The organism is Burkholderia ubonensis, from assembly GCF_001718695.1.
In the GTDB taxonomy this organism is placed as follows: Bacteria; Pseudomonadota; Gammaproteobacteria; order Burkholderiales; family Burkholderiaceae; genus Burkholderia; species Burkholderia ubonensis_B.
Genome location: NZ_CP013420.1, coordinates 57672 through 171543, shown reverse-complemented (window position 1 = coordinate 171543; position 113872 = coordinate 57672). Strand labels below are relative to the sequence as shown.

The 113872-nt window shown below is 68.8% G+C and carries 100 protein-coding genes and 6 pseudogenes (2 of these 106 only partly in view); 57 read left to right on the top strand and 49 right to left on the bottom strand.

What is annotated here, in order from left to right:
• Nucleotides 1-934 carry the 5' portion of a branched-chain amino acid ABC transporter substrate-binding protein gene (locus WJ35_RS00785; RefSeq protein WP_069238610.1) on the bottom strand. Its footprint begins 326 nt before the window's first position, so the window shows 934 of its 1260 coding nt (coding positions 1-934); the start codon lies at nucleotides 932-934; its stop codon lies beyond the left edge, outside the window.
• 180 nt (nucleotides 935-1114) lie between these two features.
• Here WJ35_RS00785 and WJ35_RS00780 point away from each other — a divergent pair.
• The 3 genes and pseudogenes from WJ35_RS00780 to WJ35_RS00770 all read left to right on the top strand — a co-directional run bounded on the left by WJ35_RS00780 (nucleotide 1115) and on the right by WJ35_RS00770 (nucleotide 4243).
• Nucleotides 1115-1629: pseudogene (locus WJ35_RS00780) on the top strand (hypothetical protein).
• Between the two features lie 380 nt (nucleotides 1630-2009).
• Complete coding sequence (locus tag WJ35_RS00775; RefSeq protein WP_069238609.1) at nucleotides 2010-2654, top strand: carbonic anhydrase; 645 nt, start codon at nucleotides 2010-2012, stop codon at nucleotides 2652-2654.
• Between the two features lie 38 nt (nucleotides 2655-2692).
• On the top strand, nucleotides 2693-4243 hold the full coding sequence (locus WJ35_RS00770; RefSeq protein WP_069238608.1) for a SulP family inorganic anion transporter: 1551 nt from the start codon (nucleotides 2693-2695) through the stop codon (nucleotides 4241-4243).
• A gap of 71 nt (nucleotides 4244-4314) precedes the next feature.
• On the opposite strand, the gene WJ35_RS00765 is transcribed toward WJ35_RS00770, so the two are convergent.
• The 6 genes from WJ35_RS00765 to WJ35_RS00740 all read right to left on the bottom strand — a co-directional run bounded on the left by WJ35_RS00765 (nucleotide 4315) and on the right by WJ35_RS00740 (nucleotide 11306).
• Nucleotides 4315-5859 carry a 2-isopropylmalate synthase gene (locus WJ35_RS00765; protein WP_059647494.1) on the bottom strand — a complete coding sequence of 515 codons (1545 nt, stop codon included), beginning with the start codon at nucleotides 5857-5859 and terminating at the stop codon, nucleotides 4315-4317.
• 303 nt (nucleotides 5860-6162) lie between these two features.
• A complete protein-coding gene (gene pssA / locus WJ35_RS00760; RefSeq protein ID WP_010091179.1) occupies nucleotides 6163-7029 on the bottom strand; it encodes a CDP-diacylglycerol--serine O-phosphatidyltransferase in 867 nt (288 codons plus the stop codon).
• Nucleotides 7030-7044: 15 nt separating this feature from the next.
• On the bottom strand, nucleotides 7045-7689 hold the full coding sequence (locus tag WJ35_RS00755; protein WP_042585925.1) for a phosphatidylserine decarboxylase: 645 nt from the start codon (nucleotides 7687-7689) through the stop codon (nucleotides 7045-7047).
• A 138-nt stretch (nucleotides 7690-7827) separates the two neighbouring features.
• Nucleotides 7828-8844: a ketol-acid reductoisomerase gene (gene ilvC, locus WJ35_RS00750; RefSeq protein WP_010091177.1), complete on the bottom strand. Its 1017-nt coding sequence runs from the start codon at nucleotides 8842-8844 to the stop codon at nucleotides 7828-7830.
• 95 nt (nucleotides 8845-8939) lie between these two features.
• Entirely contained in the window at nucleotides 8940-9431 is a 492-nt protein-coding gene (gene ilvN, locus WJ35_RS00745; protein WP_006398781.1) for an acetolactate synthase small subunit, read from the bottom strand.
• Nucleotides 9432-9542: 111 nt separating this feature from the next.
• Nucleotides 9543-11306, bottom strand: coding sequence for an acetolactate synthase 3 catalytic subunit (locus WJ35_RS00740; RefSeq protein WP_060231946.1), 1764 nt, complete (start codon nucleotides 11304-11306; stop codon nucleotides 9543-9545).
• Nucleotides 11307-11658: 352 nt separating this feature from the next.
• On the opposite strand from WJ35_RS00740, the gene WJ35_RS00735 reads away from it, so the two are divergent.
• From WJ35_RS00735 to WJ35_RS00685, 11 genes are all read left to right on the top strand, one after another.
• The gene (locus WJ35_RS00735) at nucleotides 11659-12222 is read left to right on the top strand and encodes an RNA polymerase sigma factor (protein ID WP_010091174.1); all 564 of its coding nucleotides are present in this window, start codon (nucleotides 11659-11661) and stop codon (nucleotides 12220-12222) included.
• Entirely contained in the window at nucleotides 12219-12644 is a 426-nt protein-coding gene (locus tag WJ35_RS00730) for a DUF3619 family protein (RefSeq protein ID WP_069238607.1), read from the top strand. The genes WJ35_RS00735 and WJ35_RS00730 overlap by 4 nt, the downstream gene beginning before the upstream one ends.
• Before the next feature lie 28 nt (nucleotides 12645-12672).
• Nucleotides 12673-13422 (top strand): DUF3106 domain-containing protein, encoded by a 750-nt coding sequence (locus tag WJ35_RS00725; protein WP_069238606.1) that lies wholly within the window; start codon nucleotides 12673-12675, stop codon nucleotides 13420-13422.
• Nucleotides 13423-13500: 78 nt separating this feature from the next.
• Nucleotides 13501-13941 carry an RDD family protein gene (locus WJ35_RS00720; RefSeq protein ID WP_230459689.1) on the top strand — a complete coding sequence of 147 codons (441 nt, stop codon included), beginning with the start codon at nucleotides 13501-13503 and terminating at the stop codon, nucleotides 13939-13941.
• Nucleotides 13942-14234: 293 nt separating this feature from the next.
• Nucleotides 14235-15170, top strand: coding sequence for a UDP-2,3-diacylglucosamine diphosphatase (locus WJ35_RS00715; protein ID WP_060231959.1), 936 nt, complete (start codon nucleotides 14235-14237; stop codon nucleotides 15168-15170).
• 45 nt (nucleotides 15171-15215) lie between these two features.
• Nucleotides 15216-16250 (top strand): glycosyltransferase family 4 protein, encoded by a 1035-nt coding sequence (locus tag WJ35_RS00710; RefSeq protein WP_069238604.1) that lies wholly within the window; start codon nucleotides 15216-15218, stop codon nucleotides 16248-16250.
• Nucleotides 16247-16783, top strand: coding sequence for a diacylglycerol kinase (locus WJ35_RS00705; protein WP_069238603.1), 537 nt, complete (start codon nucleotides 16247-16249; stop codon nucleotides 16781-16783). The genes WJ35_RS00710 and WJ35_RS00705 overlap by 4 nt, the downstream gene beginning before the upstream one ends.
• A 190-nt stretch (nucleotides 16784-16973) precedes the next feature.
• Nucleotides 16974-17717 carry a TetR/AcrR family transcriptional regulator gene (locus tag WJ35_RS00700; protein ID WP_069238602.1) on the top strand — a complete coding sequence of 248 codons (744 nt, stop codon included), beginning with the start codon at nucleotides 16974-16976 and terminating at the stop codon, nucleotides 17715-17717.
• Nucleotides 17714-18295 carry a TIGR00730 family Rossman fold protein gene (locus WJ35_RS00695; protein WP_059618518.1) on the top strand — a complete coding sequence of 194 codons (582 nt, stop codon included), beginning with the start codon at nucleotides 17714-17716 and terminating at the stop codon, nucleotides 18293-18295. The genes WJ35_RS00700 and WJ35_RS00695 overlap by 4 nt, the downstream gene beginning before the upstream one ends.
• 16 nt (nucleotides 18296-18311) lie before the next feature.
• Nucleotides 18312-19073, top strand: a complete 762-nt coding sequence (locus tag WJ35_RS00690) for an SDR family oxidoreductase (RefSeq protein WP_060231962.1) — start codon at nucleotides 18312-18314, stop codon at nucleotides 19071-19073.
• 227 nt (nucleotides 19074-19300) lie between these two features.
• A complete protein-coding gene (locus tag WJ35_RS00685; protein ID WP_069238601.1) occupies nucleotides 19301-21226 on the top strand; it encodes an ArnT family glycosyltransferase in 1926 nt (641 codons plus the stop codon).
• A gap of 88 nt (nucleotides 21227-21314) precedes the next feature.
• On the opposite strand, the gene WJ35_RS00680 is transcribed toward WJ35_RS00685, so the two are convergent.
• The 17 genes and pseudogenes from WJ35_RS00680 to WJ35_RS00605 form a co-directional block, all read right to left on the bottom strand.
• The gene (locus WJ35_RS00680; RefSeq protein WP_060231965.1) at nucleotides 21315-21941 is read right to left on the bottom strand and encodes a DUF924 family protein; all 627 of its coding nucleotides are present in this window, start codon (nucleotides 21939-21941) and stop codon (nucleotides 21315-21317) included.
• Nucleotides 21938-22669 (bottom strand): alanyl-tRNA editing protein, encoded by a 732-nt coding sequence (locus WJ35_RS00675; RefSeq protein ID WP_059537303.1) that lies wholly within the window; start codon nucleotides 22667-22669, stop codon nucleotides 21938-21940. Before WJ35_RS00675 ends, WJ35_RS00680 begins: the two co-directional genes overlap by 4 nt.
• Before the next feature lie 102 nt (nucleotides 22670-22771).
• A complete protein-coding gene (locus WJ35_RS00670; protein WP_010091159.1) occupies nucleotides 22772-23182 on the bottom strand; it encodes a group II truncated hemoglobin in 411 nt (136 codons plus the stop codon).
• A 43-nt stretch (nucleotides 23183-23225) separates the two neighbouring features.
• Nucleotides 23226-25730 (bottom strand): ABC transporter permease, encoded by a 2505-nt coding sequence (locus WJ35_RS00665; protein WP_230459662.1) that lies wholly within the window; start codon nucleotides 25728-25730, stop codon nucleotides 23226-23228.
• Nucleotides 25731-25852: 122 nt separating this feature from the next.
• Complete coding sequence (locus tag WJ35_RS00660) at nucleotides 25853-26326, bottom strand: DUF4126 domain-containing protein (RefSeq protein ID WP_335645769.1); 474 nt, start codon at nucleotides 26324-26326, stop codon at nucleotides 25853-25855.
• 44 nt (nucleotides 26327-26370) lie between these two features.
• Nucleotides 26371-26466, bottom strand: a pseudogene (locus tag WJ35_RS32620) (DUF4126 domain-containing protein); the annotation flags it as partial.
• Nucleotides 26467-26691: 225 nt separating this feature from the next.
• Nucleotides 26692-27012, bottom strand: coding sequence for a quaternary ammonium compound efflux SMR transporter SugE (sugE, locus tag WJ35_RS00655; RefSeq protein ID WP_069238600.1), 321 nt, complete (start codon nucleotides 27010-27012; stop codon nucleotides 26692-26694).
• A gap of 201 nt (nucleotides 27013-27213) precedes the next feature.
• A complete protein-coding gene (locus WJ35_RS00650; protein WP_069239376.1) occupies nucleotides 27214-27492 on the bottom strand; it encodes a DUF333 domain-containing protein in 279 nt (92 codons plus the stop codon).
• Between the two features lie 99 nt (nucleotides 27493-27591).
• Nucleotides 27592-28290, bottom strand: coding sequence for a two-component system response regulator KdpE (gene kdpE / locus WJ35_RS00645; protein WP_069238599.1), 699 nt, complete (start codon nucleotides 28288-28290; stop codon nucleotides 27592-27594).
• A pseudogene (locus tag WJ35_RS00640) lies at nucleotides 28283-31142 on the bottom strand (DUF4118 domain-containing protein). The gene kdpE and the pseudogene WJ35_RS00640 overlap by 8 nt, the downstream one beginning before the upstream one ends.
• A gap of 148 nt (nucleotides 31143-31290) precedes the next feature.
• Entirely contained in the window at nucleotides 31291-31872 is a 582-nt protein-coding gene (kdpC, locus tag WJ35_RS00635) for a potassium-transporting ATPase subunit KdpC (protein ID WP_060231975.1), read from the bottom strand.
• Nucleotides 31873-31885: 13 nt separating this feature from the next.
• Complete coding sequence (gene kdpB, locus WJ35_RS00630) at nucleotides 31886-33997, bottom strand: potassium-transporting ATPase subunit KdpB (RefSeq protein WP_060231978.1); 2112 nt, start codon at nucleotides 33995-33997, stop codon at nucleotides 31886-31888.
• Nucleotides 33998-34035: 38 nt separating this feature from the next.
• Nucleotides 34036-35868 carry a potassium-transporting ATPase subunit KdpA gene (gene kdpA, locus WJ35_RS00625; protein WP_069238598.1) on the bottom strand — a complete coding sequence of 611 codons (1833 nt, stop codon included), beginning with the start codon at nucleotides 35866-35868 and terminating at the stop codon, nucleotides 34036-34038.
• A gap of 24 nt (nucleotides 35869-35892) precedes the next feature.
• Entirely contained in the window at nucleotides 35893-35985 is a 93-nt protein-coding gene (gene kdpF / locus WJ35_RS00620) for a K(+)-transporting ATPase subunit F (protein WP_010091145.1), read from the bottom strand.
• A 283-nt stretch (nucleotides 35986-36268) separates the two neighbouring features.
• The gene (locus WJ35_RS00615; RefSeq protein ID WP_060232300.1) at nucleotides 36269-37243 is read right to left on the bottom strand and encodes a quinone oxidoreductase family protein; all 975 of its coding nucleotides are present in this window, start codon (nucleotides 37241-37243) and stop codon (nucleotides 36269-36271) included.
• A gap of 191 nt (nucleotides 37244-37434) precedes the next feature.
• Nucleotides 37435-37827, bottom strand: a complete 393-nt coding sequence (locus WJ35_RS00610; RefSeq protein ID WP_069238597.1) for a methylglyoxal synthase — start codon at nucleotides 37825-37827, stop codon at nucleotides 37435-37437.
• Between the two features lie 52 nt (nucleotides 37828-37879).
• A complete protein-coding gene (locus tag WJ35_RS00605; RefSeq protein ID WP_059885854.1) occupies nucleotides 37880-38659 on the bottom strand; it encodes an SDR family oxidoreductase in 780 nt (259 codons plus the stop codon).
• A gap of 172 nt (nucleotides 38660-38831) precedes the next feature.
• On the opposite strand from WJ35_RS00605, the gene upp reads away from it, so the two are divergent.
• From upp to rng, 9 genes are all read left to right on the top strand, one after another.
• A complete protein-coding gene (upp, locus tag WJ35_RS00600; RefSeq protein ID WP_060231984.1) occupies nucleotides 38832-39482 on the top strand; it encodes a uracil phosphoribosyltransferase in 651 nt (216 codons plus the stop codon).
• Nucleotides 39483-39726: 244 nt separating this feature from the next.
• Nucleotides 39727-40455 carry a YebC/PmpR family DNA-binding transcriptional regulator gene (locus WJ35_RS00595; RefSeq protein ID WP_010091139.1) on the top strand — a complete coding sequence of 243 codons (729 nt, stop codon included), beginning with the start codon at nucleotides 39727-39729 and terminating at the stop codon, nucleotides 40453-40455.
• Nucleotides 40456-40562: 107 nt separating this feature from the next.
• Nucleotides 40563-41840, top strand: coding sequence for a phosphoribosylamine--glycine ligase (gene purD / locus WJ35_RS00590; RefSeq protein WP_069238596.1), 1278 nt, complete (start codon nucleotides 40563-40565; stop codon nucleotides 41838-41840).
• A gap of 118 nt (nucleotides 41841-41958) precedes the next feature.
• On the top strand, nucleotides 41959-42882 hold the full coding sequence (hemF, locus tag WJ35_RS00585) for an oxygen-dependent coproporphyrinogen oxidase (protein WP_060231990.1): 924 nt from the start codon (nucleotides 41959-41961) through the stop codon (nucleotides 42880-42882).
• Nucleotides 42879-43628 carry a nicotinate-nucleotide adenylyltransferase gene (locus tag WJ35_RS00580; protein WP_415876959.1) on the top strand — a complete coding sequence of 250 codons (750 nt, stop codon included), beginning with the start codon at nucleotides 42879-42881 and terminating at the stop codon, nucleotides 43626-43628. Before hemF ends, WJ35_RS00580 begins: the two co-directional genes overlap by 4 nt.
• A 4-nt stretch (nucleotides 43629-43632) precedes the next feature.
• On the top strand, nucleotides 43633-44085 hold the full coding sequence (gene rsfS / locus WJ35_RS00575) for a ribosome silencing factor (protein ID WP_010091135.1): 453 nt from the start codon (nucleotides 43633-43635) through the stop codon (nucleotides 44083-44085).
• Between the two features lie 19 nt (nucleotides 44086-44104).
• Nucleotides 44105-44575, top strand: coding sequence for a 23S rRNA (pseudouridine(1915)-N(3))-methyltransferase RlmH (gene rlmH / locus WJ35_RS00570; protein WP_059477494.1), 471 nt, complete (start codon nucleotides 44105-44107; stop codon nucleotides 44573-44575).
• 51 nt (nucleotides 44576-44626) lie between these two features.
• Nucleotides 44627-45259 carry a Maf family protein gene (locus WJ35_RS00565; protein WP_060231993.1) on the top strand — a complete coding sequence of 211 codons (633 nt, stop codon included), beginning with the start codon at nucleotides 44627-44629 and terminating at the stop codon, nucleotides 45257-45259.
• Between the two features lie 8 nt (nucleotides 45260-45267).
• A complete protein-coding gene (gene rng, locus WJ35_RS00560; protein WP_060091182.1) occupies nucleotides 45268-46737 on the top strand; it encodes a ribonuclease G in 1470 nt (489 codons plus the stop codon).
• A gap of 45 nt (nucleotides 46738-46782) precedes the next feature.
• Here the strand turns inward: rng and WJ35_RS00555 are convergent, their stop codons facing one another.
• Nucleotides 46783-47397 carry a pentapeptide repeat-containing protein gene (locus tag WJ35_RS00555; RefSeq protein ID WP_069238595.1) on the bottom strand — a complete coding sequence of 205 codons (615 nt, stop codon included), beginning with the start codon at nucleotides 47395-47397 and terminating at the stop codon, nucleotides 46783-46785.
• A 202-nt stretch (nucleotides 47398-47599) separates the two neighbouring features.
• Here WJ35_RS00555 and WJ35_RS00550 point away from each other — a divergent pair, with 202 nt between their 5' ends.
• The 7 genes and pseudogenes from WJ35_RS00550 (at nucleotide 47600) to WJ35_RS00525 (ending at nucleotide 52900) form a co-directional block, all read left to right on the top strand.
• Entirely contained in the window at nucleotides 47600-48124 is a 525-nt protein-coding gene (locus WJ35_RS00550; RefSeq protein ID WP_051974443.1) for a PAAR domain-containing protein, read from the top strand.
• 1 nt (nucleotide 48125) lies between these two features.
• Nucleotides 48126-48797: a M35 family metallo-endopeptidase gene (locus tag WJ35_RS00545; protein ID WP_069238594.1), complete on the top strand. Its 672-nt coding sequence runs from the start codon at nucleotides 48126-48128 to the stop codon at nucleotides 48795-48797.
• A complete protein-coding gene (locus WJ35_RS29315) occupies nucleotides 48790-49200 on the top strand; it encodes a hypothetical protein (protein WP_011885586.1) in 411 nt (136 codons plus the stop codon). The genes WJ35_RS00545 and WJ35_RS29315 overlap by 8 nt, the downstream gene beginning before the upstream one ends.
• A 266-nt stretch (nucleotides 49201-49466) precedes the next feature.
• Nucleotides 49467-49802 (top strand): YggL family protein, encoded by a 336-nt coding sequence (locus WJ35_RS00540; RefSeq protein WP_069238593.1) that lies wholly within the window; start codon nucleotides 49467-49469, stop codon nucleotides 49800-49802.
• Nucleotides 49803-50069: 267 nt separating this feature from the next.
• Nucleotides 50070-51032: a PRC-barrel domain-containing protein gene (locus WJ35_RS00535; protein WP_069238592.1), complete on the top strand. Its 963-nt coding sequence runs from the start codon at nucleotides 50070-50072 to the stop codon at nucleotides 51030-51032.
• Nucleotides 51029-52293, top strand: a pseudogene (locus tag WJ35_RS00530) (MFS transporter). The gene WJ35_RS00535 and the pseudogene WJ35_RS00530 overlap by 4 nt, the downstream one beginning before the upstream one ends.
• Nucleotides 52294-52333: 40 nt before the next feature.
• Nucleotides 52334-52900 (top strand): FUSC family protein, encoded by a 567-nt coding sequence (locus WJ35_RS00525; protein WP_069238591.1) that lies wholly within the window; start codon nucleotides 52334-52336, stop codon nucleotides 52898-52900.
• Nucleotides 52901-52974: 74 nt separating this feature from the next.
• Here WJ35_RS00525 and WJ35_RS00520 read toward each other — a convergent pair whose 3' ends face one another.
• Nucleotides 52975-53367: an RcnB family protein gene (locus tag WJ35_RS00520; RefSeq protein WP_011885591.1), complete on the bottom strand. Its 393-nt coding sequence runs from the start codon at nucleotides 53365-53367 to the stop codon at nucleotides 52975-52977.
• A 101-nt stretch (nucleotides 53368-53468) separates the two neighbouring features.
• The gene (gene msbA, locus WJ35_RS00515) at nucleotides 53469-55250 is read right to left on the bottom strand and encodes a lipid A export permease/ATP-binding protein MsbA (protein ID WP_010091125.1); all 1782 of its coding nucleotides are present in this window, start codon (nucleotides 55248-55250) and stop codon (nucleotides 53469-53471) included.
• 179 nt (nucleotides 55251-55429) lie between these two features.
• On the opposite strand from msbA, the gene WJ35_RS00510 reads away from it, so the two are divergent.
• The 3 genes from WJ35_RS00510 (at nucleotide 55430) to WJ35_RS00500 (ending at nucleotide 58576) form a co-directional block, all read left to right on the top strand.
• On the top strand, nucleotides 55430-56182 hold the full coding sequence (locus tag WJ35_RS00510) for a glycosyltransferase family 2 protein (protein WP_060232004.1): 753 nt from the start codon (nucleotides 55430-55432) through the stop codon (nucleotides 56180-56182).
• 131 nt (nucleotides 56183-56313) lie between these two features.
• On the top strand, nucleotides 56314-57156 hold the full coding sequence (locus tag WJ35_RS00505) for a glycosyltransferase family 2 protein (protein ID WP_010100190.1): 843 nt from the start codon (nucleotides 56314-56316) through the stop codon (nucleotides 57154-57156).
• Between the two features lie 133 nt (nucleotides 57157-57289).
• Nucleotides 57290-58576, top strand: coding sequence for an O-antigen ligase family protein (locus WJ35_RS00500; protein ID WP_069238590.1), 1287 nt, complete (start codon nucleotides 57290-57292; stop codon nucleotides 58574-58576).
• Between the two features lie 186 nt (nucleotides 58577-58762).
• Here the strand turns inward: WJ35_RS00500 and WJ35_RS00495 are convergent, their stop codons facing one another.
• Nucleotides 58763-59941, bottom strand: a complete 1179-nt coding sequence (locus WJ35_RS00495; RefSeq protein WP_069238589.1) for a glycosyltransferase family 9 protein — start codon at nucleotides 59939-59941, stop codon at nucleotides 58763-58765.
• Nucleotides 59942-60079: 138 nt separating this feature from the next.
• Nucleotides 60080-63613, bottom strand: coding sequence for a DNA polymerase III subunit alpha (gene dnaE, locus WJ35_RS00490; protein ID WP_060232012.1), 3534 nt, complete (start codon nucleotides 63611-63613; stop codon nucleotides 60080-60082).
• 232 nt (nucleotides 63614-63845) lie between these two features.
• On the opposite strand from dnaE, the gene WJ35_RS00485 reads away from it, so the two are divergent.
• Entirely contained in the window at nucleotides 63846-64709 is an 864-nt protein-coding gene (locus tag WJ35_RS00485; protein WP_060232015.1) for a sulfurtransferase, read from the top strand.
• Between the two features lie 22 nt (nucleotides 64710-64731).
• On the top strand, nucleotides 64732-65628 hold the full coding sequence (gene gluQRS / locus WJ35_RS00480; RefSeq protein WP_060232018.1) for a tRNA glutamyl-Q(34) synthetase GluQRS: 897 nt from the start codon (nucleotides 64732-64734) through the stop codon (nucleotides 65626-65628).
• A 167-nt stretch (nucleotides 65629-65795) separates the two neighbouring features.
• Here gluQRS and WJ35_RS00475 read toward each other — a convergent pair whose 3' ends face one another.
• From WJ35_RS00475 to purT, 4 genes are all read right to left on the bottom strand, one after another.
• Complete coding sequence (locus tag WJ35_RS00475) at nucleotides 65796-67262, bottom strand: DEAD/DEAH box helicase (protein ID WP_069238588.1); 1467 nt, start codon at nucleotides 67260-67262, stop codon at nucleotides 65796-65798.
• Nucleotides 67263-67910: 648 nt separating this feature from the next.
• Nucleotides 67911-68303, bottom strand: a complete 393-nt coding sequence (locus tag WJ35_RS00470) for an MliC family protein (protein ID WP_069238587.1) — start codon at nucleotides 68301-68303, stop codon at nucleotides 67911-67913.
• 86 nt (nucleotides 68304-68389) lie between these two features.
• Nucleotides 68390-68584: a DUF6726 family protein gene (locus tag WJ35_RS00465; protein WP_011885603.1), complete on the bottom strand. Its 195-nt coding sequence runs from the start codon at nucleotides 68582-68584 to the stop codon at nucleotides 68390-68392.
• A 17-nt stretch (nucleotides 68585-68601) separates the two neighbouring features.
• On the bottom strand, nucleotides 68602-69816 hold the full coding sequence (gene purT / locus WJ35_RS00460; protein ID WP_069238586.1) for a formate-dependent phosphoribosylglycinamide formyltransferase: 1215 nt from the start codon (nucleotides 69814-69816) through the stop codon (nucleotides 68602-68604).
• Between the two features lie 204 nt (nucleotides 69817-70020).
• Between purT and WJ35_RS00455 the strand changes: the two genes are divergently transcribed.
• Complete coding sequence (locus WJ35_RS00455; RefSeq protein ID WP_069238585.1) at nucleotides 70021-70566, top strand: META domain-containing protein; 546 nt, start codon at nucleotides 70021-70023, stop codon at nucleotides 70564-70566.
• 198 nt (nucleotides 70567-70764) lie between these two features.
• A complete protein-coding gene (locus WJ35_RS00450) occupies nucleotides 70765-75564 on the top strand; it encodes an FtsK/SpoIIIE family DNA translocase (protein WP_069238584.1) in 4800 nt (1599 codons plus the stop codon).
• 80 nt (nucleotides 75565-75644) lie between these two features.
• Here WJ35_RS00450 and WJ35_RS00445 read toward each other — a convergent pair whose 3' ends face one another.
• Nucleotides 75645-76895, bottom strand: a complete 1251-nt coding sequence (locus WJ35_RS00445) for a lactonase family protein (RefSeq protein WP_420480897.1) — start codon at nucleotides 76893-76895, stop codon at nucleotides 75645-75647.
• Between the two features lie 160 nt (nucleotides 76896-77055).
• On the opposite strand from WJ35_RS00445, the pseudogene WJ35_RS00440 reads away from it, so the two are divergent.
• Nucleotides 77056-78887, top strand: a pseudogene (locus WJ35_RS00440) (glycoside hydrolase family 15 protein).
• 214 nt (nucleotides 78888-79101) lie between these two features.
• Nucleotides 79102-80562 carry a polyhydroxyalkanoate depolymerase gene (locus WJ35_RS00435; RefSeq protein WP_060232034.1) on the top strand — a complete coding sequence of 487 codons (1461 nt, stop codon included), beginning with the start codon at nucleotides 79102-79104 and terminating at the stop codon, nucleotides 80560-80562.
• Between the two features lie 79 nt (nucleotides 80563-80641).
• Here the strand turns inward: WJ35_RS00435 and WJ35_RS00430 are convergent, their stop codons facing one another.
• Nucleotides 80642-81274, bottom strand: a complete 633-nt coding sequence (locus WJ35_RS00430; protein WP_060232037.1) for a TetR family transcriptional regulator — start codon at nucleotides 81272-81274, stop codon at nucleotides 80642-80644.
• A gap of 154 nt (nucleotides 81275-81428) precedes the next feature.
• Between WJ35_RS00430 and rsxB the strand changes: the two genes are divergently transcribed.
• Both rsxB and nth read left to right on the top strand, forming a co-directional pair.
• Nucleotides 81429-82394: an electron transport complex subunit RsxB gene (gene rsxB, locus WJ35_RS00425; protein WP_060232040.1), complete on the top strand. Its 966-nt coding sequence runs from the start codon at nucleotides 81429-81431 to the stop codon at nucleotides 82392-82394.
• Nucleotides 82391-83035 carry an endonuclease III gene (gene nth, locus WJ35_RS00420; protein ID WP_059852552.1) on the top strand — a complete coding sequence of 215 codons (645 nt, stop codon included), beginning with the start codon at nucleotides 82391-82393 and terminating at the stop codon, nucleotides 83033-83035. Before rsxB ends, nth begins: the two co-directional genes overlap by 4 nt.
• 46 nt (nucleotides 83036-83081) lie before the next feature.
• On the opposite strand, the gene WJ35_RS00415 is transcribed toward nth, so the two are convergent.
• Entirely contained in the window at nucleotides 83082-84008 is a 927-nt protein-coding gene (locus WJ35_RS00415) for a DMT family transporter (protein WP_060232043.1), read from the bottom strand.
• A gap of 198 nt (nucleotides 84009-84206) precedes the next feature.
• Between WJ35_RS00415 and WJ35_RS00410 the strand changes: the two genes are divergently transcribed.
• A complete protein-coding gene (locus tag WJ35_RS00410) occupies nucleotides 84207-84641 on the top strand; it encodes a DUF1841 family protein (RefSeq protein ID WP_010091100.1) in 435 nt (144 codons plus the stop codon).
• A 107-nt stretch (nucleotides 84642-84748) separates the two neighbouring features.
• On the opposite strand, the gene WJ35_RS00405 is transcribed toward WJ35_RS00410, so the two are convergent.
• Nucleotides 84749-85111, bottom strand: coding sequence for a c-type cytochrome (locus WJ35_RS00405; RefSeq protein WP_069238582.1), 363 nt, complete (start codon nucleotides 85109-85111; stop codon nucleotides 84749-84751).
• Between the two features lie 40 nt (nucleotides 85112-85151).
• Nucleotides 85152-85511: a c-type cytochrome gene (locus WJ35_RS00400; RefSeq protein WP_010091098.1), complete on the bottom strand. Its 360-nt coding sequence runs from the start codon at nucleotides 85509-85511 to the stop codon at nucleotides 85152-85154.
• 245 nt (nucleotides 85512-85756) lie between these two features.
• Between WJ35_RS00400 and WJ35_RS00395 the strand changes: the two genes are divergently transcribed.
• The 5 genes from WJ35_RS00395 (at nucleotide 85757) to WJ35_RS00375 (ending at nucleotide 90850) form a co-directional block, all read left to right on the top strand.
• Nucleotides 85757-86599 carry an AAA family ATPase gene (locus tag WJ35_RS00395; protein ID WP_010091097.1) on the top strand — a complete coding sequence of 281 codons (843 nt, stop codon included), beginning with the start codon at nucleotides 85757-85759 and terminating at the stop codon, nucleotides 86597-86599.
• A gap of 26 nt (nucleotides 86600-86625) precedes the next feature.
• The gene (locus WJ35_RS00390) at nucleotides 86626-87801 is read left to right on the top strand and encodes a vWA domain-containing protein (RefSeq protein ID WP_069238581.1); all 1176 of its coding nucleotides are present in this window, start codon (nucleotides 86626-86628) and stop codon (nucleotides 87799-87801) included.
• A gap of 37 nt (nucleotides 87802-87838) precedes the next feature.
• Nucleotides 87839-89050 (top strand): benzoate/H(+) symporter BenE family transporter, encoded by a 1212-nt coding sequence (locus tag WJ35_RS00385; protein ID WP_069238580.1) that lies wholly within the window; start codon nucleotides 87839-87841, stop codon nucleotides 89048-89050.
• A 208-nt stretch (nucleotides 89051-89258) separates the two neighbouring features.
• On the top strand, nucleotides 89259-90212 hold the full coding sequence (gene tal, locus WJ35_RS00380) for a transaldolase (RefSeq protein ID WP_060232046.1): 954 nt from the start codon (nucleotides 89259-89261) through the stop codon (nucleotides 90210-90212).
• Between the two features lie 185 nt (nucleotides 90213-90397).
• Nucleotides 90398-90850 (top strand): VOC family protein, encoded by a 453-nt coding sequence (locus WJ35_RS00375; protein WP_069238579.1) that lies wholly within the window; start codon nucleotides 90398-90400, stop codon nucleotides 90848-90850.
• 61 nt (nucleotides 90851-90911) lie between these two features.
• On the opposite strand, the gene mctP is transcribed toward WJ35_RS00375, so the two are convergent.
• The 3 genes from mctP to WJ35_RS00360 all read right to left on the bottom strand — a co-directional run bounded on the left by mctP (nucleotide 90912) and on the right by WJ35_RS00360 (nucleotide 93824).
• Entirely contained in the window at nucleotides 90912-92462 is a 1551-nt protein-coding gene (mctP, locus tag WJ35_RS00370; RefSeq protein ID WP_069238578.1) for a monocarboxylate uptake permease MctP, read from the bottom strand.
• The gene (locus WJ35_RS00365; RefSeq protein WP_010091091.1) at nucleotides 92459-92701 is read right to left on the bottom strand and encodes a DUF3311 domain-containing protein; all 243 of its coding nucleotides are present in this window, start codon (nucleotides 92699-92701) and stop codon (nucleotides 92459-92461) included. The genes mctP and WJ35_RS00365 overlap by 4 nt, the downstream gene beginning before the upstream one ends.
• Before the next feature lie 205 nt (nucleotides 92702-92906).
• The gene (locus WJ35_RS00360) at nucleotides 92907-93824 is read right to left on the bottom strand and encodes a spermidine synthase (RefSeq protein ID WP_060232058.1); all 918 of its coding nucleotides are present in this window, start codon (nucleotides 93822-93824) and stop codon (nucleotides 92907-92909) included.
• A 164-nt stretch (nucleotides 93825-93988) separates the two neighbouring features.
• On the opposite strand from WJ35_RS00360, the gene WJ35_RS29305 reads away from it, so the two are divergent.
• Nucleotides 93989-94270 carry a YlcI/YnfO family protein gene (locus WJ35_RS29305; protein WP_420480896.1) on the top strand — a complete coding sequence of 94 codons (282 nt, stop codon included), beginning with the start codon at nucleotides 93989-93991 and terminating at the stop codon, nucleotides 94268-94270.
• Nucleotides 94267-94575: a type II toxin-antitoxin system RelE/ParE family toxin gene (locus WJ35_RS00355; protein WP_069238577.1), complete on the top strand. Its 309-nt coding sequence runs from the start codon at nucleotides 94267-94269 to the stop codon at nucleotides 94573-94575. Before WJ35_RS29305 ends, WJ35_RS00355 begins: the two co-directional genes overlap by 4 nt.
• 23 nt (nucleotides 94576-94598) lie before the next feature.
• On the opposite strand, the gene WJ35_RS00350 is transcribed toward WJ35_RS00355, so the two are convergent.
• From WJ35_RS00350 to WJ35_RS00335, 4 genes and pseudogenes are all read right to left on the bottom strand, one after another.
• Nucleotides 94599-95075, bottom strand: a complete 477-nt coding sequence (locus tag WJ35_RS00350; protein WP_069238576.1) for a DNA-deoxyinosine glycosylase — start codon at nucleotides 95073-95075, stop codon at nucleotides 94599-94601.
• Nucleotides 95075-95662 carry a chorismate--pyruvate lyase family protein gene (locus WJ35_RS00345; RefSeq protein WP_010091087.1) on the bottom strand — a complete coding sequence of 196 codons (588 nt, stop codon included), beginning with the start codon at nucleotides 95660-95662 and terminating at the stop codon, nucleotides 95075-95077. Before WJ35_RS00345 ends, WJ35_RS00350 begins: the two co-directional genes overlap by 1 nt.
• Nucleotides 95663-95670: 8 nt before the next feature.
• A complete protein-coding gene (gene htpG, locus WJ35_RS00340) occupies nucleotides 95671-97569 on the bottom strand; it encodes a molecular chaperone HtpG (protein WP_060232073.1) in 1899 nt (632 codons plus the stop codon).
• 126 nt (nucleotides 97570-97695) lie between these two features.
• Nucleotides 97696-99155, bottom strand: a pseudogene (locus WJ35_RS00335) (PLP-dependent aminotransferase family protein).
• A gap of 181 nt (nucleotides 99156-99336) precedes the next feature.
• On the opposite strand from WJ35_RS00335, the gene WJ35_RS00330 reads away from it, so the two are divergent.
• The 7 genes from WJ35_RS00330 (at nucleotide 99337) to WJ35_RS00300 (ending at nucleotide 107688) form a co-directional block, all read left to right on the top strand.
• The gene (locus WJ35_RS00330; RefSeq protein WP_010091084.1) at nucleotides 99337-100023 is read left to right on the top strand and encodes a VOC family protein; all 687 of its coding nucleotides are present in this window, start codon (nucleotides 99337-99339) and stop codon (nucleotides 100021-100023) included.
• Nucleotides 100024-100099: 76 nt separating this feature from the next.
• On the top strand, nucleotides 100100-101008 hold the full coding sequence (locus WJ35_RS00325; protein WP_060232076.1) for a DMT family transporter: 909 nt from the start codon (nucleotides 100100-100102) through the stop codon (nucleotides 101006-101008).
• Between the two features lie 153 nt (nucleotides 101009-101161).
• The gene (locus WJ35_RS00320; RefSeq protein WP_060232080.1) at nucleotides 101162-102343 is read left to right on the top strand and encodes a PLP-dependent aminotransferase family protein; all 1182 of its coding nucleotides are present in this window, start codon (nucleotides 101162-101164) and stop codon (nucleotides 102341-102343) included.
• A 41-nt stretch (nucleotides 102344-102384) separates the two neighbouring features.
• Nucleotides 102385-102843, top strand: coding sequence for a RidA family protein (locus WJ35_RS00315; RefSeq protein ID WP_010091080.1), 459 nt, complete (start codon nucleotides 102385-102387; stop codon nucleotides 102841-102843).
• A gap of 13 nt (nucleotides 102844-102856) precedes the next feature.
• A complete protein-coding gene (locus WJ35_RS00310) occupies nucleotides 102857-103741 on the top strand; it encodes a PhzF family phenazine biosynthesis protein (protein WP_060232082.1) in 885 nt (294 codons plus the stop codon).
• 220 nt (nucleotides 103742-103961) lie between these two features.
• A complete protein-coding gene (locus tag WJ35_RS00305) occupies nucleotides 103962-106301 on the top strand; it encodes an EAL domain-containing protein (RefSeq protein ID WP_060232085.1) in 2340 nt (779 codons plus the stop codon).
• A gap of 184 nt (nucleotides 106302-106485) precedes the next feature.
• Nucleotides 106486-107688: a chromate transporter gene (locus tag WJ35_RS00300; RefSeq protein ID WP_060232087.1), complete on the top strand. Its 1203-nt coding sequence runs from the start codon at nucleotides 106486-106488 to the stop codon at nucleotides 107686-107688.
• An 18-nt stretch (nucleotides 107689-107706) separates the two neighbouring features.
• On the opposite strand, the gene WJ35_RS00295 is transcribed toward WJ35_RS00300, so the two are convergent.
• The gene (locus WJ35_RS00295) at nucleotides 107707-108144 is read right to left on the bottom strand and encodes a multidrug/biocide efflux PACE transporter (protein WP_010091075.1); all 438 of its coding nucleotides are present in this window, start codon (nucleotides 108142-108144) and stop codon (nucleotides 107707-107709) included.
• Between the two features lie 112 nt (nucleotides 108145-108256).
• Here WJ35_RS00295 and WJ35_RS00290 point away from each other — a divergent pair, with 112 nt between their 5' ends.
• The gene (locus tag WJ35_RS00290; protein WP_069238575.1) at nucleotides 108257-109141 is read left to right on the top strand and encodes a LysR family transcriptional regulator; all 885 of its coding nucleotides are present in this window, start codon (nucleotides 108257-108259) and stop codon (nucleotides 109139-109141) included.
• Between the two features lie 75 nt (nucleotides 109142-109216).
• Here the strand turns inward: WJ35_RS00290 and WJ35_RS00285 are convergent, their stop codons facing one another.
• The 3 genes from WJ35_RS00285 to WJ35_RS00275 all read right to left on the bottom strand — a co-directional run.
• The gene (locus WJ35_RS00285; RefSeq protein ID WP_010091073.1) at nucleotides 109217-109675 is read right to left on the bottom strand and encodes a CopD family protein; all 459 of its coding nucleotides are present in this window, start codon (nucleotides 109673-109675) and stop codon (nucleotides 109217-109219) included.
• A 265-nt stretch (nucleotides 109676-109940) separates the two neighbouring features.
• A complete protein-coding gene (gene parC, locus WJ35_RS00280; protein ID WP_060232093.1) occupies nucleotides 109941-112262 on the bottom strand; it encodes a DNA topoisomerase IV subunit A in 2322 nt (773 codons plus the stop codon).
• Nucleotides 112263-112320: 58 nt separating this feature from the next.
• Nucleotides 112321-113872, bottom strand: partial view of a DNA topoisomerase IV subunit B gene (locus tag WJ35_RS00275; RefSeq protein ID WP_060232096.1) — the 3' portion only. 431 nt of this gene lie beyond the right edge of the window; only the last 1552 of its 1983 coding nucleotides appear in the window; its start codon lies beyond the right edge, outside the window — the gene reads right to left on this strand; its stop codon occupies nucleotides 112321-112323.

Below are 113872 nucleotides of genomic sequence, written 5' to 3'. Positions count from 1 at the left end.
CCGGGAAGCGGGTCCGGAACGCGCGGTAGAACGCGTCCGACCTCGCGCCGCCCGCGTTCGGATGCCAGTCGGCGACCGCCACGACCCGCCCGACGCCCGCATCGCCGAGCGCCGCCGGCGCGCCCAGGCTGTTGCCGTAGAACGTGTAGAACTTCGCGTTCAGGCCCTGCTCGCGCGCGGCCTTGACGAGCAGCGTCAGGTCGTTGCCCCAGTTGCCGGTCACGACGGCGTCCGCGCCGCTCGCGCGGATCTTCGCGACATACGGCGCGAAATCCTTGATGCGTCCGATCGGATGGAATTCGTCGCCGGCCACCGCCACGTCCGGCCGCCGCGCGGCCAGCGCCTGGCGCGCGAGCATGCTGACGTCATGTCCGAAGCTGTAGTCCTGGTTCAGCAGGTAGACCTTGCGCAGCGCGCGATCGCGCGCCATCACGTCGGCGAGCGCCGCCATCCGCATCCCCGCGTGCGCGTCGAACCGGAAGTGCCAAAAGCTGCAGCGCTCACCCGTCAGCGCCGGGTCGTCGGCCGAGTAATTGAGGAACAGCATCCGGGCGTCCGGGTTGCGGGCGTTCTGCTTGTCGAGCGCCGCGACCAGCGCGGCCGCAACGGCCGAGCTGTTGCCTTGCGCGACGAAGCCGACACGCCGGTCCGCCGCTGCGCGCAGTTGCACCAGCGCCTCTTCCGGGCTGCCCTTGCTGTCGAGCACGACGAGCTCGAGCGGATGCGCGCCGTCGCGCAGCTTCACACCGCCGGCCGCATTGACCCGCTCGACGCCGAACCGCAGGTTGCGCTCGACCGCGGCGCCCGCGTTCGCGAACGGGCCCGACATGCCTTCGATCAGCGCGATGCGCACCGGCTCGCCTGCCGCCTGCGCGCACGACGCCAGCATCCATCCGGCGCTCCACGCGAGCGCCCATCGCTTCCATGATTGCATCCGTTACCTGCCGCTGAATCTGTCCGGGGAAAGCGCGGATCATAGGCCGCCCGCGCCGCCGCCCGCAAGCATCGCGCGACGCGGCGCCGGCCGGCGATCCGCACCGATTTTTGCGCGCGCGTGCGCGGGCACGCGCGGTCCGTGATACAACTGAACGGTTAGCGAGTTCTGGAGAAACCCATGCGCATTCGCATTCCCATGCGCCTGCCGGTGCTGCTCGCCTGCGTGGCGGCGCTGTTCGCCGGTTGCGCGCAGCCGTGGCAGCAATATCAGGCCGGCCAGGACCAGTCGGCGATCGTCGCGCGCATGGGCCCGCCGCGCGAAATCTACGACCTGCCCGGCGGCGGCAAGCGCCTGATGTGGCCCACCCAGCCGATGGGTGAGATCACGGTCGCGGCCGACGTCGACGGGTCCGGGGCAAGATCGTCAACGTTCGGCAGGTGCTGCAGCCGAACGAGTTCTACCGCGCGGAAATCGGCAAGTGGACCAAGACCGACGTCCTCGTCAATTTCGGCCGTCCGGTCGAGACGTCCTACTTTCCGCTGATGAAGCGCGAGGCGTGGACCTACCGCTACCTCGAGGACAACGTCTGGTACATGATGTACAGCTTCTATTTCGACAGCCAGGGCATCCTGCGACTCACGCAGAAAACCCCCGATCCGCTGCACGATCCCGATCGCCGCAATCTTTTCTGAGCGCGCGCGCGATTCCAGCGCATTTCCGCAACGGCCATTCACGAATTATTGCGAGAATGGCCTTTCTTTTTTACCGCCACCCTATTTAATCTCAAAATAGAGCGGCAATCCTTTCCGGACCAATGAAACTCAATAACTATTAACCGGAATCCCCCGCCGCACATAGCTCCCGGAGAAATTGCATCGGCGATGCATCGAATGCCTCAAGCTGGTGCAACCCATGCACTATCTCGATTTAATTTGAAACAATTTGTTTCATTGCCCCCTTGATCTAGGGCATACCCCTAATATCGGCCGAAATTGAACCTTTCAGTTCAGAAAGCATCCTAATCCGTCCGTTTCGATGGATTTTCATTTGCTTTCATCAAAAAGGAGTCCTCATGAATCGCCCCAAGAGCATGCTGGTCGCCAACATCGCCTGGGCCCGCGAAACGCGCGAACGCACGCCCGGCTTCTTCGACGCGCTCGCGCGCGGCCAGAATCCGCGCGTGCTGTGGATCGGCTGCTCGGACAGCCGCGTGCCGGCCGAGACCATCACGCATTGCGCGCCCGGCGACCTGTTCGTCCACCGCAACATCGCGAACCTGTTCCAGCCCGATGACGACAACAGCGCCAGCGTGCTCGAGTACGCGGTGCGCGTGCTCGAGGTCGATCACGTGATCGTCTGCGGGCACTACGGCTGCGGCGGCGTGCGCGCGTCGCTGCTGCCGCCGCCCGCCGATCTGCCGCACGTCGCGCGCCGCATCGCGCCGCTGTGCGCGCTCGCGCACCGCCATCGCGGCGCGCTGGCCGGGCTCGACGACACGGCCGCCGCCGACCGCCTGGCCGAGCTGAACGTGCTCGAACAGGTCCGGCTGCTGCGCGCATCGCCGATCGTGCGCGACCGCGAACCGCCGCCGCTCGTGCACGGCTGGATCTTTTCGCTCGCCGACGGCCGCCTCAAGGAGCTGGATTCCGGCTATACGGCGCCCGAGCCGGCCGAATCCGACCTCGAGCACGCCGCCACGGCCGCGGCAGTCGGCTGATCCGCGCCTTCTTCCACGCCAATGACATCGCCCTCATCATGAAACTGAACGAGCGTCTGTCCCTGCTGCCGCGCGACATCATCGCCGGCATCGTCGTCTTCCTCGTCGCGCTGCCGCTGTGTCTCGGCATCGCCAATGCGTCCGGCGTCGAGCCGTTCGCCGGACTCGTGTCCGGCATCGTCGGCGGACTCGTCGTCGCGCTCCTGAGCGGCTCGTCGCTGTCCGTCAGCGGCCCCGCCGCCGGGCTCGTCGTGATCGTCGTCGAAGGCATTGCGCAACTCGGCAGCTTCCCGGCGTTCCTGCTCGCCGTGCTGCTGTCCGGCATCCTGCAATTCGGCTTCGGCATGCTGCGCGCCGGCCGCTTCGCGGCCTACGTGCCGTCCCCCGTCATCAAGGGCATGCTGGCGGCGATCGGGCTGCTGCTGATCGTCAAGCAGATCCCGTTCGCACTCGGCATCGGCGGCGCGGGCTCACCAGCGCTTGGCTCGTGGATGGCGCTGCCGACCGCGTGGGCGGCAACCGCCATCGCGCTCGCGTCGCTCGCGCTGCTGGTCGCGTGGGAGTGGCCCGCGCTGCGCCGTTTCGCGATCGTGCGCGCGGTACCGGCGCCGCTCGCGGTCGTTGCGCTCGGCATCGGCGCGACGCTCGTGCTCGGCGCGCTGGCGCCCGCGCTCGCGCCCGGCGCCGCGCACCGGGTCGCGCTGCCTGAGCTCGCGTCGTTTGCGGCGTTCGCGGCATCGCTCAAGCATGCGGAACTCGGCCCCAATTTCGCGCAGCTGGTCAATCCGGACGTCTGGCGGGTCGCGATCACGCTGGCGATCGTCGCGAGCCTCGAAACGCTGCTGAGCCTCGAAGCGGTCGAGCAGATCGATCCGAAGCGCCGGCAGACCCAGCCTGACCGCGAACTGAAGGCGCAAGGCGTCGGCAATCTCGTCGCCGGCGCGATGGGTGGACTGCCGATCACGTCGGTGATCGTGCGCAGCTCGGTCAACGTCAACGCGGGCGCGCAAAGCCGGCTGTCGGCGATCGTGCACGGCGTGCTGCTGCTCGTCAGCGTGTTCGCGCTCACGGGCCTCATCAACCTGATCCCGCTCGCGAGCCTCGCGGCGATCCTGATCCACACCGGCTTCAAGCTCGCCAAGCCGGCGCTGTTCCGCTCGGTCGCGAAACAGGGCCCGGCCGCGTTCGCGCCGTTCATCGCGACGATCGCCGGCGTGCTCGCCGTCGACCTGCTGTTCGGCATCGCGCTCGGCCTCGCTTGCAGCGTCCTCACGGTCGCCGTCGCGAACCTGAGGAGCCCGGTCACGCTCGCGCAGCATGACGACCACTTCCTGCTGTCGTTCCGCAAGGACGTGTCGTTCCTCGGCAAGGTGCAGGTCAAGCACCACCTGCGGCACATTCCGGACCGCGCGGCGGTGATCATCGACGCGACGCGCGCCGACTACATCGACCACGACGTGCTCGAACTGCTCGACGCGTTCATCGCCGACGCGCCGCAGCGCGGGATCGCGGTCGAATTCCGCCGGCCGTGCCCGCCGCCTCGCGCTGCCGCGCGGCGCTGGCAATTCCGCTCGCCCGCTGCGGAGTGAGCGGGCGCGGAATGAAAAAACGCCCCGGCGGCGTGGAGCCGCACGGGGCGCTTCGATCGCGCGCGACGCGCTTACGAGCGCTGCGGATTCACCTTGTCGTCCTTCGCGTGCAGCTTGTTCAGCGCCGAAATGTACGCTTTGGCGGATGCCGCGACGATATCCGGATCGGTGCCGACACCGTTGACGATCCGCCCGCTCTTCGACAGGCGCACCGTCACTTCGCCCTGCGCCTGCGTGCCGGTCGTGATGGCGTTGACCGAGTACAGCAGCAGCTCGGAACCGCTGCCGACTTCGCCTTCGATCGCATTGAACGTCGCGTCGACCGGGCCGTTGCCGCGCGCCTCGCCGGTCACTTCCTTGCCGTCGACCGCGAACACGACCTTCGCGTGCGGCTGCTCGCCCGTCTCGGAATGCTGCGCGAGCGACACGAACCTGAAGTGCTCCTGCTCGGCCGCCTGCGCGGCTTCCTCGGACACGATCGCGATGATGTCTTCGTCGAAGATTTCCGCCTTGCGGTCGGCCAGATCCTTGAAGCGCATGAACGCGGCGTTCAGGTCCGCTTCGCTGTCGAGCGCGATGCCGAGCTCCTGCAGGCGCTGCTTGAACGCATTGCGGCCCGACAGCTTGCCGAGCACGATCTTGTTGGCGGTCCAGCCCACGTCTTCCGCACGCATGATCTCGTACGTGTCGCGCGCCTTCAGCACGCCGTCCTGGTGGATGCCGGACGCGTGCGCGAACGCGTTCGCGCCGACCACCGCCTTGTTCGGCTGCACGACGAAGCCGGTGATCTGCGACACGAGCTTCGAGGTCGGCACGATCTGCGTCGTGTCGATGCCGACGTCGAGGCCGAAATAGTCCTTGCGGGTCTTCACGGCCATCACGATTTCCTCGAGCGACGTGTTGCCCGCGCGCTCGCCGAGACCGTTGATCGTGCATTCGACCTGGCGCGCGCCGCCGATCTTCACGCCGGCGAGCGAGTTCGCGACCGCCATCCCGAGGTCGTTGTGGCAATGCACCGAGAAGATCGCCTTATCCGAGTTCGGGATGCGCTCGCGCAGCGTCTTCACGAGGTTGCCGTACAGTTCCGGCACGCCGTAGCCGACCGTATCGGCGATGTTGATCGTCGTCGCGCCCTCCGCGATCACGGCTTCCAGCACGCGGCAGAGGAAGTCCATGTCCGAGCGGCTGCCGTCTTCCGGCGAGAATTCGACGTTGTCGGTGAACTTGCGCGCGAAACGTACCGCGAGGCGCGCCTGCTCGAACACCTGGTCCGGCGTCATGCGCAGCTTCTTTTCCATGTGCAGCGGCGACGTCGCGATGAACGTGTGGATCCGGAAGCTGTTCGCCGGCTTCAGCGCGTCGGCTGCACGCTGGATGTCCTTGTCGTTCGCCCGCGCCAGCGAGCAGATCGTGCTGTCCTTCACGAGGCCCGCGATCGTGTGGATCGCGTCGAAGTCGCCGTTCGAGCTGGCGGCGAAGCCGGCCTCGATCACGTCGACCTTCATCCGTTCGAGATGCTTCGCGATCCGGATCTTCTCTTCCTTCGTCATCGACGCGCCGGGCGACTGTTCACCGTCACGCAACGTCGTATCGAAAATGATCAGCTTGTCTGTCATGGGGGCTCCAAGGCTCTTTGTTCGGGGGTACAACGAGATGGATTCGCGCCACCGCTGGCGACGCTGAACGACAGACGAGCCTGGACGGGGGGCGAAAACGGTCAGCGCGGCAGGCGCGCTAGCGCTAGCGCGCGTAGCGGCGCACCGGCTAGAAGGAGGGAGAGGCGGGAAAATGCAGTCATGCCGACGACTATAGCGGCATTCGGCAGACCGCGCAATCGGACGACGCCCGAAGCGCGAGTGGAAAAAGGGGCACATGAAAAACGACGGCCCGCAGGCCGCCGTTTCGGAACGTGTCGCGCGTCAATGCTCGCGCTGCGACGAGCGCGCCGGATTCGGACGCCCGCGCACCGCCATGTACGCCCAGAACGCGTAGCCGGACAGCCCGTACAGCACGAACAGGCAGAACAGCATCAGCGGCGGATCGGACGACACGAGCACGAACGCGACGACGACCAGCAGGGTCGCCGCGAACGGCACGCGGTGACGCACGTCGAGCGCCTTGCCGCTGTAGAACGGCGCGTTCGACACCATCGTCACGCCGGCATAGATGGTCAGCACGAACGCGACCCACGGCAGCCAGCCGAGCTTCATCGGCACGCGGTTGTCGGTCGCGAGCCACACGAAGCCGGCGATCAGCGCCGCGGCGGCCGGGCTCGGCAGCCCCTGGAAGAAGCGCTTGTCGACCACCCCGATGTTCGCGTTGAAGCGCGCGAGGCGCAGCGCGGCGCCCGAGCAGTAGACGAACGCGGCGAGCCAGCCCCAGCGGCCGAGGTCCTTCAGCACCCACTCGTACATCACGAGCGCCGGCGCGACGCCGAACGACACCATGTCGGACAGGCTGTCGAACTGCTCGCCGAACGCGCTCTGCGTATGCGTCATGCGCGCGACCCGCCCGTCCATCCCGTCGAGCACCATCGCCGCGAAGATCGCGATCGCGGCGATCTCGAAGCGCACGTTCATCGCCTGCACCACCGCGAAGAACCCGCAGAACAGCGCGGCCGTGGTGAACGCGTTCGGCAGCAGGTAGATGCCGCGCGTCTTCAGGAACTGCTGGCGCTTCGCGCGGCGGCTCTCGACGATCGGCGCCGGGTCGGGCGCGACCGACTTGTTGCGGCGGAACGGCCGCAGGGTGCCATTGCGCGGCCGGCGCGGTTTGAATGCGGCCATCGTGCGCCCCGCCGCTTACTGTTCCAGCTCGGCGAGGATCGTCGACGACGCGTAGACCTTCTCGCCGATCGACACCTTCGCGCGGCTGCCGAGCGGCAGGTACACGTCGACGCGCGAACCGAAGCGGATGAAGCCGTAGCGCTGGCCGCGCGACAGCGGCTCGCCGGCGCGCACGTAGCACAGGATGCGGCGCGCGACGAGGCCCGCGATCTGCACCGCGGTGACAGTCTTGCCGCTCGCCGTCTGGATCACGACCGCATTGCGCTCGTTCTCGGTCGACGCCTTGTCGATCGCCGCGTTCAGGAACGCGCCCGGGAAGTACTCGACCTTGGTCACGGCGCCGTCCACCGGCGAACGCTGCGAGTGGACGTTGAAGACATTCATGAACACGCTGATCTTCAGCGCTTCGCGGTTCGCATACGGATCCTGCGCGGTCTCGACCGCGACGATGCGGCCGTCGGCCGGGCACAGCACCGCGTTCGGCTGCGCCGGGATCGGGCGCTGCGGATCGCGGAAGAACTGGACGACGAAGACGAGCAGCAGCCAGAACGGCCACGCGAAGCCGAAGCCCCCGACGGCATGGATCAACAGCGCGATGACGGCTGCAATCGCGATGAACGGCCAGCCTTCGCGCGCGATGATCGGATGAGGATAGTTCATGGATTCGTTCTGTGTTCGGTGAATTGCAAAGCCCGTAGGATAGCAAAAGCCGCCCGGGGCACTGCTGCCTTCGGGCGGCTTTTTGCTACCGACCCTCCTCTCGAAGGGCCGGAACAGCGCTTGTTGCTCAGTCCGTGCTTAGTTCTTCGACTGGTCGACGAGCTTGTTCTTCGCGATCCACGGCATCATCGCGCGCAGCTTCGCGCCGACCTGCTCGATCTGGTGCTCGGCCGTCAGGCGGCGGCGCGACTGCAGCGTGGGTGCGCCGGCCTTGTTCTCGAGAATGAAGCTCTTTGCGTACTCGCCGGTCTGGATGTCGGTCAGGCACTGCTTCATCGCCTTCTTCGTCTCTTCCGTCACGACGCGCGGGCCCGTCACGTACTCGCCGTATTCGGCGTTGTTCGAGATCGAGTAGTTCATGTTCGCGATGCCGCCTTCGTAGATCAGGTCGACGATCAGCTTCAGTTCGTGCAGGCACTCGAAGTACGCCATTTCCGGCGCGTAGCCCGCTTCGACCAGCGTCTCGAAGCCGGCCTTGATCAGCTCGACGGTGCCGCCGCACAGCACGGCCTGCTCGCCGAACAGGTCGGTTTCGGTTTCTTCACGGAAGTTCGTCTCGATGATGCCCGCACGGCCGCCGCCGTTCGCCGCCGCGTACGACAGCGCGATGTCGCGCGCCGCGCCCGACTTGTTCTGCGCAACCGCGATCAGGTGCGGCACGCCGCCGCCCTGCGAGTACGTGCCGCGCACCGTGTGGCCCGGCGCCTTCGGCGCGATCATGATCACGTCGAGGTCGGCGCGCGGGATCACCTGGCCGTAGTGGACGTTGAAGCCGTGCGCGAACGCCAGCGCCGCGCCTTCCTTGATGTTCGCGTGCACTTCCTTCGCGTACACGTCGGCGATCTGCTCGTCCGGCAGCAGCATCATCACGACGTCCGCGCCCTTCACCGCTTCCGCGACTTCCTTGACCGCGAGGCCGGCGTTCTCGGCCTTGCTCCACGACGCGCCGCCCTTACGCAGGCCGACCGTCACGTTCACGCCGCTGTCCTTCAGGTTCAGCGCGTGGGCGTGGCCTTGCGAGCCGTAGCCGATGATCGTGACTTGCTTGCCCTTGATGAGGGAGAGGTCGGCGTCTTTGTCGTAGAAAACGTTCATGATGGTTCCTTCGCTAATTCAAAAATTCAACAATTCGTTCAGATGGAGTACTGCGGGCCGGGACATGACGGCGCACCCGGCGTGCCTGTTCGGCATCACACCTTCAGGATGCGCTCGCCGCGTCCGATGCCGGAGCTGCCGGTGCGCACGGTCTCGAGGATCGCGCCCGCGTCCAGCCCCTGGATGAATGCGTCGAGCTTGTCGCTCGCGCCCGTCAATTCGATCGTGTAGGTCTTTTCGGTCACGTCGATGATGCGGCCCCGGAAAATATCCGACATCCGCTTCATCTCTTCGCGCTCCTTGCCCACTGCACGTACCTTGATCAGCATCAGCTCGCGTTCGATGTGTGCACCGTCGGTCAGGTCCACCACTTTCACCACCTCGATCAGGCGGTTCAGATGCTTCGTGATCTGTTCGATCACGTCGTCGGAGCCGATGGAAACGATGGTGAGCCGCGACAGCGATTGGTCTTCGGTCGGCGCCACCGTCAAGGTTTCGATGTTGTAGCCGCGAGCGGAAAACAGGCCGACCACGCGCGACAGCGCGCCCGGTTCGTTTTCCAGCAGGACGGAAATGATGTGTCTCATGTTCGCTTCTTCCAGAATGTGTCCGTGTCGTTGAGCCCGCGTCGCGCGGCGCCGCGTGCCGCGCCGCCCTTCGTGAAGGCGGCCGCATCCGGCCTCGCGCGCGCCGCGCCGTTACAGGTCTTCCGATCCGAGCAGCATCTCGGTGATGCCCTTGCCGGCCTGGACCATCGGCCAGACGTTTTCGGTCGGATCGGTCTGGAAGTCGAGAAACACGGTGCGGTCCTTCAGGCGCAGCGCTTCCTTCAGCGCCGGCTCGACGTCCGCGGTCTTTTCGATGCGCATGCCGACGTGGCCATACGCCTCGGCGAGCTTCACGAAGTCCGGCAGCGCATCCATGTACGAATGCGAATAGCGCTTGCTGTATTCGATCTGCTGCCACTGGCGGACCATGCCGAGGTAGCGGTTGTTCAGCGAAATGATCTTGATCGGCGTGTCGTACTGCAGGCAGGTCGACAGCTCCTGGATGCACATCTGGATCGAGCCTTCGCCCGTGATGCACAGCACGTCGTCGTCCGGGTGCGCCATCTTGACGCCCATCGCCGCCGGCAGGCCGAAGCCCATCGTGCCGAGGCCGCCCGAGTTGATCCAGCGGCGCGGCTTGTTGAAGCGGTAGAACTGCGCGGCCCACATCTGGTGCTGGCCGACGTCCGAGCACACGAACGCGTTGCCGTCCGTCAGCTCCCACGCCTTCTCGACCACGTACTGCGGCTTGATGATCTCGCTGTCGCGGTCGTACTTCAGGCAGTCCTTCGCGCGCCAGCCTTCGATGTCCTTCCACCACTGCGCGAGCGCTTCGGTGTCCGGGCCGTGCTCGGCCGTCTGCAGCTGCTCGATCAGCTCCTTCAGCACTTCCTTCACGTCGCCGACGATCGGGATGTCGACCTTCACGCGCTTCGAGATCGACGACGGGTCGATGTCGATGTGGATGATCTTGCGCGGCCGCGACGCGAAGTGGGTCGGATCGCCGATCACGCGGTCGTCGAAGCGCGCGCCGATCGCGATCAGCACGTCGCAGTGCTGCATCGCCATGTTCGCTTCGTAGGTGCCGTGCATGCCGAGCATGCCGAGGAACTTCTTGTCCGACGCGCGATAGCCGCCGAGGCCCATCAGCGTGTTGGTGACCGGGTAGCCGAGCAGGTCCGCGAACTGGTTCAGCTCGCGCGACGCGTCGGCGAGGATGATGCCGCCGCCGGTATAGATATACGGGCGCTTCGCCGACAGCAGCAGCGACACCGCCTTGCGGATCTGGCCCGAATGGCCTTTCGTGACCGGATTGTACGAGCGCAGCGACACGCTCTTGACGGGCTCATAGCGGCACGGCGTCTTCGAGATGTCCTTCGGGATATCGATCAGCACCGGGCCCGGACGGCCGGTACGTGCGATGTAGAAAGCCTTCTTGACCGTTTCCGCGAGGTCGCGCACATCCTTCACGAGGAAGTTGTGCTTCACGCACGGACGCGTGATGCCGACGGTGTCGCACTCCTGGAACGCATCCTGGCCGATCGCCGCGGTGGGCACCTGGCCGCTGATCACGACCATCGGGATCGAATCCATGTAGGCCGTCGCGATGCCGGTCACCGCGTTGGTGACGCCGGGGCCGGAGGTCACGAGGCAGACGCCGACCTTGCCGGTGGAACGCGCATACGCGTCGGCTGCGTGCACGGCCGCCTGTTCATGGCGCACCAGCACGTGCTGAATCTTGTCCTGCTTGTACAGCTCGTCGTAGATATAGAGAACCGAGCCGCCGGGGTAGCCCCAGATGAATTCGACGTTTTCGTCGGCCAGTGCCTGCATGAGCACGGTGGCGCCGATCGAGTCGCTATCGGGAGGAGAAAGGGGTTCCGACGTGGAGAATTCCGCGCTGGGCATGTTCATTGTTGACCTATCGAATTTTCGGCAAAAAATTGATCGGGTGCTCTCTGCCGGGCTTGTGGCTCGGGTTCAAGCGGCGCGTCCAGTTTGAAGGGCGGGCTTCTTGGGCCAGCCTCAAATGAGACCATCACTTATGTTGCGAACGGACGACGATAGCCGGTCGCGCGAACGCCGTCAAGCAAAATGTCCCGCAGTGCATCATCGCCGCCCGCGGGCGGCCCCGCGCCGCGGTTCGCGCGCAACGCGCCGCGCCCGACCCGGTGCCAAGCAGCGCGAAAATTTGTTAGCATCCGCGGGTTTTACGAAATTTTTCGACCTTCTTCACGCGGCAGTCCGCAGCGCATACCTTCACGGAATGGCATCAGACAAGGAACTCGCCGACTTTCTGGCGGGCGTCGAAAGGCGCGCGTTCAAGCAGGCTGCGTACGCGGTACGTGACGACGATGCGTCGCTCGACATCGTGCAGGACGCGATGATCAAACTGGCGGAAAAATACGGCGACCGGCCGGCCGCCGAGCTGCCGCTGCTTTTTCAGCGGATCCTGCAGAACGCGATCCACGACTGGTTCCGCCGGCAGAAGGTCCGCAACACCTGGGTCACGCTCTTCTCGTCGCTGAACAATACCGACGACGACGACTTCGACCCCCTCGAAACGCTCGAGGCGGCCGACCAGACGCCGGGCGTCGAGAGCAGCGAGCACCGCCTCGAGCGGGAGCAGGTTCTGGCCCTGATCGACGAGGAAATCCAGAAACTTCCGGCGCGTCAACGGGAAGCGTTCCTGATGCGTTACTGGGAAGATATGGATGTCGCCGAGACTGCCGCCGCAATGGGGTGCTCCGAAGGCAGCGTCAAGACGCATTGCTCGCGAGCCACCCACACGCTGGCGGAAGCGCTCAAGGCCAAAGGAATCACGCTATGAGCTCCGCTCCCTCGAACCGAGAACTCGAAATCGCGCTGAAGGTGCGCCGCGCGCTCGATGAGCGCGCGGCCGCGCTGCCGGCCGCCACCACCGACCGGCTGGCCGCCGCCCGCCAGGCCGCGCTTGCGCGCAAGAAGCCGGAAGCGGCCAGCGCGCCGGTGTTCGTGCCGGCCTTCGCCGGTGCGGCCGGTGCCTACGGCACGCCGCCCGCGAGCCGCCCGCGCGCGTCGTTCGCGCGCCGCCTGCTGCGCGCGTGGCCGCTCGCGCTGCTGCTCGCCGGCCTCGTCGGCATCGCGTATTGGGAAGACATGCAGCGCACCGCCGAGCTGGCCGACATCGACGCGGCGATGCTCAGCGACGACCTGCCGCTCAACGCGTACCTCGACCACGGGTTCAACGCGTATCTTTCGCACGCCCACTAATCAGACAAGCAACGAGGGGATCGCACGGGTGAGTCAGAAGCGCGGCCTGGCCGTATTTTTCGGATGCGTGATCGCGATCGCCGTTTCGTACGTCGCCACCTACTCCCGATTCAACCCGCCGCCCGCGGCGGTCTCGCCCGCGGCCACCAGTGCGCCCGCGCCGACCTCCTCCGCCGTCGGGCTAACCGCCGATCTCGCGCCACTTCCGCTTCCGCTGCCGGCCGCCAACGGCCCGCTGTCGTGGGCGCGCCTGAGCGCGGCCCAGCGCGCGGCGCTCGCGCCGTTCGCCGACCAATGGGACTCGTTCAGCGATGCCCGCAAGCGCAAATGGCTGAAGATCGCGGCGCGCTTCCCGAAGATGACGCCCGATGCGCAGAAGCGCCTGCAGGAGCGCATGGCCGAATGGGTCAGGATGACGCCCGAGCAGCGCCGCGTCGCGCGCGAGAACTACCAGACCGCGAAGGACCTGTCCGCGCAGGCGCGTGAGCGCGCGTGGAAGGCCTACCAGCAGTTGCCCGAGGAGCAGAAGGAGCGCCTCGCGGCGGCCGAGCGCCGCCGCCGGCCGACCGTCGTCAGCGCGCCGCCGACCGGCAAGGGTGACCGCGACGTCCGCCGCCTCGTGAACGCGCACGAGCATCCGGCCAGCAACCCGGCCGCCGCGGTACCCGCTTCGGCCGGCGCGGGCGTGCCGCCCGCCGCCTCGGCCACCTCCGGCGCACCACCGGCCGCCACGCCGGTGTCGCCCGCCGACGCGCCGTCGCTGTTCAAGGGCTCCTGAACTGCCGTGGCGAGCGCTCCCGCAGCCACCCAAGACTCGAGCGACGCCGTGCCATCCGTGCGCCGGCGCCTCGCCGCGATGCTGTATGAAGCCGTCCTGCTGTTCGGCGTGGTGTTCTTCGCCGCGCTCGCCTTCAGCGTCGTGCTGCAACAGCGCAACGGCCTCGTTCATCACAACCTGCTCGCCGCGTGGATCGCGCTCGTCGTCGGCGCATATTTCGTCTGGTTCTGGACGCACGGCGGCCAGACGCTGCCGATGAAGACCTGGCGCCTGAAGATCGAGTCGGCGAGCGGCCGGCCGCTGAGCGCCGGCCACGCGCTCGTCCGCTACGCGCTCGGCTGGCTGTGGTTCCTGCCGCCGCTCGCGCTGCACCCGCTCCTCGGCCTGTCCGTGCCCGTCACGCTCGCGCTCGCCGGCGCGTGGATCGCCGTGTGGGCCGGCGCCGCCCGTCTGCACGCGGGGCGGCAATTTCCGCACGACCGGCTCGCGCGCACCCGCGTCGTCGCGGTTTCGCGTTGATGCGCTGAGCTGCTCGGGCCGCTTCCTCGGCCTGCTTTGCTTCCCCGCTGCTCCGTCGCCGCTAGCGGCCGGCTTCACATTCCGCTGACGAAACCGCACGCGGTCTCCGCAAACGCCCGGCCGTCCCGCCACCCGCGAGCCAGCACCCCAAACCGGGCGCCCGATCACGCAACACCACCCCACCCCCGACTAAACAAGCAATCACGACAGTAATAAGAACGTCTTGTGACTGTCACGTCACAGTCACGCCCGCATGGCGCAATGCCGGTAATGTCAACCGGCGCGAGTCATGCATGGGCCAGAAACCGTCCGCGACCTCCCTGTTTCGTCACCCCCTCGGCGCCCGCGCCGCCACCGCCTTCCTGTCCGGCTCGGCCGCGGCCGACACCCTCACGGCACATGAACCGCCTGCCGCGTCCGCCACGCAGCGCGACGATCACGAACCGTCCGCGCATCGCTACCGCACCATCTGGCTGTCCGACATCCATCTCGGCTCGAGCGGCTGCCAGGCCACGTACCTGCTCGACTTCCTGCGCCACAACGATTCCGAATACCTGTACCTCGTCGGCGACATCATCGACGGCTGGCAGCTGAAAAAGGGCTGGTACTGGCCGCAGGCGCACAACGACGTCGTGCAGAAGATCCTGCGCAAGGCCCGCAAGGGCACGCAGGTCGTCTACATCCCGGGCAACCACGACGAAGGCGCGCGGCAGTTCTGCGACCTCGCGTTCGGCGACATCCAGGTGCGCGGCGAGGCGTTCCACACGACGCTGTCAGGCAAACGTTTGTGGATCGTGCACGGCGACCTGTTCGACGGCGTGATCCAGCACGCGAAATGGCTCGCGTACCTCGGCGACACGCTCTACACGCTGATCCTCGTGCTGAACCGCTGGTTCAACCGGATCCGCAGCCGGCTCGGCTTCCAGTACTGGTCGCTGTCGCAGTACCTGAAGCACCAGGTGAAGAACGCGGTCAACTTCATCTCGCAGTTCGAGACCGTGATGACCGACGAAGCCCGCCGGCGCGGCTGCGACGGCGTCGTCTGCGGCCACATCCACAAGGCGGAGATCCGCGACATCGACGGCGTGCTGTACTGCAACGACGGCGATTGGGTCGAGAGCCTGTCCGCGCTCGTCGAAACGATGGAAGGCGAGCTGAAGGTCGTCTACTGGACGGCGATGCGCACGCCGTCCGCGGCCGTCTCGCGCAAGACCAAGGCCACGGCCTGACTCCGCGCCCCCTCCCCGGCACTTACTTACAGGACACATGCCGCGATGAAGATCATGATCGTCACCGACGCGTGGGAACCGCAGGTCAACGGCGTCGTGCGCACGCTGAAGAGCACGTCCCGCGAACTCACGGCCCTCGGCCACCGCGTCGAACTGCTGACGCCGCTCGAATTCCGCACGGTGCCCTGCCCGACCTATCCGGAAATCCGCCTGTCGATCCTGCCGTACCGCAAGCTGCGCGCGCGGATCGACGCGTTCGCGCCCGACGCGCTGCACATCGCGACCGAGGGGCCGCTCGGCCTCGCCGCGCGCCGCTATGCACGCGCGCGCAAGCTGCCGTTCACGACCGCGTATCACACGCGCTTCCCGGAATACGTGCAGGCGCGCTTCGGCATCCCGCTGGCCGCGACCTACCGCTTCCTGCACTGGTTCCACGCGCCGTCGCTCGCGGTGATGGCGCCGACGCCGGTCGTCAAGCACGACCTCGAGCAGTACGGCTTCACGAACGTCGTCCTGTGGACACGCGGCGTGGATCTCGATATCTTCCGGCCCATGGAGTCCAAGGTCCTCAACACCGCCCGGCCGATCTTCCTGTACGTCGGCCGCGTCGCGATCGAGAAGAACGTCGAGGCGTTCCTGCGGCTCGACCTGCCCGGCTCGAAGTGGGTCGCGGGCGAAGGCCCCGCGCTCGCGGAGCTGAAGTCGCGTTATCCGGAGGCGAACTACCTCGGCGTGCTGTCGCAGGCCGAGCTCGCCAAGGTCTACGCGGCCGCGGACGTGTTCGTGTTCCCGAGCCGCACCGACACCTTCGGGCTCGTGCTGCTCGAGGCGCTCGCATGCGGCACGCCGGTCGCGGCCTACCCGGTCACCGGCCCGGTCGACGTGCTCGGCGGCGGCAACGCGGGCGCGATGCACGAGGACCTGCAGGAAGCCTGCCTCGAAGCGCTGAAGATCGAGCGCGCGACCGCCCGCGAGTGGGCGGAGCGCTTCTCGTGGCGCGCCGCGTCCGAGCAGTTCGCGTCGCATCTGAAACCGCTGCCGAAGACTGCGTACTCGCCCGCCGAAGGTGCTGCCATTTGAAACGAGACCTGAACGACCACACCTCACCGACTGCCGCAACGGCACCCACGCATCGCCCGTTCGACGAAGAAGAGCCGCACGCCGACACCGACGCGCACGCGTCCGAGCCGCTCGGCCCCGACGACGGCCTCGCGCCGCTGCCGCCGAATCCGTACAAGCGCAACCGCGGCCTCACGCGCGCGTGGTACGCGCTCAAGCATTCGCTGAACGGTTTCCGGGTCGCGATCCGCGAGGAGAGCGCATTCCGCCAGGAACTGACGCTCGCCGCGCTGATGCTGCCCATCGGCGCATTCGCGCCGGTGCCCGCCGCGTCGCGCGCGCTCCTGATCGCGTCGGTGCTGCTGGTGCTGATCGTCGAGCTGCTGAACTCGAGCGTCGAAGCCGCGATCGACCGCATCTCGCTCGAGCGCCACGAACTGTCGAAGCGCGCGAAGGACCTCGGCAGCGCGGCCGTCACGGTTGCGCTGTTCGCGTGCGTGACCACGTGGGGCTTCGTGCTCGGCCCGGTCGTCGCGCGCTGGCTCGGCTTCTAGCCGAACACGCCGGCGCGCCGGTGCGGCGGCGCACCATGCGTCGCGCGCATTGCGATGACGAAATGCGCGCGACGCGGGGAAACAGCGGTTTATAATCGTCCGCCAGACATAGAACAGTAACCCGCGCCGGACGAATCACGCAGCATCGATTGCAGCGCCCGCCAGTCCGGCACACACAGGGCCGGACGACATGGAAGCGAAACCTCCCCGCCGCACCCGCGAACGGATTCTCGAGCTGTCGTTGAAACTCTTCAACGAGATCGGCGAACCGAACGTCACCACCACGACGATCGCCGAGGAAATGGAAATCAGCCCAGGCAACCTCTACTACCATTTCCGCAACAAGGACGACATCATCAACAGCATCTTCGCGCAGTTCGAGCAGGCGATCGAAAAGCGCCTGCGCTTCCCCGAAGATCACCGTCCGACGATCGACGAAACATGGTCGTACCTGCAGTACATGGCCGACTTCATGTGGACCTACCGTTTCCTGTATCGCGACCTCAACGACCTGCTCGCGCGCAACCGCACGCTGGAAACGCACTTCAAGCAGATCATCAGCCACAAGGTGCGCTTCGCGCGCGAGATGTGCGAGCTGCTCGTGTCGGATGCCGAGATGGTGGCGACGCCCGCCGAGATCGCGGTCATCGCAACCAACATGGCCGTGATCTCGACCTACTGGCTGTCGTATCAGTACGTGATGCACCCGCGCAAGTACAACGACCAGGATGCGATCCGCGAGGAGTTGCACCAGGTCAGCATGCACGTGATCTCCGTGATGGCGCCGTACCTGCGCGGCCGCTCGCGGCAGCTGTTCGACGATCTCGTCTCCGGCAAGCTGCCCAAGCGCGAATTCGCCGACTACCTGCCGCCGCGCGACGGTTCGCCGCGCGCCGGCGGGCCGGCCCTCCTCGCAAAGGACGCGAAGCAATGAAGGCCGTATGCGTGTACTGCGGGTCGTCGCCCGGCGTGCGGCCCGTCTATGCGGAAGCCGCGCGCGCGTTCGGCCGCGCCCTCGTCGATGCCGGCCTCACGCTCGTCTACGGCGGCGGCCGCGTCGGGCTGATGGGCACGATCGCCGACGAAGTGATGGCGGCCGGCGGCCGCGCGGTCGGCGTGATCCCCGAGCTGCTCGTCGACAAGGAAGTCGGCCACACCGGCCTGTCGGAGCTGCACGTGGTGCCGGACATGCATCACCGCAAGAAGATGATGGCCGACCTCGCCGACGGGTTCGTCGCGATGCCCGGCGGCGCCGGCACGCTCGAGGAATTCTTCGAGGTCTACACGTGGGCGCAGCTCGGCTATCACCGCAAGCCCGTCGCGCTCTACAACATCGACGCGTTCTACGATCCGCTGATCGCGCTGCTCCGGCACACGGTCGACGAAGGCTTCATGCGGCCCGCCTATTTCGACACGCTGTGCATCGACGCCGATCCGGCCGCGCTGATCGGGCAGCTGCGCGGCTACCAGCCGCCCACGCGCGACAAGTGGGCGCCCGACGAAACCGAATGACGCCAAGCCGCGCGCGATGACCGAACCGTCCGAACGCAAAGTCGTCCTGATCACCGGCGCGAGCCGCGGCATCGGCCGCGCATGCGCCGTGCTCGCGGCTGCACGCGGCTGGGACGTCGGCATCAACTACGCGCGCGACGCGGCGGCGGCCGACGCGACCGCGGCCGCCGTGCGCGACGCGGGCGGCCGCGCGTGCGTCGTGGCCGGCGACGTGTCGAGCGAAGCGGACGTCGTCGCGATGTTCGACACCGTCGTCGCGACGCTCGGCCGGCTCGACGCGCTCGTCAACAACGCCGGCATCGTCGCGCCGTCGCTGCCGCTCGCCGACATGCCGGTCGAACGGCTGAAGCGGGTGTTCGACACCAACGTGCTCGGCGCGTACCTGTGCGCGCGCGAGGCCGCGCGCCGGCTGTCGACCGATCGCGGCGGCCGCGGCGGCGCAATCGTCAACGTGTCGTCGATCGCGGCCCGGCTCGGCTCGCCGAACGAATACGTCGACTATGCGGGGTCGAAGGGCGCGGTCGATTCGCTGACGATCGGCCTCGCGAAGGAACTCGGGCCGCACGGCGTGCGCGTGAACGCCGTGCGGCCGGGCCTGATCGAAACCGAGATCCACGCGAGCGGCGGCCAGCCGGGCCGCGCCGGCCGCCTCGGCGCGCAGACGCCGCTCGGCCGCGCGGGCGAAGCGCAGGAAGTCGCCGAGGCGATCGTCTGGCTGCTCGGCGATGCCGCGTCGTATACGACCGGCGCCCTCCTCGACGTCGGCGGCGGCCGCTGATCCGGCCCCAGGGCGGCCGCCCCGGCCGCCGCCCGACTCGCCCGGTGGTCACAACACCACAAATCTCCACAATATCGTGGCGCTCCCAGTAAACATCCGTAACAGTTTCGTGGTCTACTAGCGCCCAGCGACGCAACCGGCCATCCGGCTGCCAGGTCGCGTCGATGCAAACCAAAACGGCCCGGCCAATGTCGCCGGCCCGGCTTCACCAGACCGAGATCTTTTCCATGCCAGGAACCGCAGCACCCAGCCGGCGACGCACGTCCGTGCCAGCCTCGGCACACCACACCCGATCGGCCGCCGATCCCGACCTCGATACGACGCTTCATACCGCCGGCTCGCCGTCCGGGGCGGCAGCCGCGGCCGCGGCTGCGGCCGTGACGGTGGCCGTGAGCGTCGCCGACGCGCCCCGCGACCGCGCGCTGCGGCTGGCCTGGCGCGCGTGGCTGCTGGTCGCGGCACTGGCGGCTGCGTACCTGCTGCCCGGCATAGTGGGCCATGATCCGTGGAAGCAGGACGAAACCTACACGTTCGGCATCATCCAGCACATGCTCGAGACCGGCGACCTCGTCGTGCCGACCAATGCCGGCGCGCCGTTCATGGAAAAGCCGCCGCTCTACGCCTGGGTCGCGACGAGCCTCGCCTGGCTGCTGCAGCGCGTGCTGCCGCTGCACGACGCGGCGCGGCTCGCGAGCGCGCTGTTCGCGGCGCTCGCGTTCGGCTTCACCGCGCGCGCGGCGCGCGTCGCGAGCGGCGCTGCCGGCTGGTTCGACCTGAAGGTGATCGGGCCGGTCGCGCTGTGCGCAAGCAGCCTCGTCGTCGTCAAGCACGTGCATGACATGATGACGGACGTCGCGCTGTTCGCCGGCACGGCAATCGCGTTTTGCGGCCTGCTCGAACTCGTGATGCAGCACGTCGCGCGCGGGCGCCAATTGCAGCACGGGCTGCCGGTGCGGCCGTCCGGCCCCTGGGCTGCGCCGCTGTTCGGCGCGGGCGTCGGCGTCGCGTTGATGGCGAAGGGACTGTTCGTGCCGCTGGTGTTCGGCGCCACGCTGACCGCCGTGCTGGCGCTCTATCCCGAATGCCGCACCCGCGCGTTCGCGCGCGCGCTCAGCATCGCCGCGCTGGTGTTCGCGCCGTTCGCGATCATCTGGCCGACCGCGCTGTTCCTGCGCTCCGAGACGCTCTTCCTCACCTGGTTCTGGGACAACAACGTCGGCCGCTTCTTCGGCTTCTCGGTGCCGCAGCTCGGCGCGGAAAACGACAAGCCGCTGTTCATCCTGCGCGCGTTCCTGACCGTCGGCATCCCGGTCACGCCGCTCGCGATCGTCGCGCTCGCCCGGGGCGCATGGCGTGACTGGCGCGCGCCGCGCATCGCGCTGCCGGTCGTGTTCGCCGGCGTCGGGCTGGCAGTGCTGGAAGTGTCCGCGACGTCGCGCCAGCTCTACATCCTGCCGTTCTTCGCGCCGCTCGCGCTGGTCGCCGCGCAGGCGATCGACCGCCTGCCGCAAAGGCTGCACGTCGCGTGGGATTACCTGAGCCGCGCGCTGTTCGGCAGCATCGCGGTGCTCGCATGGACGATCTGGTCGGTGATGGCCGATCCGGCCGCGTCGCACGAACGCCTCGCGCCGCTCGGCCGCTGGCTGCCGCTCGACTGGACGATGCCGATCGAACCGGGCCTCGTGCTCGGCGCGCTCGCGCTGACGGTCGGATGGCTCTGGCTGCTGCCGACGCTGCGCACGACGGGCCGCTGGCGCGGCGCACTGTCGTGGGCGTCGGGCGCGATCGTCGCGTGGGGCCTCGTCTACACGCTGCTGCTGCCGTGGCTCGACGTCGCGAAAAGCTACCGTTCGGTGTACGAAGACCTGAACGCGCACCTCGCGCTCGAATGGAACGACGGCGACTGCATGGCGAGCCTGAACGGGCTCGGCGAGTCGGAAGCGCCGATGCTCTACTACTTCTCCGGCATCCTGCACCGGCCCGTCTCCGACCCGGCGGCGACGCGCTGCACGTGGATGATCGTCCAGGGCGTGCGTGCCGTCGATCCGTCGCCGGGCAGCGAATGGAAGCTGTTCTGGACGGGCGCCCGGCCGGGCGACGACAACGAGATGCTGCGCGTCTACGTGCGCACGCCGGAGCAGCACCCGCAATGACGGTGGTTGAAGGCGCATCGCGCCTTCGAGCGGCATGCCGGGCGGGCCGCGCTGCATCGCGGGCCCGGCCGGCCCACCTCACTACGCGTCAGAACGACGACCCCGGCTCGCGGAGGAACACAGCCTCCTCTGCGGTCGACGCGCGCCCGAGAATCGCGTTCCGGTGCGGGAACTGGCCGAAGCGCGCGATCACGTCCGCATGCCGCAGCGCGAAATCGTGATACCCGGCACACCCCGCCTCCTCCCTGATCCCCTCGCACAGCCGCACGGCTTCGCGCTGGCTGTCCGGCGACTCGTCGTGCTCGAACGGCAGATACGCAAACGCGCGGTGATGGCCGCTCGGCAGGTCGGCATCCCACCCCGCGGCGACCAGTCTGCGTGCGACCGCGAGCGCCTTCGGGTCCGCGGCGAACGCGCGCGGCGTGCCGCGATGAACGTTGCGCGAGAACTGGTCGAGCACGACGATCAGCGCGAGCGCGCCGAGCGGCGACGCGGCCCAGTCGTCGCAGGCGCCGTCGCATGCCGCGTCGAGCAGCGCGCCGTAGCGCTCGCGCAGCGCGGCATCGAGCGCCGCGCCGCCGTTGAACCAGATCTTGCGCGGGTGGCCGAATTCCGCCGAGCCGGGCGCGCCGAACCAGAAATCCAGCACGTCGCGGGCACGCGGATCGAGCGCCGCCGCGTCGTTATGCGTGTTGTTCGCGTCATTCACCGTCATGCAAGCTCCAGAACGACGCGCCGTGTGCGCGCACTCTTCTTTTCGAGTTTCGCGACCCGCAGGCCGCCGATTTCCGACGTGTTGCGCACGTGCGTGCCGCCGCACGGCTGCAGGTCGACACCGTCGATCCGCAGCAGCCGCACGCGGCCGAGGCCCATCGGCGGCTTCACGCTCATCGTGCGCACGAGTTCGGGCCGCGCGGCCATCTCGTCGTCGGTGATCCATTCGGTCGTGACCGGATGCGCGCCGCCGATCAGTTCGGCCAGCCGCCGCTCGACGTCGTCGCGGTCGATCGGCTCGGCCGTCGCGAAGTCGAGCCGCACGTAATCGGCCGTCACGCTGCAGCCGTCGACCGGATACGGCAGCACCGCGCACATCAGGTGCGCGGCCGTGTGCAGCCGCATGTGCCGATAGCGGCGCGACCAGTCGATTTCGGCGACCACGCGCGCGCCGGGCGCGAGCGCCGCGATGCCCGCCTCCTGCCCCGGCGCCGGCACGTGCGCGGCGTCGTCGGGCGTCGCGCCGTCGAATTTCGCCTTGCGCGTGTCGGCGATCGCGATCGATGCGCCGTCCGGCAGCGTCAGCATGCCGCAGTCGCCCGCCTGGCCGCCGCCGAGCGGATAGAACACCGTGCGGTCGAGCTGGATGCCGTCTTCGCCGACCGCCGTGACGATCGCGTCGCAGCGCGTCAGGTACGCGTCTTCCCGAAACAGGGCATGGGTCGTCATCGAGCAGCCTCGCAGCAATGGGGAGACGGCCAGTGTCGCGCCGCATCCGGCGCGCGCCCAGATCCACCTCGTGCGCGCGCGCCGCTGCGGCGTACCGGCCGATCAACCGGGCCGGTTGCGCATCCAGTCGGCGGTGTCGTAGAACGAATGCATCAGCCGCTCGCGCAGCGGCTCGGGCAGGCCGACGTCCTCCATCGCCCAGGCCATGCAGCGCAGCCACTGGTCGCGCTCGACCGACGCGATCGGGAACGGCAGGTGCCGCGCGCGCAGGCGCGGGTGGCCGAAGCGGCTGATGTAGTGATCGGGCCCGCCGAGCCAGCCGCACAGGAACCAGAACAGCCTGTCGCGGGAGCCGTCGAGCGACGCCGGGTGGAGCGCGCGGATCTCCGCGAATTCCGGCTCGAGGTCCATCAGGTCGTAGAAGCGGTCCACCATCTCGCGCACGCGGCCTTCGCCGCCCACGAGTTCGAACGCCGTCGGCTGCGACGGCGCTTCGTCATTCACATCGGTCATACGAATCAATCGGAAATCAGGTGTTCGGGGCTGCCGGCGACGCTCACGCGTCGCGCAGCGACTGCAGCGCGGGGCGCCGCAGCACATTATGCAGGCTCAGCCAGCCGGCCGCACCCGCGCACGCGACGCCGGCCGCGATGCCGGCCGGCACGAGCCACGGATCGACCGCGAGCCGGAAATCGAACACGCGCGCCGCGAGCACCCAGCCGACGCCGAGCGCGCCCGCCGCCGCCAGCACGCCGGCCAGCGCGCCGACGACGATGAATTCGGCGCGCTGCACCGCGCCCACCTGCGCACGCGACGCGCCGAGCGCGCGCAACAGCGCCGCCTCCCTCACCCGCTCGTCGCGCGAGCCGGCCAGCGCCGTATAGAGCACCAGCACGCCGGCCGCGAGCGTGAACACGAACAGGAACTGCACCGCGCCGATCACCTGCACCATCATGCGCTGCAGTTGCGCGAGGATCGGCGCGACGTCGATCGCGGTCAGGTTCGGGTAGCGCGCGATCAGCGGATCGAGCAGCGACGCGCGCGCGGCCGGCAGGTGGAAGCTCGTCAGGTAGATCGCCGGATAATCCTTGAGCGTCTTGGGCGGCATCAGCACGAAGAAGTTGACGCGGAACGTGCCCCAGTCGAGCTTGCGCACGCTCGTGACCGGCGCCTCGACCGGCAGGCCCGTCACGTCGAAGCGCAGCACGTCGCCGGGCTTCACGTTCAGCATCTGCGCGAGGCCGGATTCGATCGAGATCTGCGGCGTCGTCGCCGTGCCGAACCAGTCGCCGGCCGTGATCCGGTTGTCGGGCGGCAGCTCGGTCGTATACGACAGGTTGAACTCGCGGTCGACGAGCCGGCGCGCGTCGTCGTCCTGGTAGGCATCCGGATTCACCGGCTTGCCGTTGATCGCGACGAGACGGCCGCGCACCATCGGCGCGGGCACCGCATCGCGCACGCCGTGCGCGGCGAGATACGCGGCGACGTCGGCGCGCTGGTCGGGCTGGATATCGATCAGGAACTGGTTCGGCGCGTCGGGCGGCGTCGACTGCCGCCAGCCGGCGACCAGGTCGTTGCGCGTGATCGCGATCAGCAGCAGGCACATCAGGCCGAGCGCGAGCGCGGTAATCTGCAGCGAACTCGCGGTGCCGCGCCGGTGCAGCGACGCGAGCGCGTAGCGCCAGCCGAGGCCCGCCGCGACGCGCCCGTTGCGCACCGCGCGCACGGCCGCGAACAGCGCGAGCCTCGCGATCAGCGCGAAACCGACCAGCGCGCCGGCGAACCCGCCCGCGACGATCAGTCCGAGCTTCAGGCTGCCCGCGGCAGCGATCAGCAGCCCGGCGAACAGCACGATGCCGACCGCATACGCCGCCCACGCGATGCGTGCCGCGTCGCCCCATTCGCGCCGCAGCACGCGCACCGGCGGCACGCGCGTGAGCGGCGCGAGCGGCGGCAGCGCGAAGCCGAGCAGCAGCACGAGCGCCGCGCCGATGCCGATGGCGGCCGGCCACGGCGTCGGCGGCGGCAGCACGACTTCGATCAGGCCGCCGAGCGCCGCGAGCAGCACCCAGTGGCCGCCGTAGCCGAGCACCGCGCCCGCCACGCCGCCCACGATGCCGATGCCGAGAAATTCGAGCGCGAACAGCGCGCCGAGCGTGCGGCGGCTGACGCCGAGGCAGCGCATCGTCGCGCAACCGTCGAGATGGCGGCGCATGTAGCGCTGCGCGGCCATCGCGATCGCGACCGCCGCGAGCAGCGCGGTCAGGAGCGCGACGAGCGTCAGGAAATGGCGGGCGCGGTCGAGCGTCTGGCGCACCTGCGGCTGCCCTTCCTGCAGCGATTCGAGGCCGACGCCGCGCAACCTGCCGCCGTCGACGCGCATGTGCGCGTACGCCTCGAACCGCGCGACCGCGTCGGCGTCGCCGGCCACCAGCAGGCGATAGGTGACGCGGCTGCCGTAGCCGGTGAGCCCGGTCGCGGCCAGCTCGTCGGCGCGCATCATCAGCCGCGGCGAGAAATTGACGAACGAGAAGCCGCGATCGAGCTCGCGGACGATCGACGCCGCGACCGTGAACGTGCGCAGCCCGACGCGCACGGTGTCGCCGGCCTTCAGGTGCAGCGCGTCGAGCAGCGCGGGATCGGCCCAGACCGTGCCGGGCGCGGGAATCGCGGCCGCCTTGCGCGCGGGCGCGCCCCCGGCCGGCGCGATCTCGACCGCGCCGCGCAGCGGATAGTCCGGCGACACGGCCTTCACGGCCGCGAGCCGTGCGGGCGGCGCGTCGCCGGTCGCCTCGCCGACGGTCGAGCCGATCATGCTGGGAAAGATGGCCGTGGTCGCGGTGCGCAGCCCGAGCGAGCGGGCCTGCCGGTCGAACGACGGGTCGACCGGACGATCGCCGCGCACGACGAAATCGGCGCCGAGCATCTGGCGCGCATCGCGCTCGAGCCCCTGGCGCAGCCGGTCGGCGAGGAAGCCGACGCTCGTCAGCGCGGCGACCGCCAGCACCAGCGCGAGCACGAGCAGCGTCAGCTCGCCCGCGCGCCAGTCGCGCCCGGTCATGCGGATGGCCTGCCGGATCAGGTCGCGCCGGCCGAATCGACCGGCATGCGCCGCGCCGGCCGCGTCATCGCGCCCACCGGATGGCCGCCCCACGGATGGCCGCCCCACGGATGGCCGCCCGGTCAATCCCGCTTCCCGACCGAGTTCAGCCGCGACACCATGTGGTTCGCCATGCCCCGGAAGCCGCCCGACACGCCGCGCCACAGGCGCGGCAGCGCCCACGCCGAGCACGCGATGAAGGCCGCGAGCAGCACGAGGAACAGCAGCGGCACGAAGAACGCGAGCGCGAGCCCGCCGAACACGAGGCCGTCCTCGGTCGACGACGCGATCCAGTTCGAGATCGGCTCGGGGGACAGGTTGATCAGCGCGCGCGTGCCGGCCTTCGTGATGTGCGCGGCGCCGGCGAGCGAGCCGCCCGCGAGCCCGGCGACCGCGAGCACGGTCGGGTCGGCATGGCCGAGCGCGCCGGCCGCGAGCACGGCGCCGGCCGGAATGCGGATGAACGTGTGCACCGCGTCCCACAGCGAATCGAACGCGGGAATCTTGTCGGCGAGGAATTCGGCGATCGCGAGCAGCGCCCGGCGCCGATCACCCACGGCGACGTGAGGACGGCAAGCGTATCGGGCAAGTGGAGCCAGCCGGCGCGCGCCAGCACGCCCGCGATCAGCACCGTCAGGTACAGGCGCAGGCCGCTCGCCCACGCCAGCCCCGCGCCGAGCGAAATGGCTTCGATCATGGCCCTCTCCTTGCACGTTGCGTGCGCTTTGCCGATTGATCGGATCGAGTCGGTGTGACGGCCGCGCGGCGCGTGGCGACCGGTGCCGCCGGCCGCGAACGGCGCACCGGCAATCAGGCTCGAATGCGTTCCATTATAGACAGGCTATCGGCAGCGCCGCGCAATTCCACAGGGTGGCGCAGGCGCATGGGGACGTGCCTGCCGGCGTCACGGGCATCAGGGGCGTCAAGCGCCCGATGACAGCTTCAGGCCGACCAGCCCGAGCACGATCAGCGACGCGCTCGCGATGCGGGCGACGGTCAGCGCCTCGCCCATCATCACGATGCCGAACACGAACGCGCCGACCGCGCCGATGCCGGTCCACACCGCGTACGCGGTGCCGAGCGGCAGCTGGCGCATCGCGAGCGCGAGCAGCCCGAAGCTGGCCAGCGCGGTGACGATCGTAAACACCGACGGCCCGAGCCGGGTGAACCCTTCCGACGATTTCATGCCGGCCGCCCAGGCCACTTCCAGCAATCCGGCGATCAACAACCATACCCACGCCATCTCGACGTGACTCCATGGATCGGACGGGGTCGTCCCCGTTGAAGCGAACGGCCCGGGGCCGTCCCCGGGCGGCGCCGAGTATAGCAACGGCGGCGCGGACTGCCCGACCCGCGGGAACCGGTCGGGACCGAGCTGGGCCAGGTGTAGCCGATGAACGCCGGCGGCCACACCACAGCCCAGTTCGCCGCAGCGGCCGAGCGCTCAGTTCGAGACGCGCGCTGCGCCGGCGTCGCCGACGCAGCGATCGTCACGGTACAGCGCCCATTCCTCGCACACGCGGCCGTCCTTGAACACGCACATCCCGACCTGCCCGCGCGGTAGCGTGCGCACCACGTGCCGGCCGCCGAGCTTCTCGCAATTGACGGTCGCGGGGTTCGCGAGCACCGGCTGCGCCGCCGGCTGCCCGGGCGGCAGCGGTTGCGCGAACGCGCTGGGCCCGACGAGCGCCAGCGCACAGATGACGACCAGACGGACGGACATGGCACCCTCCTCGGTTTCGTTCATGCAGCGCTCAGCATAACGGGGAATCGGGCCGTGTGTGCGGCACCGCTCGCTGCGTCACGCATCACGCACCGCGCATCACGCGACGCCGACCAGCCGGTAGCCGACGCCCGTCTCGGTGACGATGTACTCGGGTTGCGCCGGGTCGCGCTCGAGCTTCTGGCGCAGGTGCGCCATGTAGATGCGCAGGTAGTGATGGCTCTCGACGTGCGACGGCCCCCACACGTCGCGCAGCAGCTGGCGGTGCGTCAGCACGCGGCCCGCGTGGCGCACGAGCGTCGCGAGCAGCCGGTATTCGAGCGGCGTCAGGTGCACGATCTCGCCGTCGCGCCAGACCTGCCGCATCGCGAGATCGACGCTCACCGCGCCGAAGCTCACCTTCGGCGACTCGTTCGCGCCGCCCTGGTTGCGCCGCCGCAGCTGCGCGCGAATCCGCGCGCGCAGCTCGGACACGCCGAACGGCTTGGTCAGGTAGTCGTCCGCGCCGGCGTCGAGCGCGGCGACCTTCTCGTCCTCCTGCGTGCGCGCGGACAGCACGATGACCGGCACCTCGGACCAGCCGCGCAGCTCGCGGATCACGTCGAGGCCGTCGGTGTCCGGCAGGCCGAGGTCGACGATCACGAGATCGGGCTTGCGGGTCGCCGCGTCGATCAGCCCCTGCTTGCCGGTCTCGGCCTCGAACACGGCGATGTCCTCCTCCTCGAGCGCGGCGCGCACGAAACGGCGGATCTGTTTTTCGTCCTCGATCAGGACGACGGTCAGGCTCGGTTCACTCATGGTCTTGCGGAGGTTCGGATGATGACGGCGCGAACGGCAGCGCGTGCAGCGCGTCGGCTTCGTCGTCGGACACGGCGGGCGCCGCCGGCGGCGTGTCGACCGGCAGCGTGAACCAGAAGCGCGCGCCCGTCACGCGGCCGTCGGGCCCGATGCGGTTGAGCGCGCCGATTCTACCGCCGTGCGCCTCGACGATCGCGCGGCAGATCGCGAGCCCGAGGCCGATGCCGGGCGTCGCCGATTCCTTCTCGCCGCGCGTGAACTTGTCGAAGATCCGCGTTTCCATGCCAGGCGGCAGGCCCGGGCCGTGATCGTCGACGTGCACGCGCACGAATGGCAGGCCGTCCTCGGTCACGCGCTGGGCGCCGATCTCGAGCGGCGTGTCGGCCGGCGTGTACTTCGCGGCGTTCTCGAACAGGTTGGTGAACAGGCGCTCCATCAGCACCGCGTCCATCTGCAGGAGCGGCAGGTCCGCCGGCAGCGCGACGCGCGCCGGATGCCGCGCGAGCACGCGCCGGCACGCGGCGAGCGCCGCGCCGACGGTCTCCTCGAGCAGCGACCACTGGCGCTTCAGCTGCAGGCTGCCGGCTTGCAGCCGCGCCATGTCGAGCAGGTTCGTGACGATGCCCGTCATCCGCAGCGCTTCGTCGTGAATCGCCTCGACGAGCTCGTCCTCGCGCGGCCCGTGCCGCGGCGCGGCCGTCGCGTCGCCGCGCGGCGCGGCCGAGCGCGCGTTCGCGAGCATCGACGAAAAGCCGACGATCGTCGTGAGCGGCGTGCGCAGGTCGTGCGAGATCGCCGACAGCAGCGAGTTGCGCAGCCGCTCCGACTCCATGCTGACGAGCGCGTCGCGCGCGATCTCGACGTAATGCACGCGCTCGATCGCGAGCGCGATCTGTGCGGCGAAGGCGTCGAGCATCCGCTGCTGCTCGGGCTCCTCGAGCTCGCGCGGGTCCGTCGACACGACCGCGAGCACGCCGCGCGTGCGCATCGGCGCCTTCAGCGGCAGGTACAGCGCGGCCGTCGCCGGCAGCGTGTCGGTGCCGTGGCCGGCCGGCTTCTGCTGGTCGTACACCCACTGGCCGACGTCGTTGTCGAGGTCGGGGCCCGTCAGCGTGACGGCCGCGTCCGGCTCCTCGATCTTCTGCTGCACCTTGTCGGCGCTGTCCGGCAGCAGGATCGCGACGCGCGCGCGGAACACCTCGCTCACGTGCCGGCTGCCGATCTCGACGATCTGCTCGGTCGTCAGCGCCGCCGCCAGCTCGCGCGCCATCGCATAGATCGCGCCCGTGCGGCGCTCGCGCCGTTGCGCGATGCTCGCCTCGCGGGTCAGCGTCGACGTCAGGTGGCTGATCACGAGCGACGTCAGCAGCATCCCGAAGAACGTCAGCAGGTACTGCGTGTCGCTGACCGAGAACGACATGCGCGGCGGCACGAAGAAGAAGTCGAACGCGGCCACCGACAGGAACGACTGCAGCACTCCCGGCCCGCGCCCGAGGCGCACCGCCGAGAACACGACGCCCAGCAGGTACAGCATCACGAGGTTGGTCAGGTCGAGCCGACCGGACACGGCGGTCGCGACCATCGTGATCGCCGCGCAGATCGCGGCCGCGTACGCATAGTGCCGCGGCGGCGAACGGTGGCCGGCCGCCCAGGCGCGCGAACGCGTCGCGCCAGTCGCGCGCGCGCGCGTCGAGGGGGGCCGCGCGCACCTCGTCGCTCGCGGACGCGCGGATCAGCATCAGGTCGACGTCGCCCGCGCGCTCCGCGAGCTTCTCGCCGAACGGCCGCGCGAACCAGCGCGCGAGCCCGGTCTTGCGCGAGCCGCCCGCGACGACCTTCGACACGTTGCGCACCTTCGCATAGCCGATCAGCGCGGCGACCGCGTCGCCGCCGGCGAGCGTGGCCGTCTCCGCGCCCAGCTCGGCGGCGAGCTTCAGCGCGTTCAGCGTGCGCTCGCGCTGCGCGTCGGGCAGGCGCTGCAGCCGCGGCGTCTCGACGTAGACGGCGATCCAGTCGGCCTTCAGGCTCGCGGCGAGCCGCGCGGCCGCGCGCACCAGCGTCGGCGCCTCGGGTCCCGGCCCGACGCACACCAGGAGCCGCTCGCGCGCCTGCCAGATGCGCTGGATCGAGCGGTCGGCGCGGTACTCGCGCATCTGCGCGTCGACGCGGTCGGCCGTGCGCCGCAGCGCCAGCTCGCGCAGCGCGATCAGGTTGCCCTTGCGGAAGAAGTTGCGCACCGCGCGCTCGGCCTGCTGCGCGAGATAGACCTTGCCGTCGCGCATCCGCGCGAGCAGCTCCTCGGCGGGCAGGTCGACGAGCGTCACCTCGTCGGCCGCGTCGAACACGCGGTCGGGCACGGTCTCCCACACGCGGATGCCGGTGATCGCGCCGACCACGTCGTTCAGGCTCTCGAGATGCTGGACGTTGACGGTCGTATAGACGTCGATGCCCGCGTCGAGCAGCTCGTAGACGTCCTGCCAGCGCTTCAGGTGGCGCGCGCCCTGCACGTTCGAATGGGCGAGCTCGTCGACGAGGATCAGTTCGGGCTTGCGCGCGAGCGCGGCGTCGAGATCGAATTCGGCGAACGTGCGGCCGCGGTGGTCGAGCTTCGCGAGCGGCAGCACGTCGAGGCCGTCGAGCAGCGCGGCGGTTTCGCCGCGGCCGTGGGTCTCGACGATGCCGACGACGACGTCGACGCCTTCCTGCCTGCGCTGGCGCGCGGCCTGCAGCATCGCGTAGGTCTTGCCGACGCCGGCGGAGGCGCCGAAGAAGATCTTGAGCTGGCCGCGCCGCTGCTTTTCTTCGTCACGCTGCAGCTTGTCGAGGAGTTGGTCGGGATCGGGGCGGTTCATGCGTCAGAGGAACGAAACGCGCGATTCGCGCGCGTACGAGCATTGTTGATCCAAATCGTCATAAAAGGCAAAGACGGCGCAAGCGCCGTCGGGCAAACGCGCGTCCGGCGCGGGTCGGGCCGCGCCGCACGCCGGTTGGGCATCGCGCTCAGTGCGCGGCCTGCGCCGCGTCCAGCGCGAGGTTCAGCTTCAGCACGTTCACGCGCGGCTCGCCAAGCACGCCGAACTGGCGCCCGGTCGTGCTCGCGGCGACCAGATGCGCGACCGCGTCGGGCGACAGGTTGCGCGCCTTCGCGACGCGCTCGACCTGGTAGGCGGCCGCGGCCGGCGTGATGTCCGGATCGAGGCCGCTCGCGGACGCGGTCACGAGGTCGACCGGCACCGGCTTCGACAGGTCGGTGCCCGCGTCGCGCAGCGCGGCGATGCGCGCCTTCACTTGGTCGACGAGCGACGGGTTCAGCGGGCCGAGGTTCGAGCCGCCGGAGCCGCTCGCGTTGTACGGCATCGGCGTGGTCGCCGACAGGCGGCCCCAGAAGTACTTCGGCGCATCGAACGGCTGGCCGATCAGCGCGGAGCCGACCACCTTGCCGTCCTGCTCGATCAGGCTGCCGTTCGCCTGCGACGGAAACACGGCCTGGCCGAACACGGTCATCACGGCCGGATAGGCCAGCCCCGTCACCGCGGTCAGCACGGCGAAGATCACGAGCAGCGGACGAATCAACGTTTTCATGGTGAAGTTTCCCTCAGGCCCAGCCGAGCGCGGCGAGCGTCATGTCGATCAGCTTGATGAACGGGAACGGCAGCAGCACGCCGCCGAGGCCGTAGACCAGCAGGTTGCGGCGCAGCAACGATGCGGCGCCGAGCGGCCGGTACGTGACGCCCTTCAGCGCGAGCGGGATCAGCGCGACGATGATCAGCGCGTTGAAGATCACCGCCGACAGGATCGCGGACGCCGGAGACGTCAGGTGCATGATGTCGAGCACGCGCAGTTGCGGATAGGTCGTCACGAACGCGGCCGGGATGATCGCGAAATACTTCGCGATGTCGTTCGCGATCGAGAACGTCGTCAGCGAGCCGCGCGTCATCAGCATCTGCTTGCCGATCTCGACGATCTCGATCAGCTTGGTCGGGTTCGAGTCGAGGTCGACCATGTTGCCCGCTTCCTTCGCCGCCTGCGTGCCGGTGTTCATCGCGACCGCGACGTCGGCCTGCGCGAGCGCCGGCGCGTCGTTGGTGCCGTCGCCCGTCATCGCGACGAGGCGCCCCGCCGCCTGGTGCTCGCGGATCGTCGCGAGCTTGGTTTCCGGCGTCGCTTCCGCGAGGAAGTCGTCGACGCCGGCCTCCGCCGCGATCGCCGCCGCCGTCAGCCGGTTGTCGCCCGTCACCATCACGGTCTTGATGCCCATCTTGCGCAGCTCCGCGAAGCGCTCCTTGATGCCGCCCTTCACGATGTCCTTCAGCTCGATCACGCCGAGCACGCGCGCCGCGCCGTCGCGCAGCTCCGCGACCACGAGCGGCGTGCTGCCGCGCCGCGCGACGTCGTCGACCGCGCGGCGCACTTCGTCCGGAAAGCGGCTGCCGTGCGTTTCGACGTAGCGGCGGATCGCGTCCGCCGCGCCCTTGCGGATCTCGCGGTGCGGCGCCCCGGAGGAAGTCCCCTCGGGGGACAGGTCGACGCCGCTCATCCGCGTCTGCGCGGAGAAGCCGAGGAACGTCGCGTGCAGCTGCGCCATGTCGCGCTGGCGAATGTTGAAGCGCTCCTTCGCGAGCACGACGATGCTGCGGCCTTCCGGCGTCTCGTCGGCGAGCGACGACAGCTGCGCGGCATCGGCGAGCGCTTCCTCGGTCACGCCCGGCGCCGGCACGAACGCCGACGCCTGGCGGTTGCCGAGCGTGATCGTGCCGGTCTTGTCGAGCAGCAGCACGTCGACGTCGCCCGCCGCTTCCACCGCGCGGCCCGAGGTCGCGATCACGTTCGCCTGCATCATCCGGCTCATGCCGGCCACGCCGATCGCGGACAGCAGGCCGCCGATCGTCGTCGGGATCAGGCACACGAGCAGCGCGACGAGCGCGGTGATCGTCACCACGTGCCCCGCCTTCATCGCCTCCACCGAGAACATCGAGAACGGCAGCAGCGTCGCGGTCGCGAGCAGCATCACGATCGTCAGCGCGACGAGCAGGATCGTCAGCGCGATCTCGTTCGGCGTCTTCTTGCGCTTCGCGCCCTCGACCATCGCGATCATCCGGTCGAGGAACGCCTCGCCCGGGTTCGCGGTGACCTTCACGACGATCCAGTCGGACAGCACGCGCGTGCCGCCCGTCACCGACGAGAAGTCGCCGCCCGACTCGCGGATCACCGGCGCCGATTCGCCGGTGATCGCCGATTCGTCGACCGACGCGACGCCGTCGACCACCTCGCCGTCGGCCGGGATCACGTCGCCCGCCTCGACCAGCACGACGTCGCCGCGGCGCAGCTCGGTCGCGGTGGTGATGCGGATCGGCGACTTCGGATGCGGCTCGTTGAGCTTCTTGGCCATCACGTCGCGCTTCGCGCTGCGCAGCGATGCGGCTTGCGCCTTCGAGCGGCCTTCGGCGAGCGCCTCCGCGAAGTTCGCGAACAGCACCGTGAACCACAGCCACAGCGCGATCGCGAGGATGAAGCCCGCGGGCGCCTCGGCCTGGCCGGCGAGCGCGGCGATCCACAGGATCGTCGTCAGGATGCTGCCGACGTACACGCAGAACATCACCGGGTTGCGGAACTGCGTGCGCGGCGTGAGTTTCTTGAACGCGTCCACGATCGCCGGGCGCACGAGCGCCGGATCGAACATGGAGCGTGTTGCGGAATGTTGAGTCATCGCAATCTCTTGAATGCTTGTCCTTGCCGGCGTGCGGGTTACGCGCCCAGCCACATCATCAGGTGCTCGACGCCGGGCCCGAGCGCGAGCGCGGGCACGTAGGTCAGCGCGCCGACCAGCAGCACCGTGCCGAGCAGCAGCACGACGAACAGCGGCCCGTGGGTCGGCAGCGTGCCGCTCGTCGTCGCGATGCGCTTCTTCGCGGCGAGCGAGCCCGCGATCGCGAGCACCGGCACGATCGTGCCGAAGCGGCCGAACCACATCGCGATCGCCGTCATCCAGTTGTAGAACGGCGTGCCCACCGTCAGGCCCGCGAACGCGCTGCCGTTGTTGTTCGCGGCGGAGCTGAACGCGTACAGGATTTCCGAGAAGCCGTGTGGGCCCGGGTTCAGGATGCCGGCCTTGCCCGCATCGGCGAGCACCGCGATCGACGTGCCGACCAGCACCAGCAGCGGCGTGAGCAGCACGACGATCGACACCATCTTCATCTCGTACGCCTCGATCTTCTTGCCGACATACTCCGGCGTGCGGCCGATCATCAGGCCGGCGACGAACACCGCGAGCAGCGCGAACACCAGCATCCCGTAGAGGCCCGAGCCGACCCCGCCGTAGACCACTTCGCCGAGCTGCATCAGGAGCATCGGCACGAGGCCGCCGAGCGGCGTCAGCGAATCGTGCATCGTGTCGACCGCGCCGCACGACGCGGCCGTGGTCGCGACCGTGAAGATGCCGGTCTGCGCGATGCCGAAGCGCGTCTCCTTGCCTTCCATGTTGCCGCCCGCCTGCAGCGCGCCCGCCGACTGGTCGACGTGTCCCCCAAGGGGACTTCCTTCGGGGCGTCCCCCAAGGGGACTTCCTTCGGGGCGCAGCGCCGCGAGCGTCGGGTTGCCGGCCTGCTCGGCGCTCACCTCGACGCCGACCGCGACCGTGAACGCGACCGTCATCGCCGCGAGCACCGCGATGCCCTGCCGGCGGTCGCCGACCATGCGGCCGAACACGAGGCACAGCGCCGCCGGAATGATCAGGATCGAGAAGATCTGCACGAAGTTCGCGAACGGCGTCGGGTTCTCGTACGGATGCGCGGAGTTCGCGTTGAAGAAGCCGCCGCCGTTGGTGCCGAGCATCTTGATCGCTTCCTGCGACGCGACCGGGCCCATCGCAAGCGTCTGCTTCGTGAGCGGCGTCGCGACCGTCACCGGATTGCCCTTGTCGTCCTTGACCGGGTTGCCCTGCGCGTCGAGCTTCGGCGCGGCGTAGGCGCCCGCCTGCAGCACCGGCACGTCCTGATACGCCTTCATGTTCTGGATCACGCCCTGGCTCATCAGCAGCGCCGCGACGAGCGCCGCCATCGGCACGAGCACGTACAGCGTCACGCGCGTGAGGTCGACCCAGAAGTTGCCGATCGTCTGCGCGGTGTGGCGTGCGAAGCCGCGGATCAGCGCGATCACGACGACGATGCCGGTCGCCGCGGACAGGAAGTTCTGCACGGTGAGGCCGAGCATCTGCGTCAGGTAGCTGACGGTCTGCTCGGGCGTGTAGTCCTGCCAGTTCGTGTTGGTGACGAAGCTGACCGCGGTGTTGAACGCGCCGTCGACCGTCATCGCGCCGAACTGCTGCGGGTTGCCGGGCAGCAAGCCCTGCAGGCGCAGGAGACCATAGAGGAACAGCGCGCCGAGCGCGTTGAATGCGACCGTCGCGATCGCGTACTGCTTCCAGTTCATCTCGCGGCCGGCGTCGACGCCGGCGATGCGATAGAGCGCGCGCTCGAGCGGGCCGAATACGCGCACGACGCGCGAGCTGCCGTCCATCACCGCCGACAGGTAGCGCGCGACCGGCACGGCCGCCGCCAGCAGCACGACGATGAACAGCACCCGATTGAAAGATCGTGTTCGCGTTCATTCGATGTCCTCCGCGCGCAGCAGCGCAAAGACGAGATACGCGAACAGCAAGGCGGACGAAGCGCCCGCCAACCACAGCATCCAGGTCATGCCCGCCCCCCGCGGCCGTATTGCGCGAGCTTCTCGCAACCGGCGATCAAACCGAGGATCAGCGCGGTGAACAGCACCAGAGCGCCGATGAAAACCCCATCCATTTTTGTGTTCTCCGTCGTCGAAATCGGACGACTAGAACCTTATTGGAACGCGCGTAAAGGACGGGTCAAAGGTCGTCGGGGGCGTGTAAAAAACGCGTAAACGGGAAGGCGGGGGAAGGCGGCGCCGCAGCGCCGCCCGGGGGAGATCGCGAGCCGGCCCGGCGGCCGGCGCGGCGGTGTCAGGGCACGAGGATCGTCGAGCCGGTGGTCTTGCGGGCCTCGAGATCGGCGTGTGCGCGCGCAACTTCCTCGAGCGGATAGCGCTGGTTGATGCTGGTCTTCACCTTGCCCGACTGGATCACGTCGAACAGCTCGGCCGCGGCCGCTTCGAGGTCCGCGCGTTTCGCGATGTACGAGAACAGCGTCGGCCGCGTGAAGAACAGCGAGCCGCGCGACGAGAACTCCTTCGAGTCGATCGGCGGCAGCGGGCCGGACGCGTTGCCGAAGCTGACGAACAGCCCGAGCGGCGCCAGGCAGTCGAGCGAGCCGACGTAGGTATCCTTGCCGATCGAATCGTAGACGACCGGCAGCAGCGCGTCGTTCGTGATCGCCCGCACGCGCTCCGTGAAGTTCTCGCGCGTATAGACGATCGGGTGATCGCAGCCGTGCGCCTTCGCGATCTCCGCCTTCTCGTCGGAGCTGACCGTGCCGATCACGGTCGCGCCGAGCGCTTTCGCCCACTGGCACACGAGCAGGCCGACGCCGCCCGCCGCCGCATGAATCAGGATCGTGTCGCCGGCCTTGACCCGATACGTGCGGCGCAGCAGGTAGTGCGCGGTCAGGCCCTGCAGCATCACCGACGCCGCGTCTTCATAAGTGATCGCGTCGGGCAGCTTGACCACGCGATCGGCGGGCAGCACGCGCTCCTGTGCATATGCGCCCGGCGACGACCACACGTAGGCGACGCGGTCGCCCGGCTTGAACGCGGTCACGTCGTCGCCGACCGCCGTCACCTCGCCGGCCGCCTCCATCCCGAGCCCGGCGGGCAGCGGCTGCGGATAGAGCCCGGTGCGGAAATACACGTCGATGTAGTTGAGCCCGACCGCATGCTGCTTGACCCGGACCTGGCCTGCCTGCGGCTCGGCGACCTCGACGTCGACCCACTTCATCACTTCCGGGCCGCCCGCCTGGTCGTATCGGATTGCTTTCGGCATCGTATCGCTCCTCGTTGGTGAATGCTTCAAGGGAAGGTTCGCTCGCCGCCGCGCGGGCCGGCGACGGCCGGTGCAGGCACGCGCCGGCGGCCGTCGCGCAGTCCGACGCCCGACGCCTGACGCCTGACGCCCGATTCTCGCGCGTCGCCGCGCGCAGCGCACGGCCCTGCCACGAGCAGGGGCAAGCGGGCCTAGCAGACGTCCTGCATGTTGCGCGCCAGATCGTCGAGCAGCATCCGCGCGGTCGCGACGTTGGTCGCGCACGGCACGTTGTGCACGTCGCACGCGCGCACCAGCGCGGTGATGTCGGGATCGTGCGGCTGCGCGGTCATCGGGTCGCGCAGGAACACGACGATGTCGACCCGGCCCTCGGCCAGCTCCGCGCCGATCTGCAGGTCGCCGCCGAGCGGCCCGGACAGCTTGCGCTCGACGTCGAGGCCGTGCGCGGCCGCGATGCGGCCGCCCGTCGTGCCGGTCGCGACCAGCCGGCAGCGCGCGAGCGTCGCGCGATACTCGCCCGCGAGCGCGACGATCTCGTCCTTCTTCGCGTCGTGCGCAATCAGTGCGATGCGGGGTGTGCTCATCTCCAAGTCCTTCGGTTCGTTGTCGTCGTAAAAGCCGGCCGCGCGGCGCCCGTCAGAACGTGCCCGGGTAAGCGCCGCCGTCGAGCAGCCAGTTCTGCCCGGTGATGTAGCCCGCGTGCACGCTGCACAGGAACGCGCACGCGGCGCCGAACTCGTCGCGCGTGCCGAGGCGGCCCGCCGGAATCTCCCGCGCGCGCCGCTCGCGCATTTCGTCGACCGTCACGCCCTTCGCCTGCGCCGACGCGGCGAGCGTCGTCGCGATCCGGTCGGTGTCGAACAGGCCCGGCAGCAGGTTGTTGACCGTCACGTTGTGCGCGGCGACCCGGCGCGCGAGCCCCGCGACGAAGCCGGTCAGCCCGGAGCGCGCGCCGTTCGACAGCGCCAGCACGTCGATCGGCGCCTTCACGGCGGAGCTCGTGATGTTGACGATCCGGCCGAAGCGGCGCGCGATCATCCCGTCGACGGTCGCGCGGATCAGCTCGATCGGCGTCAGCATGTTCGACTCGAGCGCGCGGATCCAGTCGTCGTGCGAGAAATCGCGGAAGTCGCCCGGCGGCGGGCCGCCCGCATTCGTCACGAGAATGTCCGGCTGCGGGCAGGCGGCAAGCGCGGCCGCGCGCCCGTCCGGCGTCGTGATGTCGCACGCGATCGCGGTCACGGCGACGCCCGACGCCGCGCGGATCGCGTCCGCGGTCGCCTCCAGCGTGTCGCGCGTGCGCGCGACGATCACGAGATTCACGCCCTCGGCGGCCAGCGCTTCCGCGCAGCCTCGCCCGAGGCCCTTGCTTGCCGCGCACACGAGCGCGGTCTTCCCTGCGATGCCGAGATCCATCGTCGATATCCGTTGTTGATTGCGGCGCGCCGGGCGGCGCGCGGGTTGTCGGTCAGACGTCGATAATATCCGGATCGCGCGGCCCGTCTTGGTAAACTTGCGTCATTGCGCGCAGACGGGCCCGCCGCCCGCCTGCCGTCCCGAACTCCTTTTGCGCCAGGGCGCCTCCGTCATGAAACAGGACAGCCGTTTCCCGAATCTCTTCATCCTCGATCACCCGCTGATCCAGCACAAGCTGACCCACATGCGCGACAAGGACACGTCGACGCGCACGTTCCGCGAGCTGCTGCGCGAAATCACGCTGCTGATGGGCTACGAGATCACCCGCAACCTGCCGATCACGACCAAGCGGGTCGAAACCCCGCTCGTCAAGATCGACGCGCCGGTGATCGCCGGCAAGAAGCTCGCGATCGTCCCCGTGCTGCGCGCGGGCGTCGGGATGTCGGACGGCCTGCTCGACCTGGTCCCGTCGGCGCGCGTCGGCCACATCGGCGTGTACCGCGCGGACGACCACCGCCCGGTCGAGTACCTCGTGCGCCTGCCGGACCTCGAGGACCGGATCTTCATCCTGTGCGACCCGATGGTCGCGACCGGCTACTCGGCCGTGCACGCGGTCGACGTGCTCAAGCGCCGCAACGTGCCGGCCGCGAACATCATGTTCGTCGCGCTCGTCGCCGCGCCGGAAGGCGTGCAGGTGTTCCAGGACGCGCATCCGGACGTGAAGCTGTACGTCGCGTCGCTCGACTCGCACCTGAACGAGCACGCGTACATCGTGCCGGGCCTCGGCGACGCGGGCGACCGGCTGTTCGGCACGAAGAACTGAGGAATCGCGATCCGGGGGCCGGCCATCCGGGGGCCGGCCGTCCGGCCCTCCGCCGGTTTCGCGGCGGCCGGCCCCGGCCGTTCGGCCATGCGCGACGGCCCCAAGCGGACGGCCGCCGCGTGATAAAATCTCGGTCCACTCGACACGCGCGGCCCCGCGGCTTCACGCCCGCCCCAACGGCCGCCGATTCAACGACACATTGGCTTAAACGCCCGCGCAAAGCGCCGGGGCGACGGAGAAACGTATGGCTGGTCACTCGAAATGGGCCAACATCAAGCATAAGAAGGCAGCGGCCGACGCGAAGCGCGGCAAGATCTGGACCCGCCTGATCAAGGAAATTCAGGTCGCGGCGCGCCTCGGCGGCGGCGACATCGGCTCGAACCCGCGCCTGCGTCTCGCGGTCGACAAGGCGGCCGACGCGAACATGCCGAAGGACAACGTGAAGCGCGCGATCGATCGCGGCGTCGGCGGCGCGGACGGCGCGAACTACGAGGAAATCCGCTACGAAGGCTACGGCATCAGCGGCGCGGCGATCATCGTCGACACGCTGACCGACAACCGCACCCGCACGGTCGCGGAAGTGCGCCACGCGTTTTCGAAGTTCGGCGGCAACATGGGCACCGACGGCTCGGTCGCGTTCATGTTCGATCACGTCGGCCAGTTCCTGTTCGCGCCGGGCACGTCGGAAGACGCGCTGATGGAAGCGGCGCTCGAGGCAGGCGCGAACGACGTCAGCACGAACGACGACGGCTCGATCGAAGTGCTGTGCGACTGGCAGGAATTCTCGAAGGTGAAGGACGCGCTCGAAGCCGCCGGCTTCAAGGCGGAGCTCGCCGAAGTGACGATGAAGCCGCAGAACGAAGTCGAATTCACCGGCGACGACGCGGTGAAGATGCAGAAGCTCCTGGACGCGCTCGAGAACCTCGACGACGTGCAGGAGGTGTATACGAACGCCGTCGTCGTCGAGGAATGAGATGCCTGCCGCCGTGCGTCGTGTTCGCGGCGGCGGCCCGACCGATTATCGCGGCCGGCGCGCCTGAGCGTGCCGGCCGCCCTGTTTTCCAGTCTGCGGGGAATCCCATGAAACTACTCGTCGTCGGTTCCGGCGGCCGCGAACATGCGCTGGCGTGGAAGCTCGCGCAGTCGCCTCGCGTCCAGATGGTCTATGTCGCGCCCGGCAATGGCGGCACGGCGCAGGACGAGCGCCTGAAGAATGTCGACATCACGTCGCTCGACGCGCTTGCCGATTTCGCGGAAAGCGAAGGCGTCGCGTTCACGCTCGTCGGCCCGGAAGCGCCGCTCGCGGCCGGCATCGTCAACCTGTTCCGCGCGCGCGGCCTGAAGATCTTCGGCCCGACCCGCGAAGCAGCGCAGCTCGAAAGCTCGAAGGATTTCGCGAAGGCGTTCATGAAGCGCCACGGCATCCCGACCGCCGACTACGAAACCTTCTCCGACGCGGCCGCCGCGCACGCGTACATCGACGCGAAAGGCGCGCCGATCGTCGTCAAGGCCGACGGCCTCGCCGCGGGCAAGGGCGTCGTCGTCGCGATGACGCTGGACGAAGCGCACGCGGCCATCGACATGATGCTGTCGGGCAACAAGCTCGGCGATGCCGGCGCGCGCGTCGTGATCGAGCAGTTCCTCGACGGCGAGGAAGCGAGCTTCATCGTGATGGTCGACGGCAAGCACGCGCTCGCGCTGGCCTCCAGCCAGGACCACAAGCGCCTGCTCGACGAGGACCGCGGCCCGAACACGGGCGGCATGGGCGCGTATTCCCCTGCCCCGATCGTCACGCCGCAGATGCACGCGCGCGTGATGCGCGAGATCATCATGCCGACCGTGCGCGGGATGGAGAAGGACGGCATCCGCTTCACGGGCTTCCTGTACGCGGGCCTGATGATCGACAAGGACGGCAATCCGCGCACGCTCGAGTTCAACTGCCGGATGGGCGACCCGGAGACGCAGCCGATCATGGCGCGCCTGAAGAGCGATTTCTCGAAGGTCGTCGAGCAGGCGATCGCGGGCACGCTCGACACGGTCGAGCTCGACTGGGACCGCCGCACCGCGCTCGGCGTCGTGCTGGCCGCGCACGGCTATCCGGACGCGCCGCGCAAGGGCGACCGCATCAACGGCATCCCGGCCGAGACCGAACAGGCCGTGACGTTCCACGCGGGCACGACGCTCGACGGCGACAAGCTGACGACGTCGGGCGGCCGCGTGCTGTGCGTGGTCGGTCTCGCCGACTCGGTGCGCGAGGCGCAGCAGCATGCGTACGAAACGATCAACCAGATCAATTTCGAAGGCATGCAGTACCGCCGCGACATCGGCTACCGCGCGCTGAGCCGCAAGAGCACGTGATGCCGCCACCGCCGCGCTGCGCGAGCAGCCGGCGGCCCCTGCTGCCGGGTTCGCTAGAATGGCCGGCAGACGTCCTTTTTTGCGACTCCCGCCTGCGGCGGGAGCGCCCAGTCCAGACATGACCGATTCGACCTACGACGTGGAGCGCGTGCGCGCCTACCTTCAGGGCCTGCAGACGCGCATCGCCGATGCGCTCGGCGCGCTCGACGGCACGCCGCTCGCGACCGACGCGTGGCAGCGCGGCCCCGGCGAACGCCTGCGCGGCGGCGGCTGCACGCGCATCCTCGAGGACGGCCAGGTGTTCGAGCGCGCCGGCATCGGCTTTTCCGACGTCGCGGGCGACGCGCTGCCGCCGTCGGCGAGCGCGGCGCGCCCGCAGCTCGCGGGCCGCGGCTTCGAGGCGCTCGGCGTGTCGCTCGTGCTGCACCCGCGCAATCCGTACTGCCCGACCGTGCACATGAACGTGCGGATGCTGATCGCGACCAAGCCCGGCGAAGCGCCGGTGTTCTGGTTCGGCGGCGGCATGGATCTGACACCGATTTACGGCTTCGAGGACGACGCGCGGCATTTCCACCAGACCTGCAAGGACGCGCTCGATCCGTTCGGCGCGGACCTGTATCCGCGCTTCAAGCAGTGGTGCGACGAGTATTTCTTCCTCAAGCACCGCAACGAGGCGCGCGGCATCGGCGGGATCTTCTTCGACGATTACGCGGAGCCCGGTTTCGAACGTGCGTTCGAGATGATGCAAAGCGTCGGCGACGCGTTCCTCGCCGCGTACCTGCCGATCGTCGAGCGCCGCCGCGACACGCCGTACGGCGAGCGCGAGCGCGCGTTCCAGGCCTACCGCCGCGGCCGCTACGTCGAGTTCAACCTCGTGTTCGACCGGGGCACGCTGTTCGGCCTGCAAAGCGGCGGCCGCACCGAGTCGATCCTGATGTCGATGCCGCCCGTCGCGAACTGGCGCTACAACTGGCAGCCCGGGCAGGGAACGCCCGAAGCGCGCCTGACCAGCGACTTCCTCGTGCCGCGCGACTGGGTCTGAGCCTCGCGCCACCGCAACGAAAGGGACACGCTCTGAAAAACACCACCCGCCCCGCCCCGCTGCCGCGCCCGCTCTTGCGTCGCATAGGCCTGCTGGGCGGCACGTTCGACCCGATCCACGATGGTCATCTCGCGCTCGCCGGCCGCTTCGCCGCCGTGCTCGGCCTGACCGAGCTCGTGCTGCTGCCCGCCGGGCAGCCGTACCAGAAGCGCGACGTGTCGGCCGCCGAGCATCGCCTGGCGATGACGCGCGCCGCCGCGCAATCGCTCGTGCTGCCGGGCGCGACGGTCAGCGTCGCGACCGACGAGATCGAGCACGCGGGGCCGACCTACACCGTCGACACGCTCGCGCGCTGGCGCGCGCGCGTCGGCCCGGACGCGTCGCTGTCGCTGCTGATCGGCGCGGACCAGCTCGTGCGGCTCGACACCTGGCGCGACTGGCGCCGGCTGTTCGACTACGCGCATATCTGCGTGTCGACCCGCCCCGGCTTCGATCTCGCCACGGCGCCGCAGGCGGTTGCGCAGGAAGTCGCCGCGCGGCAGGCCGGTGCCGACGTGCTGATGGCCACGCCGGCCGGGCGCCTGCTGATCGACACGACGCTCGCGTTCGACATCGCCGCGACCGACATCCGCGCGCACCTGCGCGAATGCATCGCGCGCCGCGCACAAATGCCCGACGCATCGGCCGAGCACGTGCCCGCTGCCGTCTGGGACTACATTCTTCAACATCGTCTCTATCAATCCTGAATCCATGGATATCCGCAAACTGCAGCGCGTCATCGTCGACGCCCTCGAAGACGTCAAGGCACAAGACATCAAGGTCTTCAACACGAGCCACCTGACCGAGCTGTTCGATCGCGTGATCGTCGCGTCCGGCACGTCGAACCGCCAGACCAAGGCGCTCGCGTCGAACGTGCGCGACAAGGTCAAGGAGGCCGGCGGCGACGTCGTCAGCTCCGAAGGCGAGGACACCGGCGAATGGGTGCTGGTCGACTGCGGCGACGCCGTCGTGCACATCCTGCAGCCCGCGCTGCGCCAGTACTACAACCTCGAGGAAATCTGGGGCGACAAGCCGGTGCGCATGAAGCTCGGCGGCGGCAAGGCCCCGAACGGCGCGGCCGGTGCAACTGCGGAGGCCGAGGACGAAGAAGACGAGGAAGAAGTCGCCCGTCCGGCGCGCAAGACGCCCGCCCGCCGCCGCTGAGTCGTCACGCATCGTCCCGATGAAGCTTTTCATCCTCGCGGTCGGCCACAAGATGCCCGGCTGGATCGCATCCGGCTTCGACGAGTACACGAAGCGGATGCCGCCCGAGCTGCGCATCGAGCTGCGCGAGATCAAGCCCGAGCTGCGCTCCGGCGGGCGCAGCGCCGAAAGCGTGATGGCCGCCGAGCGGCAGAAGATCGAGGCCGCGCTGCCGAAGGGCGCGCGGATCGTCGCGCTCGACGAGCGCGGCCGCGACTGGACCACGATGCAGCTCGCGCAGGCGCTGCCCGGCTGGCAGCAGGACGGCCGCGACGTCGCGTTCATCATCGGCGGCGCCGACGGGCTCGACCCGGCGCTCAAGGCGCGCGCCGACCTGCTGCTGCGCATCTCCAGCATGACGCTGCCGCACGGGATGGTGCGGGTGCTGCTCGCCGAACAGCTTTACCGTGCGTGGAGCATCACGCAGAATCACCCCTATCACCGCGCATGACGCGTCGTCCTCGCGACGCGCGCGCCGCGCGCCCCACGAGATAACGACACCATGCCGTCCAGCGTTTCCCGCGAACTCTTCCCGATCCTTTACCTCGCTTCGCAAAGCCCGCGCCGCCAGGAACTGCTGCAGCAGATCGGCGTGCGCTTCGAGCTGCTGCTGCCCCGCCCCGACGAGGACGCCGAGGCGCTCGAAGCCGAGCTGCCCGGCGAGACCGCCGACGACTACGTGCTGCGCGTGACCGTCGCGAAGGCCGACGCCGCGCGTGCGCGCCTCGTCGCGAGCGGCAAGCCCGCCGCGCCGGTGCTCGTCGCCGACACGACCGTGACGATCGACGGCGCGATCCTCGGCAAGCCCGCCGATCCCGCCGACGCGCTCGCGATGCTCACCCGCCTCGCGGGGCGCGAGCACGAAGTGCTGACCGCGGTCGCCGTGGTCGACGCGGGCGGCGCGCTGCTGCCGCCGGCGCTGTCGCGCTCGTCGGTGCGCTTCGCGGCCGCGCCGCGCGACGCGTTCGCGCGCTACGTCGAGACCGGCGAGCCGTTCGGCAAGGCCGGCGCGTACGCGATCCAGGGGCGCGCGGCCGAATTCGTCGAGCAAATCGCCGGTTCCCATTCAGGTATCATGGGTCTGCCCCTTTTTGAGACTGCAGCATTGCTGCGCGCCGCGCGCGTCGACTTCTGAATCCCGCCATGAACGAAGAAATCCTGATCAACATCACGCCGCAGGAAACGCGGGTCGCACTCGTCCAGCAAGGCGCGGTGCAGGAGCTTCACGTCGAGCGCACGCTGTCGCGCGGACGCGTCGGCAACATCTATCTCGGCAAGGTCGTGCGCGTGCTGCCCGGCATGCAGTCGGCGTTCATCGACATCGGGCTCGAGCGCGCGGCGTTCCTGCACGTCGCCGACATCTGGCAGCCGCGCCTGAACGGCGAACCGCACACGAGCGCGCCGCACCAGCCGATCGAAAAGACCGTGTTCGAGGGCCAGACGCTGATGGTCCAGGTCATCAAGGACCCGATCGGCACGAAGGGCGCGCGGCTGTCCACGCAGGTCAGCATCGCGGGCCGCACGCTCGTCTACCTGCCGCAGGAGCCGCACATCGGCATCTCGCAGAAGATCGAGAGCGAGGCCGAGCGCGAGGCGGTGCGCGCGCGCCTGACCGCGGTGATCCCGGCGGACGAGAAAGGCGGCTACATCGTGCGCACGATCGCCGAGGACGCGACCTCCGACGAGCTGGCCGGCGACGTCACCTACCTGCGCAAGACCTGGGCGACGATCGTCGCCCAGGCGCAGCGGCTGCCGGCGACGAGCCTGCTGTACCAGGATCTCGACCTCGCGCAGCGCGTGCTGCGCGATTTCGCCAACGACGACACGTCGCGCATCCAGGTCGATTCGCGCGAGACGTACCAGCGGCTCGCCGAATTCGCGGCCGAGTTCACGCCCGCCGTGAGCCCGAAGCTGCACCACTACACCGGCGAGCGGCCGCTGTTCGACCTGTACAACATCGAGACGGAGATCCAGCGCGCGCTGTCGCGGCGGGTCGACCTGAAGTCGGGCGGCTACCTGATGATCGACCAGACCGAGGCGATGACGACGATCGACGTGAACACGGGCGGCTACGTCGGCGCGCGCAACTTCGACGACACGATCTTCAAGACCAACCTCGAGGCCGCGCACACGATCGCGCGGCAGCTGCGGCTGCGCAACCTCGGCGGGATCATCATCATCGACTTCATCGACATGGAGAATGCCGAGCATCGCGACGCGGTGCTCGCCGAGCTGAAGAAGGCGCTCGCGCGCGATCGCACGCGTGTGACCGTCAACGGCTTTTCGCAGCTCGGGCTCGTCGAGATGACGAGAAAGCGCACGCGCGAATCGCTCGCGCACGTGCTGTGCGAGCCGTGCCCGACCTGCCAGGGCAAGGGCCAGGTGAAGACGTCGCGCACCGTGTGCTACGACATCCTGCGCGAGATCCTGCGCGAGTCGCGGCAGTTCAATCCGCGCGAGTTCCGCGTGATCGCCGCGCAGCAGGTGATCGACCTGTTCCTCGACGAGGAATCGCAGCATCTCGCGATGCTGATCGACTTCATCGGCAAGCCGGTGTCGCTGCAGGTCGAGTCGAATCTGAGCCAGGAGCAGTACGACATCGTGCTGATGTAGCGCTGATGGCACGCCCGTCTCGTCCGGGACGGGCGCGCGTCGGTCTCAACGTTGATCGTCGGCGTTGTAACTCCAGATCACGCGCCCCCAGCTGGTCGACTCGATGTCCGGAAACTTCTCTCCGGCGCTGAAATAGCGCCGCCCCTGCTCGCTCCCGAGCGCCGGGCTGATCCACCAGCCGCTCCGCGGCACGACTTCGCCCGGCCTGCCTTTCAGCCTCGTGCGTGAAACGAGCGAAGCCGGTTCTGCGTCGGCGCGCGGGGCAACCGGGCACCATTCGATCCGGTCCTTTCTCGCGATCGTGCTCCGTTCGATCGTACGGCGCGCCTCCGGCGTGTCGTCGAACTTCGTTTGGTCCAGCACCGATCCGTCGGGTGCGCTCCAGAACGTGCCGCCGTGAAAATCCACGCCTTCCAGGTTCGCCCCTCGGAAATCGACGCCGCTCAGGTCGCAGTTCTCGAACGACGTTCGGACCAGACGCGCGTCGTCGAGCCGTGTCGCAGAAAAATTGCATTCGACGAATCGGGCGCCCGAGAAATTGGAGCCGCGGGCGTCGTTCGATCCGAATTTTCCGTTCCGCTCGCCACTTAACACTTGGCAATACTCTGCGTAATTCTCCCTTTTGATCTGTTTTTCGAGAATTAACGGGCAAACGACCATTTAAGCCATGAACCAAGACCGAATTGAACTCAGTTTGTCGACGAAGCACACGCGCAAGTGCAAATTTCTCGACAACGAGACTTGTTTGAATCCGCCCTCCGAGCGTGAATATCGCCTCGCTGCGCATGAAAATTTGTCGTGTCACCGCGAGCATCAGCGAGTTGTTTCGCGGAAAGCCCCTCAACTCCCATCGATCACGATCATGTTCGAACAACTGGTAGTCAAAGGCAGCCTCACGACGACCGGCGGCTATGTCGCTAGCGGTTCGTCAACGCACTACGACGAGCGCGGCAACACCATGGCGCGCGATGGCGACCAGGCAACCTGCGGCAACTGCAAAGGGCTGTTTCCCATACGAGGCAGCGCCAGCACATGGCTGGATGATGGAAAGGCCATGGTCAAGGATCTGGATTGGGTCCTATGTCCGTGCCGACAGAACCGCGTCCGCGCGTCGCCCTCCACGACGTTCTACTACTCGACTGACGGCGGCGGACAGGCCGCGACGAGGACGGCTGAGCAGTCGATCGTTGAAATCGCGCGAGCTGCGGTGCATGACGAGCAATACACGCTGCGCGATCAGTGGGGCCGCGCGCTGCAGAACGTCCGCTATCGAGTCGTGACCGATACCGGGCAGGAATTCACGGGCATCACCGACGCGCATGGGCAAACCAACCGCATCCGGACCGGCTCTGCGGCATCCTTGAAGATCTATACGAAGGAAAACTGACATGCCGAACAAGTTCGACGTGAATGATGGTGGCGAGTGGTTCCTCGTTCATTCCGGCGCGGTCACCAACACGAATCCGGGCTCCACGGTCGACGTCACGATCAACACCGAACAAATATGCCCGAACATGACCAACAAGGAATTTCGGGAAATGGTGCTGAACAAGCGCAACCAGGCTGTGGCGCTTGTCGAGGCAAGGATGAAGGATCTCCAGCGCTGGTCCACTGCCGATAAAGCCCGCGTCCAACAATGGTTTGGCAGAAGCGACGACGCAACGCGGGCGACGCTGATTAGCGGCTTGAGCGCAATCGTCAGAGTCTTAAACAAGCTTACCGGATCAAACTTCATGCGCTGGGACGGTGCCCGATACCAATATATCGGGTGCGTTCCGAATCCCAATACGTCCGGTGTCGTCGCTGAGGTTTGCTCGCCGGACACAGCAACCCATACAATCGCGATACATGCCGATTTCTGCACAATGCGTGATTTCTCGTGGGAAAAGGATTCCGTCTTTTCTACGTTGATTCATGAAGCGAGTCACTTTAGCGACACCATGGGAACCAAAGATCACCGCTACTTCATGGACAAGTGTTTGACTCTTGGAACCGAAAATCCGGAACAGGCAATCAACAATGCCGACAGCATCGCAGGATATGTAATCTACAATGCATAAATATCTTACCCCGCTACTTCTCGCCCTATCCAATTCCTCATTTGCATGCACCGCAAGCGAGAATTTCGATATTTATTTTCCCGCGAACAGCTCGACGGTTCCGAATGCAGAGATCGTTCGCCTGACGAATTGGATAATCGATCAGCAGATCACTTACGCCAATCACACCACTGACGAAGCAACACTCGTCAGCGGCCACGCTGAAGAAGCCGAGCACCAGGCATCGAAACTTGCTCGGTCTCGCCTGGAAGCAGGGCGAACGTTGCTCGAGCAACTGGGCTTCCTGCGTGGCACCGTCAAAACGAGTGCGCGAGTCTATTCGCACGGCGATGTGGACAACGGGCGGCGCGTAGAAATCTCGTTTGAACCCGATTGCCCGAACAAATGCTGCACCGGCAAGTAGCATCGCCCGATCGGAGCGCTGGAGCACGACAGGAGCGCCCGATCAGTCCCGATGGGGCCCGCCCGATGACGATCCGCAATCGACGAACAGCGGCCGCCCCGAAATATTGAGGTTTGTTTAGGTAAACCGACGATGCTCCTTTGGCGGCGCGGACGGCAGCGCTAACCTTCCCGTATCATCTCGCATCACGGCAGCACGCCTCAAATCGTTCCGCACCCGCCGGTGCGCTGCGCTTTTCCACCCCGCATTCACTCAGCACCTACACCATGAGCAAAAGCCACAACCGCCGCCAGCGCAAGAAGCTCCACATCGGCGAATTCCAGGAGCTGGCCTTCTGCGCATCGGCCCAATACCGCACCGAGCTGAGCGACCTCCAGCGCGGCGAACTGATCGATGCATTCATCGATTTCGTCGAGGCGAACGGGCTGCTGACCGTCGCGTCCGCGGACGAAGGCATCAGCGCCTACGTGATTTCCGGCGCGCCGCGCGGCACGACGACCGACGCGGACCGCGAGACCGTGCGCGCATGGCTCGCCGCCCGCGCCGAGCTGACCGACGTGCAGGTCAGCGAATTCAGCGACGCGTGGTACCCGGACGCCTGACGTTCCAAGGGCCGCCCGGCCCGTCCACCACCGACGCCGCCTGTCCGCCGCCACGCGGTCAGGCGCGCTTCCGCCCCCTTCCCCGCTCCTTCCCGTTGCGGCCGTTCGGCGCAATCCCCGCGCCCCGCTCCCATTCCTCGGCAGAAATCGGGTGCTGAAAGGAAGACACGGTAAACTCTCCCCTCGCGTGGTGCGCCGCACGCACCCGCCTTCCATCGCCAGCCGCGTGCCTCCGGGCCCGCCCCCGACCCTTGGAGTGAGTTTTCAATGAGCGGCGGATATCCGCTTCACGCGTCCCGCATGTCATTCCCGTCGTCGACGGTCATGGTCGCTCTCGCGGCCGCCGCACTGCTGTCCGGCTGCGGGCTGCTGCCGACCCAAAACCCGCCCGCGCCGATCAGCGAGGCGCTCGTCGAGCCGGTCGAGGAAACCGCGGGCGAACCGCTGACGATGCCGCCCGTCCCGCCGCTCGTACAGCCCGAAGGACAGGAAGCGCCGAAGAAGCCGCACCGCGAGGTGACGCGCCCGAAGCCCGTGCAGCGCCCCGAATCGCCCACGCCGCCGCCCCCACCGCCGCCCCCGCTCGTTGCAACGCGTCCGATCGAGCGTTCGCAGATCCACGCGCTGCTCGACAGCGAAGTCGCCCGCCGCAACGGCAAGGTGATCGGCCGCGCGGTCGACATGGTGACCGACCCGAGCGGCAAGCCGCGCGAGATGATCGTCAACCTGCAGGGCTTCATGGGCGTCGGCGACCGCAAGGTCAGCTTCCCGTGGAGCGTGTTCCGCTTCCTGCCGGGCGGCAAGCGCGCGCCGATCGTGCTCGACGTGCCGCCGGGCGAGCTGCCGCCGGCCGCCCGGCCGAAGGCGGTGCCGCTGTCCGGCTCGTCCGCCGCGTCGCCGGCCACGCGCCTGCCGATGCTCGACAGCGACGTCGAACGGCCGAACGGCACGAAGATCGGCCGCGTCGTCGACGTGCTGATCGACCGCGACGCGCAGCCGCAGGCGGTCGTGCTCGACCTTGGCGGGCTCGTCAACCCGGAGCGCCGCTCGATCGCCGCGAACTGGGCCGCGCTGCGCTTCGTCACGCGCGACAAGACGCTGCGCCCGCAGCTCGACCTCAACGACGCGCAGATCAAGGCGTCGCCGCCCTACGCGGCGGACAAGCCGCTCGTCGCCGTCTCGCCGCCGCCCGCCCCCGCGCCGGCCTCGCCTGCGAGTGCCACGCGATGACGATCCACCAGACCGTCAGCGTGCGCAGCCTCCGGGCGCTCGACTGGCTCAACTTCTTCGTGGCAAACGTTCAAACGGGCTTCGGTCCGTTCATCGCGTCGTACCTCGCATCGCACAAGTGGACGCAGGGCGAAATCGGCATGGTGCTGTCGATCGGCACGATCAGCGCGATGGTGAGCCAGGTGCCGGGCGGCGCGGCCGTCGACGCGCTGAAGAACAAGAAAGGCGCGGCCGCGTGGGCGATCGCCGCGATCATCCTGTCCGCCGTGCTGCTGGCCGCCAGCCCGACGATCGTGCCGGTGATCGCGGCCGAGGTGTTCCACGGCTTCGCGAGCTGCATGCTCGTGCCGGCGATGGCGGCGATCTCGTTCTCGCTGGTCGGCCGCGCGGACCTCGGCGACCGGCTCGGCCGCAACGCGCGCTGGGCGTCGATCGGCAGCGCGGTCGCGGCGGGCCTGATGGGGCTCACCGGCGAATACTTCTCCGCGCGCGCGGTGTTCTGGCTGACCGCCGTGCTCGCGCTGCCCGCGCTGTTCGCGCTCGCGATGATCCAGCCGACCCATATACGGTGATCCCGCACGTCGGCGGCAAGCACGACGACAAGGACGACGGCGAGGAGCGCGAGACGCTGCTCGAGCTGCTGCGCGACCGCCGGATGCTGACCTTCGCCGCGTGCGTCGTGCTGTTCCACCTGTCGAACGCGGCGATGCTGAACCTCGCGGCCGGCGAAGTGACGGCCGGCATGGGCGAGAACGTGCAGCTCGTGATCGCCGCGTGCATCATCGTTCCGCAGGCGATCGTCGCGATGCTGTCGCCGTGGGTCGGCCGCTCCGCGCAGCGCTGGGGCCGCCGGCCGATCCTGCTGCTCGGCTTCTCGGCGCTGCCGGTGCGCGCGCTCCTGTTCGCGGGCGTGAGCAGCCCGTACCTGCTCGTGCCGGTGCAGATGCTCGACGGCATCAGCGCCGCGGTGTTCGGCGTGATGCTGCCGCTGATCGCCGCGGACGTCGCGGGCGGCAAGGGCCGCTACAACCTGTGCATCGGCCTGTTCGGCCTCGCGGCGGGGATCGGCGCAACCTTCAGCACGGCCGTGGCCGGCTACATCGCCGACCATTTCGGCAATGCGGTCAGCTTCTTCGGGCTCGCCGCGGCCGGCGCGCTCGCGGTGCTGCTCGTGTGGCTCGCGATGCCCGAAACGCGCGTCGAGAACGGCGACGACCAGGCCGAGGCGTCCGCCCCCGCGTCGCCCGAACAGGCGCACTGACGCCGGGCGCCCGCGCCACCCGATTCATGGCAGCCAGACGATGAACACGCTCAGGACACTCAACGAAACCCGGCAACAGATCCAGCAGTCGGTCTTCGACCTGTTCAAGGGGCTGTCGCTGCGCCAGCGGCTCGCGCAAGGCGGGCTGATGGCGCTGCAGGCCGTGTGCGGCGCGTGCCTCGCCTACGGCATCGGCCGCGCGCTGCACACCGAGCAGGCGGTCTGGGCCGCGATCACCGCGATCGCGGTCACCCAGCACAGTTACGCGGACACGATGTCGCTGTCGCGCGACCAGTTCGTCGGCGCGATGGTCGGCGGCGTGCTCGGCTTCGCGGGCGCCGCGCTGGGCGGCGGCCACGACATGCTCGCCTATGCGACCGCGGTCGCGGTCGTGATCGTCTGCTGCTGGTGCCTGAACGTCGGCAGCGCGGCGCGGCTCGGCGGCGTCACCGCGACGATCGTGATGCTGTTTCCGGGCAGCGGCCCGCTGTGGGACATTCCGCTCGTGCGGCTCGGCGAGGTGACGCTCGGCACGGTGTGCGCGCTCGGCGTGTGCTGGGCGACGTCGAAGATCGAGCGGCGCTGGTTTCGCCGCGCCGCGGGCTAGGTCCGGCCGCACGCGAGGCGATCGCCGGGGCGCCGGCCCCGGCAGCCTGGTGCGGCAGCGATCGGGCGAAACGGTTAGGGGCCGACCCGCAACACGATGCCCGAGCCGATCTGCACGAGCAGATAATCGCCGCCGACGCCGACCCACTGATAGCCGCGCGGTGGCGCGCTCAGATGGTAGCCGCGCCAATCGTCGACGACGTACTGGCGATCGCGGAATTCGGGCGGCAGCCGGTCGCCCCGGTGCCAGTCGCGGCGAGGCTGATCGGCCCAGCGCGGCGGTACGTCGTCGTCGCGATGCATCGCCTGACCGGGCGGCATGTGCTTCGGGCCGTGGCCGCGGTGCATGCCGGGGCCGCCGTGATCGCCGTAGTTGCCCTGGTTCCCGTGACCTTGCGCCATCGCGGCCGGCGCCGCGAAACCTGCCGCGACCAGCGCGGCCAGCATCATCCCGTGCATCTTCGTCATCGTTCTTCCCTCCGTGTCGTCATGCCGAACAGGAAACAACCGGGCCTGCACGATCAAGGCTAGCACATGGCACGCGGGGCGCACGGGGCATGTGTCGAACGTCAGGCCGCCTGTTGCTGGTACTGGATGCGGTGCAGGTGCGCGTACAGGCCGCCGTGTCGCAGCAGTTCGTCGTGGGTGCCCTCTTCGGCGATCTTGCCGGCTTCGAGCACGAGGATGCGGTCGGCGCGCTCGATCGTCGACAGCCGATGCGCGATCACGAGCGTCGTGCGGCCTTCCATCAGCCGCTCGAGCGCCGCCTGCACGTGGCGTTCCGATTCGGAATCCAGCGCCGACGTGGCTTCGTCGAGGATCAGGATCGGCGCGTCCTTGTAGATCGCACGCGCGATCGCGAGACGCTGGCGCTGGCCGCCGGACAAGCGCATCCCGTTGCCGCCGACGACCGTATCCAGCCCGTCGGGCATCGCGGCGACCGCGTCCGCGAGGTTCGCCGCCTCGAGCGCCGCCTGCACGCGCGCGCGATCCGGCGTCTGTCCGTAGGCGACGTTCGCGGCGATCGTGTCGTTGAACAGCACGACGTCCTGGCTCACCATCGCCATCTGGCTGCGCAGCGCATGGATGTCGTAGTCGGCGATCGGCACGCCGTCGAGCAGAACCGAGCCGCCGGTCGGATCGAAGAAGCGCGGCAGCAGGTTCACGAGCGTCGTCTTGCCGCTGCCGGACGGCCCCGCAAGCGCGACCATCTCGCCCGGCGCGACCTTGAACGAGATCCGGTCGAGCGTCGGCCGCTCGGCCGCGCCGTAGTCGAACGTCACGCCGCGGAACTCGATTTCGCCGCGCGCGTTCGCGAGCGGCCGCCCGCCGCCGCTCGGCTCGGCCGGCTCGTCGATCAGGCCGAAGATCAGCTCGGCGGCCGTCATCCCGCGCTGCAGCGGCTGGTTCACGTCGATCAGGTGCTTGAGCGGCGAGATCACCAGCAGCATCGACGTCACGAACGCCACGAAGCCGCCGACCGTCGTCTGGTCGTTCGACGATTGAAAGACCGCGATCGTGATCACGACCGCCAGCGCGATCGACGCGAGAAACTGCGTGATCGGCTGCGCGAGGCCGCCCGACACCGTCATCCGCATCGCATAGCCGCGCAGGCGCTTGCTCATCGCGGTAAAGCGGTCGATTTCGTACGGCTCGCCGTTATGCACCTTGACGACCTTGTAGCCGCCGACCGTCTCCTCGACGATGTACGACAGCTCGTTCGTGAGCGTCTGGTGCTCGCGGTTCAGGCGGCGCAGCCGGCGGTTGATCTTGCTGACGAGCCAGCCGATGCCCGGCAGGATCACCGCGACGATCAGCGTGAGCCGCCAGTTCAGGTAGAACAGGTAGCCGAGCAGGAAGATCACCGTCATCGAGTCGCGCACGAGCGTGACCATCACGCCCGTCAGCACCGAGAGAATCTGGTTCACCTCGAAGACGATCGCATTGATCACCGTGCTCGCGGTCTCGCGCTGGAAGAACGACGCGCTCGTATGGATCATCCGCTGGAACATCTCCAGGCGCAGCTGCAGCAGGATGCGGTTCGATACGTAGCTGAGCAGGTAACCCGACGCGTACTGCGACACGCCGCGCACGAGCGCGAGGCCGATCACCGCGACCGGCACGTACCACTTCGCGCGGTCGCTGCCGTGCGCGCCGAAACCGTGGTCGAGGAGCGGCTTGAGCAGCGCCGGAATCCCGGCCTCCGTCGCCGCGACGACGCCCATCGTGACGACGGCGAGCAGCACGATGCCGAGGAGCGGCTTGATGTACGGCCACAGGCGCTTGAAGACCGTGACCGGCGACGTGCCGCCGGCGTTCAGCGATTTGCGAAGAGTGTTCTGGGTTTCCAAGGCAATCCTTCTTGAGCCGCGGCGCGGCGCCCGGGCGGGTTTCGACCGGAACTCCGACCCCGCCGGGCGGGTGCCGAAAAGGCCCGATATTATAGCCGCACCACCCTTGCCGGCACGGCCGGCCGCCGGGCCGCGGGTATACTGCCGCACACCGTTCCACCCGCAGCTTCGACGATTTCATGGCAGAACCCACCCTCGGCGTCGCTCTCATCGCCCTCAACGCGTCCGCGCGGCTCGCGCAATGCCTCGATGCGCTGGCCTTCGCCGACGACATCGTCGTGATCGACGGCGGCAGCACCGACGACACCGTCGCGATCGCGCAGGCGCACGGCGCGCGCGTGATCGTCGCGCGCGACTGGCCCGGCTTCGGCCCGCAGAAGAACCGCGCGCTCGACGCGCTGGCCACCGACTGGATCCTGTCGCTCGACACCGACGAGATCGTCAGCCCCGAACTCGCGCAATCGATCCGCGCCGCGATCCGGACGCCGGCCGCGCAAGTCTATGCGCTCGACCGGCTGTCGAGCTTCTGCGGCCAGTGGGTCCGCCACAGCGGCTGGTATCCGGACTGGGTGCCGCGCCTGTTCCGCCGCGGCAGCGCACGCTTCTCCGACGATCTCGTGCACGAGCGGCTCGTGTTCGACACGCCCGCGCAGCGCCTGTCCGGCAAGCTGATGCACTACTCGTACGAGGATTTCGAGACCGTCGTGCGCAAGCTCGACGCGTACTCGACGGCCGGCGCGCGCCAGCGCCGCGCGGCCGGCCAGCGCGGCGGCTTCGGCAAGGCGCTCGCGCGCGGCGCGTGGGCGTTCCTGCGCACTTACGTGCTCCGGCGCGGCTTTCTCGACGGGCGCGCGGGATTCATGATCGCGATCTTCAACGCGGAGACCGTCTACTACCGTTTCCTGAAGCTCGGCCACGAGCCGGCGCGCTGACGCCGGCTCATCCGCCGCTGCGCCGCCGGCGGCGCCCGCCCCGCCGGGCGTTACAATGCCGGCCTGCCCGCGCGGCGTGCGTGCCCACGCGGCCGCGCCGCCCGACACGACGACCACCGAATCCGACCGCCATGTTCTCCATCATCATCCCGACCTGGAACAACCTGCCGTACCTCAAGCTTGTCGTCGACAGCCTGCGCCGCCACTCCGCGCACGAGCACCAGATCATCGTGCACGTGAACGACGGCTCGGACGGCACGCTCGACTGGGTGCGCAGCGAAGGCATCGAGCACACGGCGTCGCCGGCGAACATCGGCATCTGCCACGCGGTGAACCTCGCCGCGGCGCGCGCGACGCGCGACTATGTCGTCTACATGAACGACGACATGTATTGCCTTCCCGGCTGGGATGCCGCGCTCGTGCGGCGCATCGAGCAGATGCCGACCGACCTGTTCATGCTGTCCGGCACGATGGTCGAGCCGGTCGACACGCGCAACCCGTGTGTCGTGGTCGGCGATTTCGGCCGGGACGCCGAGCATTTCGACGCGGCGGGACTCGTCGCGGCCGCGCCGAAGCTCGCGCGCGCCGACTGGCTCGGCTCGACCTGGCCGCCCACGCTCGTGCACCGCGACTGGTGGAACCGCATCGGCGGCTACAGCAGCGAGCTGTCGCCCGGCATGAGCAGCGACAACGACTTCTCGATGAAATTCTGGGACGCCGGCTGCCGGATCTTCCTCGGCGCCGGCGACAGCCTCGTCTACCACTTCCAGCAGAAGAGCACCGGCAAGATCGTCAAGAACGACGGACGCCGCCAGTTCCTCAACAAATGGGGGATGACGCAGGCAACCTTCGACCGCTACTACCTGCATCGCGGCGAACCGGCCGGCACGCGCGTCGCGCTCGATACGCCGGCTGTCGTTGGCGGCCTGAAACGCGCGCTGCTGCGCTCGCGGATCAAGCGGGCGTTCAGCTGATCGGACCCCGTCAACCGTCCGGAAACGCCCGGCGGTTCGCGTATACTTTGCGGTTTGTCCCGGCCCCGCTGCCGGGACGCACGGCGGGCGGCACCGTGCTGCGTGCCGCCACCGGCCCAACCGACAGGTTCCGATGCCATCATTTTCCGCCCCCGCGCCGCGGCGCCTGGCCGCCGCCCGCGCATTCGCCGTCGCCGCGCTGTGCATGGTGCCCGTGTCGACCGCGCTGACCAACGTGTTCTGCGCGCTGTTCGCGGTCACGCTCGTCGTCACGCCCGAGTTCTGGCGCAATCTGCGCTCGTTCGTCACCCACCCCGCATCGCTCGCTGCGCTGCTCGTGCTCGCCGCGCTGGCCGCGAGCGTCGCGTATACGGTCGCGCCGCACGACAAGGCATGGAGCTGGGTTGCGAAATACGACAAGCTGCTGTTGCTGCCGTTTGCGGTAATCGCGTTCCGCCGTGCGGCGAACTGGGCGCCGATCGTGCGGCGCTGCTGGTTCGGCACGCTGTGCGTGATCCTCCTGCTGTCGACGACCAACTATCTCGGACTGACCGCGATCGGGCCCGCGCACGCGGCCGACTTGCCGGTCTCGCGCGCGTGGGTGTTCAAGAACCACATCGCGGCCGGCATGTTCGGCGCGCTGCTGTTCTACCAGGCGGCCGATCTCGCGCTGTCGGCGCGCACGGCGCTGACGCGCGCCGCCTGCGCGGGCATCGCCGCGTGGTCGCTGGCATACGTGTTCGTGATGCTGCAAGGGCGCACGGGCCAGCTGATCGCGCTGCTGCTGATCGGCGTCGTCGCCGTGCGCTGCCTGCTCGTGCTGCGCAGGCAGTCGCCGCTGCGCGCGGGCCTCGCCGCGGGCGCGCTGGTGCTGGCGGGCGCCGCGCTCGTCGCCGCTGCTTGTACCGTGCACAACGGCCGGCTCACGAAGGTCGTCTCCGAAGTGCAGCAGTACCGGCAGAACGATGCCGTCACGTCGACCGGGCTGCGGCTCGAGTGGTACAAGAAGGGGCTCGAGCTGTATCGCGCGCGGCCGGTGATCGGCTACGGCGCGGGCGGCCTCGAGTTCGAATTCCAGAAGCTGGCGGCCGGCAAGAGCGCCGCCGAAGGGCAGCTCACGTCGAATCCGCACAACGAATACCTGCTGATGGCCGTCCAGCTCGGCACGCTCGGCCTGCTGCTGTTCGTCAACCTGATCGTGCAGATCGCGCGCGGCAGCCTCGCGCTCGATCCGCGCTCGCGGCACCTGCTGCTCGCGTGGCTCGCGATCTTCACGATCGGCAGCGTCGCGAATTCGCTGCTGCTCGACTTCGCCGAAGGCCACCTGATCGTGCTGCTCGCGGGCATCCTGCTCGGCTGCGGCGCGGCGCGCAGCGACACGCTGCCGCGCGAGACGGCGGCGCTGCGGCGCAGCGCCTGAGGCTGGGCGGCTGGGCGGCTGGGCGGCTGGGCGGCTGGGCGGCTGGGCGGCTGGGCGGCTGGGCGGCTGGCGACTGGCGACTGGCGACTGGCGGTCACGGAGTCGCCTGCCGCACCGTCTCGTGTACGGCGGCACGCGTGCGTCGCCGCCCGTATTCAGCTCTGTAAACCGTGCGGCTGGTACGCGTCAGTCCCGACGCGCCCGATCGAGCCGCGACGTATCGATGATCACACCCGCCGGGTCCGGCGGATTCAGCCCGAGCATTTCGGCCGCCGCGGCCTTCACGCGCCGCGCGCCCAGGTTGACGAGGCAGTCGCTGCGGCTGTCGACGTGGCGCTCGCATCCCTCATGCCGGCACGGCACGCAATCGCCTTCGCCCTGCAGCAGCCAGACGTTCCCGTGCCGCCCCGAGCCGCGCAGCGGCCACGGGTTCTCGGTCGCGGGCCAGTGCTGCGGCCATGGCCCCCAGCGCACCGGATCGGACGGCCCGAACAGGGCGATCGTGTCGGTGCCGGTCGCCGCGGCGACGTGCGTTGCGCCCGTGTCGGGACCGATGAACAGCCGCGCGCGCCGCACGAGTTCCGCGCTCTCGCCGAAGGTCAGGCGGCCGACGAGATTCAGCACGTCGCCGCCCGCCTCGGCCGCGACGCGCGCCGCATACTCGCGCTCGCCGTCGGCCGGACCGCCCGACAGCGCGACCGCGAAGCCGTGCCCGCGCAACCAGTCGATCATCTCGACCCAGCCGTCGAGCCGCCATTGCTTGTAGCGGAACATCGGATACGGATGCAGAACGACGAGCGGCTTGCCGTCGCGCACCGCGGGCGACTCGGCGAGCAGCGCGTCGAAACGGGCGCGCCGCGCGGGGTCGTCGCCGATGCCGGGCGCGACGACCTCGGAAACCGGCTCGATGCCGATCACGGGGGCGAGCGCGAGCGTGCTGACGACGGTATGCGCGGATTGGTGATGGTTGATGGCGATCCCGTTCAGCATCATTCGCGTCAGCCACGTGACGCGCTCGGGATCGACGAGGCCGACCCGCTTGCGGCCCGCGAACCAGCTATAGAAGCGCGGCCGGTCGGAGCTCAGCGCCGCGCACGCGAGATCGTAGCGACGCCACATCGACAGCGCGTCGCGCAGCCGCTCGCGAAACCCGGCGCGCTGCGCGACCACGATCACGCGGCGCACGTCCGGATTGTGCTCGAGCACGCCCTCGGTGCCGCGAAACACCAGCATGTCGATCTGCGCGTCCGGCCAGCGGGCCTTCAGCGAGCGTACGAGCGGCGTCGTCAGCAGCACGTCGCCGATACGGCGCGGCGCGGCGACGAGAATGGTTCTGGGCGGGCGGGCGGAAGAAAACAGGGCCACGGCAATCGTTCCGTCTAGCTGGCAAACAAGGCTGGCAATGTACAGGATTTTGCATCTGCCGGTGGGGGTGGTAAGCAGCGGCCGACGCCGGTGCGACGGGGCCGGCCCGCGTCGCGCGGCCTGCGCCCGGCCGCGCGCTCAATACGTGATTTCGACCACGCTGCCACTGAACGCCGCGCGCAACTCCGCGAGCAGCGTGTCGCTCGGCCTCACGCGCCACGCGTCGCCAAGGCGCATCTCGCCTTGCGCACGCGCATTGCTGTAGTGGATCTGGACCGCGAGCCCGTTCGGCAGCGGCGCCTGCTGCCGGCGGCCGCCGTCGCGCCCGCCGCCGCGCGGCGCGGGTGCTTCGACGGCGTTCGCCGCGGCCGGATCGGCCTTCGACACGTGCGGCTCGAGCACGCGGCGCAGCACGGCTGCATCCGCACTGCCGTTCATCGTCAACCGCACGGCCTGCGCATAGCGGCTGCGCGCACGCTCGAGATCCATCACGGTATCGGCCGTGAAGCGAATGCCGCCCGTGAACGCATCGTTGCGCGCCTGCCCCTGCACGATCAGCAGCTCGTCTTCCTTGAACAGCGCCTTGTTCGCCTCGAACTGCTCGTTGAAGATCGTGATCTCGCACTGGCCCGTGCCGTCGTCGAGCAGCGCGATCAGCATCTTGCCGCGCTGGGTCATCTGCGTGCGCAGCGACGCGATGATGCCGGCCACGACCTTGTCGCGCCCCTCCTTCAGCTCGCCGACCTTCTGGCGCACGAACCGGCGCACCTCGTCGCGATACGCATCGAACAGGTGGCCGGACAGGTAGAAGCCGAGCGCGCCCTTCTCTTCCTGCAGGCGGCGCTTGTCGTCCCAGGCCGGCTCGTCGACGAGCGCATGCGCATGCGGCGACTCGGCGCCCATGTCGAACAGGCCCGCCTGCATCGCATTCGCCTCGGCCTGGTCCGCCGCTTCCATCGCGAGCGGCACCGACGCGAGCAGCTGCGCACGGTTCGCGTTCAGCGAATCGAACGCACCGGCGCGAATCAGCGCCTCGATCGTGCGGCGGTTCACGACGCGCCGGTCGATCCGCTCGCAGAAATCGAACAGGTCGGCGAACGGCTTCTCCTCGCGCGCGCGCAGGATTTCCTCGATCGCGTTCTGGCCGCTGCCCTTCACCGCGCCGAGCCCGTAGCGGATCGTGCGCGAGCGCTTGCCGTCGGCTTCCGCGACCGGCTCGAACCGGTAATGCGACTGATTGATGTCCGGCGGCAGCACGGCCAGGTTGTTCACGACGCAATCGTCGAACAGGATCTTCACCTTGTCGGTGTCGTCCATCGCGAGCGTCATGTTGGCCGCCATGAATTCGGCCGGATGGTGCGCCTTCAGCCACGCGGTGTAGTACGCGAGCAGCGCGTAGGCCGCCGCGTGCGACTTGTTGAAGCCGTAGCCCGCGAACTTCTCCATCAGGTCGAAGATCTCGTCGGACTTCTCGCGGGACAGGCCGTTCTTCGCGGCGCCCGCGGCGAAGATCTCGCGATGCTCGGCCATCTCCTCGGGCTTCTTCTTGCCCATCGCGCGGCGCAGCAAGTCCGCGCCACCGAGCGAGTAGCCGCCGATGATCTGCGCCATCTGCATCACCTGCTCCTGATAGACCATGATGCCGTAGGTCTCTTTCAGGACGGGTTCGACGCGCGGGTCCGGATAGTCGACCTTCTCGCGGCCGTGCTTGCGTGCGCAGAAGCTCGGGATCAGGTCCATCGGGCCCGGACGGTACAACGACACGAGCGCGATGATGTCCTCGAAGCGGTCCGGCTGCGCGTCCTTCAGCATGCCCTGCATGCCGCGGCTTTCCAGCTGGAACACGGCGACCGTGTTGGCCTTCTTGAGGATCTGGAACGACGCGGCATCGTCGAGCGGCACCTGCGCGAGCGACCAGTCGGCCTTCGACGGATCGAGGCGGCGGATATAGCGCTCCGCCCAGTCGAGGATCGTCAGCGTCGTGAGGCCCAGAAAGTCGAACTTCACGAGGCCGACCGCTTCGACGTCGTCCTTGTCGTACTGGCTGACGACGCCGCCGTCGTCGCCCTGCGTGTAGAGCGGACAGAAGTCGGTCAGCTTGCCGGGCGCAATCAGCACGCCGCCCGCGTGCATCCCGACGTTGCGCGTCAGGCCCTCGACGCGCTGCGCGAGGTCGAGCAGCTGGTGCACTTCGTCCTCGTGGTCGTAGCGCTCCTGGAGCTGCGGCTCCTCCTTCATCGCGTCGGCGATCGTCACGTGCTTGCCCGGCTTGAACGGGATCAGCTTCGCGACGCCGTCGGTGAACATGTAGCCGAGGTCGAGCACGCGGCCGATGTCGCGCACGGCCGCCTTCGCGGCCATCGTGCCGAACGTGGCGATCTGCGACACCGCGTCCGCGCCGTACTTCTCCTTCACGTACTGGATCACGCGATCGCGGCCGTGCTGGCAGAAGTCGATGTCGAAGTCGGGCATCGACACCCGCTCCGGGTTCAGGAAGCGCTCGAACAGCAGGTTGTAGCGCAGCGGATCGAGGTCGGTGATGCCGAGCGCGTAGGCGACGAGCGAACCCGCGCCCGAACCCCGGCCCGGCCCGACCGGCACGCCGTTGTTCTTCGCCCAGTTGATGAAGTCGGCAACGATCAGGAAGTAGCCCGGGAAGCCCATCTTCGTGATGGTCCCGCACTCGAATTCGAGCCGCTTGTAATACGTGTCGCGCTGCGCGTCGCGTTCGGCTTCGTCCGGATACAGCTGCACGAGGCGCTTCTCGAGCCCCTCCTTCGACAGCTGGATCAGGTAGTCGTCGAGCGACATGCCGTCCGGCGTCGGGAACAGCGGCAGCTTCGGCTTGCCGAGCTCGAGCGTCAGGTTGCAGCGCTTCGCGATCTCGACGGTGTTCGCGACCGCGGACGGCAGGTCGGCGAACAGCGCGGCCATGTCGTCCTGCGTGCGGAAGTACTGGTCGGTCGTGAAACGCTTCTGGCGGCGCGGATTCGCGAGGATGTCGCCTTCCGAAATGCACACGCGCGCCTCGTGCGCGGTGAAATCGTCGTCGGTCATGAACTGCGTCGGGTGCGTCGCGACGACCGGCAGCTTCAGCTCCGCGGCGAGGGTCGCCGCCTGCTGGATGTACGCCTCGGCGCCAGGCTGGCCGTAGCGCTGCAGCTCGATGTAGAAGCCGCCCGGGAACATCTTCGCCCAGCGCTGCGCGTGGCGGCGCGCGGCCTCCTCGTTGCCGGCCGCGAGCGCGAGGCCGATGTCGCCCTGCTGCGCGCCCGACAGGGCGAGCAGCCCTTGCGCGAGCTCGCCGTCGAGCCAGCTCGCGTCGAGTTCCGCGCGGCCGCGGTACTGGTTCGTGAGCCACGCCTTCGAAAGCAGCTCGCAGAGATTCAGGTAGCCGCGCTTGTCCTTGACGAGCAGCAGCAGCCGCGACGGCTTGTCGCGATCGTCGGGATTGGCGATCCAGACATCGCAGCCGGCGATCGGCTTGATGCCCTTGCCGCGGGCTTCCTTGTAGAAACGGACGAGGCCGAACGCGTTGCCGAGATCGGTGAGGGCGAGCGCGCCCTGGCCGTCCGCGGCCGCCGCCTTGACGATGTCGTCGAGACGCACGATGCCGTCGGCAATCGAGAATTCGGAGTGGACGCGAAGATGGACGAAGCGGGGATCTGACATGGGCGCTATTGTAGCCGCCCCGCCGCACGGGCTGCCCAAAAAATCCCCCCGCTGGCCGTTCGGCCGATGCCCGCGACCGTGCGCCGCGCCGTTGGCCGAACGGCGGAATGCCGGCCGGCGCGCGGTTTGCGGGATAATACGAGTTTTCGAATCCGCCGCCCGGCTTCGCACCCTTTTTTGCAACCTCCGTGCGACCGTCGCACGGCCGCGGCCGCTCTCTCGTTCGACCACCATGAGTATCGTCAATCTCGCCGCCTACCATTTCGTCTCGCTCGACGCGATCGAACAATGGCGCCCGCTCGTCACCGCCCGCTGCAACGAACTCGGCCTGCGCGGCACGATCCTGCTCGCGCCGGAAGGCATCAACCTGTTCATCGCCGGCCCGCGCGAAGCGGCCGACGCGTTCATCGACTACATCCGCCACGACCCGCTGTTCGAAGGCAAGTTCGCGACGCTGCAGTTCAAGGAAAGCCTGTCCGACTCGCAGCCGTTCCGCCGCATGCTCGTGCGCCTGAAGCGCGAGATCATCACGATGAAGAAGCCGGCGATCAAGCCGGAGCTCGGCCGCGCGCCGTTCGTCGACGCGCACACGCTGAAGGCCTGGCTCGACCGCGGCCACGACGACGCGGGCCGCCCGGTCGTGATGCTCGACACGCGCAACGCATTCGAGGTCGACGTCGGCACGTTCGACAACGCGCTCGACTACCGCATCACCAAGTTCAGCGAGTTCCCGGACGTCATCGAAGCGAACCGCGCGGACCTCGAAGGCAAGACGATCGTGTCGTTCTGCACGGGCGGCATCCGCTGCGAGAAGGCGGCGATCCACATGAAGGACGTCGGCATCGACAACGTGTACCAGCTCGAAGGCGGCATCCTCAAGTATTTCGAGGAAGTCGGCGGCGCGCACTATCACGGCGACTGCTTCGTGTTCGACTATCGCACCGCGCTGAACCCGCAGCTCGAACCGACCGCGAACGTCACCTGCTACGCGTGCCGCGCAGTCGTCACGCCGGAACAGCAGCAATCGCCGGCCTACGTGGCAGGCCAGTCCTGCCCGGCCTGCCTGAACGCCGCCAGCACCGCCGGCGCGGCGTAAGCGCGTTCCGGCCCGCCCATCGATGAACGGCTACCGCGGCCGCTTCGCGCCGTCGCCGACCGGGCCGCTGCATTTCGGCTCGCTCGTCGGCGCGCTCGCGAGCTGGCTCGACGCTCGCGCGCACGGCGGCGCATGGCTCGTGCGCGTGGAGGACGTCGACGGGCCGCGCACGGTGCCCGGCGCGGCCGAGGACATTCTCGCGACGCTCGCGCATTTCGGCATGACGCCGGACGAGCCGCCGGTCTGGCAGAGCGCGCGCGAGGCCGATTACGCGGCCGCGCTCGAGCGGCTCAAGGCGGCGGGGCTCGTCTACCCGTGCGGCTGCACGCGCAAGGAAATCGCCGATTCACTGCGCGCCGCGCACGAACGCCACACGACGCTCGCCTACCCGGGCACCTGCCGATCGGGCCTGCACGGCAAGCCCGCGCGCGCATGGCGGCTGCGCGTGCCGGACGGCGACGCCGCGATCGTCACGTTCGACGATCGCTGGCAGCACACGCAATCGCAGAATCTCGCCACCGAGGTCGGCGACTTCGTGCTGAAACGCGCGGACGGCCTGTGGGCCTACCAGCTCGCGGTCGTCGTCGACGACGCCGATGCTGGCATCACGCACGTCGTGCGCGGCGCCGACCTGCTCGACTCGACCGCGCGGCAGATCTACCTGCAGCGCTGCCTCGGCGCGCCGACGCCGTCGTACCTGCACGTGCCGGTCGTCGTCGACGCGAACGGCGAGAAGCTCAGCAAGCAGACCGGCGCGATCGCGCTCGAACGCGACGATCCGCTGCCCGCGCTGCAAGCCGCGGCCGCCCATCTCGGCCTGGCGCCCGACCACGGCGCGCTGCCAGGCGCAACGCTCGACGCGTTCTACGCAGCGGCAACGGCCGCATGGGCGCGGCGCTTCGGGCCGCAGGCGGACTAGCTCGCGCGCCAACGCGGGCGTCGCGCTGCGCCCCCGCAATCGATTCGGCACCGATTCCCAGCGATTCACGGACGGCCTTGCGCCCCGCAAATGAAAAACGGGCACATGCTGCCTGCATGCGCCCGCCTTGCCGCGACCTGTCGATCGCGGCCGATCGCTCGTTACGCTTACGCCGACGGCTTGCGCGGCATCCCGAACCCGCCGAGCAGCGCAGCCACCTGGCGCTTCGGCCCCTTTTTCTCGTGCGGCGCGGGCTTCGCCTCTTCCGGCTGCTTCGCCGACGCCGACGGCTCGTACGGCTTCAGGAAGAAATCGTCGATCGGCGCCTCGTGGCGGCGATGATGGCCGCGCTCGGCGCCGGCCGGGCGACGCCCCGCTGCGCCGCGATGCTCGTCGCGCTCGCGCCGGCCGCCGCGTTCGCCACCACGCTCACTGCCGCCGCGCTCGTCGTGACGGTGCCGCGCCGGCTTGTCGATCGCCAGCGTCTGCACCTCGAGCGGACGCTTGATCAGCTTTTCGATGTCGGCGAGCTGCTTGCGCTCGTTCGGGCTGCACAGCGACAGTGCATCGCCGGTCGCACCCGCGCGGCCGGTACGGCCGATCCGGTGCACGTAGTCTTCGGCGTTGAACGGCAGGTCGAAGTTGATCACGGCCGGCAGCTCGGCGATGTCGAGGCCGCGCGCGGCCACGTCGGTCGCGACGAGCGCCTCGATTTCGCCGCGCTTGAACGCGTCGAGCGCCTGCATCCGCTCGATCTGCGTCTTGTCGCCGTGGATCGCCGACGCGACCACGCCGTCGCGCTCGAGGTTGCGCGCGAGCCGGCTCGCGCCGATCTTGCTGTTGCAGAACACGATCACCTGCTTGAGCCCGCGATTGCGCAGCAACTGCACGACGGCCGCCTGCTTGTCGCCCTCGGCGACGTCGTAGACGATCTGCGTGACGTTCGCGTTCGTCGAGTTGCTGCGCGCGACCTCGATCGTCTGCGGGTTGCGCAGGTAGGTCGACGCGAGCTTCTTGATTTCCGGCGAGAACGTCGCCGAGAACAGCAGCGTCTGGCGCTCCTTCGGCAGCAGGTTCAGGATGCGCTGCAGGTCCGGCAGGAAGCCCATGTCGAGCATCCGGTCGGCCTCGTCGAGCACGAGCATCTGCACCTGCCCGAGGTTCGCGGTCTTCTGCTGCACGTGGTCGAGCAGGCGGCCCGGGGTCGCGATCAGGATCTCGACGCCGCGGCGCAGCTCGGCCATCTGCGGGTTCATGTCGACGCCGCCGAACACGACCGCGCTGCGCAGCGGCGTGTGCTTCCCGTACGCATGCACGTTCGCGGCGACCTGGTCGGCGAGCTCGCGGGTCGGCGTGAGGATCAGCGCGCGCACCGGGTGGCGCGCGGGCGATGCGCTCGTGTTGGCCTGCGGCAGCAGGCGCTGGAGGATCGGCAGCGAGAAGCTCGCGGTCTTGCCGGTGCCCGTTTGCGCGGCGCCCATGACGTCGCGGCCGGCGAGCACGACCGGAATCGCCTGCGCCTGGATCGGCGTCGGCGTCGTGTAGCCCTGCTCCGCAATGGCTTTCAGGATGTCGGCGGCAAGGCCGAATTGATCGAAGGTTGCGTCGACTGGCTTGGCGACAGAATCGGACATGGTGGCGTTTCGCTCAAAAGGCGCGGCGGGGACATCACGCGTCAGCTCGGCCCGGCGGGCCGCTGCGCAAATCACATTTCGGAAGTAGACGGAGCCGCGGCGCGCCGCGCGGCGCCGCTCTGGCGCCCGGGGCCGGTTCACATCGAACATCGGGCGCCACAGGTCGTGCGGACTCCGTCCGGCGCGAATGCCGGCGGAAAGGGCCGTATTGTAGCACTGAGCCGGAATCTGTCCGTGACAACGCTGCGAATGGGCTCCCGCGCCGGTTTGTCATGTACGCCGACAAGGCGTCGCGCGGGCAAAACATTCCGATCGGGCGATGGATGAGATTCGGGGCCGTATGGGGCTCGGTGGCTCGGTGGCTCGGTGGCTCGGTGGCTCGGTGGCTCGGTGGCTCGGTGGCTCGGTGGCTCGGTGGCTCGGTGGCTCGGTGGCTCGGGACTCTCGGGACTCTCGGGGGCGCTCCGGTCGCTGAGTCGCTGAGTCGCTGAGTCGCCGGGCCGCTGGTGGCGCTGGGATCGCTCGAACCCGCGCCGCTGCGGCCAGTCCCCGTCGCGCACCGCGCATGCCGCTGCGGTCACCTACCTTCGCGCACCGCGGCGCGCCAGGCCGATCAACCGCCCCCGCCGACCAGCAACCCCGCACCGTTCAACCCTTCTTCTTTTTCTTCTTTTCGACCTGCACGCAGTCGCCGAGCATCGGCGCGGCATTCGGATCGGCAATCTCGTCGCGCAGCGTCGCCTCCTTGCCCTTGGTCCACCACGTATAGCGCCCGGCCTGGTAGCGCACGCCGGACGCCGACACGGTGTCGACGAACAGCAGCCGCTGGCCGTTGACCGGCACGAGCGCGAAGCTCTGGCCGTTGCCGGCGAGCCAGTACGACACGCGCACCGGCTGCTTCTGGTTCGCGCACTGGTAGACGGCACTCTGGCGCGCGTCCGCGTCGATCTCCTCGACGGTCAGCTGCGCCGCATGCGCAGCCGAAGCAGCGGAAACGGCGGCGCCGGCCAGCGCCAGCGCGACGAAGGTTTGGCGAATCATGCTGGTCCTTGGATGAGACGGTGAGAACGCACGCACGCGGCGTGCGCTGGTCGGAGACGACGCGTCGACGCCCGACGCCCGGGCCATCATGGATCGATGACGTCGGCGCATGCGTCGGTCGGCGCGGCAGCCACATGACCGACCAGCGGGACGATCTTCAGCCCGGCCGATGCGATCCGGCACGGCGCGGCCGCGACGCCGCAGCCGGCCAGGCTCGCCAGCAGCGCGAGCGCGGCGCCGAGCGTCGCGATCCGACCGAGCCGTGACAATCTGGATGCCATCGCGCGCTCCCGGACGGTCAGCGCGACGACACGGGCCGCACGGCCGCGGCGGCGCGCTTCGCGCGGTCGCGGGCTTCGTCGATGTCGGCGCCGGTCGCGAGCGCGACGCCCATGCGCCGCTTCGCGAAGCTCTCCGGCTTGCCGAACAGGCGCAGGTCGGCGCCCGGCACCGCCAGCGCGTCGCGCACGCCCTCGAACGCGATGCCGCGCTCGGCGAGCCCGCCGTAGATCACCGCCGAGGCGGCCGGCGAGCCGAGCGTCGGATCGACCGGCAGGCCGAGGATCGCGCGCGCGTGCAGCTCGAATTCCGACTGGCGCTGCGACGCGAGCGTGACGAGGCCCGTGTCGTGCGGCCGCGGGCTCACTTCGGAGAACCACACCTCGTCGCCGCGCACGAACAGCTCGACGCCGAACAGCCCGCGCCCGCCGAGCGCCTCGGTGACCTTGTGCGCGATCTCGCGCGAGCGCGCGAGCGCCGCCGCGGACATCGGCTGCGGCTGCCACGACTCGACGTAGTCGCCCGCGACCTGCACGTGGCCGACCGGCTCGCAGAAATAGGTTCGCGTGTCGCCGCTGGCCGGATCGATCGCGCGCACCGTGAGCTGCGTGATCTCGTAGTCGAAATCCACGAAGCCCTCGACGATCACGCGCCCGTGATTCACGCGCCCGCCCGCCAGCGCGTACTGCCACGCGGGTTCGACGTCCGCTTCGCTGCGCACGACCGACTGGCCCTTGCCCGACGACGACATCACCGGCTTCACGACGCACGGCATGCCGATCTTCGCGACGGCGGCCCTGAACTCGTCGAACGACTGCGCGAACGCGTACGGCGACGTCGGCAGGCCCAGCTCCTCGGCGGCGAGCCGGCGGATGCCCTCGCGGTTCATCGTGAGCTGGGTCGCACGCGCGGTCGGGATCACCTCGGCGACACCCGCCGCTTCGATCGCCGCGAGCGCATCGGTCGCGATCGCCTCGATCTCCGGGACGATCAGGTGCGGACGCTCGGCCTCGACGAGTGCGCGCAGCGCGTCGGCGTCGGTCATGTCGATCACGTGCGCGCGGTGCGCGACCTGGTGCCCGGGCGCGTCCGGATAGCGGTCGACTGCGATCACCTCGATGCCGAGCCGCTGCAACGCGATGATGACTTCCTTGCCGAGTTCGCCGGCGCCGAGCAGCATGACGCGCGTGGCCGAGGACGAAAGCGGCGTACCGAGCCGCTGACCAATCTGCATGTGATTTCCCGCTGGTTCTGTTGGAGGACGAAACGGCGTCGATGTTAACACGCGCACCGTCGGCGCTTCGGCCCGTTTCGTCGCCGCGTGGCCGGCCCGGGCGGGCGCGAACGTTTTCGCGCACGAAGTGTCGGCTCGCCTCGCGCGGGGCCGGTGCGTTACTCTTACGCCTTGTTCAGAACCCGATGATGAGGAACGAGGCTCATGTCCCAACCGATCGCAGCCGCACGCACGCGCACCCGCCTGTTTCGCCCGTTGCGCGCGCCGCTCTGCGCTTTGACGCTTGCCACGCTTCTCGCCGCCTGCTCGATGCCGACGCACCCCGACGCCAGCGCCCCCGCGCCCGACCCGTTCAATCCCGCCGCCGTCCAGCTGCTCGACGACACGAGCTGGGAGCTCACCGGCTGGCAGAACGCCGACGGCACGCCGCGCACGGTCCCGCACGGCGACAACGGCGAGCCGATCAAGCTCGCGCTGTCCACCGAGTCCGGTGTGCGCCGCGCGAGCGGCTTTTCCGGCTGCAACCGCTACATGGGCACCTACGACGTGAAGAACGGCGTGCTGAGCTTCGGCCCGCTCGCGGGCACGCGGATGGCGTGTCCGGACGCGCTGGGCGGCCAGCTCGAGCATGCGTACCTCGATGCGCTCGCCCACGTGCAGAAGACCGGCGTGCAGATGCGCGCGCCGCAGCAGCTGCTGCTCGTGACCGACGGCGGCGCGACGCTGACCTTCACGCGTCGGGGCGGCTGATGCGGCGCCCGAGCGCGGGCGGTCCATGCGCCGCCGCGTCGCGCGGCCTCGAATCCATGCGTCGCGCAGCCTGAACCGGCCTCGCCGTCTTCATGTTGCGCCGGCGCGCTGTCAGTCTCGTCAATCTCGTTCGTCAGCCGGTTAAACTCGGCGGGTCGCGCTCCGCGCTCCCCGCCCTTCTTCCTGTTTCATCAAAGCATGCACACGGTTGTCCTCGGCTGGTTCGGCGTCTCCGCCGTCTGGTTCATCCCTCTCATCTGGCGCCTCGCGAAAGCGATGCTGCCCGGCAGCGGCGGGCTCGCCGGTCACGGCTCGATCCGGCTCTGGCTCGGCTTCGCGTGCGTGTTCGTCGCGAGCTGCACGCTGACGAGCCCGCTGTCCGGCGCCGACGCCAACCTGCTCGGCCATGCGCTGTCCGCCGGCTTCGAGCGCGTGCTCGGCCACATCGGCACGCCGCTCGCGATGGTCGTGCTGTTCTTCGCGGGGCTGCCCTGGCTGACCGGCATCGGCTGGCAGCGCGTCGCCGCGTGGCTCGACACGTCGTTCGGGCTTCGGCTGTCGCGCAACGGCGACGACGATGCGCGCGGCGTCGCCGACCTGCCGCGCAGCGCGCTGCATCGCGACGACGACATCGTGCAGCCGACGACCGCCCATACGGTCAATTCGATGGCGCCCCGGCAGAACGGCCGGTTTTCCCGCCCGACGCTCTGGAAGCCCGATCCGCAGGCCCGGCCGAAACCGCGCAACAAGGCCGCGGCGCGCCCCCTGGCGGAGCCGGTCGCGCCGTCGGGATGGCTGAAGCCGACGCCGGCCAAGCGCATGCCGGCGCCGCCGGTCCCGGCTACGCCGAGCGCGATGCCGCCGCCGACGACCGGCAGCACCGCCAGCCTCGCGCGCGCCGCCGCGAACGCGCAGGGGCCGCGCCCGAATCCGGCGCCGCTGCCGGCCGGGTTCCAGCCGGTTCGACCGCAACCGACCGCCGCTCGGCCGGCAGCCGCTGCAGCCGCGACGGCAGCCGTGGCGGCGTCGAAGCAGCCGAGCGCGCCGCGCGCCACGGTCGCGCCGCGCCCGGTTGGTGCGACGCCGCCGCGCACGGCCGCACGTCCGGCGACGGGAGCCGCCGCCGGCCCGGCTGCTGACCCGGCACGGCGCCGCCCCGCGCCGCCGACGCCCGCCCGCGCACCGCTTTACGCGTGGGTGCAGCAGCCCGCAGAACCGATCACGCCGGCGCCGAGCGTTCACGACACGCTGCGCTCGATCGAAGCCAGCACCGCGCAGTGGGCGGCGCTGGATGGGGTGCGGCCGGGGAATGCGGCGGGTACGGCAGCAGCGGCTGGCAGTTCGGCGAGCGAAGCGACCGCCGCGGCGGTTGGTGCGGTTGGTGTGGCAGGCGGCGTGGTTGCGTCCGAGTCGGCCTCCGTTGCCGCGTCGGGCGCCCTCGCTTCGGATGGGCATCCGGTCGCCCCGCACGACGTCGGACGGGCGGATGCGCTCGCAACCGCATCTGCGTCCACATCGGCTCCCGGTGCTTCCGCTGCTTCCGCCGACAGCGAACCGATCGTGCTGGATGCGTTCATGCCATTAGGCTCAGGCGCGCACGCTCCCATCGTGGACATCAGCTCCTGGCTCGTCGATCAGCCAGCGCAGGACGCGCCGAAAGCGCCCGGCGTCGAAACGCACGCGCACGCAGACCGTCCGGGCAGCGAACGCGAACATGCCGTCAACGGCGCTGCCGCGCCGGAATCCCATGCACCGATCGACGTTGCGCCCTGGGAAGACGTCGTCGACACGCCCAGTTCCGCATTGGATACGTCGCAGTCGCAACCGATTTCGGCACGCCAGGTGCAGGAAGGGATGGCGACTCGCGATGTCGACGGAGCTGGTTCGATCGCCGGTACGCCGTCGGCGAATGCGTCGGGTCGTGACGTCGACCGCGCGGGCGCTGGCAGCAGCGACGGGGCCCTCGCGCAACCAGCGGTTAGCGCCGATATCGCCCGATTCGTCGACGCGAACGACGGTATGGCAGGGACGCCCGAACCCGCGAAACAAATTGCGCACGGAGCGCTGAACGCATCTATGCCGGCTTCGCCGACTGCGGACGCGTCGGCGTCGCCTGCAGCGGCTGCGTCGTTGCAAGCGCCCGTCGCGCCGAGTCTGCCCGCATCGTTTGCAACGCCCGCGGCACCTGCGGCGTCGGCGTCGCCTGCAGCGGCAGCGTCGTCGCAAGCGCCCATCGCGCCGAGCCCGTCAGCGTCGCTGGAATCGGCCGCGGCGATGGCCGCATCGGCATCGCCTGCATCGGCAGTGTCCTCGGAAGCGCCCGTCGCGCCGAGTCTGCCCGCATCGTTTGCAACGCCCGCGTCGCCGATACCGTCCGCAGCATCCCCGGCACGCGCCAGCATGCCCGGAAGCCCGTACGAACCCGGCAGCCACACGCCCAACACCGCATCGACCGTCTCGACTGCCCCGCCCGCCACGGCAACGACTAGCGACACCGCCGCTTCCGCGGCGCGCGCGTTCGCATCGCCGATCGCACCGGCGACGCCTGCCCGCGCACCTTCGATCGATGCGTCGGCGCAGTCGGCGATGCGCGCCGCCGAGCCGATGTCGGCCGTTGCAACCGCATCGCTCCCCGCCGCCCTCGGCTCGACCGCCTCGCATCCGACGGCAAACGTTCCCGTGACGCAAACGACGGCATCGTTCTCCATGTCGACGGAGCGCGCAGCCACCGGCGCGTCGCCTGCATCGGCCACGGAGTCGGCATCCCACGCGAGCCGCACGCCAGACGCGCCGGCGGTCGATACACCGGCCGAGTCCGCCACGCAGACACATGCAACGCAAGCGCCAACCGCCAGCATCGCGCCGGCTCCGTCTGCGGGCGCACTTGCTGCCGTCGGTACGGCCACGCCCACGTTCGGGTCGACCGCTGCATTTGGCGGCACGTCGACGGCGAGCGGTACGCCCGCGTCAATGACATCTATGACGCCGACCGCAGCGATTGCGCCATTCGCGGCACCGCCGTCCTCGACTCAGGCAGCAGCGCCCACGTCATCCTTCACCGTTTCCCACGCGCCGCTCGACGCTGCGGCTCCGGATCGCGTGATCGCGTCCACGCCCGCGCAGCAGGCCCAGTCGTACACCGGCACGCCGGCGCCCGCTACTTCGTCGCCGACCAACCCGATGCCCGCAGCAACGATCGCGACATCGACGGCCGCGCCCGTCGGCGCCGCACTGCCGACGCTCACCGCTGCATCGCTCCCCGGCGCCATGCTGGCCGGCACCTCGCCCGCGGCGGCGGCCGCCGAGCCTGCCGCTGCTACGGCAATGGCAGCAGTGCCCACACCGGCCACCGTCACCTTCGCCCAAGCCGTAGCACCGACCGACGCACCCGCATCGTCCGCCGCAAACGCCGCCCCCGCGGAACCGGCCACGCCACCCGACGCCGAAGCGGAAGCCGCGACCACCCCAACCCGCCCGCCGCGGCCGAACGCATTCGAATTCCACGCGCCGGCCACGTTCAGCGTCGAGCTGCCGACGCTCGACCTGCTCGAACCGGCATCGGACGACGTCCAGACGATCTCCGAGGAACAGCTCGCCCAGACCGGCCAGGTGATCGAGCAGCGCCTGCAGGAATTCAAGGTGCCGGTGACGGTCGTCGGCGCGTCGGCCGGCCCGGTGATCACGCGCTTCGAGATCGAACCCGCGCTCGGCGTGCGCGGCAGCCAGATCGTCGGCCTGATGAAGGACCTGTCGCGCGGGCTCGGCCTCACGTCGATCCGCGTCGTCGAGACGATCCCCGGCAAGACCTGCATGGGCCTCGAACTGCCGAACGCGAAACGCCAGATGATCCGCCTGTCGGAAATCCTCGCGTCGCGCCAGTACCAGCACTCGACGTCGCAGCTCACGATCGCGATGGGCAAGGACATCACCGGCCATCCGGTCGTCACCGATCTCGCGAAGGCGCCGCACATGCTCGTCGCGGGCACGACGGGCTCGGGCAAGTCGGTCGCGATCAACGCGATGATCCTGTCGCTGCTGTACAAGGCGACGCCCGAGGACGTGCGGCTCATCATGATCGACCCGAAGATGCTCGAGCTGTCGGTCTACGAAGGCATCCCGCACCTGCTCGCGCCGGTCGTCACCGACATGAAGCTCGCCGCGAACGCGCTCACCTGGTGCGTCGGCGAGATGGAGAAGCGCTACCGGCTGATGTCGGCCGTCGGCGTGCGCAACCTCGCCGGCTTCAACCAGAAGATCCGCGACGCCGAGGCGAAGGAAAAGAAGATCGGCAACCCGTTCTCGCTGACGCCGGAAGATCCCGAGCCGCTGTCGACGCTGCCGCTGATCGTCGTCGTGATCGACGAGCTCGCCGACCTGATGATGGTGGCCGGCAAGAAGATCGAGGAGCTGATCGCCCGCCTCGCGCAGAAGGCGCGCGCGGCCGGCATCCACCTGATCCTCGCGACGCAGCGTCCGTCGGTCGACGTGATCACCGGCCTCATCAAGGCGAACATCCCGACCCGGGTCGCGTTCCAGGTGTCGTCGAAGATCGACTCGCGCACGATCCTCGACCAGATGGGCGCCGAGTCGCTGCTCGGCCAGGGCGACATGCTGTTCCTGCCGCCGGGCACCGGCTACCCGCAGCGCGTGCACGGCGCGTTCGTCGCCGACGAGGAAGTGCACCGGATCGTCGAGTACCTGAAGCAGTTCGGCGAGCCGCAGTACGAGGAAGGGATTCTCGACGGCCCGGCGTCGGAAGGCGCGGCGCAGGACCTGTTCGGCGACGCGCCGGACGCGGAAGCAGACCCGCTGTACGACGAGGCGGTTGCGTTCGTCGTGCGCACGCGCCGCGCGTCGATCTCGTCGGTGCAGCGGCAGCTGCGCATCGGCTACAACCGCGCCGCGCGCCTCGTCGAGCAGATGGAAGCGGCCGGGCTCGTGTCGCCGATGGGCATCAACGGCAGCCGCGAGGTGCTGGTGCCGGCCGCCGCGGAATAAGCGACGCGCTCCGCCTCCCGCACAAGCACGAAGGGCGCTGCATCGGCAGCGCCCTTCGTGCATCTACGGCGTAAAGCGTCTTACAGCGCCGGAACGAGCTTGAAATCGACCGGCTTGCCGACCGCGACCTTCTGCGGGTTCGCGTCGAGCTTGCCGGTTTCGGCGTCGCGCCTGAACACGTAGAACGTGTCGCTGTCCTGGTTGCCGACGATCAGCCACTTGCCGGTCGGGTCGATCAGGAACTCGCGCGGCGTCCTGCCGAGGCTCGACTGCCGGCCGACCGTCTTCAGGCGCCCGTCGGCCGGGTTCACCGCGTAGATGACGATCTCGTTCGCGTCGCCGCGATTGCTCGCGTACAGGAAGCGGCCGTCCGGCGACAGGTGGATCGCCGCGCCGCCGACCTTGCCCTTGAAGCCGGGCGCGGCCATCGGCACGGTCTGGACCGGCGTCAGCTTGCCGTCCTGGTGGCCGAACACCTCGACCGCGGCGGTCAGCTCGCTCGTCACGTACGCGTAGCGGCCGTTCGCGCCGAACACCATGTGGCGCGGGCCCGACCCCGCCTTCACGGGCGTGTAGCGCGTGTCGGTCGGGCTGATCAGGCCGCGGCTGCCGTCGACCGTGTAGCGATAGCCGAAGATCTTGTCCGCGCCGAGATCCTGCACGAACAGGGTGCGGCCGTCCGGCGAGAACACCGCCGAGTGCGCGTGCGCGCCGTCCTGGCGCCCCTTCACGGGCCCGCTGCCTGCGTGATGCACGGTCAGCGCGGCCTCGCTCACCGCGCCGTCCTCGCGCAGCGGAAACACCGCGAAGCTGCCGCCCGGGTTTGCCGCGACCGAGTAGTTCGCGGTCACGAGGTACTTGCCGTCCGGCGACAGGCTCAGGTAGCACGGATCGTTCCCTTCCGACGACACGCGGCCGATGAACGTCAGCGCGCCCGTCTTCGCGTCGAAGCGGAACGCGCTGATGCCGCCGCGCTGGTCGGCCGGACCGTTGTCGCCGGGCAACTCGTTGACCGCGTACACGGTGCGGCCGTCGCGGCTCGGCAACAGGTACGACGGATTGACGGTCTTCGTCGACGACACCGGCGCGACGCTGCCCGTCTTCGTGTCGAAGCGGTACACGTAGATCCCGTCGCTGCCGCCGTCCGTGTAGGTGCCGACCAGCAGGTTGTAGACGCCGTCCGCGGGCGCCGTCGCGGAGGACTGTTGCGCGAACGCATGGGTCGCGGATAAGGAAAGCACGATCGCGAAACCTTTCATCCAGTGCGCGAGCCTAAGCGGAAACCCTCGGGTCGAAGCGCGCGCGTCACGTGCGCGTAAACGGTTGGGCATTGAATCCTCCTTGCATCGAGCCGCGTCAAGTGTTGATATGTGACGAAACGCCGGCCGTTGCGCGCTCCGTCGCCCGGCCGAGTATACGGGGCGCGAAGCCGGGACGTGAAGCCCGGCTGCCGCCGTCCGGATAGTGAACGCGTAACAAGGATCGCCGCCCATGCCCGCCCTGATCGAAGACTACGCCCTCGTCGGCGACGGCCACACGGCCGCGCTGATCGCGAAAAAGACGGCTCCGTCGACTGGCTGTGCTGGCCCCGCTTCGATTCGGGCGCCTGTTTCGCGGCCCTCGTCGGCACGCCCGAGCACGGCCGCTGGCTGCTCGCGCCGGCCGCCGACGCCGCGATCACGCACACGACGCGCCGCTATCGCGGCGACACGCTGATACTCGAAACCGATTACGAAAGCGCCGACGGCGCCGTCACCGTGATCGATTTCATGCCGCCCGGCAACGGCTGGTCGGAGCTGGTGCGGATCGTCGTCGGCCGGCACGGCACGATGAAGATGCGCATGGAGCTCGTGTTGCGCTTCGACTACGGCTTCTCGATTCCGTGGGTCACGCAGTTGTCGCGCGAGGACGGCGTGAAGGCGATTGCGGGGCCCGACACCGTCGTGCTGCGCACGAGGGTGCCGCTCACCGGCAAGAACCTGCACACGCTCGCCGAATTCACGGTGAGCGCCGACGAACGCGTGCCGTTCTCGCTCGGCTACGCGCCGTCGCACCTGCGGCTGCCGCCCGCGCGCGACCCGCTGTCGATGCTCGCGCGCACCGAGAACTACTGGCTCGAATGGTCGGGGCGCTGCCAGGTGCACGGCCGCTACGAGGCCGCGGTGCGCCGCTCGCTGATCACGCTGAAGGCGCTCGCGTACGAGCCGACGGGCGGCATCGTCGCGGCGCCCACCACGTCGCTGCCCGAGCACCTCGGCGGCACCCGCAACTGGGATTACCGCTACTGCTGGCTGCGCGACGCGACGATCACGCTGCTCGCGCTGATGCGCGGCGGCCACTACGACGAGGCGCGCGCATGGCGCGCATGGCTCGGCCGCGTGATGGCCGGCTCGCCCGAGCAGATCCAGATCATGTACGGGATCGCGGGCGAGCGCCGGCTGCCGGAAATGGAGCTCGACTGGCTGCCCGGATACCAGGATTCGAAGCCCGTGCGGGTCGGCAACGGTGCCGCGAACCAGTTGCAGCTCGACGTGTTCGGCGAAGTGATGGCGGCGCTGCACCTTGCGCGCGTGGGCGGCCTGCAGGCCGACGACACCGTATGGTCGGTGCAGTGCACGCTGCTCGACCATCTCGAGAAAATCTGGCGGCAGCCCGACGAAGGCGTCTGGGAAACGCGCGGCGGCCGCCGCCACTTCACGTTCTCGAAGGTGATGGCGTGGGTCGCGTTCGACCGCGCGATCAAGTCTGCGGAAATGTTCCGCCTGCCCGGCGCGCTCGAGCGCTGGCGCGGCCTGCGCGAACAGATCCACGCGGACGTCTGCGCGAACGCGTGGCATGCGGACAAGCAGGCATTCACGCAGAGCTACGGCAGCGACGAGCTCGACGCGAGCGTGCTGCTGCTGCCGCAGCTCGGCTTCCTGCCGCCGGACGACCCGCGCATCGTCGGCACGATCGACGCGATCGAACGCGAACTGCTGCACGACGGCCTCGTGCTGCGCTACCGCACGAGCGAATACGACGACGGCCTGCCGCCCGGCGAAGGCACGTTTCTCGCGTGCAGTTTCTGGCTCGTCGACGCGTACGCGCTGCTCGGCCGGATCGACGAAGCGCATCGCCTGTTCCGCCGGCTGCTGTCGCTGTCGAACGACCTCGGGCTGCTCGCCGAGGAGTACGACCCGGTTGCGGGCCGCCTCGTCGGCAACTTCCCGCAGGCGTTTTCGCACGTCGCGCTCGTGCACACGGCGATGAACCTGATGCACCATGAGGAGGCAATGGCGCGCGCGGCCGGCCAGCCCGAGCCTGCGGTCGCCGCGGGGCGTTGAGCGCGGGCGGCCGAGGCGGCGTCAGAGAACGTCAAATGGCAACAAATTCATGAAAAATCAGGGAAATGTTGCATTGCACCACCCCACGTTGTCCGATATGATCGACGGCGATTGACCGGCCGCGGTGCAGCATGGCCGATCGCTGACCCACACGGCGCGCCACGACGCCCAAACGTCGCCCTCGCGCACCGTCCCCCAAGCGGGAGTTGTTTGCATGCTTTACCAATTGCATGAATTCCAGCGGGCGATGCTGAGCCCGCTCACGGCCTGGGCCCAGGCCGCGTCGAAATCGTTCGCCAATCCGTCCAGCCCGCTCTCGCTGATGCCCGGCGCGACGCGGATGGCCGCCGCGTACGAATTGCTGTACCGGCTCGGCAAGGACTACGAGAAGCCCGAATTCAACCTGCACCAGATCGTCAAGGACGGCCACAACATCCCGATCGTCGAGCAGACGATCGTCGAGAAGCCGTTCTGCCGCCTGCTGCGCTTCAAGCGCTACTCGGACGACGCGGGCGCGGTCACCCAGCTGAAGGACGAGCCGGTCGTGCTGGTCTGCGCGCCGCTGTCCGGCCACCATTCGACGCTGCTGCGCGACACCGTGCGCACGCTGCTGCAGGATCACAAGGTCTACATCACCGACTGGATCGACGCGCGGATGGTGCCGGTCGAGACCGGCCCGTTCCACCTGCACGACTACGTCGCGTACATCCAGGAGTTCATCCGCCACATCGGCGCGCGCAACCTGCACGTGATCTCGGTGTGCCAGCCGACGGTACCGGTGCTCGCGGCGATCTCGCTGATGGCGAGCCGCGGCGAGGACACGCCGCTCACGATGACGATGATGGGCGGGCCGATCGACGCGCGCCTCAGCCCGACGTCGGTGAACTCGCTGGCGACGCAGCATTCGATCTCCTGGTTCGAGAACAACGTGATTCACACGGTGCCCGCGAACTATCCGGGCGAAGGCCGCCACGTCTATCCGGGCTTCCTGCAGCATGCGGGCTTCGTCGCGATGAATCCGGAGCGGCACGCGGCATCGCACTGGGACTTCTATCAGAGCCTGCTGCGCGGCGACGAAGACGACGCGGAAGCGCATCGCAACTTCTACGACGAATACAACGCGGTGCTCGACATGGCCGCCGAGTATTACCTCGAGACGATCCGCATCGTGTTCCAGGAGTTCCGCCTTGCCGAAGGCACGTGGGAGATCGACGGCGAGCTCGTGCGCCCGCAGGACATCAAGCACACCGCGCTGATGACGATCGAGGGCGAGCTCGACGACATCTCCGGCAGCGGCCAGACCCACGTCGCGCACGAGCTGTGCACCGGCATCCCGCCGGACCAGCGCCGCAACCTGACTGCGGAAAAGTGCGGGCACTACGGGATCTTCTCGGGCCGCCGCTGGCGCACGATCATTTACCCGCAACTGCGCGACTTCATCCGCGAGCACGCGCCGGAACCGAAGCACGGCGCCGCGAAGGATCGCCCGGATGCGCAACCGGCCGCGCCGCTCGCCGCCGTACCGGCCGCGAATGCGCCGGCCGGGTCCGCGAAGACCGCCGCCGCGAAACGCGCGCGCGCGAAGACGCCCGATGCGGCCGCCCCGGCGAAGGCCCCCGCCGCGAAGCGCGTCGGCACGCGCGCAAAGCCCGCCCGCACCCGCAAGGCGGCCTGACGCCGGTGCGCCAGACGAAAAACGCCGCCGTGCCAGCGCACGGCGGCGTTTTTTTCATCCGGCGGCCGAAAGCCGTTCGTCAGCGCCGCAGCAGATAGGCGAGCAGCAGCTCGGTGTTCATCCTGACCATCTCGTCGCGCTCGTCGGGCGTGCTGAAGTCGCGGCCGAGCGTCGCGGCGAGCGTGAAGCGGTTCGACACGATGTAGTAGCCGAGCCCCGACAGGGTCACGTAGAAGCGCAGCGGATCGACGTCGTTGCGGAACAGCCCGGCCTTCTGGCCGCGCGTGAGCACGTTGCCGAGCATCGTGACGATCGGCGAGATCATTTCGCGGATCCGCGTCGACTTGTGCAGATAGCGGGCTTCGTGCAGGTTTTCGTTGTTGATCAGCCGCAGCAGCTCGGGATGGTCGCGGTAGTAGTCCCACACGAAGTGCGCGAGCCGCGTGACCGCCTCGACCGGCGCGACGCCGTCCAGATCGAGCACGCGCTCGGCCTCGGTCAGCGCGGAAAACGCATGCTCGAGCACGGCGGTAAACAGCTGCTCCTTGCTGCCGAAGTAGTAATAGAGCATGCGCTCGTTGGTTTCCGCCCGCCGCGCGATCTGATCGACGCGCGCGCCGAACAGGCCCCCACTCGCGAATTCTTCGGCCGCCGCCATCAGGATGCGGCGGCGGGTGCCTTCAGGATCTCTTTTGATTTTTGGCTGATTCATGGTGGCGTTTTGCTATGTGAGCCGCGTGATCCGGATCAGTCGCCCCACCTTGTCGGCACCGGCGACACTGGAACAGGCCCGCCTTGCGGCGTCCCCCCTGCTGCGCCCCTGCAAAAATGCGCTTCGATTATGCGCACAGACTGCGTCAAGCGCAATGCGGGAAATCGGCGATAATCCTCCTTTGGCAAACCTTGCCGGCCGCGCCCGCCGTGGCCGGCAGACATTCGGCGCACCGGCGCCCGCTGTCCCCGTGACCGACTCCAAGACACTCGCGGATCGCATCGAAGATCTGCTGCCCCAGACCCAATGCACGAAGTGCGGCTATGACGGCTGCCGCCCGTACGCCGAGGCCATCGCCGCCGGCGACGCGAACTACAACCAGTGCCCGCCGGGCGGCGCCGAAGGCGTCGCGCGCCTCGCCCGCCTGCTCGGCAAGCCCGTGATTCCGCTGAATCCGGTCAACGGCGACGAGCGGGCGCGCCCCGTCGCGGTGATCGACGAAAACCTCTGCATCGGCTGCACGCTCTGCATGCAGGCCTGCCCGGTCGATGCGATCGCCGGCGCGCCCAAGCAGATGCACACGGTGATCACGTCGCTCTGCACGGGCTGCGACCTGTGCGTGCCGCCGTGCCCGGTCGACTGCATCGCGATGGTGCCCGTCACCGGCGAGCACACCGGCTGGGACGCATGGACGCAGGCGCAGGCCGACGCCGCGCGCGAACGCCACGACCGCCGGCTCGCGCGCCAGCGCCGCGAGCGCGAGGCCGCCGAAGCGCGCGCGGCCGCGCGCCGTGTGGCGAGCGCTACCGCGTCGGCTGCGCCGGCCGCGACGCAGCCCGCGGCGGCCGACGCGGCCACGGATGCCGACGCGAAGAAACGCGCGATCATCGCGGCCGCGCTCGAACGCGCGCGCAAGAAGAAGGACGAGCTGGCCGCGCAAGGCAGCGCGCCGAAGAACACCGAAGGCGTGAGCCCCGCGGTCCAGGCCCAGATCGATGCGGCCGAAGCGCGCCGCAAGCGGCTCGCCGAGCAGCAGGCGCAGGCGGCCGAGCAAGCCGGCGAAGGCTCGTCCGAACCGGAACACGGCCCGTCCGCGCCACCCGACCCGACACCACAATGAACGCCAGCAAACGACGCGCGATCTTCGAAACGCTGCAGAGCCTCAATCCGAATCCGACCACCGAGCTCGAATACTCGACGCCGTTCGAACTGCTGATCGCCGTGATGCTGTCCGCGCAGGCGACCGACGTGTCGGTCAACAAGGCGATGCGCAAGATGTTCCCGGTCGCGAACACGCCGCGACAAATTGTCGCGCTCGGCGAGGAAGGCGTCACCGAGTACATCAAGACGATCGGCCTGTACCGGACCAAGGCGAAGAACGTGGTCGCCGCGTGCCGGATCCTGCTCGAGCAGTACGGCGGCGAAGTGCCGGCCGATCGCGAGGCGCTCGAGAGCCTGCCGGGCGTCGGCCGCAAGACCGCCAACGTCGTGCTCAACACCGCGTTCGGCCATCCGACGATCGCGGTCGACACGCACATCTTCCGCGTCGCGAACCGCACCGGCCTCGCGCCCGGCAAGGACGTGCGGGCCGTCGAGGCCGCGCTCGAGAAGGTCACGCCGAAGGAATTCCTGCAGGATGCGCATCACTGGCTGATCCTGCACGGCCGCTACGTGTGCAAGGCGCGCAAGCCCGAATGCTGGCACTGCGCGATCGAGCCGCTGTGCGAGTACCGGCCGAAGACCCCGCCGCCCACTGAATGACCCGTCGCGCGCAGCCGCGGCCCCGGGTCCACGCGACCCGCCCCGATCAAGCGTTGGAGGTCGCCGTCGCATCGTCCGCGGCGGCGCCGCCCGCACGCACGAGCGCCAGCACCGCCGCGAGAATCGCGACGCCGCCCGCCCACTGCATCGGCGACAGCGCCTCGCCGAACAGCAGCGCCGCGAGCGCGACGGTCACGACCGGCTCCAGCGTCGACAGCATCGACGTGCGCGCCGCGCCGAGCCGCTCGAGCCCCGCGAAGAACGCGATCATCGCGGCGACCGTCGACACGAGCGCGATCGCCAGCATCGCCGCCCAGCCGCCCGCCGTCGCGGGCCAGTGCGGCGGCGTGCCGAGCGCCGCGCCGCGCACGACGGCGATCAGCACGAGCGTCGCGGTGGCCGACGCGCAGATGACGGCGGTCGTCGCGAGCGGATCGATGCCGCGCGTCGCCCTGGTGCCGGCAACGATGTACAGCGAATAGATCACCGCGGCGGCGAGCGCCAGCGCGATGCCGAGCGGCTCGCCGTGACCGCCGCCGACCATCAGCGCCGAGCCCGCGACGCACAGCACGAGCGCGACGACCTTGGCGCGCGTAAGCCGCTCGCCGAGCCACCATGCGGCGAGCAGCGTGACGAACGCCGGATACAGGTACAGCAGCAGTGCAACGAGGCTCGCCTGCGCGTGCTGCAACGCGCTGAAATAGCAGAACGACTGGCCGACATAGCCCAACGCGCCCATTGCGACGAGGGAGCCAAGCGCGCGGCCGCGCGGCCACACGACGCCGCGGCGCCTTGCGATCGCGGCGAGCACCGCGCCGCCGATCGCGAAGCGCACGATCAGGAGCCCGAGCACGTCGACGCCGCCTGCATACGCATAGCGGCCGAAGATCGCCATCGCGCCGAACGCGGCGGCGGACAACGCGACATAGAGCGCGCCCTGAAGGGCGGCGGATGGTGAATGGGCGGAGGACATGACGGAGCGAATGCGGACGAAATACCGAAATCGTAGGAGTGTATCGGCGGCTCGGCGCGCCGCCCAGCCCGCGCTTACCCGCGCGCCCGGCCGCCCCGCTTCCCGTCGCGCCCGCACGCGCCGCCAGCACCGCTCGCCGACCCGGCGTACAATGCGCGACGCGGCATCACGCCGATGCGAATCACGACGTTCCCCACCATGTTCAATCCGAGCCGCGACGAAGTGCGTCGCTTTTTCATCGACACCTGGCGCAAGCAGCGCGCCGGCGAAATCCTCACGCCGCTCGAAGCGATCGCGGCCGACTGGATCGTCGAACACCCCGAATACCACGACGACCTCGCGGACGCCGACGGCGCCGCCGAGCGCAACTACACGCCCGAGGAAGGCCGCACGAATCCGTTCCTGCACTTGTCGATGCACCTCGCGATCAGCGAGCAGTTGTCGATCGACCAGCCGCCCGGAATCCGCGCCGCGCACGACAAGCTCGCGGCGAAGCTCGACTCGACGCACGAAGCGCAGCACGCGATCATGGAATGCCTCGGCGAGACGATCTGGGAAGCGCAGCGCACGGGCACGCCGCCCGATTCCGACGCGTACCTGCAGCGCATCCTGCGCCGCGCGTCGCGCGACTGACCGCGGGCCGCAGCGCGATCGCCGGCCGCCGGCCGCCGCCGCGCGGACAAAAAAATACCCCGCCGCGGCGGGGTATTTCGCTGCACGGGCCGCTCGGCCCGGCACACTTACTTCTTGAAGACGAGATCGGTTTCTTTCAGCGACTCGATGTAGGCCGCGATGTCCTTCATGTCGCTGACCGACAGGTTCTGCACCTGTGCCTGCATGATCGCGTTGTTGCGGCCGAGCAGCGGGTTCGTGACGCCCATCTGGTACTGGCGCATCGCCCAGACGAGGTAGTCGGCGTGCTGACCGGCGAGGCGCGGATACTCCGCGTTGATCGGCTGGTTCATCTTCGCGCCGTGGCAGGCTGCGCAGTTGTGCGATTCGACCAGGTCCTTGCCCTTCGACAGGTCGGCCGCGTGCGCGCTGCCGATCGCGAGGCCGGCCGCGAACGCGATCGCCGCCGCCGTCTTGAATGCGTTGTTCATGAATGCTCCTATCCCGCGTATGAGGTCAGCGAGCGCGCGCTTACTTGTAGGGATTGTCCTTCGAGTCGGGTTTCTGCGCGGCATAGTAGGCCGCCAGATCGGCGATGTCCTGATCCGTCAGCGAACCGGCGATCGCGTTCATCGACGGGAAACGGCGATCCTTCTTGCGGTAGGCCTGCAGCGCGTTCGCGAGGTATTGCTCGTTCTGGCCGCCGAGAACCGGTACCCGGTAGACCTCCGGGTAGGCGGTACGGTAATCCTGGATGCCGTGACAGCCGATGCACATGGCGGCCTTGCTCGCCCCGTCCTTCGGGTTGCCGACCACACCGGCCGCCTGCGCGCTGCCCGCGAGCGCCACGAGCGCTGCGACAACAACGTGTTTGCCGACGAATTTGTTCATAGCTCTTGTAACCTAGCTTGAGGGGAAACTGGCGCCAAAGCGGCAACGGCCCGCGCCGTTTTGCTTATCGGGGTCGCCACGCAGGCCAAAAAAACGGCCAGATTGTACCGCGTCGGTAGGGAACGCGTCCATACGGCTTCCCGGCCCGTCCCGCCGCGGTCCCGCAACGATACGCGGCCACGCCCGAACCCGACAGCCCTTCTGACTTATACTGGGTTTTTTTCGCGATAGAGAAGAGCGCCGCCATGCGTTTCGAAGGGTCCTCGCACTACGTCGCCACCGACGATCTGAAGCTCGCGGTCAACGCCGCGCTGACGCTGCAACGCCCGCTCCTGATCAAGGGCGAGCCCGGCACCGGCAAGACCATGCTCGCCGAGGAAGTCGCCGCAGCGCTCGACATGCCGCTGCTGCAGTGGCACATCAAGTCGACCACGAAAGCGCAGCAGGGGCTGTACGAATACGACGCCGTGTCGCGGCTGCGCGACTCGCAGCTCGGCGACGAGCGCGTGAAGGACATCGCGAACTACATCGTCAAGGGCGTGCTGTGGCAGGCGTTCGACGCCGAGCGCCCGAGCGTGCTGCTGATCGACGAGATCGACAAGGCCGACATCGAATTCCCGAACGACCTGCTGCGCGAGCTCGACCGGATGGAGTTCCACGTGTACGAGACGCGCGAGACCGTGCGCGCGAAGCACCGTCCGCTCGTCATCATCACGTCGAACAACGAGAAGGAGCTGCCCGACGCGTTCCTGCGCCGCTGCTTCTTCCACTACATCCAGTTCCCCGACGCGTCGACGATGCAGAAGATCGTCGCGGTCCACTACCCGAACATCCGCGAGGAGCTGCTGCATGCCGCGCTCGAGAGCTTCTTCGAGCTGCGCGGCGTGTCGGGCCTGAAGAAGAAGCCGTCGACCTCCGAGCTGCTCGACTGGCTGAAGCTGCTGCTCGCCGAGAACATCCCGCCGGATGCGCTGCGCGGCGCCGATCGCAAGCAGATCGTGCCGCCGCTCGCGGGCGCGCTGCTGAAGAACGAGCAGGACCTGAGCCTGTTCGAGCGGCTCGTCTACATGAACCGGCACAACCGGTAAGCTCCCAAATCCGCGAAGGCCCGGCCATGTTGCTCAATTTCTTCTACGCGCTGCGCGCAGCGAAGCTGCCCGTCTCGGTGAAGGAATACCTGACGCTGCTCGAATCGCTGAAAGCCGGACTCATCGCGCCGTCGCTCGACGCGTTCTATTACCTCGCGCGGATGACGCTCGTGAAGGACGAGCAGTACTTCGACAAGTTCGACCAGGCGTTCGGCGCGTACTTCCACGGCGTGTCCGCGCTGCCGTCCGACGCGTTCGACATCCCGCTCGACTGGCTCGAGAAGCGCCTCGAGCGCGAGTTGTGCGACGAGGAGAAAGCGCAGATCGAGGCGATGGGCGGGCTCGACAAGCTGATGGAGCGCCTGAAGCAGCTGCTCGACGAGCAGAAGGAGCGGCACGAAGGCGGCAACAAGTGGATCGGCACCGGCGGCACGTCGCCGTTCGGCCACGGCGGCTACAACCCGGAAGGCGTGCGCATCGGCGGACCGTCGAACGGCAACCGCACCGCGGTCAAGGTGTGGGAGGCGCGCGCGTTCCGCGACTACGACGACTCGGTCGAGATCGGCACGCGCAACATCAAGGTCGCGCTGCGGCGGCTGCGCCGCTTCGCGCGCGAAGGCGCGGCCGAGGAGCTCGACCTGCCCGGCACGATCCGCAGCACCGCGGCGAACGCGGGCTGGCTCGACCTGCGGATGGTGCCCGAGCGCCACAACAACGTGAAGGTGCTGATGCTGCTCGACGTCGGCGGCTCGATGGACGATCACATCAAGCGCACCGAAGAGCTGTTCTCCGCCGCGAAGGCGGAATTCAAGCACCTCGAGTTCTACTACTTCCACAACTGCGTGTACGACCACCTGTGGAAGCACAACCGGCGCCGCCACGCGGAACGCACCGCGACGTGGGACGTGCTGCACAAGTTCACGCCCGACTACAAGCTGATCTTCGTCGGCGATGCGACGATGAGCCCGTACGAAGTGCTGCAGCCGGGCGGCTCGGTCGAATACAACAACCCCGAGGCCGGCGCGGTGTGGCTGCGGCGGCTCGCCGACCAGTTCCCGCATCATGCGTGGCTGAACCCCGAGCCCGAGCGGCTATGGGAATACCGGCAATCGGTCGCGATCATCCGCGACCTGCTCGGCCAGCGCATGTATCCGCTCACGCTCGCGGGGCTCGAAACCGCGATGCGCGCACTCAGCAAGTAACGGCGGCCGCCCGCGCGGCCTCTTCTCCGGAGTCACCATGAATCAGTCGTCCACCGCGGGCGCGGGCCGCGCGAGCGGTCGTTTCTTCTCGGACACCTCGGTCTCGGCGCTCGTCGCCGGCTTCGTCGCGATGATGACCGGCTACACGAGCTCGCTCGTGCTGATGTTCCAGGCCGGCCGCGCCGCGCACCTGAGCGACGCGCAGATCTCGTCGTGGATCTGGGCGCTGTCGATCGGGATGGCGCTGACGACGATCGGCCTGTCGCTGCGTTTTCGCGCACCCGTCGTCGTCGCGTGGTCGACGCCCGGCGCGGCGCTGCTGGTCGCGTCGCTGCCCGGCGTGCCGTACCCGGAGGCGATCGGCGCGTTCATCGTCTGCGCGCTGCTGCTGACCGCGGTCGGCATGAGCGGCCTGTTCGACACGCTGATGCGCAAGAAGATCCCGGCCGGCATCGCCGCCGCGCTGCTCGCGGGCATCCTGTTCGAGATCGGCATCGAGATCTTCCGCGCCGCGCAATACCGGACCGCGCTGGTGCTCGCGATGTTCTTCACGTACCTGATCGTCAAGCGGCTCGCGCCGCGTTACGCGATCGTGACGACGCTGATCGTCGGCACGGCGGTCGCGGGCGGCCTCGGGCTGCTCGACTTCAGCCGGTTCCACATCGCGCTCGCGAAGCCCGTGTTCACGATGCCCGCATTCTCGCTCGCGTCGATCGTCAGCATCGGCATTCCGCTGTTCGTGGTCGCGATGGCGTCGCAGAACGTGCCGGGCATCGCGGTGCTGCGCGCGGACGGCTACCCGACGCCGTCGTCGCCGCTGATCGCGACGACGGGCCTCGCGTCGCTCGCGCTCGCGCCGTTCGGCTCGCACGGCGTGAACCTCGCCGCGATCACCGCGGCGATCTGCACCGGCCCCGAAGCGCACGAGGACCGCGCGAAGCGCTACACGGCCGCGGTGTGGTGCGGCACCTTCTACCTGATCGCGGGCATCTTCGGCGCGACGATCGCGGCGCTGTTCGCCGCGCTGCCGAAGGCGCTCGTCGTGTCGGTCGCCGCGCTCGCGCTGTTCGGCTCGATCATGAGCGGCATGGCGAACGCGATGCAGGACGCGCGGCAGCGAGAAGCGGCGCTCGTCACGTTCATGGTCACCGCGTCGGGCCTCACGCTGCTGTCGATCGGCCCGGCGTTCTGGGGGCTCGTCGCCGGAGTCGTCACGCAGGCGATCCTCAACGCGCGCCGCCCCGCGTAGCGGCCGTTCGCGCCGGCGGCGAAGCCGGCCCCGGCGCTCGTCTGCCGTGCGAAACATGTGCGCCGCGATGTGCGATCCGATGCGCGACGCGAATCGGGCCTAGAATAGCGGATCGGAACCGGCGCCCCGCGCGCGCCGCTTCGCTTCGCCGCCGCGTTCGCGCGGCCCGTGAGAACCCCGGCGCATCGCGCCCTCTTCTCGAATCGCCATGACTACCGCACTCGACCAGCTGAAGCAGTACACCACCGTCGTCGCCGACACGGGCGATTTCCAGCAGCTCGCGCAATACCAGCCGCGGGACGCGACCACGAACCCGTCGCTGATCCTGAAGGCGGTGCAGAAGGATGCGTACAAGCCGATCCTCGAAAAAACCGTCCGCGATCACCGCAGCGAAAGCACCGATTTCATCATCGACCGCCTGCTGATCGCATTCGGCACCGAAATCCTGAAGCTGATTCCGGGCCGCGTGTCGACCGAAGTCGACGCGCGCCTGTCGTTCGACGCGAAGCGCTCCGTCGACAAGGCGCACGAGCTGATCAAGCTCTACGAAGCCGCCGGCATCGGCCGCGAGCGCATCCTGATCAAGCTCGCGTCGACTTGGGAAGGCGTCCGCGCGGCCGAGGTGCTGCAAAAGGAAGGGATCAAGTGCAACATGACCCTGCTTTTCTCGCTGGTGCAGGCCGCCGCGTGCGCGGAAGCCGGCGCACAGCTGATCTCGCCGTTCGTCGGCCGCATCTACGACTGGTACAAGAAGCAGGCCGGCGCCGAATGGGATGAAGCGAAGAACGGCGGCGCGAACGATCCGGGCGTGCAGTCGGTGCGCCGCATCTACACGTACTACAAGACCTTCGACTACCGCACCGAGGTGATGGGCGCGAGCTTCCGCACGACGAGCCAGATCGTCGAGCTCGCAGGCTGCGACCTGCTGACCATCAGTCCCGATTTGCTGCAGAAGCTGCAGGACAGCAACGAGACGGTCACGCGCAAGCTGTCGCCGGACGCGCTCACGGATGCGCCCGCCGCACGGGTCGCGATCGACGAGGCGTCGTTCCGCTTCCAGCTGAACGACGACGCGATGGCGACCGAGAAGCTCGCCGAAGGCATCCGCACGTTCGCCGCCGACGCGGTGAAGCTCGAGAAGCTGATCGACGCGCTGCGCTGAACCCTGCCGAACGTCAGCAGGCGGCAGCCAGTCTGGCAACAGCCGTCAGCAGTCTTGCCGGAAACGGCCGCGAACCCCGCGTTCGCGGCCGTTTTTTCATCCCGCTGTCAGACCCACGCACTACAATCCACGTCACGGGCGCACCGGCCGCTTCCCGGGCGCTCATCCCGGAACAGGAGACAACGATGCAAGTTCAACCGTACCTGACGTTCTACGGCCAGGCCGAAGCTGCCCTTCAGTTCTACGAAAAGGCGCTCGGCGCGAAGACGATGTTCAAGATGCACTTCAGGGATGCGCCGCCGAACCCCGACCAGCCGATCTCGCCCGAGATGGCGGACAAGGTCATGCATGCGAGCTTCACGATCGGCGATTCGATGCTCATGTGCTCGGACGGCGACTGCCGCAATACGGGCGGCACGCACAGCGGCTATTCGCTGTCGCTGAACCCGGCGAGCGTCGATGAAGGCAAGAAGCTGTTCGACGCGCTCGCCGACGGCGGCGAAGTGACGATGCCCTTTCAGAAGACTTTCTGGGCGCTCGGCTTCGGGATGCTGAAGGACCGCTTCGGCGTGCACTGGATGATCAACGTCGAGGATCTGTCGCAACGCGAGGATCTCGCGAAGCACGCGCAAGCCTGACGCAAATGACAACGCCCGCCGCTGCGCAGCGGCGGGCGTCCTTCCTGCGGGGCAGCCGGCTTCAGCCCTCGATCACGTCGAGATAGTCTTCGGGCCGCGTGCGATCCTCCGCATGCGCGACGCCCATCGCGCGCACCAGCACGCTCACCACCACCGACACGACCAGGTTCACGACCAGCGACCACACCGCCGCATAGCCGGGAATCGCATAGCCGAACAGGTGGATCGTGAAGATCGAGCTCGCGAGCTTCAGCGAGATCGCCATCCACGTGCCGCACACGATGCCTGCCGCCCAGCCGAGCAGCAGGCCGCGATAGTCGAGCACGCGCGTGTAGAGGCCGAGCACGATCGCGGGCAGCGTCTGGATGATCCAGATCCCGCCGAGCAGCTGCAGCTGGATCGCATAGGTCAGCGGCAAGCCGATCACGAACGCGACCGCCCCGACCTTCACGATCAGCGACACGAGCTTCGCGACGTGGGTCTCCTGGTCGTGCGTCATGTTGCGGTTGACGAACTCGCGGTGGATGTTGCGCGTGTACAGGTTCGCGGCCGCGATCGACATGATCGCCGCCGGCACCAGCGCGCCGATGCCGATCGCCGCGAACGCGACGCCGACGAACCACGACGGGAAATACTCGAGGAACAGCGCGGGCACCGCGAAGTTCGGGCCGAACGCCTTGAAGTACGACGCATACTGCGGCATGTCCTTCACGCCCGACGCGAGCGCCATGTAGCCGAGCAGCGCAAGCAGGCCGAGCACGAACGAGTACGCGGGCAGCATCGCCATGTTGCGGCGGATCGAGTTGCCGGACGACGACGACAGGATCGCCGTGACCGAATGCGGATACAGGAACAGCGCGAGCGCCGAGCCGATCGCGAGCGTTGCGTACGCGCTGTAGCCGTTCAGGCTCGTCGCATCCGGCGCCTTCAGCAGCAGCTTCGCGGGCGGCACGTGGCCGAAGATCTGCCCGAAGCCGCCGAGCTTCGCCGGGATCACGATGACCGCGGCCGCGATCGTGATGTAGATCAGCACGTCCTTCACGATCGCGATCATCGCGGGTGCGCGCAGGCCCGAGGTGTACGTGTACGCGGCGAGGATCGCGAACGCGATGATGAGCGGCAGGTCGCCGACGAAGCCGGTCGTGTCGAAGCCGAGCGCGCCGATCACGACCTCGATGCCGACCAGCTGCAGCGCGATGTACGGCATCGTCGCGACGATGCCCGTCACCGCGATCGCGAGCGCGAGCATCCGGCTGCCGTAGCGCGCATTGACGAAGTCGGCGGCGGTCACGTAGCCGTACCGCTTCGCGATGCTCCACAGCTTCGGGAACACGACGAACGCGAACGGATAGATGACGATCGTGTACGGCAGCGCGAAGAAGCCCATCGCGCCCGCGCCGAACACGAGCGCCGGCACCGCGACGAACGTGTAGGCGGTATAGAGGTCGCCGCCGAGCAGGAACCACGTGACGATCGTGCCGAAGCGGCGGCCGCCGAGGCCCCACTCGTCGAGATGCGCGAGATCGCCGCGCCGCCAGTTCGCGGCGAGGAAGCCGATGATCGTGACGCCGATGAAGAGCAGGACGAAAACGAAGGTCGCGGCAAGGTTCATCGACGGCCTCCTTGCGTGCCGCCCCCCGTCCACGCGTTCTTGGTCTTGATGTAGACGAACGCGGTGATCACCGCGCTAATGAGGACCCACAGAAGCTGGTACCAGTAGAAGAACGGAAAGCCGAGCCATTGCGGATCGACCTTGTTGTACGACGGTACCCAGACCATCGCGATCAGCGGCAGCACCAGCAGCCAGAGCCAGCGCTTCGCGGCCCGGTTGGCGTCGGCATCGTGAGCCATGGCGTCTCCTCATCATTCCCGGTTATCGAAGTAGTTCTTGTCTTGAACGGGTACGGCGGCGAGAGGAGCGGCGAAACGGGCAAGCTGCGGCTCCCCTGGCTTCGCGCCAGTATAGGAGCCGCGTGAGCGCGGTCAAGCGGGGACGAACCCGGACGATCCGTCCCTGTCGCGCGCTCGCGCCGGCATCCGGCCGGCGCATGAAGCGTCAGATCGAGAACGACGTCGCGTTCGGCGCGGCCGATGCTTTCAAAGCTTTCACCCACTTGCGCGCGGGCAGGTTGACGGCTGCCTCGATCACTTTCGCGCGCGCATCGAGCTGCGCGAACGTCACGTCGAGCGCGGGCCCCGAGAACGCGAGCGCGATCCGGTTGCCGTCGTGCACTTCCGGCAGCGCGATCACGCGATTGTCGAACGCCGCGTTCAGGTGCTTCATGTTGCGCACGAAGCTCGGATGATCGCCGAACAGGTTGATCGTCGCGATGCCCGCGTCGGCGAGGCAGCCGCGCACCGCGCGGTAGAACGCGACGCTGTCGAGCACCGGGCCGCGCGCGGTCGCATCGTACAGGTCGATCTGGATCGCGCCCGTGGTGCCGCGGTTGGCCGCGTCGTTGACGAAGTCCCACGCGTCCGCTTCGTGGACGGCGAGGCGCGCGTCGTCGGACGGCAGCGCGAACATCGTGCGCGCGGCGACGATCACGGCCGGGTTCAGCTCGACCGCCTCGACCTTCGCGTGCGGCAGGAAGCGGTGCGCGAACTTGGTCAGGGCGCCCGTGCCGAGCCCGAGCTGCACGATGCGCGCGGGCGTCTCGAGGAACAGCAGCCAGGCCATCATCTGCTGCGCATATTCGAGCTCGATATGGAGCGGCTTCGAGATCCGCATCGCACCCTGCACCCATTCGGTGCCGAAGTGCAGGTAGCGCACGCCGCGCTCCTCGGAGAACGTCACCGGCGCGAAGCGCGGCTTGCGCGGCGCGTCGAGGACGGGCACGTCGTCGTGTTCGTCGATGTCCGCGCGGCGCTTCACGCGCGGCGGCTTGAGTTTCGAGGAGCCGTTGTACGCGGACGGCTCGTCGCGCTTGAATGCGCGCGCCTCGGCGGACGCGCGCTTGATCAGTCGGGTCATGTTGAATCTCGTTGGATGACGCTGGATAAGCGGACGAGAGGATAGCATTGCTCGGTCGCGGGTCGGCGCGGCGTGCCCGGCGGACGGGGCGGCCACGGTGGCGACTCTTGCCGGCGACAAGGCCGTGCGCGACAATGCATCGCAACTGCGATACAGAAGAGGTCATGATGAAAACTGCGACTTTTCCGTCGATTCGGGTCGAACCGGAATTGCGAGAAGCGGCCGAGAACGTCCTTCAGGAAGGCGAAACGCTATCGGCATTCGTCGAGCAATCGATTCGCGACGGCATCGAGCGCCGTCGCCATCAGAGTGAATTCATTGCCCGCGGGATCGCGTCGCGTGATGATGCACGACGTACCGGCGACTATGTGTCTTCGTCCGAAGTACTGGAACGACTGGGCCGGCAGCTCGACACGCTGCGTGCCAGGACACGACAGGCGCGATGACGTATATGGTTCGCTTCACACCGGCGGCATCCCGTGATCTGAGCGAGCTCTATACGTTCATCGTCGAGCGCGACGACGCGGACGTCGAACTGGCCGAGCGTGCGCTGGCAGCTATCGCTTCGGGTATCGCAACATTGGAATCGTCGCCGTTTACCTGCCGCAAAGCCCATCCGTCGATGCCGTTTCTGCGGGAACTGATCGTTCCATTCGGCGCATCCGGATACGTCGCGCTGTTCGAGATCGACGACAGCGAGACGGTGACGATCCTTGCGGTACGCCATCAGCGGGAAAACGACTACCACTGACGTTCGCCCGCCGCCGAAGCCGATCAACCGACGATGCGCCGCCACTGCACCAGCTTCTGCTCGAACGACAGCATCGCATTCGCCGGGCTCGACGAAGGCAGCACCAGCGTCTCATATCCCGCCGCGCCGATCACCTCGGCGAACCGCCCCGCCGTCTTCCCGTTGAAACACACCTTCTTCAGCAGCGGCGCATGCTCGCGCAGCGCATCGAAATCGTTCGGCTTCGCATTCCGAATCGCCGAATCGAGACTCCCTTCGCGGTGGCACGCGGCGAGCACGTCCCAGATGCCGATGCCGTGCTTCAGCACGCGTTCGAGCCGCGCGTCATAGGCGAGCTCATGCAACGCAGGCTCCCCAAGCACCTCGCCGAGCAACCGCCAGAACTGGTTGCGCGGATGCGCGTAATACTGCGCGGCATCCAGCGACGCCTCGCCCGGAAAGCTGCCGAGGATCATCGTATGGGTGGCCGGCCCGACGACCGGCGGAAAGCCTTGCAGCATCACGCAGCCCCCGACGGGCGCAGACCGTCTCCATACGCTTCGACATGCCGCCACAGCGCGGGCAGCATGCATTCGGTCACCATCAGCGGTGCGCCGTGCCGCTGAAACACCGAGCGCCGCGCGGCGAACGCGTGCGGCGCGCGCGCGCCGCCGAGCGCATGGCTCGCTAGCGCATACAGCGGATGGCCGGCGATCACGCGCCGGCTGACGAGCGCCGAGCGCTCGACCTGCGGATCGCTGTACAGCAGCTCCGCGAGCGGCCGCGTGCGCAGCCGCCGCATCGCCTGCCAGATGCCCTTGCTCGCGGCGAGCGGCGCGATGCTGTGCGCGGCGACGTACGGCGTGCCGTCGACCGACAGGATCACCTCGCGCACCCACATCGGCGCGCGCGGCACGCACGCGAGCGCCGCATGCTCGTCGAACCACGGGCCATCGACCGCCTCGCGCGTCACGCGCACGCTCACGCGGCCGAGCCGCGCGAGATGCGCGGTCAGCGAGCCGCCGCGCGTCAGCCAGTCCCGCTGGTCGAGCGTGCAGCCGGGCCGCGGCGTCTCGCGCCAGCCCGACTGAGCGCCGTCGAAGCGCATTCGCGCGCTCACGCGGCGCGCGACAGCAGCAGCGCGTTGGTCCGCTTCACGAAGCTTGCCGGATCGTCCAGCATGCCGCCCTCCGCAAGCAGCGCCTGGTCGAACAGCAGGTGGCACCAGTCGCCGAAATCGGCGCTGTCGGCGTTCAGCTGCTTGACGAGCGCATGCTCGGGATTGATCTCGAGGATCGGCTGGAACGACGGCGCCGACTGGCCGGCCGCCTTCAGCATCCGCTGCAGGTAGCCGCTCATGTCGTTGTCGTCCGCGACGAGGCACGACGGCGAATCGGTCAGGCGGAACGTGACGCGCACGTCCTTCACCTTGTCGCCGAGCGCTTCCTTCATCTTGTCGACGACCGGCTTGATCGCGTCGCCGGCCTGCTCCTGCGCCTTCTTCTCGTCGTCGTTCAGCTCGCCGAGATCGAGGTCGCCGCGCGCAACGCTCGCGAGCGGCTTGCCGTCGAATTCATGCAGGAACGACAGCATCCACTCGTCGACGCGGTCGGTCAGCAGCAGCACCTCGACGCCCTTCTTGCGGAACACCTCGAGATGCGGGCTGTTCTTCGCGGCCTGCCACGTATCGGCGGTCACGTAGTAGATCTTGCTCTGCTCGGGCTTCATGCGCGCGACGTAGTCGGCGAGCGACACGTCCTGCGCGTCGGTATCGCCATGCGTCGACGCGAAGCGCAGCAGCTTCGCGATGCGCTCGCGGTTCGCGTGATCCTCGCCGAGCCCTTCCTTCAGCACCTGGCCGAACGCGCGCCAGAACGTCTTGTACTTCTCCTTGCCCGCATCGTCCTCGGCGTTCGCGAGCTCCTCGAGCATCGACAGCGCGCGCTTCGTCACGCCTTCGCGGATCGCCTTCACGTCGCGGCTTTCCTGCAGGATCTCGCGCGACACGTTGAGCGGCAGGTCCGCCGAATCGACGACGCCCTTCACGAAGCGCAGGTATTGCGGCAGCAGTTGTTCCGCGTCGTCCATGATGAACACGCGCTTCACGTACAGCTTCAGGCCGCCGCGGTAGTCGCGGTTCCACAGGTCGAACGGCGCGTGCGACGGCACGAACAGCAGCTGCGTGTATTCGCTGCGGCCCTCGACGCGGTTGTGCGTCCACGTGAGCGGGTCCTGGTGGTCGTGCGCGACGTGCTGGTAGAACTGCTTGTACTGCTCGTCGGTGATGTCGCTCTTCGAGCGGGTCCACAGCGCGCTGGCCTGGTTGACGGTCTCGTCCTCGTCCTTCAGCACCATCTCGCCCTTTTCCTGATCCCATTCTTCCTTGCGCATCAGGATCGGCAGCGCGATGTGGTCCGAGTACTTCTGGATGATCGACTTCAGGCGGTACGACGACAGCAGCTCGTCCTCGCCTTCGCGCAGATGCAGCGTGATCGTCGTGCCGCGCTGCGCGCGCTCGATCGCGTCGACCGTGAAGTCGCCCTCGCCCGCGCTTTCCCAGCGCACGCCTTCGCTTGCCGGCAGGCCCGCGCGGCGCGTCTCGACGCTGATCTTGTCCGCGACGATGAAGCCCGAGTAGAAGCCGACGCCGAACTGGCCGATCAGCGCGGCGTCCTTCTGCTGGTCGCCGGACAGCTTCGAGAAGAATTCCTTGGTGCCCGAGCGCGCGATCGTGCCGAGGTTCGCGATCGCTTCGTCGCGGCTCATGCCGATGCCGTTGTCGTCGATGGTGATCGTGCGCGCGGCCTTGTCGTAGCCGATGCGGATGCGCAGGTTCGGATCGTTCTCGTAGAGCGCGTTGTTCGCGAGCGCTTCGAAGCGCAGCTTGTCGGCGGCGTCGGACGCGTTCGACACCAGTTCGCGCAGGAAGATTTCCTTGTTGCTGTAAAGCGAATGAATCATCAGGTGGAGGAGTTGCTTGACCTCTGCCTGAAAGCTCATCGTTTCGTGTGCCATGGATTCAGTTTCCTCTTACTTGAATGGTGTGTCCCCATTGCGCGGCGCGCGGTGCCGGGCGGGTACTGCGCGCCTATCTGGGGACGGGCCGAAGGATTTCAAGAGCCGCCAACTGGCGGCCCCGGTTCACGACGCCCGCCGTGCGGCCGAATCGATATACCGCGCCAGAAACCCCGGCAACGCCGGATCGCCGCAATTCGCGATATTGAACCGGGTCCACGTCGACGGCGACTGCTGCGGCGAGAACAGGCTGCCCGGCGTCAGCAGGAAGCCCGCCTCGTGCGCGGCGGCCGCGAGCGCGTCCGAATCGACGCCCGTGTCGGCCCACAGGAACATCCCCGACGCCGGCATCGTGAACAGGCGCAGGCCCGTGCGCTCGAGCATCCGCGCAGTCTTGTCGCGCACGCCGTCGAGCCGCGCGCGCAGCCGCTCGACGTGGCGGCGGTAATGCCCTTCGGTCAGGATCTTGTACAGCACGCGCTCGTTGAGCTCGGGCGTCGTCATGCCGACCAGCATCTTCTGGTCGGTCACCGCCTTCGCGATCTCCGGCGCGCAGGCGACATAGCCGACCCGCAGGTTCGCGGCAAGCGTCTTCGAATAGCTGCCGAGGTAGATCACGCGCTTCAACTGGTCGAGGCTCGCGAGCCGCGTCGCCGGATAGCTCGGCGGGCACAGGTCGCCGTAGATGTCGTCCTCGACGACGAGGAAGTCGTACGCCTCCGCAAGCTTCAGGATCCGGAACGCCTGCGCGGCCGACAACGACGTGCCGGTCGGGTTCTGCAGCACCGAGTTGATCACGAGCATCTTCGGCCGCCACATCTGCACGAGCGTCTCGAGCGCGTCGAGATCGGGGCCGTCCGGCGTATACGGCATGCCGACGAGCTGCGCGCCCTGCGCCGCGAAGCGGCCGAACATCTGGAACCAGGCCGGATCGCCGACGATCACCGCGTCGCCCGGCCGCACGTAGATCCGCGCGATCAGGTCGATCGCCTGCGTGATGCCCGACACGAGCACGAGCTGGTCGGGCGTCACGCCGATCTCGACTTCCGCGAGCCGGGTCTGCAGCTGCTGGCGCAGCGGCAGGAAGCCCTGCGCGGTGCCGAAGCCGAGCATGTGCGCGCCGGCCTGCCGCCCGAGCGCGCGCAGCGCGCCGGTGATCAGCTCGCCGTCGAGCCAGCGGCTCGGCAGGTAGCCGAGCCCCGGCCCCTTTTCCGGGCTGACGGTGTGCAGCATGTTGCGCAGCAGCCAGACGACGTCGATCGTGTTGTGGACGGGCGCCGCCTCGGCGCGCCGCGCGACGCCGGATCGAGCGGCTGCGGGCCGGCGACCCGCTCGCGCACGTAGAAGCCCGAGCCGCGCCGCGAATCCAGGTAGCCCTGCGCGACGAGCCGCTCGTACGCCTCGACGACGGTGAAACGCGACACGCTCTTGTCGAGCGCGAGCTTGCGGATCGACGGCATCCGCATGCCGGGCCGGAACACCCGCTCGTCGATGCGCCGCCGCGCCCACTGGACGAGCTGCTCGACGAGCGTGAGGGTGGCGGTGTCGTGCGGGACGGGGATCTGATCGAGCGGGACGGTCGACATGGCAAGGCTCCAACTGTACCGAAGGGTATCGCGGCGATTGTACCGTTACTGTGCCGGTCGGCACGATTACAGTTGGTCGGACCATGCGGCGCGCGGCCGCCGCTGCCGGCGGCGCCGCCGGCCGGCAGAGCGCCTTTCCACCGTAACGCCCTGGCTTTTCCAACCTGCTTTCCCGACCTTCATGGCAGCCCATTCCCTGACACTCGACCATCTGGTCATCGCCGCGCGCACGCTCGACGAAGGCGTGCGCCACGTCGCCGACGCGCTCGGCATCGAGCCGGCCGGCGGCGGCCGGCATCCGCTGATGCGCACCCACAACGCGCTGTTCGGCGCCTGGGGCGGCCTTTACCTGGAGGTGATCGCGATCGATCCCGACGCGCCGGCCGACGCCGGCGCGCCGCCGCGCCCGCGCCTGTTCGCGCTCGACGATCCGGCGCTGCAGGCGCGGCTCGCGCACGGCCCGTTCCTCGCGCACTGGGTCGCGCGGGTCGACCGGCCGCGCCAGCTCGCGCTGTGGCAGCGCCAGTACCCGGCCCGCATCCCGCCCGTCGTCGCGATGCGGCGCGGCGACCTGAGCTGGGGCCTGACGGTGCCCGACGACGGCGCGTTCCCCGCGTGGCAAGGCGTCGGCGACGGCCTCGTGCCGTCGCTGATCCAGTGGGACAGCCCGCGCCATCCGTCCGACGCGCTGCCGCGCGACGGCGTCGCACTGAAGGCGCTCAAGGGCATCCATCCGCGCGCGGATACGGTGCGCGAACAGCTCGACTGGCTCGGCGCCGCCCACCTGCTCGACCTCGAGGCCGGCGACGGCGCGCCCGCGCTCGTCGCCGAGTTCGACACGCCCCAAGGCACGCGCACGCTGCGCTGAACGCCGCCGCGCGCCCGCTCACCGAAACCCGCCGATACAGCGATACACCGATACGCCGATAAGGAGCACCTACCTGATGAATTCGCGCGAAACCCGGGGCATGCTGCTCGGCCTCATCGGCGTGATGATCTTCAGCCTGACGCTGCCGATGACGCGCATCGTCGTCGCCGAGCTGCATCCGCTCCTCAACGGCCTCGGCCGCGCGCTCGCCGCCGCGGTGCCGGCGGGCCTGCTGCTGTGGTGGCGGCGCGAGCCGCCGCCGACCCGCGCGCAGCTGAAAAGCCTCGCGATCGTGTCGTCCGGCGTGATCGTCGGGTATCCGGTGTTCTCCGCATGGGCGATGAAGACGGTGCCCGCGTCGCACGGCGCGGTCGTCAACGGGCTGCAGTCGCTGCTGGTCGCGCTGTACGCGGCGTGGCTGTCGCGCGAACGGCCGTCGAAGGCGTTCTGGGTCAGCGCGGTGACGGGCAGCGCGCTCGTGATCGCGTTCGCGCTGCGCGACGGCGGCGGCGCGCTGCAGGCGGGCGACGCGCTGATGCTCGCCGCGGTCGGCATCGGCGCGCTCGGCTACGCGGAAGGCGCGCGCCTCGCGCGCCAGATCGGCGGCTGGCAGGTGATCTGCTGGGCGCTCGTCGTGTCCGCGCCGTTCCTCGTGCTGCCGGTCGGCTGGCTCGCGTGGATGCAGCACGCGGCGCACCCGGGCCCGCTCGCGCCGCGCACGTGGCTCGCGTTCGGCTACGTGACGCTGTTCTCGCAGTTCATCGGCTTCTTCGCGTGGTACGCGGGCCTCGCGATGGGCGGCACCGCGCGCGTCGGCCAGGTGCAGCTGCTGCAGATCTTCTTCACGATCGCGTTTTCGGCGCTGTTGTTCGGCGAGGCCGTCGCGCCGTCGACGTGGCTGTTCGCGGCCGCGGTGATCGCGACCGTGATGCTCGGCCGGCGGGCCGCGGTGGCTCCCGCGCCGCAACCCGCTCGCGCTGGCTGAATTGGTGCGCCATAATGGCCGTTTTTGCCCGTCTGATTTTGCCCACCCGGCCGCGCCTGACCGATCGCCGTCGACCCAGCCTACCCGGCCGCGTCGCACCGACCGGCCCGGCCGACCATCAAGACCGACCCTGATATCCGAACGAGGAGACATATGAATCCGAGCGACCTGCATCCGCCGCACTGGCAGCTTTCCGAACGCGCCCGCAAGCTGACGAGCTCTGCGATCCGCGAGATCCTGAAGGTCACGGAGCGCCCCGAGGTCATCTCGTTCGCCGGCGGCCTGCCCGCCCCCTCGACGTTCCCGGCCGAGCGCATGCGCGCCGCCGCCGACCGCGTGCTGCGCGATGCGCCGGCCGCGGCGCTGCAGTACAGCGCGACCGAAGGCTACCTGCCGCTGCGCGAGTGGATCGCCGAGCGCTACAGCGTGCGCGTGTCGCAGGTGCTGGTCACGACCGGTTCGCAGCAGGCGCTCGACCTGCTCGGCAAGGCGCTCGTCGACCCGGGCAGCCCGGTCCTCGTCGAAACCCCGACCTACCTCGGCGCGCTGCAGTCGTTCTCGCTGTACGAGCCGCGCTACGTGCAGGTGCCGACGGACGAGCAGGGCCTGCTGCCCGAGGGCCTCACGCCCGACCTGACGCAAGGCGCGCGCCTGCTGTACGCGCAGCCGAACTTCCAGAACCCGACCGGCCGCCGCCTGCCCGTCGAGCGTCGCCGCGCGCTCGCCGCGTTCGCGCAGACGAGCCCGTTCCCGGTGCTGGAGGACGATCCGTACGGCGCGCTCAACTACCAGGGCGAGCCGCTGCCGACGATGCTGTCGATGGCGCCCGACCACATCGTGCACCTCGGCACGTTCTCGAAGGTGCTCGCGCCGGGCCTGCGGATCGGCTACATCATTGCCCCCGAGGAACTCCACTTCAAGCTCGTGCAGGCGAAGCAGGCAACCGACCTGCACACGCCGACGCTCACGCAGCGCATCGCGCACGAAGTGATCAAGGACGGCTTCCTCGACGAGCACATCCCGACGATCCGGCAGCTGTACGGCGCGCAATGCGAGGCGATGCACGGCGCGCTCGCGCGCCACATGCCCGAAGGCGTGACGTGGAACCGCCCGGAAGGCGGGATGTTCATCTGGGTGAAGCTGCCGCAGCAGATCGACAGCATGAAGCTGCTCGAAGCGGCCGTGGCCAACCACGTCGCATTCGTGCCCGGCGCGCCGTTCTTCGCGGACGACGCGCAGCAGAACACGCTGCGCCTGTCGTTCGTCACGGTGCCGCCCGAGAAGATCGAGGAAGGCGTCGCGCGGCTCGGCAAGCTGCTGCGCGAGCGTCTCTGATCCCCCTTTCCTTTCACGACTCGCAACGAGGAATCGAACAGATGGCTAACGTCTACGACAAACTGAAGTCGCTCGGCATCGAGCTCCCGACCGCCGGCGCCCCGGCCGCCGCCTACGTGATGAGCGCGCAAAGCGGCAACACGGTCTACCTGTCCGGCCACATCGCGAAGAAGGACGGCAAGGTCTGGGCCGGCAAGCTCGGCGCCGACCTCACGACCGAGGACGGCAAGGCGGCCGCGCGGTCGATCGCGATCGACCTGCTCGCGACGCTGCACGCGCACACGGGCGACCTGAACAAGGTCACGCGCATCGTCAAGCTGATGAGCCTCGTCAACTCGACGCTCGACTTCACCGAGCAGCACCTCGTGACGAACGGCGCGTCCGAGCTGATCGCCGACGTGTTCGGCGATGCGGGCAAGCACGCGCGCTCGGCGTTCGGCGTCGCGCAGATTCCGCTCGGCGCGTGCGTCGAGATCGAGCTGATCGCCGAAGTCGCGTAACGCGAGCGCCACGATGCCCGGCCGCCGCCTCGTCCGCTTCAGGCAGGTCGACGTCTTCACGTCGGTGCCGTTCAAGGGCAACCCGCTCGCCGTGGTGTTCGACGCCGATTCACTCGGCGACGACGACATGCTGGCGATCGCCCGCTGGACCAACCTGTCGGAGACGACGTTCCTCTGCTCGCCGACCGACCCGGACGCCGACTACCGCGTGCGGATCTTCACGCCGGGCGGCGAGCTGCCGTTCGCCGGCCACCCGACGCTCGGCACCGCGCACGCGTTTCTCGAAAGCGGCGCGGTGCCGCGCACGCAGGGCCGGCTGATCCAGCAATGCGGGGTCGGCCAAGTGGCGCTGCGCCGGCAGGCCGACGGCTGGGCGTTCGCGGCGCCGCCCGCGCGCGTCACGCCGCTCGACCGTTCGGACTACCCGGTGCTGGCTGCCGCGTTGCGCAGCGACGCGATCGACCTGGAAGCCGAGCCGTGCGCGGTCGACAACGGCGCGCCGTGGCTGGTCGTGCGGCTGAAGTCGGCCGACGCGTGCATCGGCCTGTCGCCCGATCCGGCCGCGCTGGCGGCGCTCACGCAACGTTACGGCATGGACGGCCTCGCGGTCTACGCGCCGCACGCCGAAGGCGGCCCCGCGACGTTCGAGATCCGCTGCCTGATGACGGGCGGCAACTTCGGCTTCGGCGAGGATCCCGCCACCGGCAGCGCGAACGCCGCGCTGGCCGGCGTGCTGACCCGCCAGCAGCGCCGCCCCGGCCCGTCGTACACCGCCCGCCAGGGCACGGCCATCGGCCGCGACGGCCGCATTTCCGTCGCCTACGACGACGACGGCACGACGTGGATCGGCGGCAGCGCCGTCACGATCGTCGACGGCAGTTTCCGGCTTTCCGTCTGATCGTCGGATATTTCGCGGCGCGCCATGCGCACCGCGACTGCCGGCGCTATGCTTACCCAGCTATCGCAAAAACGATCCAGCCAGTAATATCGGGCCTAATCCGTCGCTTGAGGGTCTGTCCATAGATGCGTTTTTCCGCAGATGAACAGCCGCTGACGCGACCCCATATTCAGCCATCCTGCGGGATGGCGCACGCGCGCCAGGACGCCGCCCCTTTCTGATGAGCTCCGCCCGGTCATCCCATACGCCGTCGACCCGACCGCTGCGCGCGCCGCGCAAGTCGCGCCGGCGGGCGCTGTTCGCGATCCCGCTGCTCGGGATGCTCGCGCTCGCGCTGCTGTGGGCGGTCATCGTCGCGCGGATGTCCGTCGAAAAGGACAGCGCGTACAAGGAAGCGGCGGCTTCCGCGGCGATCCTGTCGTCCGCGCTCGAGCAGCACACCGTCAAGGCGATCCACCAGGTCGACCAGATCACCCGCTTCGTCAAGTTCGAATTCGAGAAGTCGCCGGCGAACTTCAATCTCGCGAGCACCGTCGAGAAAGGCGTCGTGCCGAGCGACACGCTGATCCAGGTGTCGCTCGTCAACGCGAAGGGCATCCTGTTCGCGAACACCGCCGAACGTCATCCGCAGCCGATCGACCTGTCCGACCGCGAGCACTTCAAGGTGCACGTGAATCGCAACGACGACCAGCTCTACATCAGCAGGCCCGTGCTCGGCCGCGTGTCGAGCCACTGGACGCTGCAGATGACGCGCCGCCTGAACAATCCCGACGGCAGTTTCGCGGGCGTGGTGGTCGTGTCCGAGGATCCGAGCTACTTCACGAACGATTTCTACAACAACGTGGCGATCGGCAAGGAAGGCGTGATCGCGGTCGTCTCCGACACCGGCGCCGTGCTCGCGCGCCGCACCGGCCTGCTCAACAACGCGCCGGGCGCGTTCTCGGCATCGGGCGTATACCCGCTCGCCGAGCGGGTCTCGGGCACGATCGTCGATCCGATCGACAACGTGACGCGCATCGTGTCGTACCGCCATCTCGACGGCTATCCGCTCGCGGTGATGGTCGGCCTGTCGCAGGCCGAGGAATTCGCCGACTACAACCATACGCGCAACGTCTACCTGCTGATGACGAGCTTCATCACGCTCGCGATGCTCGCGTTCTTCGGCGTCGCGACGGGGCTCATCGGCAAGCTGCTCGGCCGCGAGCGCGAGATGACCCAGCTCGCCGAATACGACCTGCTCACCGGCCTCGCGAACCGCTACGCGACGCTGCGCGGGCTGCGCAACGACGTGTCGATGCCGTCGAGCCTGTCGCGGCTCGGCCTGCTGTTCATCGACCTCGACAATTTCAAGACGGTCAACGATACGCTCGGCCACAACGCCGGCGACATCGTGCTGCAGATGACGGCGTCGCGCCTCGCCGACGCGGTCGGCGACGAAGGCGCGCTGTCGCGCATCGGCGGCGACGAGTTCGTCGTCGTGATGAAGGGCGACGACGTCGAGCGGCGCGCGGTGCGGCTCGCCGAGGCGATCATCCGGATGTTCGGCGAACCGTTCGACGTGCGCGGCAGTTCGTTCGTGCTGCACGCGAGCATCGGCATCGCGCTGCACACGGTCGCGAACGAGAGCGAGATCGACCTGCTGAAGAAGGCCGACCTCGCGATGTACAGCGCGAAGGACGCGGGCAAGAACTGCTACCAGTTCTACGCGCCGCACCTGTCGCACCGCGCCGATCACCTGATGCGCTGGGAACAGCAGCTGCGCGTCGCGCTCGCCGAAGGGCAGCTGTTCCTCGCATACCAGCCGAAGATCGACCTCACCCACCGCCACATCACCGGCTTCGAGGCGCTCGCGCGCTGGGACCACCCGGAACACGGAATCATCTCCGCGAACGAATTCATCTCGATCGCCGAATCGACGGGCCTCATCGTGCCGATCGGCGATTTCGTGATCCGCACCGCGTGCGAGCAGATCGCGCGCTGGCGCGACGAAGGCCACGACACGCTGACGCTCGCCATCAACATTTCGCCGGTGCAGTTCTGGCGCGGCGACCTGATCGAGACGATCTCGCGCACGCTGCAGGAAACCGGCATCGAGGCCGGCCGCCTCGAACTCGAAATCACCGAGACCGCGATGATGGAATATCCGGAGCTCGTCTCCGAGAAGATCGTCGCGCTCAAGAAGCTCGGCATCCGCATCGCGCTCGACGATTTCGGCACCGGCTACTCGTCGCTGTCGTACCTGCACCGTTTTTCGGTCGACACGCTGAAGGTCGACCGCTCGTTCGTGCAGGCGATCCCGAACGACCGCAGCGTGTGCGTGATGGTGTCGTCGATCGTGCATCTCGCGCGCTCGCTCGGCCTGACGGTCGTCGTCGAAGGCACGGAGACCGAGGAGCAGGTCGCGTGGCTGTCTGCGCTCGGGGAGATCGAAGCGCAGGGGTTCCTGTTCTCGCGTCCGGTGCCGGCCGACGCGATTCCCGCGCTGCTCGCCCGCTACGGCGTGCGCGGCGGCCGCGCGAAAATCGTCCCGCATCGCGCGACGGGCAGCACCGGTGCCTGAACAACGTCGCCGGGACGCGCGTTGTTTCGTTGTCGATCCGGCTTGTTTACCTAGCGTTTTCGCGCATGGCCGCCGCGCGCCATCGGTCAGACAATGCCCGAGGCAGGTACGTCCATGGCCAGACGTCCTATATTCAGGGCCCCGTTCGCGCGAGTGACGACGGGGCCGCGTCTCTATACACGCCATGATGAGCGTCGAAGTCGAAGCCGCCCGGCACGTGGAGCAGGAATCCCTGTGGGCCTTTTTCAAGGTCGTCATGGGCATTTCCGCCGTGTCCTGGGGCGGGCTCGCGATGATGGCGCAGCTCGAGCGCCACTACGTCGAGCGCCTGCAGCGCATCGAGCCGCCCGCGTTCGGCGACATCGTGTCGCTGGCCTGGCTCATGCCCGGCCCCGTCGGCTGCAACGTCGCGATCCAGGTCGGCCAGACGCTGCACGGCCGCATCGGCGCGTGGATCGCCGGCCTCGCGAGCGTGCTGCCGTTCTTCGTGATGATGACGCTGTTCGCGGTCTTCTATCGCACGCCGTTCGTGCGCTCGCTCGCCGCGCCCGTGATGCTCAACCACTTCAGCATGGTGCTCGCCGCGCTGATCGGCGTCACCTGGGTCAAGCAGCTGCGCACGCTGGTGCGCGCGCGGCTCGAGCAGGCGATCGCCGCGGTGTCGACGCTTCTGCTCGCGTTCGCGCACAGCCCCGCGTCGTTCGTCGTGACCCTGTTCGCCGCATTCGCCGCGGGCTGGCTGACCGGGCCGTCGCAGGAGAACCGGGTCAACTTCACGCTGGCGAAGCGCGACCGCAAGCTGCTCGTCGTGCTCGCGGCGTTCGTCGCGCTGTTCGCGCTGCCGATTCCCGGCAACTATCAGGCGACGCTGCTGTGGGCGCGGCTCGCGGGCGCCGGCATGACGCTGTTCGGCGGAGGCTTTTCCGCGCTGCCGGTGCTGAAGGCGCTGTTCGTCACGCCCGAGACCGGCATCTCCGATCACGACTTCATGCTCGCGTTCGCGCTGTCGCCGGTGTCGCCGGGGCCGCTGCTGAACGTCGTGCCGTTTCTCGGCTACCTGACCGACGGCTGGCGCGGCGCGCTCCTCGCGACCGCCGCCCTGTTCATCCCGTCCGGCTGCCTCGTCGTGTTCGCGCAGCGCCACCTGTTCCGCCTCAGGCGCCATTCCCGCTTCGAGCACGGGATGCGGCTGCTGCGCGCGGCGACGACCGGGTTTCTGGTCGTCGCCGTCGTGAAGATCCTGCACCGCGAACCGGCCGACCCCGTCTACTGGCTCACCGGCGCATTCGCGACGCTGTGCTTCGCGCGCTTCAAGGTGCCCGTGTACGCGGTGTACGCCGCGGTCGCGATCGCGTGCGGCGCGTGGCTCTGGGCGGCCGCGCGCTGAGCGCCGGCCGCCCGGAGCTCACGCGGCGACGCGCCGCGCGAGCCGGCGCGCCCGCAGGCTGTCGTACGCGAGGTTGAAGCAGAACGTGTAAGGCAGGAAGAACAGCACGATGCCGAGGTCGAGCAGCAGCGCCTCGACGAGACCGATGCCGAGCCACCATGCGGCGAGCGGCACGACCATCGCGACGAGCCCCAGCTCGAACGCGACCGCGTGAACGATCCGCAGGCCCACGTTGCGCACCCAGCCGAAGCGCCGCTCGAGCCGGTCGAACAGCGTGTTGAACGTCATGTTCCACGCCATCGCGATCAGCGACACCATCACCGTCAGCGCGCCGACGTGCGTCACCGGCATGTCGAGCAGCCATGCGCCGAGCGGCGCGCACAGCGCGATCGCGACCAGTTCGAACGTCAGCGCGTGCACGAGCCGTTCCGTCATCGTTTTATTCGTATGCTTCATCGCAAACCTCGGGTCCTGTGTCATCCATGCCCGCCATTCTGATCGGCATGACCGAACGATTCCAATTGGTTATCATCGGTTTTTCCGATAAGACGATGCCGGGAGACTCCGTATGCGCCACGCCCCCGAAGCGCTGCTCGCGTTCGCCGAGGCCGCACTGCTCGGCTCCTTCACCGCCGCCGCGCGCAAGCTCGGCAAGCGCCAGTCGACGGTCTCGGAGGCGATCGCGAACCTCGAGATCGATCTCGGCGTGCAGCTGTTCGACCGCTCGACGCGCACGCCGGCGCTGACCGACGCCGGGCGCGCGCTGCTGCCTCAGGTGCAGCGCGTGCTGGAAGCCGGCGCGGCGATCGACCGCACCGCCGCGCGGCTCGCGCGCGGCGAGGAGGCGCGGCTGACGCTGGTGGTGTCCGACACCTACCAGTCGAAGCGTTACGAGCAGACGCTGACCGCGCTCGAACGGCGCTTCCCGGCGCTGGAGCTCGAATGCCAGATCGCTGAGCACGAGGACGTGCTGGACCTGATCCAGCAGGGCCGTGCGCAGCTCGGGCTGATGGCCGCGCGCGCGGCCTACCCCGCCGACATCGGCGCGGCGGCGATCGCGGAGGAGTCGGAGTTCGGCCTGTTCGTCGGGCGCACGCATCCGCTCGCGGCCTCCGGCGACGCGGAGGTGCCGCATGCCGCGCTGCGCGATGCGCGCGAGCTGCGGCTCAACACGTATGCGATGCCGGACGGGCGCGGCGAGGACGGCCGGATCGTCGCCGGCGCCCACCGCTGGTCGGCGCCGAGCTACCTGATGCTGCTGGAGATGGCGGTGCTGGGATTCGGATGGGCGGAACTGCCCCGCTGGATGGTCGAGCATTTCGCGCCCGACCGGCTCTGCGAGCTGCGCGCCCGCGGCTGGCCGCGCCGGGTGCGGGTCGATGCGGTGTGGTCGCGCAGCCGGCCGCTCGGCCCGGCCGGCGCGTGGCTGCTCGACGCGATGCTGGCCGCGTAGCGGCGCGCCGCTCTGCCGGCGTCGGCGCCAGCGCCGGGCCGCGCCGAGCGGCACGAACCCGTCAGCCGGCCCCGCTCAGAAGCCGCGCGACAGCACGGCCGCGCCGATCGTCACGACGCCGAGCACGATATTGACGACGACGAGCAGGCGCACCGCGTTCACCGCGCGCGCGCCGTCCGGCCAGTTCTGCGCCTGCACCGCGCGGCGGATGCGCGGAAACAGCGCGAACCGCACATGGCCGAAGATCAGCATCATCACGACGCCGAGCCCCGCCATCGCGTGCAGCGCCCAGGTCGCGTGCGCGCCGCCGAACTGCATCAGCAGGAAGCCGCCGGTGAGCAGGATCACGATCACCGACCCCGCGACCCAGTTGAAGAAGCGGCCGAACACGCCCTCGATCAGCGGCAGCCGCAGCTGCGGCGACAGGTCGGACAGCGCCGGCCGCAGGCAGAAGTTGGCGAACACCATCCCGCCCACCCACACGGCGACGGCCAGCAGGTGAAGAAACAGCGCGACGGCGATTGCGTGGGACATGGCGAGCATCCTGTTATGAGTTGAATACGGCGGACCGGCCGGGCACGCGGCGGGCCTGCGCGATGCACGAATGCGTTGCGCGCCGGTCGGCACGTGCGCGACATCGAGCGTCGTTCGACAGGCGCGGCCTCGCACGGTTCAGGCCGGTGGCGGGATTTCACAATATTTTGCAAGTGCCGAGTGACGACCCGGCATGCCGCGCATGAAAAAGGCCGCACGCCCGCCGAAGCGGCCGTGCGGCCCGTGACGCCGCCGGAACGCGCGCTCAGCCGAGCAGCGGACGCATCTCGGTGACGACCTTGAGCTTCGTGTCCGGCGCGCGGCCCTTGCGCGCGCGCTTGCCGACGTGCGGCGCGAGCGCCGCGTACGACAGCGTCTCGTCCATCACCTTGCCGCCGCGGCCGGTGCCGATCAGCACGACGCCGGCCGGATCGATCGCGAGCGCCTGCACGAGCGTTTCCTTGTCGTCGAGCGCCATCAGGATCACGCCGCGGCCGCCGCCCGACAGCGTCTTCATCTCGTCCATGCCGAACACCAGCAGCCGGCCGCCGCTCGACAGGCACGCGACCTGCTTCGCGTTCGGCAGCACCGGCATCGGCGCGAGCGGCGCCGCGCCTTCGTCGATGGTCATGAACGCCTTGCCGGCCTTCACGCGGCTCACCATGTCGCCGACCTTCGCGAGGAAGCCGAAGCCGTTGCTCGACGCGAGCAGCAGCTGCTGGTCGGCCGATGCGGCGAAGTAGTGCATCAGGTGCGTGCCGGATTCGAGCTCGATCAGCGACGTGACGGGCACCCCGTCACCCCGCCCGCCCGGCAGCACCGACACGTCGACCGAATACACGCGGCCGCGGCTGCCCCACGCGATCAGGCGGTCCGGCGTACGGCACTGGAACGCCGCGTACAGGCTGTCGCCGGCCTTGAACGAGAAGCCCGCCGGGTCGAGGCCGTGGCCCTTCAGCGCACGCACCCAGCCCTTCTGCGACACGACGACCGTCACCGGCTCGTCGACGACCTTCGCCTCGAAGGTCGCGCGCTTTTCCTGCTGGATCAGCGTGCGGCGATCGTCGCCGTACTGCTTCGCGTCGGCCTCGATCTCCTTGATCATCAGCCGCTTCATCGCGCTTTCGTTCGCGAGCAGCTCCTCGAGCTTGGCCTTCTCGTCGCGCAGCGCGTCGAGCTCCTTCTCGATCTTGATCTTCTCGAGCCGCGCGAGCTGACGCAGGCGGATTTCGAGGATGTCCTCGGCCTGCCGCTCGGAGAGGCCGAACGCGCTCATCAGCGCGGCCTTCGGCTCGTCCGACTCGCGGATGATGCGAATCACCTCGTCGATGTTCAGGAAGACGATCATCCGGCCTTCGAGGATGTGGATCCGGTCGTCGACCTTGCCGAGACGGTGGCGGCAGCGCCGCGTCATCGTCAGCTGACGGAACTTCACCCATTCGCCGAGGATCGTCAGCAGCCCCTTCTGGCCCGGCCGGCCGTCGGCGCCGATCATCACGAGGTTCAGCGTCGCGTTCGATTCGAGGCTCGTGTGCGCGAGCAGCGAATTCACGAACTCGGTCTGGTCGATCGTGCGCGACTTCGGCTCGAACACGAGCCGCACCGGCGCCTCCTTGCCCGACTCGTCGCGCACCGCGTCGAGCAGGTCGAGCATCGCCTTTTTCGTGTTGAGCTGCTCGGGCGTCAGCGTCTTCTTGCCGAGCTTCAGCTTCGGGTTGGTCAGCTCCTCGATTTCCTCGAGCACCTTCTGGCACGACGTGCTCGGCGGCAGCTCGGTGACGACGAGCTGCCACTGGCCGCGCGCGAGATCCTCGATCTTCCAGCGCGCGCGCACCTTCAGGCTGCCGCGGCCGCTCTCGTAGGCCGTCGAGATTTCCGCGTCGCTCGAGATGATCTGGCCGCCGCCCGGGAAGTCGGGCCCGGGAATCAGCCCCATCAGCTCCGCGTGCGTGAGGTGCGGATGGCGGATCAGCGCGACCGCCGCCGCCGCGACTTCGCGCAGGTTGTGCGACGGGATTTCCGTCGCGAGACCGACCGCGATGCCCGATGCGCCGTTCAGCAGCACGAACGGCAGGCGGCCCGGCAGCAGCTTCGGCTCCTCGAACGAGCCGTCGTAGTTCGGCATGAAGTCGACCGTGCCCTGGTCGATCTCGTCGAGCAGCAGCTTCGAGATCGGCGTGAGCCGCGCTTCGGTGTAGCGCATCGCCGCCGCGCCGTCGCCGTCGCGCGAGCCGAAGTTGCCCTGCCCGTCGATCAGCGGGTAGCGCAGCGAAAAGTCCTGCGCGAGACGCACGAGCGCGTCGTACGCCGACTGGTCGCCGTGCGGGTGGTATTTGCCGAGCACGTCGCCGACCACGCGTGCCGACTTCACCGGCTTCGCGTCGGGGCCGAGGCCCATTTCGTTCATCGCGAACAGGATGCGGCGCTGCACCGGCTTCTGGCCGTCGCAGACGTCCGGCAGCGCGCGGCCCTTCACGACGCTGACCGCGTAGCTGAGGTACGCCTGCTCCGCGTAGTTGCCGAGCGTCAGCGCGTCGCCCGCGGGCGCGTCCGACCCGGTAAAGAGATCGGGAGTGTTGTCGTCCATCTGAAATCCGTATTCGTAGGTGGCGCGAGTCGGGACCGGGCGTCAAGCCCGGCCGCGCTCAAATATCCGCTTCGACCTCGTTGCCCTTTTCCTCGAGCCAGCCGCGCCGTGCGGCCGCCTCGCCCTTGCCCATCAGCATCGTCATCCGCGCGACCGTCGACTCGTAGTCGAGCTCGCCGAGCTTCACCGGCATCAGGCGGCGGGTGTCGGGGTTCATCGTCGTGTCCCACAGCTGCTCGGCGCTCATTTCGCCGAGACCCTTGAAGCGGCTGATGCTCCATTGGGTGTCGCGCACGCCGTCCTTGCGCAGCTTGTCGAGGATCGCTTCGAGCTCGCCTTCGTCGAGCGCGTACAGCTTCTGCGCGGGCTTCTTGCCGCGCGCCGGCGCGTCGACGCGGAACAGCGGCGGACGCGCGACGAACACGTTGCCGCGCTCGATCAGCTGCGGGAAGTGCTTGAAGAACAGCGTGAGCAGCAGCACCTGGATGTGCGAGCCGTCGACGTCCGCGTCCGACAGGATGCAGATCTTGCCGTAGCGCAGGTTCGACAGGTCGACGCCGTCGTCGGGGCTGTGCGGATCGACGCCGATCGCGACCGAGATGTCGTGCACCTCGTTGTTCGCGAACAGGCGGTCGCGCTCGGTTTCCCACGTGTTCAGCACCTTGCCGCGCAGCGGCAGGATCGCCTGGTATTCCTTGTCGCGGCCCATCTTCGCGGAACCGCCCGCCGAGTCGCCCTCGACGAGGAACAGCTCGTTGCGCGCAATATCCTCGGTCTCGCAGTCGGTCAGCTTGCCGGGCAGCACCGCGACGCCCGAGCTCTTGCGCTTCTCGACCTTCTGGCCCGCGCGGGTGCGCGCCTGCGCCTGCTTGATCACCAGCTCGGCGAGCTTCTTGCCGTGCTCGACGTGCTGGTTCAGCCACAGCTCGAGCGCCGGGCGCGAGAACGACGACACGAGCTTGACCGCGTCGCGGCTGTTCAGGCGCTCCTTGATCTGGCCTTGGAACTGCGGATCGAGCACCTTCGCGGACAGCACGAACGACACGCGCGCGAACACGTCTTCCGCGAGCAGCTTCACGCCCTTCGGCTGCAGGTTGTGCAGCTCGACGAAGCTCTTCACCGCCTGGTAGAGGCCGTCGCGCAGGCCGGATTCGTGCGTGCCGCCGGCCGGCGTCGGGATCAGGTTCACGTACGACTCGCGCACGAGCGAGCCTTCCTCGCTCCACGCGACGACCCACGACGCGCCCTCGCCTTCGGCGAAGGTGTCGTCGCCCGAACGCGAATCGGCGAAGCGCTCGCCTTCGAACAGCGGGATCAGCAGCTCGCTGCCGTTCATCTCGTCGAGCAGGTAGCCGCGCAGGCCGTCCTCGTACTTCCAGGTCTGCTGCTCGCCGGTCTTCTCGTTGACGAGCACGACCTCGACGCCCGGCAGCAGCACGGCCTTCGAGCGCAGCAGGCGCTGCAGCTCGCCGAGCGGCAGGTTCGGCGAATCGAAGTATTTCGGGTTCGGCCAGACCTGCACGCGCGTGCCGGACTTCTTCTCGCCGCGGCCCGCGGCCTGCGTGGACAGCGGCTTCACGACGTCGCCTTCGGCAAAGCCGAGCTCGGCG

Bases quoted from the DNA above. Each gene is read 5' to 3' on its own strand.
- WJ35_RS00485 (WP_060232015.1), top strand. From the start codon at position 63,846: ATGAGTATCGTCAATCTCGCCGCCTACCATTTCGTCTCGCTCGACGCG.
- WJ35_RS00375 (WP_069238579.1), top strand. From the start codon at position 90,398: ATGCAAGTTCAACCGTACCTGACGTTCTACGGCCAGGCCGAAGCTGCC.
- WJ35_RS00305 (WP_060232085.1), top strand. From the start codon at position 103,962: ATGAGCTCCGCCCGGTCATCCCATACGCCGTCGACCCGACCGCTGCGC.
- WJ35_RS00295 (WP_010091075.1), bottom strand. From the start codon at position 108,144: ATGAAGCATACGAATAAAACGATGACGGAACGGCTCGTGCACGCGCTG.
- ilvN (WP_006398781.1), bottom strand. From the start codon at position 9,431: ATGAGACACATCATTTCCGTCCTGCTGGAAAACGAACCGGGCGCGCTG.
- WJ35_RS00455 (WP_069238585.1), top strand. From the start codon at position 70,021: ATGTCCCAACCGATCGCAGCCGCACGCACGCGCACCCGCCTGTTTCGC.
- WJ35_RS00650 (WP_069239376.1), bottom strand. From the start codon at position 27,492: ATGTCCGTCCGTCTGGTCGTCATCTGTGCGCTGGCGCTCGTCGGGCCC.
- WJ35_RS00405 (WP_069238582.1), bottom strand. From the start codon at position 85,111: ATGAACAACGCATTCAAGACGGCGGCGGCGATCGCGTTCGCGGCCGGC.
- WJ35_RS00525 (WP_069238591.1), top strand. From the start codon at position 52,334: ATGAACACGCTCAGGACACTCAACGAAACCCGGCAACAGATCCAGCAG.
- WJ35_RS00445 (WP_420480897.1), bottom strand. From the start codon at position 76,895: ATGCCCAACCGTTTACGCGCACGTGACGCGCGCGCTTCGACCCGAGGG.
- WJ35_RS00395 (WP_010091097.1), top strand. From the start codon at position 85,757: ATGCGTTTCGAAGGGTCCTCGCACTACGTCGCCACCGACGATCTGAAG.
- WJ35_RS00595 (WP_010091139.1), top strand. From the start codon at position 39,727: ATGGCTGGTCACTCGAAATGGGCCAACATCAAGCATAAGAAGGCAGCG.
- kdpF (WP_010091145.1), bottom strand. From the start codon at position 35,985: ATGACCTGGATGCTGTGGTTGGCGGGCGCTTCGTCCGCCTTGCTGTTC.
- WJ35_RS00285 (WP_010091073.1), bottom strand. From the start codon at position 109,675: ATGTCCCACGCAATCGCCGTCGCGCTGTTTCTTCACCTGCTGGCCGTC.
- upp (WP_060231984.1), top strand. From the start codon at position 38,832: ATGAAACAGGACAGCCGTTTCCCGAATCTCTTCATCCTCGATCACCCG.
- WJ35_RS00535 (WP_069238592.1), top strand. From the start codon at position 50,070: ATGAGCGGCGGATATCCGCTTCACGCGTCCCGCATGTCATTCCCGTCG.
- mctP (WP_069238578.1), bottom strand. From the start codon at position 92,462: ATGAACCTTGCCGCGACCTTCGTTTTCGTCCTGCTCTTCATCGGCGTC.
- ilvC (WP_010091177.1), bottom strand. From the start codon at position 8,844: ATGAACGTTTTCTACGACAAAGACGCCGACCTCTCCCTCATCAAGGGC.
- rlmH (WP_059477494.1), top strand. From the start codon at position 44,105: ATGAAGCTTTTCATCCTCGCGGTCGGCCACAAGATGCCCGGCTGGATC.
- WJ35_RS00450 (WP_069238584.1), top strand. From the start codon at position 70,765: ATGCACACGGTTGTCCTCGGCTGGTTCGGCGTCTCCGCCGTCTGGTTC.
- WJ35_RS00355 (WP_069238577.1), top strand. From the start codon at position 94,267: ATGACGTATATGGTTCGCTTCACACCGGCGGCATCCCGTGATCTGAGC.
- WJ35_RS00390 (WP_069238581.1), top strand. From the start codon at position 86,626: ATGTTGCTCAATTTCTTCTACGCGCTGCGCGCAGCGAAGCTGCCCGTC.
- WJ35_RS00730 (WP_069238607.1), top strand. From the start codon at position 12,219: ATGAGCTCCGCTCCCTCGAACCGAGAACTCGAAATCGCGCTGAAGGTG.
- WJ35_RS00505 (WP_010100190.1), top strand. From the start codon at position 56,314: ATGTTCTCCATCATCATCCCGACCTGGAACAACCTGCCGTACCTCAAG.
- WJ35_RS00610 (WP_069238597.1), bottom strand. From the start codon at position 37,827: ATGAGCACACCCCGCATCGCACTGATTGCGCACGACGCGAAGAAGGAC.
- WJ35_RS00465 (WP_011885603.1), bottom strand. From the start codon at position 68,584: ATGGCATCCAGATTGTCACGGCTCGGTCGGATCGCGACGCTCGGCGCC.
- WJ35_RS00430 (WP_060232037.1), bottom strand. From the start codon at position 81,274: ATGAATCAGCCAAAAATCAAAAGAGATCCTGAAGGCACCCGCCGCCGC.
- kdpC (WP_060231975.1), bottom strand. From the start codon at position 31,872: ATGAAAACGTTGATTCGTCCGCTGCTCGTGATCTTCGCCGTGCTGACC.
- sugE (WP_069238600.1), bottom strand. From the start codon at position 27,012: ATGGCGTGGGTATGGTTGTTGATCGCCGGATTGCTGGAAGTGGCCTGG.
- WJ35_RS00400 (WP_010091098.1), bottom strand. From the start codon at position 85,511: ATGAACAAATTCGTCGGCAAACACGTTGTTGTCGCAGCGCTCGTGGCG.
- WJ35_RS00715 (WP_060231959.1), top strand. From the start codon at position 14,235: ATGGGCCAGAAACCGTCCGCGACCTCCCTGTTTCGTCACCCCCTCGGC.
- purT (WP_069238586.1), bottom strand. From the start codon at position 69,816: ATGCAGATTGGTCAGCGGCTCGGTACGCCGCTTTCGTCCTCGGCCACG.
- hemF (WP_060231990.1), top strand. From the start codon at position 41,959: ATGACCGATTCGACCTACGACGTGGAGCGCGTGCGCGCCTACCTTCAG.
- WJ35_RS00670 (WP_010091159.1), bottom strand. From the start codon at position 23,182: ATGACCGATGTGAATGACGAAGCGCCGTCGCAGCCGACGGCGTTCGAA.
- gluQRS (WP_060232018.1), top strand. From the start codon at position 64,732: ATGAACGGCTACCGCGGCCGCTTCGCGCCGTCGCCGACCGGGCCGCTG.
- WJ35_RS00665 (WP_230459662.1), bottom strand. From the start codon at position 25,730: ATGACCGGGCGCGACTGGCGCGCGGGCGAGCTGACGCTGCTCGTGCTC.
- WJ35_RS00695 (WP_059618518.1), top strand. From the start codon at position 17,714: ATGAAGGCCGTATGCGTGTACTGCGGGTCGTCGCCCGGCGTGCGGCCC.
- kdpB (WP_060231978.1), bottom strand. From the start codon at position 33,997: ATGACTCAACATTCCGCAACACGCTCCATGTTCGATCCGGCGCTCGTG.
- WJ35_RS00330 (WP_010091084.1), top strand. From the start codon at position 99,337: ATGGCAGCCCATTCCCTGACACTCGACCATCTGGTCATCGCCGCGCGC.
- WJ35_RS00615 (WP_060232300.1), bottom strand. From the start codon at position 37,243: ATGCCGAAAGCAATCCGATACGACCAGGCGGGCGGCCCGGAAGTGATG.
- WJ35_RS00605 (WP_059885854.1), bottom strand. From the start codon at position 38,659: ATGGATCTCGGCATCGCAGGGAAGACCGCGCTCGTGTGCGCGGCAAGC.
- rsfS (WP_010091135.1), top strand. From the start codon at position 43,633: ATGGATATCCGCAAACTGCAGCGCGTCATCGTCGACGCCCTCGAAGAC.
- WJ35_RS00385 (WP_069238580.1), top strand. From the start codon at position 87,839: ATGAATCAGTCGTCCACCGCGGGCGCGGGCCGCGCGAGCGGTCGTTTC.
- rsxB (WP_060232040.1), top strand. From the start codon at position 81,429: ATGCGGGAAATCGGCGATAATCCTCCTTTGGCAAACCTTGCCGGCCGC.
- WJ35_RS00550 (WP_051974443.1), top strand. From the start codon at position 47,600: ATGTTCGAACAACTGGTAGTCAAAGGCAGCCTCACGACGACCGGCGGC.
- WJ35_RS00520 (WP_011885591.1), bottom strand. From the start codon at position 53,367: ATGACGAAGATGCACGGGATGATGCTGGCCGCGCTGGTCGCGGCAGGT.
- htpG (WP_060232073.1), bottom strand. From the start codon at position 97,569: ATGGCACACGAAACGATGAGCTTTCAGGCAGAGGTCAAGCAACTCCTC.
- WJ35_RS00755 (WP_042585925.1), bottom strand. From the start codon at position 7,689: ATGAACTATCCTCATCCGATCATCGCGCGCGAAGGCTGGCCGTTCATC.
- rng (WP_060091182.1), top strand. From the start codon at position 45,268: ATGAACGAAGAAATCCTGATCAACATCACGCCGCAGGAAACGCGGGTC.
- WJ35_RS00710 (WP_069238604.1), top strand. From the start codon at position 15,216: ATGAAGATCATGATCGTCACCGACGCGTGGGAACCGCAGGTCAACGGC.
- WJ35_RS00410 (WP_010091100.1), top strand. From the start codon at position 84,207: ATGTTCAATCCGAGCCGCGACGAAGTGCGTCGCTTTTTCATCGACACC.
- WJ35_RS00545 (WP_069238594.1), top strand. From the start codon at position 48,126: ATGCCGAACAAGTTCGACGTGAATGATGGTGGCGAGTGGTTCCTCGTT.
- WJ35_RS00540 (WP_069238593.1), top strand. From the start codon at position 49,467: ATGAGCAAAAGCCACAACCGCCGCCAGCGCAAGAAGCTCCACATCGGC.
- nth (WP_059852552.1), top strand. From the start codon at position 82,391: ATGAACGCCAGCAAACGACGCGCGATCTTCGAAACGCTGCAGAGCCTC.
- WJ35_RS00300 (WP_060232087.1), top strand. From the start codon at position 106,486: ATGATGAGCGTCGAAGTCGAAGCCGCCCGGCACGTGGAGCAGGAATCC.
- WJ35_RS00315 (WP_010091080.1), top strand. From the start codon at position 102,385: ATGGCTAACGTCTACGACAAACTGAAGTCGCTCGGCATCGAGCTCCCG.
- WJ35_RS00740 (WP_060231946.1), bottom strand. From the start codon at position 11,306: ATGAACATGCCCAGCGCGGAATTCTCCACGTCGGAACCCCTTTCTCCT.
- WJ35_RS00765 (WP_059647494.1), bottom strand. From the start codon at position 5,859: ATGACAGACAAGCTGATCATTTTCGATACGACGTTGCGTGACGGTGAA.
- WJ35_RS00680 (WP_060231965.1), bottom strand. From the start codon at position 21,941: ATGACGGTGAATGACGCGAACAACACGCATAACGACGCGGCGGCGCTC.
- WJ35_RS00675 (WP_059537303.1), bottom strand. From the start codon at position 22,669: ATGACGACCCATGCCCTGTTTCGGGAAGACGCGTACCTGACGCGCTGC.
- WJ35_RS00325 (WP_060232076.1), top strand. From the start codon at position 100,100: ATGAATTCGCGCGAAACCCGGGGCATGCTGCTCGGCCTCATCGGCGTG.
- WJ35_RS00415 (WP_060232043.1), bottom strand. From the start codon at position 84,008: ATGTCCTCCGCCCATTCACCATCCGCCGCCCTTCAGGGCGCGCTCTAT.
- WJ35_RS00690 (WP_060231962.1), top strand. From the start codon at position 18,312: ATGACCGAACCGTCCGAACGCAAAGTCGTCCTGATCACCGGCGCGAGC.
- WJ35_RS00500 (WP_069238590.1), top strand. From the start codon at position 57,290: ATGCCATCATTTTCCGCCCCCGCGCCGCGGCGCCTGGCCGCCGCCCGC.
- dnaE (WP_060232012.1), bottom strand. From the start codon at position 63,613: ATGTCAGATCCCCGCTTCGTCCATCTTCGCGTCCACTCCGAATTCTCG.
- WJ35_RS00720 (WP_230459689.1), top strand. From the start codon at position 13,501: ATGCTGTATGAAGCCGTCCTGCTGTTCGGCGTGGTGTTCTTCGCCGCG.
- WJ35_RS00700 (WP_069238602.1), top strand. From the start codon at position 16,974: ATGGAAGCGAAACCTCCCCGCCGCACCCGCGAACGGATTCTCGAGCTG.
- WJ35_RS00470 (WP_069238587.1), bottom strand. From the start codon at position 68,303: ATGATTCGCCAAACCTTCGTCGCGCTGGCGCTGGCCGGCGCCGCCGTT.
- WJ35_RS29305 (WP_420480896.1), top strand. From the start codon at position 93,989: ATGATGAAAACTGCGACTTTTCCGTCGATTCGGGTCGAACCGGAATTG.
- WJ35_RS00360 (WP_060232058.1), bottom strand. From the start codon at position 93,824: ATGACCCGACTGATCAAGCGCGCGTCCGCCGAGGCGCGCGCATTCAAG.
- WJ35_RS00775 (WP_069238609.1), top strand. From the start codon at position 2,010: ATGAATCGCCCCAAGAGCATGCTGGTCGCCAACATCGCCTGGGCCCGC.
- WJ35_RS00770 (WP_069238608.1), top strand. From the start codon at position 2,693: ATGAAACTGAACGAGCGTCTGTCCCTGCTGCCGCGCGACATCATCGCC.
- kdpE (WP_069238599.1), bottom strand. From the start codon at position 28,290: ATGAGTGAACCGAGCCTGACCGTCGTCCTGATCGAGGACGAAAAACAG.
- WJ35_RS00365 (WP_010091091.1), bottom strand. From the start codon at position 92,701: ATGGCTCACGATGCCGACGCCAACCGGGCCGCGAAGCGCTGGCTCTGG.
- WJ35_RS29315 (WP_011885586.1), top strand. From the start codon at position 48,790: ATGCATAAATATCTTACCCCGCTACTTCTCGCCCTATCCAATTCCTCA.
- pssA (WP_010091179.1), bottom strand. From the start codon at position 7,029: ATGGCCGCATTCAAACCGCGCCGGCCGCGCAATGGCACCCTGCGGCCG.
- WJ35_RS00350 (WP_069238576.1), bottom strand. From the start codon at position 95,075: ATGCTGCAAGGCTTTCCGCCGGTCGTCGGGCCGGCCACCCATACGATG.
- tal (WP_060232046.1), top strand. From the start codon at position 89,259: ATGACTACCGCACTCGACCAGCTGAAGCAGTACACCACCGTCGTCGCC.
- WJ35_RS00735 (WP_010091174.1), top strand. From the start codon at position 11,659: ATGGCATCAGACAAGGAACTCGCCGACTTTCTGGCGGGCGTCGAAAGG.
- purD (WP_069238596.1), top strand. From the start codon at position 40,563: ATGAAACTACTCGTCGTCGGTTCCGGCGGCCGCGAACATGCGCTGGCG.
- WJ35_RS00345 (WP_010091087.1), bottom strand. From the start codon at position 95,662: ATGCGCTTCGACGGCGCTCAGTCGGGCTGGCGCGAGACGCCGCGGCCC.
- WJ35_RS00475 (WP_069238588.1), bottom strand. From the start codon at position 67,262: ATGTCCGATTCTGTCGCCAAGCCAGTCGACGCAACCTTCGATCAATTC.
- parC (WP_060232093.1), bottom strand. From the start codon at position 112,262: ATGGACGACAACACTCCCGATCTCTTTACCGGGTCGGACGCGCCCGCG.
- WJ35_RS00310 (WP_060232082.1), top strand. From the start codon at position 102,857: ATGCCCGGCCGCCGCCTCGTCCGCTTCAGGCAGGTCGACGTCTTCACG.
- WJ35_RS00685 (WP_069238601.1), top strand. From the start codon at position 19,301: ATGCCAGGAACCGCAGCACCCAGCCGGCGACGCACGTCCGTGCCAGCC.
- WJ35_RS00565 (WP_060231993.1), top strand. From the start codon at position 44,627: ATGCCGTCCAGCGTTTCCCGCGAACTCTTCCCGATCCTTTACCTCGCT.
- WJ35_RS00290 (WP_069238575.1), top strand. From the start codon at position 108,257: ATGCGCCACGCCCCCGAAGCGCTGCTCGCGTTCGCCGAGGCCGCACTG.
- WJ35_RS00510 (WP_060232004.1), top strand. From the start codon at position 55,430: ATGGCAGAACCCACCCTCGGCGTCGCTCTCATCGCCCTCAACGCGTCC.
- WJ35_RS00555 (WP_069238595.1), bottom strand. From the start codon at position 47,397: ATGGTCGTTTGCCCGTTAATTCTCGAAAAACAGATCAAAAGGGAGAAT.
- WJ35_RS00435 (WP_060232034.1), top strand. From the start codon at position 79,102: ATGCTTTACCAATTGCATGAATTCCAGCGGGCGATGCTGAGCCCGCTC.
- WJ35_RS00320 (WP_060232080.1), top strand. From the start codon at position 101,162: ATGAATCCGAGCGACCTGCATCCGCCGCACTGGCAGCTTTCCGAACGC.